Origin of the sequence: Gordonia sp. AC31 (assembly GCF_031844505.1) — a bacterium.
Lineage (GTDB): Bacteria > Actinomycetota > Actinomycetes > Mycobacteriales > Mycobacteriaceae > Gordonia > Gordonia hongkongensis.
The window spans coordinates 57,672-173,014 of the sequence record NZ_JAUZVK010000005.1; the positions used below are offsets into that span (position 1 = coordinate 57,672).

The 115,343-nt window shown below is 68.3% G+C and carries 91 protein-coding genes, 1 tRNA gene and 4 pseudogenes (2 of these 96 cut by a window edge); 49 read left to right on the forward strand and 47 right to left on the reverse strand.

Annotation, left to right across the window (positions count from 1 at the left end; all coding sequences use genetic code 11):
• The 10 genes from Q9R39_RS07840 to Q9R39_RS07885 form a co-directional block, all read right to left on the reverse strand.
• On the reverse strand, positions 1-121 hold the beginning of the coding sequence (locus tag Q9R39_RS07840) for an ABC transporter substrate-binding protein (protein ID WP_058249815.1). The gene continues 806 nt to the left of window position 1, outside the view; only the first 121 of its 927 coding nucleotides appear in the window; the start codon lies at positions 119-121; the stop codon falls past the left edge of the window.
• A gap of 28 nt (positions 122-149) precedes the next feature.
• Positions 150-866, reverse strand: a complete 717-nt coding sequence (locus Q9R39_RS07845; RefSeq protein WP_058249814.1) for a class II aldolase/adducin family protein — start codon at positions 864-866, stop codon at positions 150-152.
• A gap of 67 nt (positions 867-933) precedes the next feature.
• Positions 934-2,106 (reverse strand): LLM class flavin-dependent oxidoreductase, encoded by a 1,173-nt coding sequence (locus Q9R39_RS07850; RefSeq protein WP_265966952.1) that lies wholly within the window; start codon positions 2,104-2,106, stop codon positions 934-936.
• 31 nt (positions 2,107-2,137) lie between these two features.
• Positions 2,138-3,229 (reverse strand): LLM class flavin-dependent oxidoreductase, encoded by a 1,092-nt coding sequence (locus tag Q9R39_RS07855; protein WP_265966950.1) that lies wholly within the window; start codon positions 3,227-3,229, stop codon positions 2,138-2,140.
• A complete protein-coding gene (locus tag Q9R39_RS07860; protein ID WP_265966948.1) occupies positions 3,229-4,323 on the reverse strand; it encodes an ABC transporter substrate-binding protein in 1,095 nt (364 codons plus the stop codon). Before Q9R39_RS07860 ends, Q9R39_RS07855 begins: the two co-directional genes overlap by 1 nt.
• Entirely contained in the window at positions 4,323-5,135 is an 813-nt protein-coding gene (locus tag Q9R39_RS07865; protein WP_265966947.1) for an ABC transporter ATP-binding protein, read from the reverse strand. The genes Q9R39_RS07860 and Q9R39_RS07865 overlap by 1 nt, the downstream gene beginning before the upstream one ends.
• Positions 5,132-6,001: an ABC transporter permease gene (locus Q9R39_RS07870; RefSeq protein WP_265966945.1), complete on the reverse strand. Its 870-nt coding sequence runs from the start codon at positions 5,999-6,001 to the stop codon at positions 5,132-5,134. The genes Q9R39_RS07865 and Q9R39_RS07870 overlap by 4 nt, the downstream gene beginning before the upstream one ends.
• Positions 5,998-7,032, reverse strand: coding sequence for an NrtA/SsuA/CpmA family ABC transporter substrate-binding protein (locus Q9R39_RS07875; protein WP_058249809.1), 1,035 nt, complete (start codon positions 7,030-7,032; stop codon positions 5,998-6,000). The genes Q9R39_RS07870 and Q9R39_RS07875 overlap by 4 nt, the downstream gene beginning before the upstream one ends.
• Before the next feature lie 107 nt (positions 7,033-7,139).
• Positions 7,140-10,715, reverse strand: a complete 3,576-nt coding sequence (locus tag Q9R39_RS07880; RefSeq protein ID WP_311277351.1) for an ABC transporter ATP-binding protein — start codon at positions 10,713-10,715, stop codon at positions 7,140-7,142.
• Positions 10,716-10,904, reverse strand: a complete 189-nt coding sequence (locus Q9R39_RS07885; protein ID WP_311277293.1) for a hypothetical protein — start codon at positions 10,902-10,904, stop codon at positions 10,716-10,718. It lies immediately after the preceding gene.
• A gap of 163 nt (positions 10,905-11,067) precedes the next feature.
• Here Q9R39_RS07885 and Q9R39_RS07890 point away from each other — a divergent pair, with 163 nt between their 5' ends.
• On the forward strand, positions 11,068-11,817 hold the full coding sequence (locus Q9R39_RS07890; protein WP_078112691.1) for an IclR family transcriptional regulator: 750 nt from the start codon (positions 11,068-11,070) through the stop codon (positions 11,815-11,817).
• Here Q9R39_RS07890 and Q9R39_RS07895 read toward each other — a convergent pair.
• Positions 11,795-13,108, reverse strand: a complete 1,314-nt coding sequence (locus tag Q9R39_RS07895) for an MFS transporter (protein ID WP_311277294.1) — start codon at positions 13,106-13,108, stop codon at positions 11,795-11,797. The two genes, Q9R39_RS07890 and Q9R39_RS07895, sit on opposite strands and share 23 nt — an antisense overlap.
• A 55-nt stretch (positions 13,109-13,163) precedes the next feature.
• Here Q9R39_RS07895 and Q9R39_RS07900 point away from each other — a divergent pair, with 55 nt between their 5' ends.
• The 4 genes from Q9R39_RS07900 to nrfD are packed head-to-tail and all read left to right on the forward strand — an operon-like array spanning position 13,164 to position 19,217.
• Entirely contained in the window at positions 13,164-13,718 is a 555-nt protein-coding gene (locus Q9R39_RS07900) for a helix-turn-helix domain-containing protein (protein ID WP_311277295.1), read from the forward strand.
• 10 nt (positions 13,719-13,728) lie between these two features.
• Positions 13,729-17,058: a formate dehydrogenase gene (fdh, locus tag Q9R39_RS07905; RefSeq protein ID WP_311277296.1), complete on the forward strand. Its 3,330-nt coding sequence runs from the start codon at positions 13,729-13,731 to the stop codon at positions 17,056-17,058.
• On the forward strand, positions 17,059-18,108 hold the full coding sequence (locus Q9R39_RS07910) for a 4Fe-4S dicluster domain-containing protein (RefSeq protein WP_247450184.1): 1,050 nt from the start codon (positions 17,059-17,061) through the stop codon (positions 18,106-18,108).
• Complete coding sequence (nrfD, locus tag Q9R39_RS07915; RefSeq protein ID WP_311277297.1) at positions 18,105-19,217, forward strand: NrfD/PsrC family molybdoenzyme membrane anchor subunit; 1,113 nt, start codon at positions 18,105-18,107, stop codon at positions 19,215-19,217. Before Q9R39_RS07910 ends, nrfD begins: the two co-directional genes overlap by 4 nt.
• A gap of 337 nt (positions 19,218-19,554) precedes the next feature.
• Here nrfD and selD read toward each other — a convergent pair whose 3' ends face one another.
• Entirely contained in the window at positions 19,555-20,544 is a 990-nt protein-coding gene (gene selD, locus Q9R39_RS07920; RefSeq protein WP_396275650.1) for a selenide, water dikinase SelD, read from the reverse strand.
• A 70-nt stretch (positions 20,545-20,614) separates the two neighbouring features.
• Here selD and Q9R39_RS07925 point away from each other — a divergent pair, with 70 nt between their 5' ends.
• From Q9R39_RS07925 to Q9R39_RS07945, 5 genes are all read left to right on the forward strand, one after another.
• On the forward strand, positions 20,615-20,905 hold the full coding sequence (locus Q9R39_RS07925) for a hypothetical protein (RefSeq protein ID WP_165629597.1): 291 nt from the start codon (positions 20,615-20,617) through the stop codon (positions 20,903-20,905).
• A gap of 33 nt (positions 20,906-20,938) precedes the next feature.
• Positions 20,939-21,033, forward strand: a tRNA-Sec gene (locus Q9R39_RS07930).
• A gap of 95 nt (positions 21,034-21,128) precedes the next feature.
• On the forward strand, positions 21,129-22,445 hold the full coding sequence (gene selA, locus Q9R39_RS07935; protein WP_311277299.1) for an L-seryl-tRNA(Sec) selenium transferase: 1,317 nt from the start codon (positions 21,129-21,131) through the stop codon (positions 22,443-22,445).
• 10 nt (positions 22,446-22,455) lie between these two features.
• Positions 22,456-24,249: a selenocysteine-specific translation elongation factor gene (selB, locus tag Q9R39_RS07940; protein WP_058249798.1), complete on the forward strand. Its 1,794-nt coding sequence runs from the start codon at positions 22,456-22,458 to the stop codon at positions 24,247-24,249.
• 202 nt (positions 24,250-24,451) lie between these two features.
• Positions 24,452-26,071 (forward strand): DUF222 domain-containing protein, encoded by a 1,620-nt coding sequence (locus Q9R39_RS07945; RefSeq protein ID WP_311277300.1) that lies wholly within the window; start codon positions 24,452-24,454, stop codon positions 26,069-26,071.
• 24 nt (positions 26,072-26,095) lie between these two features.
• Here the strand turns inward: Q9R39_RS07945 and Q9R39_RS07950 are convergent, their stop codons facing one another.
• Positions 26,096-27,097, reverse strand: a complete 1,002-nt coding sequence (locus Q9R39_RS07950; RefSeq protein WP_231742205.1) for a zinc-binding alcohol dehydrogenase family protein — start codon at positions 27,095-27,097, stop codon at positions 26,096-26,098.
• Between the two features lie 134 nt (positions 27,098-27,231).
• On the opposite strand from Q9R39_RS07950, the gene Q9R39_RS07955 reads away from it, so the two are divergent.
• Entirely contained in the window at positions 27,232-27,522 is a 291-nt protein-coding gene (locus Q9R39_RS07955; protein WP_078112700.1) for a helix-turn-helix domain-containing protein, read from the forward strand.
• A gap of 55 nt (positions 27,523-27,577) precedes the next feature.
• On the opposite strand, the gene clpB is transcribed toward Q9R39_RS07955, so the two are convergent.
• A complete protein-coding gene (gene clpB / locus Q9R39_RS07960; protein ID WP_078112701.1) occupies positions 27,578-30,130 on the reverse strand; it encodes an ATP-dependent chaperone ClpB in 2,553 nt (850 codons plus the stop codon).
• A gap of 258 nt (positions 30,131-30,388) precedes the next feature.
• Between clpB and Q9R39_RS07965 the strand changes: the two genes are divergently transcribed.
• Together Q9R39_RS07965 and Q9R39_RS07970 are read left to right on the forward strand one after the other, a co-directional pair.
• A complete protein-coding gene (locus tag Q9R39_RS07965) occupies positions 30,389-31,492 on the forward strand; it encodes a hypothetical protein (protein WP_078112702.1) in 1,104 nt (367 codons plus the stop codon).
• Positions 31,493-31,599: 107 nt separating this feature from the next.
• Positions 31,600-33,000 carry a glucose-6-phosphate dehydrogenase (NADP(+)) gene (locus tag Q9R39_RS07970; RefSeq protein WP_078112703.1) on the forward strand — a complete coding sequence of 467 codons (1,401 nt, stop codon included), beginning with the start codon at positions 31,600-31,602 and terminating at the stop codon, positions 32,998-33,000.
• A 75-nt stretch (positions 33,001-33,075) separates the two neighbouring features.
• Here the strand turns inward: Q9R39_RS07970 and Q9R39_RS07975 are convergent, their stop codons facing one another.
• On the reverse strand, positions 33,076-34,971 hold the full coding sequence (locus tag Q9R39_RS07975; RefSeq protein WP_058249791.1) for a glycoside hydrolase family 15 protein: 1,896 nt from the start codon (positions 34,969-34,971) through the stop codon (positions 33,076-33,078).
• 136 nt (positions 34,972-35,107) lie between these two features.
• Between Q9R39_RS07975 and Q9R39_RS07980 the strand changes: the two genes are divergently transcribed.
• Both Q9R39_RS07980 and Q9R39_RS07985 read left to right on the forward strand, forming a co-directional pair.
• A complete protein-coding gene (locus Q9R39_RS07980) occupies positions 35,108-36,346 on the forward strand; it encodes a cytochrome P450 (protein ID WP_078112758.1) in 1,239 nt (412 codons plus the stop codon).
• A gap of 151 nt (positions 36,347-36,497) precedes the next feature.
• The gene (locus tag Q9R39_RS07985) at positions 36,498-37,799 is read left to right on the forward strand and encodes a TerD family protein (RefSeq protein ID WP_078112704.1); all 1,302 of its coding nucleotides are present in this window, start codon (positions 36,498-36,500) and stop codon (positions 37,797-37,799) included.
• Positions 37,800-37,830: 31 nt separating this feature from the next.
• Here Q9R39_RS07985 and Q9R39_RS07990 read toward each other — a convergent pair whose 3' ends face one another.
• Entirely contained in the window at positions 37,831-38,607 is a 777-nt protein-coding gene (locus Q9R39_RS07990) for a DUF427 domain-containing protein (protein ID WP_311277301.1), read from the reverse strand.
• Between the two features lie 198 nt (positions 38,608-38,805).
• Between Q9R39_RS07990 and Q9R39_RS07995 the strand changes: the two are divergent.
• The 3 genes and pseudogenes from Q9R39_RS07995 (at position 38,806) to Q9R39_RS08005 (ending at position 41,813) form a co-directional block, all read left to right on the forward strand.
• Positions 38,806-39,359: pseudogene (locus Q9R39_RS07995) on the forward strand (DUF6328 family protein).
• Positions 39,360-39,390: 31 nt separating this feature from the next.
• Positions 39,391-40,287 carry an MBL fold metallo-hydrolase gene (locus Q9R39_RS08000; RefSeq protein ID WP_311277302.1) on the forward strand — a complete coding sequence of 299 codons (897 nt, stop codon included), beginning with the start codon at positions 39,391-39,393 and terminating at the stop codon, positions 40,285-40,287.
• Between the two features lie 89 nt (positions 40,288-40,376).
• The gene (locus tag Q9R39_RS08005; RefSeq protein ID WP_254859637.1) at positions 40,377-41,813 is read left to right on the forward strand and encodes a CHAD domain-containing protein; all 1,437 of its coding nucleotides are present in this window, start codon (positions 40,377-40,379) and stop codon (positions 41,811-41,813) included.
• Between the two features lie 8 nt (positions 41,814-41,821).
• Here Q9R39_RS08005 and Q9R39_RS24740 read toward each other — a convergent pair.
• Positions 41,822-43,249: pseudogene (locus tag Q9R39_RS24740) on the reverse strand (Mur ligase family protein).
• Between the two features lie 278 nt (positions 43,250-43,527).
• Between Q9R39_RS24740 and Q9R39_RS08025 the strand changes: the two are divergent.
• The 5 genes from Q9R39_RS08025 to Q9R39_RS08045 all read left to right on the forward strand — a co-directional run bounded on the left by Q9R39_RS08025 (position 43,528) and on the right by Q9R39_RS08045 (position 48,781).
• Positions 43,528-44,544 (forward strand): ferritin-like domain-containing protein, encoded by a 1,017-nt coding sequence (locus tag Q9R39_RS08025; protein ID WP_311277303.1) that lies wholly within the window; start codon positions 43,528-43,530, stop codon positions 44,542-44,544.
• Between the two features lie 193 nt (positions 44,545-44,737).
• Complete coding sequence (locus Q9R39_RS08030; RefSeq protein ID WP_058249784.1) at positions 44,738-45,181, forward strand: Fur family transcriptional regulator; 444 nt, start codon at positions 44,738-44,740, stop codon at positions 45,179-45,181.
• Between the two features lie 46 nt (positions 45,182-45,227).
• Entirely contained in the window at positions 45,228-47,453 is a 2,226-nt protein-coding gene (gene katG, locus Q9R39_RS08035) for a catalase/peroxidase HPI (RefSeq protein ID WP_311277304.1), read from the forward strand.
• Between the two features lie 101 nt (positions 47,454-47,554).
• The gene (locus Q9R39_RS08040; protein WP_058249782.1) at positions 47,555-48,034 is read left to right on the forward strand and encodes a DUF2231 domain-containing protein; all 480 of its coding nucleotides are present in this window, start codon (positions 47,555-47,557) and stop codon (positions 48,032-48,034) included.
• 57 nt (positions 48,035-48,091) lie between these two features.
• Entirely contained in the window at positions 48,092-48,781 is a 690-nt protein-coding gene (locus tag Q9R39_RS08045) for a response regulator transcription factor (RefSeq protein ID WP_004019147.1), read from the forward strand.
• On the opposite strand, the gene Q9R39_RS08050 is transcribed toward Q9R39_RS08045, so the two are convergent.
• The 3 genes from Q9R39_RS08050 to Q9R39_RS08060 form a co-directional block, all read right to left on the reverse strand.
• The gene (locus Q9R39_RS08050; RefSeq protein WP_058249781.1) at positions 48,742-50,178 is read right to left on the reverse strand and encodes a HAMP domain-containing sensor histidine kinase; all 1,437 of its coding nucleotides are present in this window, start codon (positions 50,176-50,178) and stop codon (positions 48,742-48,744) included. The genes Q9R39_RS08045 and Q9R39_RS08050 overlap by 40 nt on opposite strands.
• Positions 50,160-54,413, reverse strand: coding sequence for an AMP-binding protein (locus Q9R39_RS08055; RefSeq protein WP_058249780.1), 4,254 nt, complete (start codon positions 54,411-54,413; stop codon positions 50,160-50,162). The genes Q9R39_RS08050 and Q9R39_RS08055 overlap by 19 nt, the downstream gene beginning before the upstream one ends.
• A 144-nt stretch (positions 54,414-54,557) precedes the next feature.
• Positions 54,558-55,646, reverse strand: a complete 1,089-nt coding sequence (locus Q9R39_RS08060) for an alpha/beta hydrolase family protein (RefSeq protein WP_058249952.1) — start codon at positions 55,644-55,646, stop codon at positions 54,558-54,560.
• A 164-nt stretch (positions 55,647-55,810) separates the two neighbouring features.
• On the opposite strand from Q9R39_RS08060, the gene Q9R39_RS08065 reads away from it, so the two are divergent.
• On the forward strand, positions 55,811-56,287 hold the full coding sequence (locus Q9R39_RS08065; protein WP_058249779.1) for a cupin domain-containing protein: 477 nt from the start codon (positions 55,811-55,813) through the stop codon (positions 56,285-56,287).
• Positions 56,288-56,492: 205 nt separating this feature from the next.
• Here the strand turns inward: Q9R39_RS08065 and Q9R39_RS08070 are convergent, their stop codons facing one another.
• Genes Q9R39_RS08070 through Q9R39_RS08080 form a run of 3 tightly spaced genes read right to left on the reverse strand, consistent with a single transcriptional unit; the run spans position 56,493 to position 59,454 of the window.
• On the reverse strand, positions 56,493-57,815 hold the full coding sequence (locus tag Q9R39_RS08070) for an amidohydrolase family protein (protein WP_311277305.1): 1,323 nt from the start codon (positions 57,813-57,815) through the stop codon (positions 56,493-56,495).
• Positions 57,812-58,777: a PDR/VanB family oxidoreductase gene (locus Q9R39_RS08075; RefSeq protein WP_078112712.1), complete on the reverse strand. Its 966-nt coding sequence runs from the start codon at positions 58,775-58,777 to the stop codon at positions 57,812-57,814. The genes Q9R39_RS08070 and Q9R39_RS08075 overlap by 4 nt, the downstream gene beginning before the upstream one ends.
• Before the next feature lie 17 nt (positions 58,778-58,794).
• Positions 58,795-59,454: a helix-turn-helix domain-containing protein gene (locus tag Q9R39_RS08080; protein ID WP_065631433.1), complete on the reverse strand. Its 660-nt coding sequence runs from the start codon at positions 59,452-59,454 to the stop codon at positions 58,795-58,797.
• A gap of 212 nt (positions 59,455-59,666) precedes the next feature.
• Here Q9R39_RS08080 and Q9R39_RS08085 point away from each other — a divergent pair, with 212 nt between their 5' ends.
• From Q9R39_RS08085 to Q9R39_RS08125, 9 genes are all read left to right on the forward strand, one after another.
• Entirely contained in the window at positions 59,667-61,001 is a 1,335-nt protein-coding gene (locus Q9R39_RS08085; RefSeq protein ID WP_078112713.1) for an amidohydrolase family protein, read from the forward strand.
• Positions 61,001-61,771 carry an ABC transporter ATP-binding protein gene (locus Q9R39_RS08090; protein WP_058249775.1) on the forward strand — a complete coding sequence of 257 codons (771 nt, stop codon included), beginning with the start codon at positions 61,001-61,003 and terminating at the stop codon, positions 61,769-61,771. The genes Q9R39_RS08085 and Q9R39_RS08090 overlap by 1 nt, the downstream gene beginning before the upstream one ends.
• Positions 61,768-62,673 (forward strand): ABC transporter permease, encoded by a 906-nt coding sequence (locus Q9R39_RS08095; RefSeq protein ID WP_078112714.1) that lies wholly within the window; start codon positions 61,768-61,770, stop codon positions 62,671-62,673. Before Q9R39_RS08090 ends, Q9R39_RS08095 begins: the two co-directional genes overlap by 4 nt.
• Before the next feature lie 191 nt (positions 62,674-62,864).
• Positions 62,865-64,043 carry a nitrate ABC transporter substrate-binding protein gene (locus tag Q9R39_RS08100; RefSeq protein WP_078112715.1) on the forward strand — a complete coding sequence of 393 codons (1,179 nt, stop codon included), beginning with the start codon at positions 62,865-62,867 and terminating at the stop codon, positions 64,041-64,043.
• Complete coding sequence (locus Q9R39_RS08105) at positions 64,040-65,371, forward strand: FAD-binding oxidoreductase (protein ID WP_058249772.1); 1,332 nt, start codon at positions 64,040-64,042, stop codon at positions 65,369-65,371. Before Q9R39_RS08100 ends, Q9R39_RS08105 begins: the two co-directional genes overlap by 4 nt.
• Positions 65,368-66,168 (forward strand): creatininase family protein, encoded by an 801-nt coding sequence (locus Q9R39_RS08110; RefSeq protein WP_396275648.1) that lies wholly within the window; start codon positions 65,368-65,370, stop codon positions 66,166-66,168. The genes Q9R39_RS08105 and Q9R39_RS08110 overlap by 4 nt, the downstream gene beginning before the upstream one ends.
• Positions 66,165-66,776, forward strand: coding sequence for a pyridoxamine 5'-phosphate oxidase family protein (locus tag Q9R39_RS08115; protein WP_311277307.1), 612 nt, complete (start codon positions 66,165-66,167; stop codon positions 66,774-66,776). The genes Q9R39_RS08110 and Q9R39_RS08115 overlap by 4 nt, the downstream gene beginning before the upstream one ends.
• The gene (locus Q9R39_RS08120) at positions 66,773-68,158 is read left to right on the forward strand and encodes an amidohydrolase family protein (RefSeq protein ID WP_311277308.1); all 1,386 of its coding nucleotides are present in this window, start codon (positions 66,773-66,775) and stop codon (positions 68,156-68,158) included. The genes Q9R39_RS08115 and Q9R39_RS08120 overlap by 4 nt, the downstream gene beginning before the upstream one ends.
• Before the next feature lie 105 nt (positions 68,159-68,263).
• Entirely contained in the window at positions 68,264-69,835 is a 1,572-nt protein-coding gene (locus Q9R39_RS08125; protein WP_311277309.1) for an oxygenase MpaB family protein, read from the forward strand.
• A 12-nt stretch (positions 69,836-69,847) separates the two neighbouring features.
• Here Q9R39_RS08125 and Q9R39_RS08130 read toward each other — a convergent pair whose 3' ends face one another.
• Positions 69,848-70,507 (reverse strand): TetR/AcrR family transcriptional regulator, encoded by a 660-nt coding sequence (locus Q9R39_RS08130; protein ID WP_311277310.1) that lies wholly within the window; start codon positions 70,505-70,507, stop codon positions 69,848-69,850.
• 228 nt (positions 70,508-70,735) lie between these two features.
• On the opposite strand from Q9R39_RS08130, the gene Q9R39_RS08135 reads away from it, so the two are divergent.
• Positions 70,736-71,488 (forward strand): nuclear transport factor 2 family protein, encoded by a 753-nt coding sequence (locus Q9R39_RS08135; protein ID WP_311277311.1) that lies wholly within the window; start codon positions 70,736-70,738, stop codon positions 71,486-71,488.
• Positions 71,489-71,528: 40 nt separating this feature from the next.
• Here the strand turns inward: Q9R39_RS08135 and Q9R39_RS08140 are convergent, their stop codons facing one another.
• The 5 genes from Q9R39_RS08140 to Q9R39_RS08160 form a co-directional block, all read right to left on the reverse strand.
• Complete coding sequence (locus Q9R39_RS08140; RefSeq protein ID WP_065631441.1) at positions 71,529-72,014, reverse strand: NAD(P)H-dependent oxidoreductase; 486 nt, start codon at positions 72,012-72,014, stop codon at positions 71,529-71,531.
• 27 nt (positions 72,015-72,041) lie between these two features.
• The gene (locus Q9R39_RS08145) at positions 72,042-72,824 is read right to left on the reverse strand and encodes an MFS transporter (protein ID WP_311277312.1); all 783 of its coding nucleotides are present in this window, start codon (positions 72,822-72,824) and stop codon (positions 72,042-72,044) included.
• 297 nt (positions 72,825-73,121) lie between these two features.
• Positions 73,122-74,366, reverse strand: coding sequence for a DUF222 domain-containing protein (locus tag Q9R39_RS08150; protein ID WP_311277313.1), 1,245 nt, complete (start codon positions 74,364-74,366; stop codon positions 73,122-73,124).
• A gap of 177 nt (positions 74,367-74,543) precedes the next feature.
• Complete coding sequence (locus Q9R39_RS08155; RefSeq protein WP_311277314.1) at positions 74,544-75,833, reverse strand: MFS transporter; 1,290 nt, start codon at positions 75,831-75,833, stop codon at positions 74,544-74,546.
• 199 nt (positions 75,834-76,032) lie between these two features.
• Entirely contained in the window at positions 76,033-77,148 is a 1,116-nt protein-coding gene (locus Q9R39_RS08160; RefSeq protein WP_311277315.1) for an ADP-ribosylglycohydrolase family protein, read from the reverse strand.
• A gap of 119 nt (positions 77,149-77,267) precedes the next feature.
• On the opposite strand from Q9R39_RS08160, the gene Q9R39_RS08165 reads away from it, so the two are divergent.
• The 3 genes from Q9R39_RS08165 to Q9R39_RS08175 all read left to right on the forward strand — a co-directional run bounded on the left by Q9R39_RS08165 (position 77,268) and on the right by Q9R39_RS08175 (position 80,667).
• Complete coding sequence (locus tag Q9R39_RS08165) at positions 77,268-78,260, forward strand: TIGR00341 family protein (protein WP_078112726.1); 993 nt, start codon at positions 77,268-77,270, stop codon at positions 78,258-78,260.
• A 111-nt stretch (positions 78,261-78,371) separates the two neighbouring features.
• Complete coding sequence (locus Q9R39_RS08170; RefSeq protein ID WP_078112727.1) at positions 78,372-80,273, forward strand: alkyl/aryl-sulfatase; 1,902 nt, start codon at positions 78,372-78,374, stop codon at positions 80,271-80,273.
• A 76-nt stretch (positions 80,274-80,349) separates the two neighbouring features.
• On the forward strand, positions 80,350-80,667 hold the full coding sequence (locus Q9R39_RS08175) for a hypothetical protein (protein ID WP_010842754.1): 318 nt from the start codon (positions 80,350-80,352) through the stop codon (positions 80,665-80,667).
• Between the two features lie 296 nt (positions 80,668-80,963).
• Here the strand turns inward: Q9R39_RS08175 and Q9R39_RS08180 are convergent, their stop codons facing one another.
• Complete coding sequence (locus Q9R39_RS08180) at positions 80,964-83,117, reverse strand: acyl-CoA dehydrogenase (protein WP_058249764.1); 2,154 nt, start codon at positions 83,115-83,117, stop codon at positions 80,964-80,966.
• A gap of 391 nt (positions 83,118-83,508) precedes the next feature.
• Between Q9R39_RS08180 and Q9R39_RS08185 the strand changes: the two are divergent.
• Positions 83,509-84,438: pseudogene (locus Q9R39_RS08185) on the forward strand (TauD/TfdA dioxygenase family protein).
• A gap of 145 nt (positions 84,439-84,583) precedes the next feature.
• On the opposite strand, the gene Q9R39_RS08190 reads toward Q9R39_RS08185, so the two are convergent.
• Positions 84,584-85,426 carry a sulfurtransferase gene (locus Q9R39_RS08190; protein WP_058249763.1) on the reverse strand — a complete coding sequence of 281 codons (843 nt, stop codon included), beginning with the start codon at positions 85,424-85,426 and terminating at the stop codon, positions 84,584-84,586.
• Positions 85,427-85,534: 108 nt separating this feature from the next.
• Between Q9R39_RS08190 and Q9R39_RS08195 the strand changes: the two genes are divergently transcribed.
• Complete coding sequence (locus tag Q9R39_RS08195; RefSeq protein ID WP_058249762.1) at positions 85,535-86,704, forward strand: metallophosphoesterase; 1,170 nt, start codon at positions 85,535-85,537, stop codon at positions 86,702-86,704.
• Between the two features lie 243 nt (positions 86,705-86,947).
• On the opposite strand, the gene catC is transcribed toward Q9R39_RS08195, so the two are convergent.
• The 4 genes from catC to Q9R39_RS08215 are packed head-to-tail and all read right to left on the reverse strand — an operon-like array spanning position 86,948 to position 90,220.
• Entirely contained in the window at positions 86,948-87,229 is a 282-nt protein-coding gene (gene catC, locus Q9R39_RS08200) for a muconolactone Delta-isomerase (RefSeq protein ID WP_165629568.1), read from the reverse strand.
• On the reverse strand, positions 87,229-88,095 hold the full coding sequence (gene catA / locus Q9R39_RS08205) for a catechol 1,2-dioxygenase (protein ID WP_311277316.1): 867 nt from the start codon (positions 88,093-88,095) through the stop codon (positions 87,229-87,231). Before catA ends, catC begins: the two co-directional genes overlap by 1 nt.
• 56 nt (positions 88,096-88,151) lie before the next feature.
• Complete coding sequence (locus tag Q9R39_RS08210; protein WP_311277317.1) at positions 88,152-89,255, reverse strand: enolase C-terminal domain-like protein; 1,104 nt, start codon at positions 89,253-89,255, stop codon at positions 88,152-88,154.
• Entirely contained in the window at positions 89,252-90,220 is a 969-nt protein-coding gene (locus Q9R39_RS08215) for a LysR family transcriptional regulator (protein ID WP_311277318.1), read from the reverse strand. The genes Q9R39_RS08210 and Q9R39_RS08215 overlap by 4 nt, the downstream gene beginning before the upstream one ends.
• Positions 90,221-90,440: 220 nt before the next feature.
• Between Q9R39_RS08215 and benA the strand changes: the two genes are divergently transcribed.
• The 4 genes from benA to Q9R39_RS08235 are packed head-to-tail and all read left to right on the forward strand — an operon-like array spanning position 90,441 to position 98,015.
• Positions 90,441-91,835, forward strand: a complete 1,395-nt coding sequence (benA, locus tag Q9R39_RS08220) for a benzoate 1,2-dioxygenase large subunit (RefSeq protein WP_311277319.1) — start codon at positions 90,441-90,443, stop codon at positions 91,833-91,835.
• A 36-nt stretch (positions 91,836-91,871) separates the two neighbouring features.
• Positions 91,872-92,429 carry a benzoate 1,2-dioxygenase small subunit gene (benB, locus tag Q9R39_RS08225; RefSeq protein ID WP_065632574.1) on the forward strand — a complete coding sequence of 186 codons (558 nt, stop codon included), beginning with the start codon at positions 91,872-91,874 and terminating at the stop codon, positions 92,427-92,429.
• A 9-nt stretch (positions 92,430-92,438) separates the two neighbouring features.
• Complete coding sequence (gene benC, locus Q9R39_RS08230; protein ID WP_311277320.1) at positions 92,439-95,261, forward strand: benzoate 1,2-dioxygenase electron transfer component BenC; 2,823 nt, start codon at positions 92,439-92,441, stop codon at positions 95,259-95,261.
• A gap of 21 nt (positions 95,262-95,282) precedes the next feature.
• Complete coding sequence (locus Q9R39_RS08235; protein ID WP_311277321.1) at positions 95,283-98,015, forward strand: AAA family ATPase; 2,733 nt, start codon at positions 95,283-95,285, stop codon at positions 98,013-98,015.
• A gap of 52 nt (positions 98,016-98,067) precedes the next feature.
• Here the strand turns inward: Q9R39_RS08235 and Q9R39_RS08240 are convergent, their stop codons facing one another.
• Genes Q9R39_RS08240 through Q9R39_RS08255 form a run of 4 tightly spaced genes read right to left on the reverse strand, consistent with a single transcriptional unit; the run spans position 98,068 to position 101,570 of the window.
• Positions 98,068-98,727 carry a 3-oxoacid CoA-transferase subunit B gene (locus tag Q9R39_RS08240; RefSeq protein WP_078112734.1) on the reverse strand — a complete coding sequence of 220 codons (660 nt, stop codon included), beginning with the start codon at positions 98,725-98,727 and terminating at the stop codon, positions 98,068-98,070.
• Between the two features lie 10 nt (positions 98,728-98,737).
• Positions 98,738-99,571 carry a CoA transferase subunit A gene (locus Q9R39_RS08245; protein ID WP_311277322.1) on the reverse strand — a complete coding sequence of 278 codons (834 nt, stop codon included), beginning with the start codon at positions 99,569-99,571 and terminating at the stop codon, positions 98,738-98,740.
• Positions 99,568-100,335 carry a 3-oxoadipate enol-lactonase gene (gene pcaD, locus Q9R39_RS08250; RefSeq protein ID WP_311277323.1) on the reverse strand — a complete coding sequence of 256 codons (768 nt, stop codon included), beginning with the start codon at positions 100,333-100,335 and terminating at the stop codon, positions 99,568-99,570. The genes Q9R39_RS08245 and pcaD overlap by 4 nt, the downstream gene beginning before the upstream one ends.
• On the reverse strand, positions 100,332-101,570 hold the full coding sequence (locus tag Q9R39_RS08255) for an acetyl-CoA C-acetyltransferase (RefSeq protein ID WP_078112737.1): 1,239 nt from the start codon (positions 101,568-101,570) through the stop codon (positions 100,332-100,334). Before Q9R39_RS08255 ends, pcaD begins: the two co-directional genes overlap by 4 nt.
• 91 nt (positions 101,571-101,661) lie before the next feature.
• Here Q9R39_RS08255 and Q9R39_RS08260 point away from each other — a divergent pair, with 91 nt between their 5' ends.
• On the forward strand, positions 101,662-102,549 hold the full coding sequence (locus Q9R39_RS08260) for a LysR substrate-binding domain-containing protein (protein WP_311277324.1): 888 nt from the start codon (positions 101,662-101,664) through the stop codon (positions 102,547-102,549).
• Positions 102,550-102,638: 89 nt separating this feature from the next.
• On the opposite strand, the gene Q9R39_RS08265 is transcribed toward Q9R39_RS08260, so the two are convergent.
• A complete protein-coding gene (locus tag Q9R39_RS08265; RefSeq protein ID WP_058249749.1) occupies positions 102,639-103,415 on the reverse strand; it encodes an enoyl-CoA hydratase in 777 nt (258 codons plus the stop codon).
• Between the two features lie 70 nt (positions 103,416-103,485).
• Entirely contained in the window at positions 103,486-104,547 is a 1,062-nt protein-coding gene (locus Q9R39_RS08270) for an enoyl-CoA hydratase/isomerase family protein (RefSeq protein WP_078112739.1), read from the reverse strand.
• 88 nt (positions 104,548-104,635) lie between these two features.
• Here Q9R39_RS08270 and Q9R39_RS08275 point away from each other — a divergent pair, with 88 nt between their 5' ends.
• The gene (locus Q9R39_RS08275) at positions 104,636-105,508 is read left to right on the forward strand and encodes a siderophore-interacting protein (RefSeq protein WP_058249747.1); all 873 of its coding nucleotides are present in this window, start codon (positions 104,636-104,638) and stop codon (positions 105,506-105,508) included.
• Here Q9R39_RS08275 and Q9R39_RS08280 read toward each other — a convergent pair.
• A pseudogene (locus Q9R39_RS08280) lies at positions 105,505-106,328 on the reverse strand (SDR family oxidoreductase). The gene Q9R39_RS08275 and the pseudogene Q9R39_RS08280 overlap by 4 nt on opposite strands.
• A gap of 41 nt (positions 106,329-106,369) precedes the next feature.
• Positions 106,370-106,861 (reverse strand): MarR family winged helix-turn-helix transcriptional regulator, encoded by a 492-nt coding sequence (locus tag Q9R39_RS08285; protein WP_065632565.1) that lies wholly within the window; start codon positions 106,859-106,861, stop codon positions 106,370-106,372.
• A gap of 93 nt (positions 106,862-106,954) precedes the next feature.
• Here Q9R39_RS08285 and Q9R39_RS08290 point away from each other — a divergent pair, with 93 nt between their 5' ends.
• Positions 106,955-108,436 (forward strand): MFS transporter, encoded by a 1,482-nt coding sequence (locus Q9R39_RS08290; protein ID WP_078112740.1) that lies wholly within the window; start codon positions 106,955-106,957, stop codon positions 108,434-108,436.
• 342 nt (positions 108,437-108,778) lie between these two features.
• Here Q9R39_RS08290 and Q9R39_RS08295 read toward each other — a convergent pair whose 3' ends face one another.
• Positions 108,779-109,534: a GntR family transcriptional regulator gene (locus Q9R39_RS08295; protein WP_058249743.1), complete on the reverse strand. Its 756-nt coding sequence runs from the start codon at positions 109,532-109,534 to the stop codon at positions 108,779-108,781.
• Between the two features lie 35 nt (positions 109,535-109,569).
• Positions 109,570-110,721 (reverse strand): acyl-CoA dehydrogenase family protein, encoded by a 1,152-nt coding sequence (locus tag Q9R39_RS08300; protein WP_078112741.1) that lies wholly within the window; start codon positions 110,719-110,721, stop codon positions 109,570-109,572.
• Positions 110,722-110,837: 116 nt separating this feature from the next.
• Between Q9R39_RS08300 and Q9R39_RS08305 the strand changes: the two genes are divergently transcribed.
• Genes Q9R39_RS08305 through Q9R39_RS08315 form a run of 3 tightly spaced genes read left to right on the forward strand, consistent with a single transcriptional unit; the run spans position 110,838 to position 113,898 of the window.
• Complete coding sequence (locus Q9R39_RS08305; RefSeq protein WP_078112742.1) at positions 110,838-111,710, forward strand: CoA ester lyase; 873 nt, start codon at positions 110,838-110,840, stop codon at positions 111,708-111,710.
• On the forward strand, positions 111,707-112,714 hold the full coding sequence (locus Q9R39_RS08310) for a MaoC family dehydratase (RefSeq protein WP_311277325.1): 1,008 nt from the start codon (positions 111,707-111,709) through the stop codon (positions 112,712-112,714). The genes Q9R39_RS08305 and Q9R39_RS08310 overlap by 4 nt, the downstream gene beginning before the upstream one ends.
• A gap of 44 nt (positions 112,715-112,758) precedes the next feature.
• Positions 112,759-113,898, forward strand: coding sequence for a CoA transferase (locus Q9R39_RS08315; RefSeq protein WP_311277326.1), 1,140 nt, complete (start codon positions 112,759-112,761; stop codon positions 113,896-113,898).
• Positions 113,899-113,930: 32 nt separating this feature from the next.
• On the opposite strand, the gene thpD is transcribed toward Q9R39_RS08315, so the two are convergent.
• On the reverse strand, positions 113,931-114,866 hold the full coding sequence (gene thpD / locus Q9R39_RS08320; RefSeq protein WP_311277327.1) for an ectoine hydroxylase: 936 nt from the start codon (positions 114,864-114,866) through the stop codon (positions 113,931-113,933).
• Between the two features lie 235 nt (positions 114,867-115,101).
• Positions 115,102-115,343: the 3' portion of a hydroxysqualene dehydroxylase HpnE gene (gene hpnE / locus Q9R39_RS08325; protein ID WP_137809456.1), read on the reverse strand. Its footprint extends 1,108 nt past the window's final position; the window shows 242 of its 1,350 coding nt (coding positions 1,109-1,350); its start codon lies beyond the right edge, outside the window; the stop codon is at positions 115,102-115,104.

The window sequence follows — 115,343 nt, forward strand, 5'->3', positions numbered from 1 at the left end:
GCGACGCGGGCAGGCTCCGCAGGTCGACCCACTCGGCGTCGATGCGCTGTTCGAGGATGCCCCGGTGCCGGAGCACGAAGAGGGAGTTGTTGTGCGGGAAGTAGCCGACTCGAATGGTCATGCGATCTCCTGGTGTGTGAGGTGGGTGGTCAGAGTTCGGGGATGAGGCCGCGTTCGCGTGCCTCGGGGAGAAGACCGCTGCGCTTCCACTGCACCTCGAGATTGGTGGGGTGGAATTCGGCCGAGCCGCCGAGTCCTTCGGCGATGGCCTGGAACTGGGCTCCCTCCTCCAGCAGGACGATGAACTTCGCGGTGTCGAGCAGACCCCGTCGTCCGATCACGTTGGACCCGCCGTTGGCCTCGAAGATGGCGGCGAGATGCGGATCCTCCTGCAGGCGTTCGAGGATGAACTCCGACGCCGGCTGGTGGCGGTTGATGTGCGGCGGGATCTCGCGGGACAGCGTGAGTCGCTGCGAGGCGGCGTACCGGATCGGTAAGGTCCGGTGGGTCTGCGCCCAGGCCCCGAGCCACGGCGTGTGGATGTGCACGACCGTCGTGATGTCCTCGTGGGCCCGGAACACCGGGGCGTAAGAGGTGACGAAACCCGCTGCCCCAGAACCAGACAGGACCTCACCGTCGAAGGTCGCCACCACGGGGTGGACGGTCAGGTCGTCGGCCCAGGGGCCGGGGTCGTTCAGCGCGACGGCGATCTCACGACCGGGTACACGCTCGACGAAGTTGGCGGTCCCGTTAGCCGACACCGTTCCGGTGGTCCGGAAGACGTCGAATGCCTTCTGTGCGTGTTCGGTCACCTCGGCGACGAAGTCGGCGACCTCGCGGTCGAGTCCGGTTTCTACGGTGGTCATGTCTCTCCTTGCGATGAAATGGATTGTCTGTCTTCGACGATGGGTGCGATGGCGGGCGCGGGGTTCCTCAGGCCACACCCAGGGCGGAACCAGTGGTGGTCTCGGAACGGCCGAGCCGGGATCGTCCCAGGAGCGGGAGGACCTCCTCGCCCACGCGATAGGCCTCCTCGAGATGAGGGTTGCCCGCCAGGATGAAGGCGTCGACGCCGAGATCGATCAGTTCGTCGAGTCGTTCGGCGACCTGCTCGTAGCTGCCGACCAGTCCGAAGGCCGGGCCACCGCGCATGAGGCTGAAGCCGCACCACACATTGGGCTGGACCTCGAGATCGGTGTAGTCGGTGATGTTCTCGGGCACCCAGCCCTTGATCCGGCCGGCTCCGACGGAGTCGCCCTGCGCCTGGCGGTTCGCCGCGGCGCGGTCGACGTGCTGCCAGCCCTCGGCGATTTCGGCCCACGCCGCCTCGGCGGTGTGCCGGGCGAGGATGTCGATGCGGACCGCGAACCGCGGACGCCGTCCCAGCCGCGCGGCGTGCTCGCGCACCCCGTCGAACTTGGCGCGCAGGTCGGCGAAGGGTTCGAGCCAGGACAGGTAGTAGTCGGCATGATTGCCCGCGGCGTTGACCGCGGCACCGGACGACCCGGAGAAGTAGATCTCCGGAAACGGCGTCTCGGCGAGTTGCGGTGGCAGGACCGCACCCTCGGTGGAGAAGAAGTCGCCGTCGTAGTCGAATGGCTCAGTTCCCCACACCCCCTTGAGGACATCGAGGAACTCACTGGTCCGGCGATAACGGTCGTCGTGCGCGACCTTGTCGCCCCACCACAGCTGGGCGGGGCCTCCGCCCCCGCTGATGATGTTGTAGACCAGGCGTCCCCCGGTCGCCCGCTGCAGGCTGGCCGACATCCGGGCGGCCTGTAACGGATGCAGGAATCCCGGCTGGAAGGCCACCATGAACCGGTAGGTGCTGGTCTCCCGGGCGAGCGCCGCAGCGGCCGCCCACGGATCGTCGGTCCCGGGGAACGACGGGAGCAGACCGCCGACGAAGCCGGCGCTCTCCGACGCCTTGGCCACGGCCGCCATGTGGTCGATGTAGGTGTACGAGTCACGTTCTCCCGCACGGATCGCCGGCGTCAGGTTGCCCGGCTGGACGCCGCGCCAGTCTCCCCGGTTGAGCCGTCGGGGTGTGCGCAGGGTGGCGTGGTCGCCACCCATCCCTATCCGCCAGTAGAAGTCGATGGTCATGGGTCTCCGCTCGTCTGTCAGGGATCGTCGGTCAGGCGAGGACGCGGTTGCGTTCGTCGGCCCGGAAGAGCAGGTGCTCGGTGTTGCGGTTGAGTTCCTCGATGTTCGGTATGCCCGACAGGACGAAACGCGCGAAACCCTGCGTGGTCAGATCGATGATCCGCTGCGCGACATCGTCATAGGAGCCGACCAGACCGATGGGGTGCCGGTGGCCGATCCGGTCGAACCCGGCGAAGGTGAGGTCGTCGACCCAGAGATCGTCCGTCCGGGTGTCGGCGTCGGCGCCGTAGGCGTCCCGCCATTGACGACGCAGGCGTTGCACCGCTTCGTCTTTCGTCGACCGGGCGATCACCGGTAGGTACAGGCCGGCCGCCACCGTCCGCCCGAGTGCCGACGCACGGTCGACGAGCGGTGCGATCGCCGGCGCCGCACCGGTCGAGGACAACTCGAACAGGTGGATGTCGCCGTGCCGGGCCGACAGTGCGAGCGCCTCGTCGCTCTCCCCGGTCAGGCGGACGGCCGGGAATCGATGACCGTGCACCGACCGATCGAGCCCACCGTCGGTGACCTCGTAGAACTCGCCCACGTGATTGAACTCGCCGCCGTCGAAACCGCCCTGACGGGACCCGGCCCCGTCCCACACGCCTTTCGCCACAGTCAGGAACTCGTCGGCCCGGCGGTAGCGCTCGGCATCGGTCAGCCGGTCGCCGCGCGCTCGGTTGTCCGCGGCGTCGGTCTCCACGCGCAACTGCCACTGCAGCCGGTCCGCGGAGTTCCGTTGCAGGGTCGCGGACACCTTCGCCGCGTAGACCGGCGTTCCGAAACCGGGGTGGAACTCGACGGCGACGCGCGCATGTCGCGTGCGCCGCAACGCGATACCGGCGAGGATCCACGACTCCTCACCCGCCGGGTCGTACGGCGCGATCACCGTGTCGTAGCCGGCGGTGTCGATCGCGGTGATGACCTGCTCGGTCGGATCGAACGGATCCCAGCGGCCGTCCGTTCGGAGGTCGGTGGCCACCGCCGACCCCGGTGATCGTGCCCAGCCGCCGCGGTGACGCGGGGCCGAACCGACGTGCCGACTGTCGCCGCGGGTCGGCACCTCCCATTCGAAAGCAACCATCACGCGTCCCCGGTGATGTCGGCAATCGGTTTGGCCGCACCGATCTCGGCGCGCGCACGGCGCAGGGGCTCGGGATCGACCCAGCTCTCGATGTCGAAGTCGGCGGGCAGGAACCCGTAGGTGTAGAGGAACCGCTTCTGAACCCCCAGTAGATCCAGCCGTTCGTCGGACAGCGACGGGTGCAAGGACGTGTGGAAGCCGTCCCCGTATGCCGCCACGACACCTTCCGGTCCCGAGAACGTCTCCCGCGCGAGCACTTCGCGGACCGTACCGAGATTCCCCGCCGCCCAGTCCGCCGCACGCAGACTCGCGGCGAGGAACCCGACCACGACCTCGGGATGTTCCTGCAGCAGGGACTCGTGCACGGTGATCGGCCGCGGCGTGCCGTTGTTGACCCGCGACCGCTTCGACTCCGTCGAGTCCAGATCGACGACGACGCGCAGGCCGTGCTCGGCGGCGGCCTCGGCGGCCCGCGCACCCTTCACGTAGATGGCGTCGACGTCGCCGCCCAGGAGCTCGGGAAATCCGGACGGCACCGACCGCAGCCGGTCGGCCTCCGCGGTGCGGACGCGTGGTTCCCAGTTGGCGGCCGTCTCGACCACGTTCACGTCGCCGAACGAGAGTCCGCCGAGTGCGAGCGCGGAGGCGAAGCCGTGCAATGACATCGCGCGGGGAAAGCTGCGGGCCTGGTCGACCGCCCACGCCGGAATCCCGATCCGCTTGCCGCGGAGCCCGGCGGCGTCGTCGATGTCGGAGTCGGGTCCGACCAGAACGGCCTGCGATTCGTCGATCCAGGTGAGTCCGATCAGGCGGGTCGGTGAACCCGACGCGCGGGCGACGATCGCCGGCACGTTGCCACCTTCGCGGATCAATCCCGACAACTGGTGGTCGAAGTGGCGCGGAGCGAGTTCGGGGCCGGCGTCCTGGAGGATCGAGAAGCCCAGTCCCGCTGCTGATGCCGGCTCACCGAGCCAGCCCAGGCTGTTGGCGAGCCCGCTCGCGGTGGGGACCGGGCATCGGGTGTACCAGACGGTGTCGGCGTCGGTGGAGGTCGTCGGGGCGGGGGTGGTGGTCGCGCTGTCGATGGTCGTCATCAGGGATTCGTCCTCAACTCGGTGGTGTCGGGATGTATGCGGCCGACGCCGAGCTCGCGGAGGAACTCGGCCCGGTAGCGCAGCGATTCGGGGTCGGAGCGGTCACGCGGGCGTGGTAGATCGATGTCCTCGTCGACGCCGAAGGTGCCGTGCGACAGGATGATCACGCGGTCGGCGAGCCGGACCGCCTCGTCGACGTCGTGGGTCACCAGCAGCACCGCGGGTTGGTGCCGGGCCACGAGATCGCCGACCAGGTCCTGCATCTGGAGTCGCGTCAGGGCGTCGAGCGCGGCGAACGGCTCGTCGAGCAACAGCAGTTCCGGTTCGCGGACGAGGGCTCGGGCCAGTGCGACCCGTTGCGCCTCACCGCCGGACAGGGTGGCCGGCCAGGCGTCTGCCTTGTCCGCGAGGTTGACCTCCGCCAATGCCGCCCGTCCGCGGTCCTTGGTGGTCTTGCCGCCTCGTTGGCCGATCGTCACGTTGGCCAGCGTCCGCTTGGAGGGCACCAGTCGCGGCTCCTGATACACGGTCGTGCGTGCAGCGGGGACGAGGATCTCACCGGAGTCGGGCTCTTCGAGGCCGGTCAGCAGGCGCAGCAGCGTCGTCTTCCCGGTACCCGATGGGCCGAGCAGCACCACGAACTCGCCTCGCCGGATGGTCAGGTCGACCGACTGCAGGACCGTCTTCGGACCGAAGGTCTTGGTCACCCCGGTCAGCGAGACCGCGACCGGCCGGCCCGCACGGCGTTCGCGTGCGGTGACCTGCGTCGGCTGCCGCTCGAGGAGTGGGGGCAACGGGGCTTCGGGGCTCATCGGACGGTCACCCCCGCCCGCCACGGCATAGAGTACTTCTCCAGGATGCGGACGACGAGGTCGAAGATCAGGCCCAGGACGGCGTACAGCACGACACACAGGATCATGTAGTCGGTGCGGTTGTACTCCTGCGCCAGACTCACCAGGTAGCCGATGCCCTCACGGGTGCCGACCTGCTCGGCGGCGATCAGCCCGGTGATCGAGATGGACAGACAGATGCGCAGTGCCATCAGGATTCCGGGCAGCGCCGCCGGAATGATCACGCCGAGGATGAGGCGTCCCCCGGTGAGCCCGAAACCCTGTGCCGCCTCGATCATCTTGCGATCGACGTTGCGGACCCCGAGGTAGCTGTACGCGTACATGGGCGACACGGTCGCGATGGCGATCAGCAGCACCTTGAAGGTGTTGTCGATGCCGAACCAGGCTATGAACAGAGGCACCAGCGCGAGGAACGGGATGGCCCGGTTGATCTGCATCGTCGAGTCGATGAGTTCCTCGCCGAGCGTGTACAGGCCCGCGAGCACGCCGAGGATCAGCCCGACGCCGACGCCGAGACCGACACCGAGTGCGGCACGCTCCAGCGACGCCAGCGCGAAGTCGACGAGTTGCCCGGTGCGGTAGAGTTCGACGAACGCGTCGAACACGGCCCCGGGCGAGGCGAGGACCGCCGGCGAGATCGCGCCGGTGGCGGTGCCGATCCACCAGACCGCCACGATGACGCCCGGAACCAGGAACCGCAGCGGCAGCGAGAGCCACACCGGACGGGCGCGCTGTCTGCGCGTACGTGGGGTCTCCAGACCGATCGGTGAGACCGGTTGCGACGCCGTCCCTCCGGATGCGGTCTGGGCGATCGTCGACGAGGTCATTTCTGTCCGCTCTCGTACTTCTGCAACTGTGCGGGCAGATCGAAGAAGATGTCCTCGGCGGTGACCGGCTTCTGGATCACGCCGGCTTCGACGAACAGCGCCGACACCGACTCGAGGTCCTCACCGTCTTCCGCCGTGGGGTAACGCGGGGTCGACGCGTCGGCGCCGAGTGCGAGGGCGCGGGTGAGCCGGTCTCCGCTGAGCGCGCGGGGACCCGCCTTCTCGAAGACGTTCTCGTAGTCGGCCGGATTCTCGCGCTGCTTGTCGGTCAACTGCTGCAACGCCTTCAGGTACGCGTCGGCGACGTCGGGCCGCTCCTCGAGCACCTCGGTCCGGAAGGCGACGATGGTGTTGTCGACCGAGCCGATGCTCTCCTCGGTGGCGATCTCGACACCCCCGGCGGCCTTTGCCTCCTGATACGGCTGGTTGAACGATGCCCACCCATCGACCTGACCGGTGGAGAACGCCGAACCGGCCTCCGCCTGCTGGAGGGGCACCCGCTCGACCTTGTCGAACGGAATCCCCGCCTGCTGCAACGCCTTCAGCGTGATGTACTCGCCCTTGCCCGCGGGGTTGACCGCGACCCGCTTGCCGACGAGGCCGGCGACATCGGTGACGCCGGAGTCCTTGGTGACGAGGATTCCGTTCTGGTCCTTGCCGGCCGGGTCGGCCACCGCGATGATCTTGACGCCGACGTTCTTCGACAGTGCGCCGACGACCGGGCTGTAGGCACCACCGGACACATCGAGCTGGCCGGTGTTGAACAGTTTGAGGTTCGAGGAGAACCCCGGTGTCGAATTGACCCATTCGATCTTCGCGCCCAGCGGGGCCAGCGCCTCGTCGAAGGTCCCGTCGCGCTTGCCGACCGCCAGCGGTCCGGCGTTGCCTGGGTCGGTCACCTTGAGCACATACTGTTCGCCGCCTGCACTGCCACCGTCCGAGTCACCCGACGCGCACCCGGTGGCGACGGTGAACAGCGCTGCCGCCGCAACCGCGGCGGCGGCGAGGCGGAATCGTGGGGTTGCGGGCATGACGGGCTCCTGTTCGACAGGTGGAGGCCGTGTTCGGACGAACACGAGGATTCGGATACCGCAGACGTTAGGTGGACGGAGACAGTCCGCACACCTCTGCGTTTCCATCAGTTGGAAAGCTTGACAACTCCGCTCAGAGCTGGGTCGGTCGGCGCGTAGCTCTGCCACAAGTCGCGGTAGGGCCCGGGCGCCGACACCAGATCCGCGTGCCGTCCGGACTGGACGGCCCGACCGTCGGCCATCACGACGACCCGGTCCGCCCAAGCGGCGGTGGTGAGGCGATGTGCCACGAGAACCGTTGTGCGCTTGCGTGCTACGGCCTGCAACGCGGCCAGCACCTCGGTTTCGGTTCCCGGATCGATGTCCGAGGTCGCCTCGTCGAGGATCAGCAGATCCGGTTCGACGAGCTCGGCGCGGGCCAGGCAGATCAATTGCTGCTGGCCCGCGGACAGCGTCGCCCGACCCGGCCCCACCGGCGTCTGATAGCCCAGCGGCAGCGACGCGATGCTGCCGTGAGCGCCGACCGACCTCGCCGCCCGTTCGATCTCGGCCTGCCCGGCGTCGGGCCGGCCGAACGCGATGTTCGACGCCACCGTGCCGGCGAACAGATAGGGATCCTGTGGCACGTAGGCGATCCGGGGACCGCGGTCCCCCGGGCCCACGTGGCGCAGGTCGACGCCGCCGACCCGCACGACACCGCGGTCGGGCGAGTGGAACCGCAGCAGCAGCTTCATCACGGTGCTCTTGCCCGCCCCGGTCGTGCCGACGACGGCCGCGGTCTCACCGTCGGGGATGACCAGGTCGAGCCCGTCGAGCGCGGGCCGACCACGCGTCCGCGTCGCTGCCGAGTAGCCGAACACCACCCCGTCGAATTCGACTGCCGCGCCGAGTGGTCCGGCGGCGGTACCGGTCGTCGCCGGCCGCACGTTCTCGTCGACGGGGGTGTCGACGGGGGTGTCGAGGAAGCCGCGCATCCGCTGGGTGCCGACCCGAGCCTGAATCCAGAGGTCGAGCACGATCGACAACTGCTGGAGCGGGGTGAAGAACAGATCGACGTAGAGGAGCGCCGCGACCAGCACACCGGTGGCGAGGGAGCCCGCGTCCATAAGCTGTGCGCCGACGATCAGGATGAGCGCCTTGGCCACCACCGCAAGCAGATTCAGGAAGGGAAAGAACACCGAGATGTACAACATCGAACGACGGCGCGCATCTCGGTAGCGTCGCGAGTGCCCGTCGAAAGCACCCGTCGTCCACTCCTCGGCGTTGTGCGCCTGGGTGATCCGCACCCGCCCCAGATGTTCGGAGAGGAGCGCAGTGACGGTCGCGATACGCGAACGCGCCTGCAGGTAGGCCCGATTCGAACCCCGGACGAAGATCCACGACGCCGCCGCGAGCAACGGGATGGTGACGAGCATCGCGGCGGCCAGCCGGATGTCGAGCAGCGCCAGGACCACGAGGATGCCAGCGCACGTGCACACATTCACGATCGCGTTGACCATGCCCTGCGTCATCAGCTGACCGACCGCGTCCACGTCGCTGGTGAGTCGGGTGACGATGCGGCCCGACTGCCGTCCGTCGAAGTAGTCGATCCGTAGTCGCTGCAGATGCCCGAACAGCCTGAGCCGCAACGCGAAGAGCACCCGCTCGAAGACACGCGCAGCGCGCAGCGCCAGCACCCACGAGTTCAGCCAGGACACCAGCGCGATCACCAGGACCAGTGCGCAGGTCGCCCAGAACACGGACGCCGCGTCCACGCCGACGCCGTTGTCGATGCCGTGCCGGAAGAGCGCCGGGATGGCCAGGGTCGTCGCCGCGTCGACGATGACGAGCACGACGCACAGCGCGACGGGCCACCAGAACGGCCGCAGGGAACCGGTCAGGCCGAAGACCTTCGTGCGCGCCGACGCCGGCAACGGCCGGTCGTCGCCCGGCGCGGGCAGTTCGGTCAGCGGCGGAAGCGAAAGCAGTGCCTCGCGCAGGTGCGAGTCCACCTGCTGTACCTGTTTGCCACTCTCGTCCGCGTCGAGGCCCAATCGTGCCCGGACCACCGGATCGGCGCCCGCCTCGTCGACCTCGGGCCAGCTGTCCGGACTCGGGATCGGGTCGTCCCCTGACATCGCATCCGCGACAGCGGTTTCCATCGTTCCTAGCGACCCGCGCCCGGGACCGCCGGCCAGTAGCGACACGACGCGGGGATCGGCCAGCACCTCCGACGGCGGACCGTCGTGCGTGACACGACCCGCCTCGAGGACGATGACCTGATCGGCCAGTTCGGTCGTCGCGGGCCGCCGGGCGATCAGGATCGTGGTCCGGCCGACCATCAACCCCTCCAGGCTCGCCAAAACGGCCCGTTCGGTCGTCGGGTCGAGCGCCGACGTCGTGTCGTCGAGGATCAGCACGGCCGGGTCGGCGGCGAAGGCTCGGGCGAGCGCTATCCGCTGACGCTGTCCGCCCGACAGCGAGATCCCGCCGGGCCCCACCACGGTGTCGTATCCCGCGGGCAGCTTCTCGATGAACTCGTCGGCCGCGGCGGCGCGCGCGGCGGCGACGATTCCGGCGTCGTCGACCGGGGAACCCATCGCGATGTTCTCGCGGAGAGTGCCGGAGAACAGCAGACTCTCGTCGAACACCATCATCACCGCCGACCGAACCGACCGGGGCGACACGGCGCGGAGGTCGGTGCCGCCGATGCGCACCGATCCCCGGTCGGGGTCGAACTGTCGGGCGATGAGCGACCCCAGGGTCGTCTTGCCCGCCCCGGACGGACCGATGATCGCAACCCGGCTACCGGGAGTGATCGATGTGGTCACGCCCTGCAGGACGGGGTGGCCGCCGAGCGCGAGGTCGACGTCGGCCACCTCGATCGTCCCGCGCGGCGACGGGAGATCCGGACCGGTGGGGTCCATCGCCGGCACCGTGTCCAGCAGCGCGAACACCCGGCGCGCCCCCGATCGCGCGAGCTGCATCGTCGTCACCATGGCCGCGAGCAGCCTTGCCGGAGGCGCGAACTGCAGCACGTACGAGGCGAAGGCGAGGAAGACACCCACCGAGACGTGCTCGTTCATGGCCAGCCACCCGCCGACGACCAGCACGCCGAGCTGGGTGAAGACCGGGATCGCGACCATCGCCGCGCTCCAGCGAGCCGAGATCCGCGCACTGCGCAACCGCGAGGCGAACAGCCGGGTCGCGCGGTCGCGGAAACGGTTGCGTCGCACATCTTCCTGGCCGAACGCGCGGATCAGTTCGACCCCGGCGATCTCCTCGTCGACCGCGGCGGCGACCTGGCCCAGCAGCACCTGGTCGCCGAACGAGGCGGGGTAGAGTTCGCGGCGGAGCCGGCGCGTGACCCAGAACAGGACCGGAACGCTCGCCGCCACGACCACGAACAGCGGCGGCGACAGGACGAACATGACGACCAGACCGACCGCGAGCAGTGTCAGGTTGGCGACGAACAACGGCACCTGCGAGATGAACATCTGGATCAGGTTCAGATCCGACGTCCCACGCGAGATGACGTCGCCCGCAGCGAGTTCCGCCCGACGCCGTGCGTCGAGCGCATGCAGGTGCCGGTGAACCGCGACGCGCAGATCGTGCTGCACGTCGACCGCGCACCGGCTGCCGATGTACCGGCGCAGTGCGTGAGAGGCGAAGCTCAGCACACCGATGGAACACAGGACGGCGATCTAGAACGCGAGGGACTGCGTCGGATCGAGCAGGACGTCGTCGACGATGATCTGCTGGACCAGCGGCACCAGTGCCAGCAACCCCTGGCCCACCACCGCCAGCACGAGCGCCACCGACACCCGGCCGCGGTACGGGCGTACCCACTGCCAGAGCCGTCGCAGCCAGCCCGGCCCATTCTCGTCGGTCACACGTCTCCTCGCCCGATCTCGGGACTCTCTGATTTCCGAACTGCACCGCTCGAACCGCGCTGATCCTGATATCGACGGCCCCCTTGCCGAGGAGTATCTTCCGAATAGTGGAAAGTGGCCAGGCCCTGAATCAGGCCGATTTCTAGTCGGGAGGCACGGAGAGATGGCCGGTTCTGGTGTGCAGACCGTGTCGAGGGCGCTGGCCGTCCTCGGCTGCTTCCGCGGTGGGGACGAACTCGGGGTCACCGATGTCGCCCGCGCGCAAGGCCTCGCGCTGAGCACGACTCACCGTCTGCTCACCGCTCTGGTGGACGCCGGGTTCCTCGAGAAGACCGCCGAGGCAAGCCGATACCGCCTCGGCGGGGCGTTGGCACAGTACGGCCAGATCGCCTATCGCCAGCATCGGATCTACCTCACCGAACCACATCTGGAACGCCTTGCCGCGACCACGGGCGCGTCGGCATCGGTCGCGATGCGGTACGGCAACGAAGTCGTCCTCCTCGGCACGAGCCGCTGGCGCGAAGCCGAGGGGCACGCACTCCAGGGCGTGTTGCTGCCGCTGCACGCCTCCGCGCTCGGCAAGGCGCTGCTGGCGTTCTCGCACACCGGCCAGGACGAGCTCGAACGCCTCCCTTACGGAGACGGCACCGACCGTGCCGTCCGAAACGCCGACGAGCTCGCGAAAGAACTGGCCCTCACCCGGGAACGTGGCTACGGCTTCAACGACGAGGAGCTGGCCGCCGGCCACCGCACCATCGGACTCCCGATCTTCCCCGCCGACGGTGGCGCCGACGTGCGCTTCGCCCTCGGCATCCGGGGTGCCACCGAACTCATGAGTCCCGAACGCATCCCGTTCCTCGTCGACCTGGGCCGGTCCACCGCCCGGGACATCAGCGTGGCGCTGGCGCAGTGAGCGCGTCGCCGTCCGAATCTCGTCCGGCGACTCCGACGGCACCGGACCGGCGGCCCCGAACCACGAACGACAACACCGCGGCGAGCACGCACAGTGCGGCTCCGCCCCACCACGCGTAGGTGTACGCGCCGAACGCGTCACGGATCAGGCCCGCTCCGAGAGCTGCTGCGGCAGCACCGATCTGATGCGCCGCGAACACCCAGCCGAACACGATCGTCCCCCTGTCGCCGAAGATCTCCCGGCACAGGACCGCGGTCGGCGGCACGGTGGCCACCCAGTCCAGCCCGTAGACGACGATGAACAAGATCATGCTCGGATGCACACTGTCGGCCAGCAACCACGGCAGCATGAGGAGTCCGACGCCACGGAAGGCGTAGTAGGCGACCAGCAACACCCGCGGATCGAACCGGTCGGTGAGCCAGCCCGACGCGACGGTGCCCGCGATGTCGAAGACCCCGACCACCGCCAGCAGTCCGGCCGCGGTGGTCGCCGGCATCCCGTGGTCGTGTGCCGATGGGATGAAGTGCACACCGATCAGCCCGTTGGTGGTCGCGCCGCAGATCGCGAACGCGAGCGCCAGCGCCCAGAAGGACCTGTGCCGTGACGCGAACGCGAGTCCCTCGAGTGCCCGCCTCGTCGCACCCCCGCCGGGCACGGGCGCGGGCACATGGTCGGCTTCCGCCCCGTACGGCAGCACGCCACGGTCGCCGGGTTCGTCGCGGATCACCAGCCAGGCGACCGGAACGACGATCAGTGCGGCCGCGGCGATGACCAGAGAGGCCGATCGCCAGCCCACGTTCTCCGCCAGTGCCGCCACGGGCGGCAGGAAGACGAGTTGCCCGGTCGCGGACCCGGCGGTCAGGATGCCCATCACTAGCCCCCGGCGCCGGACGAACCACCGGTTGGCGATGGTCGCGGCGAACACGAGGGCCATCGAGCCCGTTCCGAGGCCGATCAGGAGGCCCCAGAACACGAGCAGTTGCCACGAGGCGCTCATCAGGGTGCTACCGCCCGCACCCACCGCCACCAGCACCAACGCGGTCGCCACGACCTGCCGGATACCGAACCGATCCATGAGCGCCGCGGCGAAGGGTGCCGTCAGCCCGTACAGCAGCAGGTTGAGGCCGACCGCCAGGGACATCACGCTGGTCGACCACCCGAATTCGTGGTGGAGCGGCACCATCAGTGCTCCGGGTGCCGCCCGGAAACCCGCCGCACCCATGAGGGCCAGGAACGCCACACCGGCCACCCACCACGCCGGATGCACCCGGCGAGCTGATCGTGTCGTCACACCGGCCCCTTCGTCGCCCAATAACTTTCTTGAAGAAAGTTATACTACGGGTACCGTGACTGCTGGTCTCGAGAAGGGATGTCCGATGCCGCTGCGATCCGACTGGTCCGACGAGATGTGTCCGATCCGGCGCTCGCTCGACGTCCTCGGGGACCCGTGGGTATTGCTCATCATCCGCGACGTACTGCACGGGCGCGGACGGTTCGACGCCCTGAAGGAGAGCCTCGCGATCAGCGATGCCGTACTCAGCCGCCGGCTGCAGGCGATGGTCGGGGCCGGGTTGCTGACCCGGGTCGAGTATCACGACGGGCGTCGCGTCCGCCACGGCTACGCCGGCACCGACGCCGCCGCCGAATTGCTGCCGATCCTCCAACAACTCGCGATCTGGGGAGAACGTCACACACCGATGCCGCCCGGCGGTGCGCACATGTCGATGGTCCACAACCGGTGCGGGAACGAGACCACGCGCGGTGAGGTGTGCAGCGCATGTGGAGCGGTTCTCGCTCCGGAGGACATGACCTGGGTCAAGCCATGGAAGAACGCGCGGGACCGCCTGGTTCCGAGTGGCACCGGCCCCGGAGACCGGCCCGTCGAGCCACGGCAGGTCTAGACTCGAATCCGTGCCAGCCTTCAGCCCCCTCGAATGGCCGGTGTTCCGCCAGTTGCGGTCGGGCGACGTCTTCGGACGCGGACCGGCGGTCACGTCGGCGAAGACACGCGGCATCGAACCGCGCACCGCCACCGCGGACCGTGTGGTCCAGAGCGTGTGCCCGTTCTGCGCGGTGGGTTGCGGGCAGAAGGTGTACGTCAAGGACGAGCGGGTGGTCCAGATCGAGGGCGACCCGGACTCCCCGATCTCCCGCGGGCGCCTCTGTCCCAAGGGCGCGTCGAGCGAGCAGTTGGTCAACAACCCGATGCGGCAGACCTCCATCCGCTATCGGGCCCCATACGCGACCGAATGGCAGGACCTGGATCGCGACACCGCGATCGACATGATCGCCGACCGTTTCCTCGAGGCCCGACGCCGTGGCTGGCAGGACCGCGACGACGAGGGCCGGCTGCTCCGGCGGACCACCGGTGTCGCCTCGCTCGGCGGTGCCACCCTCGACAACGAAGAGAACTATCTGATCAAGAAGCTCTTCACCGCGGCGGGCGCGATCCAGATCGAGAACCAGGCCCGCATATGACACTCCGCCACGGTTCCCGGTCTGGGGGCCTCGTTCGGACGCGGCGGCGCCACGCAATCACTGCAGGACATGGCCAACGCCGATTGCATCGTTCTCATGGGCGGCAACATGGCCGAGGCGCACCCGGTGGGTTTCCAGTGGGTGTCGGAGGCGAAGGCCAAGGGCGCGACGATCATTCACGTCGATCCGCGTTTCACCCGTACCTCTGCGGTGGCCGACCGGCACATCTCCATCCGGGCCGGCTCTGACGTCGTCCTGCTCGGTGCGCTCATCAATTACGCCATCACGCACGAGAAGTACTTCCGCGAGTACGTTGTCGCATACACGAACGCCGCCACCCTGATCGCCGAGGACTTCCGCGACACCGAGGATCTCGACGGCCTGTTCTCCGGCTTCGACCCGGAGACCGGCGAATACGACGCCACCAGTTGGGCTTACGAGGAACCGTCCGCCCACTCCGACGACGGTGGCCGCGACAGCGAGGACGGCAAGGTCGAGTCGCCCGGCCACCCGGACGACGGGCCGCGGGTGAAGGACCGCGCGGTGGGGCACGAGCACGGCTCCGGCGGGCCGCCGCTGGAGCATGGGGCGACCCTGCGCGACGACACCCTGGAACACCCGCGCAGCGTGTTCCAGATCGTCAAGCGTCACTACTCGCGCTACACACCCGAGATGGTGCGCGACATGTGCGGGATCTCGGTGCGCGACTTCGAGTATCTGGCCCGGGCCGTCACCGACAACTCCGGCCGCGAGCGCACCACGTGCTTCGGGTACGCGACCGGCTGGACCCAGCACACCTTCGGCGCGCAGTTCATCCGCGCCGCGTCGGTTCTGCAACTCCTGCTCGGCAACGTCGGGCGCCCCGGCGGCGGCATCATGGCCCTCCGCGGACACGCGAGCATCCAGGGGTCCACCGACATCCCGACGCTGTTCAACCTGCTGCCCGGGTATCTGCCGATGCCCTCGGCGGGCAAGCATGACAGTTTCGCCGACTACATCGACGCGATCACGTCGAAGGCCGAGAAGGGTTTCTGGGCCAACGCCGAGGACTACATGGTGAGTCTTCTCAAGGCGTGGTTCGGGGATGCCGCAACCGCCGAGAACGACTGGTGTTACGACTACCTGCCCCGGCTCACCGGGCCCGCCGGGACCTTCCAGACGACGGTCGACATGCTCGCCGACAAGGTCGACGGTTACTTCGTCCTCGGCCAGAACCCGGCGGTCGGATCGGCCAACGGGCGCCAGGCGCGGATGGCGATGTCGCACCTCAAATGGCTCGTCGTCCGCGACCTCAACATGATCGAGACGGCCACCTGGTGGAAGGAGGGCCCGGAGATCGAGTCCGGCGAGCTGCGCACCGAGGACATCGCCACCGAGGTGTTCTTCCTCCCCGCGGCCACGCATGTGGAGAAGGCCGGCTCGTTCACGCAGACCCAGCGCATGGTGCAGTGGCGCCACCAGGCGGTCGAGCCACCGGGTCAGTGCCAGAGCGAGATGGACTTCTTCTTCGAGCTCGGGCGGCGCATCCGCGAACGCCTCGCCGAGTCGACCGACGAACGTGACCGCCCGCTGCTCGACGTCACATGGGACTATCCCCTCGACGACCACGGCAACCCCGACCCCGAAGCGGTGCTGTCGGAGATCAACGGCTACCACGTGACCGGCGAAGACGCCGGCACGAACCTCACGTCCTACACCCAGATGAAGCGCGACGGCTCGACCGCGGGCGGCTGCTGGATCTACACCGGGGTCTACACCGGCGCGGACACCGACGGGCCGTCGAACCTGGCCGCCCGCCGGGTCCCGCAGGGCGGTGGTGGCGTCACCCAGCACGAGTGGGGCTGGGTGTGGCCGGCGGATCGTCGAATCCTCTACAACCGCGCATCGGCCGACCCCGACGGCCGGCCGTGGAGCGAACGCAAGCGGTACATGGAATGGGACGCCGACGCCGGGCGGTGGGTCGGGCCCGACGTGCCCGACTTCCCGGTCGACCTGGCTCCCGACGCTCGTCCCGACCCGTCGGTCGGCGGCGTCGACGCCCTCTGCGGCGACGACCCGTTCGTCATGCAGGCCGACGGGAAGGGCTGGCTCTACGCCCCGCGCGGGCTGGTCGACGGCCCGTTGCCGACGCACTACGAACCGCAGGAATCCCCGGTGGTCAACGCGCTGTACCCCCAGCAGCAGTCGCCATCGCGAGTCCTGTTCCCCCGCACGGACAATCTCGACGCACCCAGCGGCGAGAGCCCCGGTTCCGAGGTGTACCCGTTCGTGTTCACGACGTACCGCCTCACCGAGCACCACACCGCGGGTGGCATGAGCCGATGGACGCCGTACCTGTCGGAACTGCAGCCGGAGATGTTCTGCGAGATCTCACCCGAACTCGCCGAAGAGCGGGGCCTCACCAACGAGGGCTGGGCGACGATCGTGTCGCCGCGCGCTGCGATCGAGGCGCGGGTGCTGGTGACCGATCGCATGATGCCGCTGACCATCAACGGCCGGCAGGTGCATCAGGTGGGTCTTCCCTATCACTGGGGCGTGGGTTCCGACGCCGTCGTCAGCGGCGACGCCGCCAACGATCTGATCGGGGTCACACTGGATCCGAACGTGCAGATCCAGGAATCCAAGGTGGGCTCGTGCGACGTCATCGCCGGGCGCCGCCCGCAAGGCCGGGCACTGCTCGACCTGGTGCGCGCCTACCAGGAGCGGGCCGGGGTCACCGTCGAGACCGACAACCAGCACATCACCGGGAAGGCGGAGGAATAGATGGGACAGCTGTCCGGGCCATCCGATCCCAGCGCCGACGCGCACTGGAGCACCCACGAGGAGCGCAAGGGGTTCTTCACCGACACCTCGATCTGTATCGGCTGCAAGGCCTGCGAGGTGGCGTGCAAGGAATGGAACGGCAACCCGCGCGACGGCGACCTCGCCCTCACCGGGATGTCGTACGACAACACCGTCGCCCTCGGCGCGAGCACCTGGCGCCACGTCGCCTTCATCGAGCAGAATTCCGAGCGCATCGCCGAGGCCCGCGAGTCCGGGCGTGCGCTCGTCGGACTCGGGATGCCCGCGATGCCCGGCTCCTCGCCTGAAGATCGTTCGTCTCTGCCGACCAGGCCCTCTCCCCTGCCGGCTGAGCCGGCGAGGAGCGAAGCGACGAGCCGAGTCGAAGTCCCCGACACCCCCGAGTTCCGCTGGCTGATGTCGTCGGACGTCTGCAAGCACTGCACGCACGCCGGGTGCCTCGACGTCTGTCCGACGGGCGCGCTGTTCCGCACCGAGTTCGGCACCGTCGTGATCCAGGACGACGTCTGCAACGGCTGCGGGACGTGCGTGGCCGGATGTCCGTTCGGCGTCGTCGAGCGCCGGGCCGACGGCACCGCCGCGCCGACGACCCGCTCCGGCGAACGCAAGGGCGAGCAGCCCGAGGTGCCCAAACGCGGTGTCGCGCAGAAGTGCACGCTCTGCTACGACCGGTTGCTCGACGACGAGACACCGGCTTGCGCGAAGACCTGCCCGACCACGTCGATCAAGTTCGGCGACCACGACGACCTCGTCGACGACGCGCACGCCCGCGTCCGGGCGCTGCACGAGCAGGGCATGACCGAGGCGCGGCTCTACGGCGCCAACCCGAACGACGGTGTCGGCGGCACCGGATCGGTGTTCCTGCTGCTCGACGAGCCGGAAGTCTACGGACTGCCGCCGGACCCGCGGGTGTGCACCGCGGACCTGCCGGCCATGTACAAGCGCGCCGGGATCGCGGCGGCCGGAATGCTGGCCGCCGCCGCACTCTCGTTCCTGCGGGGCGGCCGATGACCTCGTCGGAATTCGACTCCTTCCGTCCGCCGGAGCCGCCCCGGCGGCGCGGCCGGGGTTTCGGCCGCGGCGGAAAGCGAAGGCCGGGTGGAGGTTTCGGTCAGGGCGACGGCAACCGCGAGATGTCGATGGTGCCCGATGCCGAATTCACCTCGTATTACGGGCATCCCGTCGTCAAGCCACCACCCTGGGACGAGAAGGTGGCCGCCTACCTGTTTCTCGGCGGTGTCGCCGGCGGCTCCGGCGTCCTGGCCGCCGGGGCCCAGCTCACCGGGCGGGACGCGTTGCGCCGCAACGCCCGCCTCAGTGGTCTGGGTGCCGTGGGTCTGGGCGGGATCGCGCTCGTCGCCGACCTCGGACGGCCGGACCGGTTCTACAACATGTTGCGCACGTTCAAGGTGACGTCGCCGATGAGCGTCGGTTCCTGGATCCTGTCGGCGTTCAGCGGGGCACTCGGTGTCGCGGCGGTCGCCGAGGTCGACCGGATGACCGGTGCGCGGCTGCCGCTCGGGCCGCTTCGTGCGGTGTTGCGCGCCGTCGAGGCCCCCGCCGGGTTGGCCGCCGGGCTGGCGGGTCCGCCGCTCGCGGTGTACACCGCGGTCCTGCTCTCCGATACCGCCGTGCCGACCTGGAACGCCATGCACCGGGACCTGCCGTTCGTGTTCGTCAGTTCCGCGAGTCTGGCGTCGAGCGGGCTGGCGCTGGTCACCACGCCGGTCGGTCAGGCCGGGCCGGCACGGACGCTCGCGGCGCTGGGCGTGGTCGGCGACCTCGTGGCGATGCGACTCACGGAGCGACGGATGGACCCGGTCGCCGCCGAACCGCTCCACCACGGCAAGGCCGGCACCCTGCTGCGCTGGAGCGAGCGACTCGCCGTCGCCGGCGGAGTGGGCGCGTTGCTCAGCGGGCGTTCCCGCCCCCTGGCGGTCGTCTCGGGAATCGCACTGCTCGCCGCGTCGGCCTGCACGCGATTCGGCGTCTTCGACGCCGGCATCGAGTCGGCCAAGAACCCCCGCTACACGATCGAACCGCAGAAGCGCCGCCTCGCGGCCCGTCGTGCCGCCGGAATCACCGACGACTCGATCACCACCGGACCGCCCGCGCCCTGAGCGCTGCCCCCTGAGGTGCGCCGCCCCCTGCTGCTCCCTAACCCGAAAGAGGGCGCATAACCCCTGCTCCCTGAGGTGCGAGGAGCGCAAGCGACGAGCCACGAAGGGCCTGGTGAGACACGTTGCGTGACCCTTCGTGGCTCGCTTCGCTCGCACCTCAGGGAGCATGTTTTTCGGACGTTCACGAGTGTTCTTTCGTGGTCCACAACGGCCGCCAGGCCCCCGCTCCCTGAGGAGCGCCCGGAGCTTGCGGAGGGCAAAGGCCCACCCCCCCCCGCTCCCTGAGGAGCGCCCGGAGCTTGCGGAGGGCGCGTCACGAAGGGTCCTGGCGACCGAGTCAGCGAACCCGGATACCCGTCCCCGCCACCGTCTCGCCGATCACCGGGTAGCCCGGGACCTCGCCGACCACGAGCAGCCCGCCCGAGGTCTGTGCGTCCGCGAGGAACAGCAGGTCGTCGTCGGAGACACCGGAATCGACCGTGAGGTGCGGCTGCACCCAGTCGAGGTTGCGGCGGGTACCCCCCGACACGAACCCGTCGCGCAGCGCCTCGTCCGCGCCGCTCACGGCTGGCACCGAAGCGCGGTCGACTACCGCGCCGACGCCCGACGCGCGGCACAGTTTGTGCAGATGCCCGAGTAGACCGAAGCCGGTCACGTCGGTCGCCGCACGGACGCCGGCCGCGACCGCAGCGATCGACGCATCGCGATTGAGCGTCGTCATCAGGGCGATCGCCTCCTCGAACACCTCGCCCGTCTGCTTGTGCCGGTTGTTCAGCAGTCCGACGCCGATCGGTTTGGTCAGGGTGATGGGCAACCCCGGCTCGGCCGCGTCGTTGCGCAACAACCGGTCGGGTTCGGCCACCCCGGTCACCGCCATGCCGTACTTGGGTTCCGGATCGTCGATGGTGTGGCCGCCGATCACCGGACAGGCGGCCTGCGCTCCGACGTCGAGACCGCCGCGCAGCACCTCGGTCATCAGCTCCATCGGCAGCACCTCCCGCGGCCACCCGACCAGGTTGATCGCGACGACGGGGGTGCCGCCCATGGCGTAGATGTCCGACAGCGCGTTGGCCGCGGCGATGCGGCCCCAGTCGTACGGATCGTCGACGACCGGGGTGAAGAAGTCGGCGGTGGAGAGCACCGCGAGGTCGTCGCGGATGCGCACCGCCGCGGCGTCGTCCCCGTCGTCGAGCCCGACGATGATGTCGTCACCGACCTGGCCGGTGAGTCCCGCGACCGCCTGCTCGAGCTCACCCGGCGGGATCTTGCACGCGCATCCACCGCCGTGGGCGTAGCCGGTCAGTCGGATGGGTGTCTCGCTTCGCACGGTCACCGTGTCGAGGGTAGCCCTCCGGCAATCAGTGATACGGCCCTCCGGCGATCGCTACCATCGGCACATGAGGCAAGCAGACGGCGAGTACTACGTCACGGCCGGCGAGCTGCAGGCGTTCTGGGAATCCGGTCACGACTACTGGTACATGCGAGAGGACGGGTCGACCGACCTCTACGCCGACGAACTCGACATCACCCACGGCTGGCCGATCTTCCTGATGAAGCGCGACGAGGAGTGGTTCGCGAAGTGGGACGGCAATTTTGAGCGCGCCGTCGACGACGATCTCAACCCGAAGTTGATCCGCCACTTCGAGGAACTCATCACCGAGGGCAACTGGCCACACCGGCAGGACTGACCCGGCCGCACATCGGATAGGTTGGGACCGCATGGAGGCGTATGGGTCCTGGTGGGCTCCCCGGTCTTCAAAACCGAGGAGGTCGAGTATCTCGGCCTGGCGGGTTCGATTCCCGTCCGCCTCCGCCAGGGGTCGACCGTGACCCCCGCCGACTGAGCCGGTGACGAGCGAAGCGAGAGCCACCCCCCGCCGGCTGAGCCGGTGACGAGCGAAGCGAGGAGCCGTGTCGAAGCCCCCCGTCACCGATCCGCGCCGTCGAATTCCGCGAACCGACGCACTGTTGGCCCTGCCCGCGGTGTCCGCGGCGCGAGCACGACTGGGCGACACCGCGGTTCGCGACATCATTCGCCAGGCCCAGGACGCGGCCCGCCGCGGCGAGACGCCACCGGATGACGTCGAGCGGATCGTCGTGGAGTCGGTCAGCGCGTCGTATGCGTCGTCGGTCCGCCCCGTGCTCAACGCCACCGGGGTCGTCGTGCACACGAACCTCGGGCGGGCACCGCTGTCACCCGCGGCGCTCGACGCCGTCGGCGCGGCGTCGGGTTACGTCGACGTGGAACTCGATCTCGAGTCCGGCACCCGGTCGAAGCGCGGGGCGGCCACCCGCAGCGCTCTCCTACAAGCCTGTCCCGCAGCGGAAGACGCGCTGATGGTCAACAACGGTGCGGCCGCACTGGTACTGGCGACGACCGCGCTGGCGGCCGGGCGTGCAGTCGTCATCAGTCGTGGCGAGATGATCGAGATCGGCGCAGGTTTCCGGCTCACCGAACTGATCGCGTCGACAGGCGCCCGGTTACACGAGGTCGGCACCACCAACCGCACCCACGCGCACGACTACGCCGACGCCCTCACCGACGACGACGTCGGAGCGATCCTCAAGGTGCATCCGAGCAACTTCCGGGTCGAGGGTTTCACCAGCGAGACCTCGCTCTCCGAGCTACGCGGCCTCGGCCGGGCGCACGGCGTGCCCGTCGTCGCCGACATCGGCAGCGGACTCCTGCAGCCAGACCCGCTGCTGCCCGACGAACCCGACGCCACCACGACACTCGAATCCGGTGCCGACCTCGTCATCGCCAGCGGCGACAAACTTCTGGGCGGACCGCAGGCCGGACTCCTCCTCGGCGATGCGGCGCTCGTTCAGCGCCTCGCGAAACACCCACTGGCACGGGCAGTTCGCGCGGACAAGCTGGCACTGGCTGCGATGGAGGTGACCGTCGGCGGGCCACGACCCCCCGTCTGGGAGTACCTTCACGCCGATCCCGACAGACTTCGCGTGCGCACCGAGCGCCTCGGTACGGCAGTCGGATTCCCGATCGTCGCCCATGACGGACGGGTGGGTGGCGGTGGCGCACCCGGCGTGCCGCTGCCGGGGTGGGCGGTGCGGCTTCCGGTCGCAACGGCCGCCCGCCTACGCGTCGGCGATCCGGCAGTCCTACCCCGCGTTCACGACGACGCGTGTCTGGTGGACCTGCGCTGCGTTCCCGAAGCCGACGACGTGCGGGTACTCGCCGCGATCCGACAGGCTCTGGGCGCGTCGTGAAGTCGCGCTCGTGAAGTACGTGGTGGCCACCGCCGGACACGTGGACCACGGGAAGTCCACACTGGTGCGTGCTCTGACCGGGATCGAGCCGGACCGATGGGAGGAGGAACGACGCCGAGGGCTGACGATCGACCTCGGTTTCGCCTGGACCACACTGCCTTCCGGTGCCGACGTGGCCTTCGTCGACGTCCCCGGCCACGAGCGGTTCATCCCGAACATGCTGGCCGGCCTGGGCCCGGCGCCCGTCGTCCTGTTCGTCGTCGCCGCGGACGAGGGATGGAGCGCCCAGTCCGACGACCACCGTGATGCCGTCGCCGCCCTCGGCATCGAGTACGGGCTGCTGGTCATCACCCGAGCCGACCGGGCCTCGCCCGACCGCGTTCGTGAAGTGATCGATCTGTCGCGTGATCGCCTCAGCCGCACCGGCCTTTCCGATGCGCCGGCGGTCGTGGTGTCGGCGCCCGATCGCGTCGGAATCGACGAACTGCGCACACGGCTCGACGCCGTCTTGGCCGGGACATCACCGCCGTCGACCTCGGGGCGTGTCCGGTTCTGGATCGACCGGGTCTTCACCCGCACCGGCGCCGGCACCGTCGTCACCGGCACCCTGGCCGCCGGGACGATCGCGGTCGGCGACACCCTGGACCTGCTCACCGTTGACGACCGCCGACGACTCGATGTCCGTGGATTGCAGAGCGAGGGTGCAACTCTCACCACCGCGGCCCCGGTCAGCCGAGTCGCGATCAATCTGCGCGGCGTCGGCGTCGACGACGTCTCGCGTGGCGACGCACTCGTGACGCCCGGAGCCTGGCACACCTCTGCTGTCGCTGATGTCCGGCGCGTGAGCAAAATGTCCTTCGAGGAGGCACCGGAACACCTCGTCGCGCACATCGGCACAGCGGCGCTACCGGTCCGGTTGCGCCCCTTCGACGGCGACCACGCGCGTGTGACCCTCGCGCGCGCCGTGCCGATGTCGCGGGGCGATCGGCTGGTCCTGCGCGATCCCGGCCAACGTATCGTCGGCGGCGGCGTCGTGCTGCACCCCGATCCCCCGGCGCTGACCCGACGGGGCGACGCGATGCGACGCGCGGCCTCGCTGGCGGCCATGTCCGACGACGCCGGGGCCGCCGAAGAAGTGCATCGGCGTGGCGCGATGCGCGTCACCGATCTGACGCGACTCGGCCTGGTCGACGACGCCGAGCCCGCTCCCCACGGCATACGGGTGATCGGCGAGTGGTGGGTCGCCGAAACCTCCCTCACCGCCTGGGCCGAGCGACTCCGCGCCGCCGTTGTCGATCTACACGACCGAGATCCGTTGTCGGCGGGGCTGTCCGCGTCCGGCGCACCCGCACTGCTCGGGCTTCCGGACACGACGCTGCTGGCGACCGTCATCTCGGAAGCCGAGCTGTCGTCGTCCGACGGGCACCTGGCGGTCCCGGGTCACAAGCCCTCCCTGGGTGATGCCGACGACGCGGTCAGCGCACTGGAGCGCCGGCTCGCCGACCATCCGTTCCGTGCACCCGAGGCCGATGACCTCGCCGCACTCGGCCTGGGCGCCCGAGAACTCGCCGCCGCCGAGCGCACGGGCCGAATTCTCCGTTTGCGCGACGGCGTCGTGCTGTTGCCGACCGCCCCCGCCCTGGCGATGCGCACCCTCGCCTCGCTCGATCAGCCGTTCACCACCAGCGCCGCTCGTCAGGCGCTCGAAACCACTCGGCGCGTGGTGATTCCGCTACTGGAGTACCTGGATGCCCGTGGTTGGACCCGCCGGCTCGACGCCGGGCACCGCGAGGTCGTGCGCTGAGCCGCGGGCGGTGGTCCTGTCGGACAGGTCGCCGCGTGCATCGCGGGAAGAGCTTCCGTCCGAGGCCCCTACCACACGACACCGACAAGTCGACATCAACGAATAGCATTGCACAGCAGTATGTTTGGCCTTGCCACACGTCTGGATTGGTGTACACTCGAACCTACATTCGCAGCAACGGTTCTCGGGGGAGGTGACCGTCATGCCCAGCACCGCACCACTCGCCGACCACGGCGCACCCGTGTCCCGCGCGGCCGAACTCGTCGCCGAACTACACTCGAACCTCGACGAACTACAGACCGTCGACTTGTCGTCATGCACCGACGAAGAACTGATCGACGTCGCCTCTGCCACCGAACGCGCCATCGCGCGACTCACCGTTGCCGGTGACCGGCAGATCGATCAGGTCGAGGCCCGCGACCTGCCCCGAAAAGCCGGCTGCCGCACCCTCATGCAGTACATGACACACCGGCTACGAGTCTCGAACCCGATGCGCCGCCGTAAGCAGATGGACGCCACCGCCACCCGCACCAGCCTCGGCGGCGAGGTCCTACCACCCGAACACCCCTGCCTCGCCGAGGCGTTCGCCGCGGGAGCTGTCGGCTCCGCCCACGTACAAGCCACCCTCGACGTCCTCGACCGCATCCCCGGCACCATCGACCACGACATCAAGGTCGCCGCCGAACGACAGATGGCCGAGATCGCCGAAGCCCACACCCCCGCCGACATCACCCAACTCGGTGCCCGCCTGCTCGCCCACCTCGACCCCGACGGCACACTGACCGACGACACCGACCAGAAACGACGCCGCGGCCTGTGGATCGGCCGCCAACGAGCCGACGGGACAGCCAAAGTATCGGGCACCCTGACCCCCGCACTCGCCGCCCGGCTCACCATGATGTTCGCCGTGTGGGGCAAACCCGGACTCAACAACCCCGACGACCCCGCCTCACCGTCCGGACCGGCCGGCACCGCCGACCCCGACGCCCTGGCCTCGGCAGCCGACCGCGACGGTCGCACTCTCGCCCAAACGAATCACGACGCCCTCGACGCCGCCCTGGCCGCAGGCTTCGCCGACGGCACACTCGGCACCTCGCATCGCGGCCTGCCCGTGCAGCTGATCATCAAAACCGACCTCTCCGACCTCGTCCGCGAAGCCGGACTCGCCACCACCGCCACCGGCACCCTGCTTCCCGTCCGGGACCTGATCGCGATGGCCGGTGACGTCCAGCCGTGGTTGGCGATCTTCAAAGACGCCACCGCTGTGCCGCTGCACTTCGGGCGGGGTAAACGCTTGGCCACCCGCGAACAACGCCTCGTCTCCTTCGCCCGCCCCGATGGGGAAGTGTGCTCGGCTCCCGGGTGCGATCAGCCCGCCACCCAGGTCGAGCTTCATCACGCCGAACGAGACTGGGCCAAGGGCGGACTCACCGACATCGATGACCTCGCACCCGCCTGTCCCCGCCACAACCGCATGGTCGGCGACCAACCCGGCCAGTACACCACCCGGATCGTCCGGTCCGGGCCAGACGAAGGCCGCTGCGCCTGGCGATTGAACGCCGAACCCGGCGCCCCGCCCAACCCCGAATACATCAACCGCCGACCCGACATACCCAAGCGGTTGCAGGCCCACCTGGCACAGGTGCGGCGAGAGATCCACGGACGCACCACGTCCGGCGACGAGCCACGCCCACATGACGCGCGCCGTTCATGGCTGAAAATCAGCCACGTCATCGACGTCCGACCACCCCGACCCGGACCACGCACGCCCCGGCCCTCCCTCGTCGAAGCACACCTCATGGAGTTACTCGCCACCTCGTGAAGTTCGCCGGCTCATCCGCGTTGGTCAGCGCGTGAGGACCACCTTGCCGATCGCCCCTCCGGATTCGGAGACCCGGTGCGCTGTACGAAGATTCTCGATCGTGAAACCAGCCAGTTCACGGTTGACAGTGCTGCGGATCTTGCCGGCGTCGACGAGTTCGGCGACCCGGCCGAGGATCTGGTGTTGCGAGTCGTCTTCCGGTGCGAACAACGGCTTGGAGAACATCAACTCCCAATGCCAACTCTGGCTTTTCTGCTTCAGGGGGAGGGTATCGAGACCTTCCGGCTCGTCGATGGCGACGACCTGACCGTGTACACCCATGATGTCGGCATAGGACTCGACATTTCCGTACGAGTGGGGCGAGAAGATGTAGTCCACACCGCGCGGAGCGTATGCCCGCACGTCCTCGCGCAGGCGTCTCGGGTCGACGACGTGGTGGGCACCGAGTCCTCGCGCCCATTCCTGCGACTCAGGCCGTGACGCGGTTGCGATCACGGTGAGATCAGTCAGGGTCCGGGCCAACTGAATGACCATCGAGCCGACGCCCCCGGCACCCGCCACCACGACGATCGTTCCCGAGTCCGCGGAATCGACCCGCAGCTTCTCGAACAACGACTCCCAGGCAGTGATCGTGGTCAACGGCAGTGCGGCAGCCGCGCCGAAGTCGAGGGACGACGGTTTGCGCCCGACGATCCGCTCATCGACAAGATGGAATTCGGCATTCGTTCCCGGCCGATCGATCGAACCGGCGTAGTAGACCTCGTCCCCGACGGCAAACCTCGACACCTCGTCGCCGATCCCGACGACAATCCCCGCCGCGTCGAATCCCAGAACACGCGGCGGATCGGAGTCACGCAGGCCTGCACGCACTTTGGTGTCCACCGGGTTGACCGAGACCGCGCGGACCTCGACGAGGAGATCGTGCGGACGGGGCGCCGGCACCGGCATTGTCGTCTCGGCGAACGCGCTCGGGTCCTCGACGGAGTTCGCGGCGACCGCGACCAGGGCTGTCATCTCTCGTGTCATGGCGCTAAGGTATCCACACGACCCCAGTTACCCGCAAGGGCTCCTAGTATCCAATAGAGAGCATCGAGGCCAGCGCCATGTCACTGCCGTCCCATCGCGGAGACGCCTACTCTGCGTCGTGTCCCTGCCGAGGGATGCTCGACCTTCTCGCCGACAAGTGGAGCGCCCTGGTCATCGGCGCCCTACGCGATCGACCGATGCGTTTCGGAGAGCTCCGCGTGCGGCTGGACGGGATCAGCCCCAAAGTCCTCACGGCGACTCTGCGTCGGTTGGAGACAGCCGGGATGCTGACCCGTACCGTCTATCCGGCGGTCCCGCTGCACGTCGAATACCAACTGACGGAACTCGGGGTGGACGCCGCCGGGCCGCTGGACGCATTGCGCCTGTGGGTAGAGGACAACCTCGACCGCTTCCCACATCCGTAGCCGGCGCAGACAAAGGGACCCATCCCGAAGGATGGGTCCCTTGTCATTCACGAACTCAGCCGAGTACCAACGATTCTCCGTCGGCACTGACGTTGACCGGCACCACGTCGCCGTCCCGGATGTCCCCGGCGAGCAGCTGCTTGGCGAGCTGGTCACCGATGGCTTGCTGCACCAGGCGGCGCAGCGGGCGGGCACCGTACAGCGGGTCGAATCCGCGAGCGCCCAGCCATTCCTTGGCCTTGAGCGACACCTCGAGGTCGAGGCGACGCTGTGCGAGGCGCTTCTTGAGCTGGCCGAGCTGGATGTCGACGATCGACACCAGTTCCTCCGGGCTCAGGGCGTCGAAGATCACCACGTCGTCGAGACGGTTGATGAACTCCGGCTTGAACGCCGACCGCACCGCCATCATGACGTGATCCTTGTCGCCACCCGCACCGAGGTTCGAGGTGAGGATCAGGATGGTGTTGCGGAAGTCCACCGTCCGGCCCTGGCCGTCGGTCAGGCGACCTTCGTCCAGCACCTGCAGCAGCACGTCGAACACGTCCGGGTGGGCCTTCTCGATCTCGTCGAACAGGACCACCGTGTACGGACGACGCCGCACCGCCTCGGTCAGCTGGCCGCCGGCCTCGTACCCGACGTAGCCGGGCGGAGCACCGACGAGCCGTGCCACGCTGTGCTTCTCGCCGTACTCGCTCATGTCGATGCGGACCATTGCCCGCTCGTCGTCGAACAGGAACTCGGCGAGCGCCTTGGCGAGCTCGGTCTTACCGACACCGGTGGGGCCGAGGAACATGAACGAGCCGAGCGGCCGGTTCGGATCCGCGACGCCCGCGCGGGCACGACGCACCGCGTCGGACACCGCCTGCACCGCATCCTTCTGACCGATGACCCGATGTCCCAGTTCCTCTTCCATGCGCAGCAGCTTGGCGGTCTCGCCTTCGAGCATGCGTCCGGCCGGGATTCCGGTCCACGCCGACACGACCTGGGCCACGTCGTCGGGTCCGACCTCCTCCTGCAGCATCACGTCCTGCGACGGATCCGTGCCGGTCTTCTCGATCGCGGCCTCGAGCTCCTTCTCCAGTCCGGGGACACGGCCGTACCGCAGCTCGGCGGCGCGTCCGAGATCACCGTCGCGCTCGGCGCGATCAGCCTCGCCGCGAAGCCTTTCCAGCTCCTCCTTGAGGTCTCGGACCGCGTCGATCGCGGTCTTCTCCGACTGCCACCGGGCGGAGAGCTCGTTGAGCTTCTCCTTCTGGTCGGCCAGTTCGGCGCGCAGCTTCTCGAGCCGCTCCTTCGACGCCGCGTCGGTCTCCTTCTGCAAGGCGACCTCTTCGACCTCGAGACGGCGGACGATCCGCTCGACCTCGTCGATCTCGACGGGGCGCGAGTCGATCTCCATCCGCAACCGCGACGCGGCCTCGTCGACGAGGTCGATGGCCTTGTCGGGCAGGAACCGCGAGGTGATGTAGCGATCGGAAAGCGATGCGGCAGCGACCAATGCGGAGTCGGTGATGCGCACGCCGTGGTGCACCTCGTACCGGTCCTTCAGGCCGCGGAGGATGCCGATGGCGTCTTCGACCGACGGCTCGCCGACGTACACCTGCTGGAAGCGTCGCTCGAGTGCGGCGTCCTTCTCGATGTACTTGCGGTACTCCTCGAGGGTGGTGGCACCGACCAGCCGCAGCTCGCCACGGGCGAGCATCGGCTTGATCATGTTGCCGGCGTCCATCGCGGAATCGCCTGTCGCACCGGCTCCGACGATCGTGTGCAGCTCGTCGATGAAGGTGATGACCTGTCCGGCCGAACCCTTGATCTCGTCGAGCACGGCCTTGAGTCGCTCCTCGAACTCGCCGCGGTACTTCGCACCGGCGACCATCGAACCCATGTCGAGGGAGATGACGGTCTTGTTGCGCAACGACTCCGGCACGTCGCCGGCGACGATGCGCTGCGCGAGACCTTCGACGATGGCGGTCTTGCCGACGCCGGGCTCACCGATGAGGACCGGGTTGTTCTTGGTCCGCCGGCTGAGCACCTGCACGACGCGCCGGATCTCGGTGTCGCGGCCGATGACCGGGTCGAGCTTGCCCTCCCGGGCGGCCGCGGTCAGGTCGGTCGAGTACTTCTCGAGAGCCTGGTAGGTCGATTCGGGATCCTCGGAGGTGACCCGTGCGCTGCCGCGCACGGCGACGAACGCCTCGCGCAGGGCCTGCGGAGTCGCACCGAGGTTGTGCAGCAGTTTGGCGACGTCGGAATCACCGGTCGCCAGGCCGACGACGACGTGCTCGGTCGAGACGTACTCGTCGTCGAGTTCACCGGCCAGCTGCTGAGCTGCGGTGACGGCCGCGATCGATTCGCGGGATAGTTGAGGCGTCGAGCTGGCGCCGGACACCGTCGGCATGCGATCGACCAGAGCCTGGGCCTGCGCACGAACGCTCGACGGGTCCACGCCCACCGCTTTGAGCAGCGGCGACGCTATGCCGTCGGACTGATCGAGCAGTGCCACGAGGATGTGGGCCGGTCGCACGTCGGGGTTGCCAGCACTGGCCGCCGCCTGCACAGCAGAACTCAATGCTTGCTGCGTCTTGGTGGTGGGGGTGAAGCTGTCCACTCGCGTGCACCTTTCTCTTAAGTCCAACAGGCTCAAGTATGAGCCATACGCGGTCTACAACGCCAACAGAGTTGAGTGCATTCCGCTCAAGGCGGAAGTTTTTGTGACATAGCCCACTTGCTCCAGGATGTCGGGCTGGCGATTCGCCGCCCTCCAGCCGTCCAGGCTCGGAACCCGACGCCACAGACTCTCCGGAACGCGACAAACCGATCCGCAGTATTGAACGACGCACAAGTCGGGCGCCTATTCTTGAGCCTGATGTCACAGCTTTCACGCGACAAGAAGAAGCGCCGCGCCCAACGTAAGCGCAAAAACGAGTCCGGCAACGGCAACCACTCAAACGTGGTACCGCTCTTCGGTTCAGCAACGCGACACCTAGCTCCCAAAGCATTCGAGTCGTGGCTCCGCGCCGAAGTCTTCCCGGACGACGAGGAGGCGGTCACCCACATCGGGGCGTACGCGTTCATCGTGCTCGACGCCATTGAGCAGGTGAACCCCGGTTTCGATCCGCTCTCCTGGACTGCCGACGACGTCGATGCCATGGTGTCGATGCTCAACCACATCGATTCGAATCAAGGGCAGGACGCCAAACCGCTCGCCATCGCGATCGAGACGATGCGCCGTTACCTGATGGAGACCGGCATGTGGCTCGGCACCGAATCCGTATCGGCCTACGCCGCCGAGCAGTTCGCACTTGCCGCCGGGCTCGAGTTCCAGACCACAACCATCGAGGAAGTCGACGAGGCCACCGAGCGCGGTGCCCTCCTGGAAACGCGGCCCCTCCGGCGGGTCACCGAGCTGTTGGACTGGCTGGGTCCGCACCGCCCCACCACGCAGAGTCGGTGGCTCAAACCGGCCGATGCCCGCGACCTCGCCCGCCGGCTCGACATCGACTTCCCCGCTCACGTCAAGAGCATGAGCAACGTCGCGTCGTTGCATGACCTGTGGGAGTTTGCCCAGGCCCTCGATATCGTCGAAGCCAACACCTCGAGCGCACGTCCCGGGCGAGCCGCCCATCTGTGGCGGGAAGAGCCCCGGATCGACGTGCTGCGGGTGGGACTCATCGCATGGGTTCGGTCCGGCTTTCCTCGGGAATACAACCCCGACATCGACTTCTCGTCGTCGGTGATCGGCGTGGTCGTCAGCGGACTCGGCGATTCACCGCTGAGTATCGCCGAGATCGACGCCTGGGTCCCCAAGCTCGGACTCAGCGAGTTCTTCGTCGAAGCAATCCATCGTCGGCTCGAGTTGTACATCGACGAAGGCTGGCTGACGCTCGAGGGCGACAGGTACGTCGTTCCCGTCGCGTTACGCCCTGCCGTGGTGTCTGCGCTCCCCCTGCCCGGACCTCCGCAGGACTAGAAGTGGCCGGCGGCGCAGGGATCCGCTGACATCCGCAGTGCGGGATCGGTAACGGAATCCAGCACACATCCCGCACTCTGCACATCTGTTCGCGCAATATGGATTGAGTGACCACAGACAACTCCACCGGGCCGGTGATCTTCATCCTCTTCGGGTCGACGGGCGACCTCGCCAAGCGGATGGTCCTGCCGTCGCTGTACGAGCTCCACCGCCGAGACCTGCTCCCCGACGGCTGGCAGCTGATCGGCAACGGCCGTGGCGACCGGACCGACGACGAGTTCCGGCAGCACGTGAAGGACGCCATCGAGGAGTTCGGTCCGGACGGGTCGGTGTCATCGGACGAATGGGAAGCGTTCGCCGAGACCATCCGATTCGCCGGCGGCGGGTTCACCGTCGACGACCCCGGCCGTCTGCCAGAGGTGATCGACGCGGCCCGTGACGCCGTCGGCGACGGTGCTCAACTGGTCCACTATCTGGCCCTCCCACCGACCACCTTCGTCCACTACACGAAAGCCATTGCCGCGCACGATCTTGCGAAGGGATCCCGAGTCGTCTACGAGAAGCCGTTCGGAACGTCCCCCGACGGCTTCCGGACTCTCGACGAGGCGGTTCACGAATCCCTGGACGAGAAGCAGATCTACCGGATCGACCACTTCCTGGGAAAGGAGAGCACCCAGAACCTGCACGTCCTCCGGTTTGCCAACGGGTTGTTCTCGGGAGTGTGGAACCGCGAGCACGTGGCGGAAGTCCAGATCGACGTCCCGGAAACCCTCGACATCGCCGACCGCGCCGAGTTCTACGACGCCACCGGCGCATTCCTGGACATGATCGTCACCCACCTGTTCCAGGTGGCGGCCGAAGTCGCGATGGAACCCCCGGTGTCGCTCGGCGCCGACGACCTGCTCGACGCGCGGGAGTCGGTCATCGCGGCGTTCCGGCCGCTGGACCCCACCGAGGTGGTCTTCGGCCAGTACGAGGGGTACCGCGACACCGACGGCATCCCCGCGGACTCCACCACCGAGACGTTCGCGGCCGTGCGTCTGTGGGTCGACACCGACCGCTGGCACGGCGTCCCGTTCCTGCTGCGGACCGGCAAGATGCTCGACCACAGCTCCCAACGACTCAGCCTCGTGTTCCGCTCCCCCGCCGACGGTCCGCTGACCGATACCCCGAAGGACGGCACCGTGCTGACCTTCGATCTGGCCGGCGACGGTGCCATCGATCTGGCGGTCACCGTCAAGGAACCGGGTTCGGGCACCGACCTCTCCGTCGCCCACATGACCGAACAGCTCGACGAGGTGGCCGACGGCCTGTCGCCCTATGCCCGACTCATCGTCGACGTGCTGCGCGGCGATCGGTCGCTGTTCACCCGGCCCGACGGTCTCGCCCACGTGTGGGAGGTGGCCGCACCGGTGCTGGCGAATCCGCCTGCACCGCAACCGTATGCGGCCGGATCGACCGGCCCTGCGGCCGCCGACGACCTGTGCGGCGGGTCCGGCTGGATCTGAACGCGGACATGAGATCCGGTTGTGGTTTGTCCCGGCTTCCGGCACAAACCACAACCAGATTCCGCAGCGCTCAGTTCAATCGCCCAGGCGCCGGTCGAGATTGATGGCCGCGCTGATCAGCGCGAGGTGAGTGAACGCCTGCGGCATGTTGCCCAGTTGTTCGCCGGTGAGTCCGACCTGTTCGGCATAGAGTCCGAGGTGATTGGCGTGGGTGAACATCTTCTCCAGCGCCAGCCGGGCGTCGGCCAGGCGGCCGACCCGGGTGAGTGCTTCGACGTACCAGAACGAGCACAGGGAGAACGTTCCCTCGGCGCCGTCGAGGCCGTCGTGCCCGCCGTCGGTGTCGTACCGGAACACCAGGGAGTCGCTCACGAGCTCTTCCTCGATCCGCTCGAGCGTGCGGAGGAACCGATCATCGGTGGGCGACAACAACTTCACGGCGGGGATGAGCAACAGCGCGGCGTCGAGCCGATCGGAGTCGAGCGTCTGGACGAAGGCCCCCACGTCGTCGTTCCAGCCCCGCTCCATGATCTGCAGGAAGATGTCGTCGCGGGCCTTCATCCAACCGGCGACGTCGCCCGGTAGACCGCGCTGACGACTCATCCGGATCATCCGCTCGAGGGCCACCCACGACATCACTCGCGAGTAGACGTAGTCCTGCGGCTTGCTCCGCACCTCCCAGATGCTCTGGTCCGGACGATCCCAGTTGTCGACGAGCCATCCCGCCACCGTGCACAGATGCGTCCAGGACCCGTAGGAGATCCCCGGTCCGTACTTGTTGTACAGGTACACCGAGTCGATGAGCTCGCCGTAGATGTCCAGCTGGAGCTGGTCGGCGGCGGCGTTTCCGACCAACACCGGCGAGGTCTGCCGGTAACCCTCCCAGTGGTCGAGTTCGGTCTCCTTCGGCGGCGGATCCCCGTCGACGGTGTACATCAACCGCAGCGGTCCCAGATCCCCCGCTTCGTCGGCGCCATCGTCGAACCGGCAGGTCAGCCAGTCCATGAAGGCGCCCGCCTCGTCGGTGAAACCCAGCCGCAGTAGCGCGTAGAGCGTGAAGGCGGCATCGCGGATCCACACGTAGCGGTAGTCCCAGTTCCGTTCGCCGCCGATCTCTTCGGGAAGCGCGGCGGTCACCGCGGACACCACCGCCCCCGACGGTTCGTGCGTCAGTAGTTTGAGCGTGAGCGCCGACCGGTGCACCATCTCCCGCCACCGGCCCGTGTAGGAGGAGCGCGAGACCCAGTCCTGCCAGAATGCGACCGTCGCGGCGACGACCGCGGGAGAACTGTCGTGGTCGAGCATGTCGGACCCGATGGGGTCGGGGGCGAGGACGAAGGTCACGCACTGACCGGTCTCGACGGTGAAGTGGGCCTGTGCATCCCGGTCGTCGACGGTGTCGACATCGACCGTCGACGCGAGATGCAACACCAGATCGTCGGTCTCGAAACGGAGTCGGCGTTCGTCCTCGACGACGACGGTGTGCGCCTGGCGCCCGTAATCGAACCGCGGCGCAACCGTCACGCGGAACTCCACGGAGCCGCGCACGCAGGAGACCCGACGGATGATCCGCGTGCGATGGTCGGGATCGTGCGGGCGCGCGATCGGCATGAGGTCCTGGACCTCGGCGACACCGTCCTCGCTCAGGAAGCGGGTGACGAGCACGTTGGAGTCGGGGAGGTAGAACTGCCGCGTGGTGACCTCTCCGTCGATGGGTTCCACGGTCCAGGCACCGCCGCGGCGGGCGTCGAGCAACGAACCGAACACACTCGGCGAGTCGAACCGCGGACAACAGAACCAGTCGATCCGCCCGTCGACTCCCACGACGGCCGCGGTACGCAGGTCCCCGATGACACCGTGGTCGGCGATCGGCAGATAGTCACCGGTGGCGTCGGCCGTCGTCGCGCCGTCGCATCGAGCCGTCGCAGCCGCGTCCTCGCCTGACTCGGAAGGGGTGCTCATGCCGGCCATTCGGTGCCTGCCTCATCTCGGATGGGCGACCGGGTTCCCCAATACGCCGGTCTGAAACCCGCCGATACCGGACACTCGACAGCGATCGACCCTCGACGGAAGGACAACGGTGCCGACAAGCAGCGTGGACACGAGCATGACCGACGACGCCGCCAACGTCTTCGCCGACGCCAAGGCCTACGCCGACGAGCCGCGACTGCACGCCGCGATGGCCCACCTGAGGGCACACAATCCGGTACCGCGTGTCGACCACGGCCCCTACCGGCCGTTCTTCGCGATCACCAAGCACGCCGACATCATGGACATCGAGCGCGACAACAACCTGTGGCTGAGCGAACCGCGTCCGGTGTTGACCACCGCCGCCGCCGACGATGTGGCACGTGCTCAGCTGGAGTCCGGTGCCGGACTGCGCACCCTTATCCACATGGACGACCCGCACCACCGCAAGGTCCGCGCCATCGGCGCCGACTGGTTCCGTCCGAAAGCTCTGCGCGACCTACAGACCCGCGTCGACGAGCTTGCGAAACGCTACGTCGACCGGATGCGCGACATCGGACCCGAGTGCGACTTCGTCGAGGAGATCGCGGTCGGCTTCCCGCTGTACGTGATCCTGTCGCTGCTGGGCCTCCCCGAGGAGGACTTCCCGCGAATGCACCAGCTCACGCAGGAACTGTTCGGCGCCGACGACGTCGAGTACCGGCGCGGCGCGACGCTCGAGGAGCGGATGACGACGCTGCTCGACTTCTTCGCGTACTTCAGCGAACTCACCGCATCACGCCGCGCGCACCCCACCGACGACCTGGCGTCCGCCATCGCCAACGGCCTCGTCGACGGCGAACCGCTGTCCGACGTCGACACCGCGTCGTACTACGTGATCGTGGCCAGCGCCGGGCACGACACCACCAAGGACGCCATCTCCGGCGGCCTCCGGGCGCTCATCGAGAACCCCGGTGAACTCGAACGACTTCGACGCGAGCCCGAACTCGTGGGGACCGCGGTCGAGGAGATGATCCGGTGGACCACACCGGTCAAGGAGTTCATGCGCACCGCTGCCGAGGACACCTCGGTGCGAGGTGTGCCCATCGCCAAGGGCGAATCCGTCTATCTCGCCTACACTTCGGGCAATCGGGACGAGGAGGTCTTCGACGACCCGTTCACCTTCGACATCGGCCGGTTCCCCAACAAGCATCTGTCGTTCGGCTACGGCGTCCACTTCTGTCTCGGCGCCGCTCTGGCCCGGATGGAGATGCGGAGCTTCTTCGCCGAACTGATCCCGCGGCTCGACTCCATCGAACTGGGCGGGACGCCAGAACTGGCCGCAACAGTGTTCGTCGGCGGTCTCAAACACCTGCCGATCCGGTATTCACTGCGCTGAGCTGCGCTCCGGCCTTCGCACCGGACAAGCGTTGTGCCGGTGCGTCATTCCGACAGCCGACAGACCGCGGTCCACGTCGGTCGACGGCGCGCCCGGTGGCGGCACCTCGCTTACCATCGTTGCTGTCCGGCCACTACCCCGAGGAGTAGTTGTGCACGAGCTCACCAAGGGCTCCAAGACCACCCTGAGCACGACCGCGCACCTCGTCGAGTTCGCGAGCGCGTCGCCCGACGACGTCGACCTCATCGCCGTGCTCCTGACGGCCGGCGACCGGGTCCGCACCGACGACGACCTGATCTTCTTCAACAACCCGGCTTCCTCTGGCGTTCGGCTCCGAGGGTCGACTTCGTGTGCAGTCGACCTGACGTCGGTGCCCGCCGACGTCGAGCGGATCGTCGTCGCGGCGAGTACCGAGGCGCAGCACAAGACATTCGAACAGATCGGTTCGCTGACGGTGACCATCTCTGGTTCGGGCACGTGGACGTTCACGCCACCGGATCCCGGAACCGAGACCGTCCTGCAGCTGGTGGGGTTCTACCGCCGGAACGGACAGTGGAAGCTCGACGCCATCGGGCAGGGCTACAGCCAGGGGCTGGCGGCATTCGCCACCGACTTCGGGATCACCGTCGACGACGAGCCGGAGCAACAGCCCGAGCGCGTCGCTTCGTCGGCAGGCGCCGCCCCAGTAAACACTGGGCCCCAACAGGTTTCGGGGTCACCGCCGGTCAACATGACCAAGGTCAAGGTCTCCATCACGAAGGACTCCCGCGACAAGACCGCGTCGATCGACCTGCGCAAGGGAGCGTCGGACTGGGTTCTGACCGTGGGCCTCGAATGGGACGGGCGGGGCGCGGAGTACGCGGCCGACGGTCGGGTGACGAAGTACGGGAAGGGCGACCTCGACGTGTACTTCTTCTGCCGCGACGAAGTCGCGCATCAGTACGTGGTCATCAGCGGCGAGAAGGGGCACCGGGGCGACCTGCGCAGTTGGCCCTTCATCGAGCACCATGGTGACAGCCGCGGTCCAGGGCGAGGCAACAAGCCCGCCGTCGAGCAGGTCACGGTCCTGCCGAAGGAGAACGGCGATCTCCTCGTCAACGTCTACCAATCCGTCGACAACGGGGCCGGCGCCATCGACAAGTTCGGCAGGCCCAGAGTGGCGATCCGATACGGCAGACCGGGCAAGGACGGTCTGCCCGGGCGGGACAGCGACGAGATCCTCATCCATGTCGGCAACGGCAAGAACTCGTTCTGGGCGACGGTCGCACACATCGACGTCCAGGACGGTGTGCTGAAGGTCGACGGGACAACGCGCTACAGCAAATTCTTCTCCGAGCGGATGCCCACTCTCGACCGCACCGGGAAGTGGGTGCGCAGCGCCAAGGAGGCGCCGACCGGACGCAGCAAGAAGGCGAGCGGTTCCGGGCTGGACCGCTACGACGGTGAACTCTGACCGTCGAGAGGTCCGATTCGGTTTCGGCTGTTCACCTTTCGACGGCCAGATCGACACGCTCGTCGTAGAAGCAGATGAGGTCCCGGACGGGCTCGGCGTCGGTGAGCGGATCGGTGTAGGTCCATGCCACGTCGGGGATGACCTCGTCGCCGACGACGGCCGACCAGTAGGTCGCCTCGCCCTTGTACGCGCACACCGTGACCGTGTCCGACGGCACGAGCAGATCCATCCGGACGTCCTCGCGCGGCAGATAGTGTCGGGGCGGCAGATGGGTTTCGAGCAGCAGGGTCGGGCGTCGGCTGTCCGCCAGGACCGAACCTCCCACCGTCACCACGACATGTCTGCCGGTGTCGAGGCAGTCGATGCGCTGGAACGGATCATGCGGGTGGCCGATCGCCTTCTGGTCCTCCTCGCGCCACTCGTCGAAGGACGACCAGTCCAGCAGGACGTGGCCGGCGAGATCGGCATCGTCCGGACGGAACGCGGCGCCGGCCAGCGTCCGTTCGCCTGCCGCGATGTCGCAGGTCGTACCGGGCGTCGTGTGCACGTCGAAGGGATCGACCGGTGTGAGGATCGGCCCGTGGTCGTCGGCGGCGTCGACTGACTGTGCATCGGTCAGCGGCGCAACGACATCGGAGACGGGCACCGCGTAGCATCCGACCACCCGGTAGGGCTCCCACACCTGGATGGCCCTCGCGGAGTCGACGACAACTTCTCCGTCGACCAGCGCGCGCACCCGTCGCCGCATGTCCGCCCAGCGCAGTGATCCCAGCTGGGACATCGTGAACTCGTCCATCGACGTGGCCATGGTCCGATCGTCCTCCCGTTACGCCGTGCGCGCCAGGCCACATCGGGCTTCTCGCAGTTCGCCGGTGGTGCTTGGTCAACCGTTCGGTGGGTTGCGGAAATCTCGTCCACCTCAGCTCCGTGGAAGGGCGTATAGCAGTAACCGCTTCGAGACTCCACCGCACCGCTCGACGAGACCCCGTGGTGCGACGATGAGCAAATGACCAGCCCGTCGGACCTCGACCCCACCAGACCCGGCTCCGGCGACGCCGCGTGGAATCACGCCCAGCGCGACGAAACGGAAACCCAACGCCTGGATCGCAACTGGAATTCGCTGCTGCAGGAATTGCGGGTCGTGCAGACCGGCGTGCAGATCCTCACCGGATTCCTACTCACGCTGCCCTTCCATGACGGTTTCGAAGAGCTCGGCGGCACGTTGCGAGTGATCTACCTATCACGGTGTCGTGCGCGGTGGGCGCCGCGATCCTCCTGGCGGCGCCCGTGGCGCTGCACCGGGCCCTGTTCCGTCAGCACCAGCTCGCGCTGATCGTCACCTACGCGCATTACCTGGCTTTCGCCGGCCTCACCCTGCTCGGCCTGGCGCTGTCCGGTGCGGTCACCGTCGTCTTCGGGGCGACCGCCGGACCGGTTCCGTCGGCGATCGCGGGCATCGTCACCCTCGTGACGTTCTCCCTCGCGTGGCTGATCGTGCCGCTGTGGCTCCGCGCGGTGACCGGCGCGCGGGATGACTCCGTCGACGAACCCCGCCGTTGACAGCATTCCCACGCCGGGGTACGCAGACGACGTGACCCTCGCACCGAGTTTCATCGAGAACCGCTACGACGAGGTGACCGTGCTGGCCTCGTCGCACGGCGGCGCCTTTCCCTACGGCAACACCGTCGTCGTACGCGGCACCGCCGGGACCCTGGTGATCGACCCGTCCCTCGAAGTCGATCACGACCCCGTCGGACCCGATGCGGTGATGGTCAGCCACGCGCATGAAGACCACATCGCCGGTCTCCGGCACTTCGTCGCGGACAAGTTCGCGCATACCTCCGACGTCGGCGGTGTCCGGTCCCTGCAGGTCCTGCTCGACAACTACGGCTTGACCGACGAGCAGCGGGCCGGCGTCGACGCGCAGATCGGGGACACATTCGACCTGCCACCCGGCTTTCCCGACGCCATCGGAGTCGATGACGGGCACGTCTTCGAACTGGGCGATGTCACCGCGACGGTCGTGCACCTGCCCGGGCACACCGCCGGACACTCGGGTGTACTCGTCGAGCCCACCGGCTTCCTGTATCTCGCCGACATCGACCTCACCTCGTTCGGGCCCATGTACGGCGACCTGGGAAGCAGCGTCGACGACTACCTCGCGTCGATCGCGCGAGTGCGCGACATCGACGCCCGCTGGTACGGCACCTTCCACCAGAAGGGCGTGGTCACCGGCGCCGACGAATTCCAGTCCCGGCTCTCCGACTACGAGGCCGTCATCCATCGACGCGAGGAGCGCCTGCTGGAGTTGCTGCGCCGCCCGCTCACGGTCGAGGGGATCGCCACCGAGCGGCTGGTGTATCGCTCGCATGTCCAGCTGCCCTTCGTCGACGCGGTGGAGAAACGGACAGCCGAACTCCACCTCGAACGGCTCCTGCGCCACGGCCAGGTCACGCGTTCCGAGGACGGCGTCTACCACCGCTCGTAGGGCGATCGTTCCGCTCCGCGACGTTTACCGAATGTCCGATTCGGACACCCTCGGTGTGTCAGCGACACAGCGAGAGTGAGGAGCGAGGAGTGCACACCGACACCACCCGCGCGGACACTTGGGATTTCGGTCTGGACAGCGCCATCCCCGACCTCGGAGACCCCGGCGACGTCGAGATCACGTCGACGGATTTCAGCGACACGTACTACGACACCGAGGACCGGGACCTGCTCGCGCACGGCACCACGGTCGTCTACGTCGACGGGGACGACGGGGACGAGCGTCCGGCCGGCTGGCGGGTCGTCACCCCCTCCCCCGGTGAGGTCATCACCGAACGAATCGACGCCCCCTCGACGGCCGTTCCGCCGACGATCGCCGATGCCCTCTGGGGGCTGAGCGGCGGCAAACCGCTTCGCGTCGCGGCGATCGTCCACACGCACCGAACCCGCCACCGCCATCTCGACGCGAACGGTGAGACGGATTACGAGGTGATCGACGACACCGTCTCCGCCACCTCCGCCGGCCCGGTCGCCACCGCCACGTCCTGGCGCGAGGTCGCGGTGCGCTCCGCGTCGTCGGATGCGGTGCCCAAGGGTGTACGCAAACGGGTGGTCGGGGCCGGCGCGCGTCCGGCGTCGGCGTCGTCGACGTACGAGCGCGCCATCGGTCACGAGGCACCGCACCGAGCCGGCTCGGCGTCGCCGGCCGCTGCTGCCGCACTGGACTACGTACACGAGCAGATCGCGACCATCTTCGCCGGCGATGTCGCGCTGCGTCGCGGTGAGAACCCGGTGCACGGCGTTCGCGTCGCCATCCGCCGTCTCCGGAGCACGCTGCGGACCGCGGCACCGCTGTTCGAGCCGAGCGACCTCGTGGGACTCGACGACGAACTGCGGTGGTTCGCAGGGGTTCTCGGCGAGGTGCGCGACCGGGAGGTCCTGCGCGCACGATTCGCCACTGCCCTCGCCGAACTGCCCGACGAGCTGGTGCTCGGACCGGTGGCGGCCCGGATCGAGGAGGAACTCTCCGCTCAGCAGCATCACCATCGAGAGAACGTCGCCGCCGAGATGACATCGGACCGGTATCGTCGGCTGCTGTCGACCCTCACGACCTGGAACGAGGCAGTCCCGCTCGTCGACGACCAGATCTCGAAGAAGCAGGTCCGTCAGATCGCCACCCGCGCGGCGCGCAAGGCGGACAAGCGGTTGGAGCAAGCCCTCGCCTCCGGGCACGGAGAAGATCTGCATCGGGCGCGCAAGGCGGCCAAGCGGGCCCGTTACGCCGGTGAGCTGGCCACGCCCGTCGTCGGGTCGATCGGTCGTGCGCAGGCCAAGCGCTACAAGAAGATCCAGACCGTCCTGGGGGAACACCAGGATGCCGCCGTTGCCGCCCGCGCCCTGCGGGAACTGGGCGCTGCCGCGGGAATCCGCAAGGGCGAGAACGGTTTCACCTACGGAATCCTGTATCAGCGCGAGCTCCATGCGGCCGCCGCGGCCCGCGACGCCGTTCTGTCCGGCAAGAAGTGATCGCCCGTTCAGTTCGACGTGTCGAGGACCGCGCGCCGTAACTCGGTGTGATTGTCGAAGAACGACGTCTCGGTCCCGTACCTGCGGAAGGTGTCGCTGCCCCGGCCGGTGATCACGACCACGTCGCGGTCACCGGCCATGGACGTGGCCGTCGAGAATGCGCTCCGCCGGTCGGGTTTCTCGATGACGACCGCCGACGCTTCCCGGTGCGCGCCGCGCAGCACACTGGCCCTGATCTCGCCGGGGTCCTCGTCCTCGGGGCTCTCGTCGGTGACGATCACGACGTCCGCGTAACGCGCCGCGACCTGTCCCGGGGAACATCGCGTGTTGTCCCGCCGTGTTGTGCATGTAGTCCACGATCGCGCGATACGGCTGTCCGGCATGCACGGGTTCGCACCGTCCGGCGATGCCGGTCACCGAGGAGACGCCCTCGGTCGCAGCGGCGAGGTCGACGCCGTCTGCCACCACGGCGGTGAGCGCCAGTAGAGCGTTGCCGACCTGGTGAGGCCCCAGCACCTGCAGCCCGACGCGGGATCGCCCGTGTGGCGTGTGGACGGTGAACTCGGCGCCGAGACGCCCGGCCCGGATGTCGGTGGCGACGACGTCGGCGTCCGTGCGGCGAGTCGAGCACGTCCAGGTCTCCGTCGTGGTCCCGGCAGCCAGACGCACACCCCAGTGGTCGTCGATGTCGACCACTGCGATCTGCGTCCGCTCAGGCGTGAACATCGCGGCCTTGGTCGCGAAGTAGCCCTCCATCGACTCGTGATAGTCGAGATGGTCGTCGGACAGGTTGGTGAACGCCATCACGCGGAATGCGATGCCGTCGACCCTTCCCTGATCGATCGCATGCGAGGAGACCTCCATCGCGCAGCAGGTGACGCCGTGGCGTCGGAAGGTCGCCAGGGTCCGCTGCAGCATGGGCGCCTCCGGTGTCGTGCGGGCGGGGACGACGTCGTACCCGGGGCCCGGATCCGCGCACCGGAGATGAGCCCGCCCGCCTCCCCCGTCGCCGCGAGGGCCGCATCGACGAAGTGGGTCGTGCTGGTCTTGCCGTTCGTGCCGGTGACACCGAAGATCCGCAGATCACGTGACGGTTCACCGTGGAACCACGAGGTCAGCGGCCCCATGATGCGGCGAGGTTCGTCGACGACCAGAGAAGGCAGGACCGACGACGGGCGGTCGCTGATCACGAGGACGGCACCGGCCGCGGCCACGTCCCGCTCGAAGTCGAGTCCGTGCCAGCGGCGGCCCGGGATGGCCAGATACGCGTCCCCGGGACGGATCGTGCGGGAATCGTCGTCGATGTCGCGGACCACCGTCGACCCGGCTGTGAGGTCGCCGAGGATGGCGGTGTCGAGGTGGTCGGCGATCTGCGCGATCGTCACTCCGGATCCCAGGTCGGGGTCCGCCTGGCGAACACTCCGCTCCGGGTCCATCGCCGCGAGGTACCCGTGACGAGGGCGAATCCAAACCTCGACGTACGGTCCGGCCGGGCCCGACGTAGGCCCACTACCACACAAATCTCCGCAAACAGTCAGAGCGCACGCCCCATCGGCTGTTGTGACGCGCCTCACAATACGTAGAACCCGCTGTGGCTCAACGTTTTCGAGTCCGCGTGCCGGGTTGATTCACACCGGGGTGTTACATCTGCCGTCGTCGTGGCAACACTCGGGGTGTAGCCGATCCAACCCGTTCAAGAGGGGAGCAAGAACCGATGACCGTTTCCACCACCACCGTTCACCAGCAACTTCGCGCGATCCTCGCGTTGACGCACACCGAGATCCAGATCGCCGAGACCCGGCAGGCCCAGGCCCGAACCGATGCGATCCGCAAGGAACTGGCCCAGAACGCCGAGAACGCCCGCGAGCGCGCACTCACCATCGAGAACGCCCTGCGTGACCGCGGCGGACTCGTCGATGTCGTCCGGCCGGTACTCGGCCGTGTCGGTGCCGTGGCCAAGACATTGGCCGAGCAGACTCAACCGCTCGACGAGGCCCTGCTCGACGACCTTGCACTAGAGCAGCGACTCGTGGCACGCGCCACATATCTCAAGGCCCTTGCCACCGGCCAGGAGGACCAGGCACTCGTCGGCTTGGCCGACAAGCTCATCGATGCCCACACGGCGACCGTCCACTGGCTCACGACGGTTCTCGCCGAAGAGGCTCTCGGCGGCCCGGCCGCCCTGCGTCGCGGCCCGTCGCAGTGGGCGAGCGGCCTCGCCGCGCGCGCCTTGACCGCCCCGGCGCTCGGCGCATCGTGGGCGATCGACCGCACCGCCGAGTTCGCCCGCCAGCTCCCCGACCCCGTGGAGACCCTGCGCAGCCGGTTCGGACGAGCAGTCGACGACGCGACCGAGACCGCCTCGCGAGCCGGTGACGCCGTCGGCAACGCCGGTGCCGCGGTGTCGAAGACCGTGGCCGCCGGTCGTGACGCCGCACTCGGGGCAGTCGAGGACAGCGCCCGTGACAGCGGCGCCGAGGGTGCCGCCGACGCGCTCCACCAGCTCCGCGAGATCACCGGAACCGTTGAGGCGGAAGACCTCCCGATCGAGGGTTATGTCGACCTCAACGTCACCGACGCGGTGGCCGCGGTCAAGGAGTTGACCAAGCCGGCCGACCTGCGGGTCACCCTCGCCTACGAGGAGGCACACAAGAACCGCCAGCGCGTGGTCTCCGCGATCGAGATCCGCTTCGCCGAGATCGCCAAGGACCTGGTCGGCATCGACAGCTGATCTGCCGGACCGACCGACCCCGACGGCCGCCATCGACCCGATGGCGGCCGTCGGCCTGTCGGAAGCATCTACAGATGTCGCGAAACGTGGCGCCAGCCGCAACGACACACGACAACTGGCGCCGGCCCCACCCACTCCTGTACGAATTTGGATCAGATCCAGAAAAACCGTGCGAAGTGGCGGTGACACCCCTATGGTGGGGGACGTGGCATCGACATCGGACCATGCCCAGCAACTCCGGGCCGCAGATCTTCGTGTCACCCAGCCTCGGGTGACGGTGATGGCCGCCGTCGACAAGCACCCGCATGCCGACACGGACACCATCTATCACGCGGTACGCGAAACCCTGCCCACCGTCTCACGTCAGGCCGTCTACGATGTGCTGCACGCCCTGACCGAGCGCGGGCTCATCCGCCGCATCCAACCCTCGGGTTCGGTGTCGCGCTACGAGTTTCGCACCGGAGACAATCACCACCACGTCGTCTGCCGCGCCTGCGGTGTCATCGCCGACGTGGATTGTGCAATCGGGGAAGCCCCATGCCTGACCCCCTCGGAAGACCACGGTTTCGCACTCGACGAGGCCGAGGTCATCTTCTGGGGCCTGTGCCCCGATTGCCTCAGCAAGGCCCCGACCTGATCACCTCCCGTGATCGCAGCCTGTCAGTCCCCTCGAAAGGAATGTCGTGACCTCCGACAGCCGCCCGCCCAACTCCGACGCCGACACCGCAAGTGCCAGCGAGAGCGAGAACCCGGCGATCCCCTCGCCGAAGCCGAAAGCGCATGCGCCGCTGACCAACAAGGACTGGTGGCCCGAGCAGATCGACCTCTCGATCCTGCACGCCCATTCCTCGCTGTCCAACCCGCTCGGTGAGGACTTCGACTACGCAACGGAATTCGAGAAGCTCGACGTCGAGGCCCTGAAGGCCGACCTGGTCTCGCTGATGACGACGTCGCAGGACTGGTGGCCCGCCGACTACGGCCACTACGGTGGCCTGTTCATCCGTATGAGCTGGCACGCCGCCGGTACCTACCGCATCTTCGACGGCCGCGGTGGCGGCGGTCAGGGCGCTCAGCGGTTCGCCCCGCTGAACAGCTGGCCGGACAACGCCAACCTGGACAAGGCCCGTCGTCTGCTCTGGCCCATCAAGCAGAAGTACGGCACCAAGCTTTCCTGGGCCGACCTGCTGGTGTTCGCGGGCAACGTCGCACTGGAGTCCATGGGCTTCAAGACCTTCGGCTTCGGCTTCGGCCGCGAGGACATCTGGGAGCCCGAGGAGGTGTTCTGGGGCCCGGAAGACGCCTGGCTCGGCACCGACAAGCGCTACTCCGGCGAACGTGAGCTCGCCCAGCCCCTCGGCGCCACCACGATGGGTCTCATCTACGTCAATCCCGAAGGCCCCGAAGGCAAGCCGGACCCAATCGCCGCCGCCGAGGACATCCGCGAGACCTTCGGTCGCATGGCGATGAACGACGAGGAGACGGCCGCACTCATCATCGGCGGCCACAGCTTCGGCAAGACCCACGGCGCCGGCGACGCCGACCTGATTGGGCCCGAGCCCGAGGGCGCCCCGATCGAGCAGCAGGGGCTGGGCTGGAAGTCGGGTTACGGCAAGGGCAAGGCCGAGGACACGATCACCAGTGGTCTCGAGGTCGTCTGGACGTCCACCCCGACCCAGTGGGGCAACGGGTTCCTCCAGAACCTCTACGGTTACGAGTGGGAGCTCACCAAGAGCCCCGCGGGGGCCTGGCAGTACGTCGCGAAAGACGGTGCGGGAGCGGGCACGATCCCCGATCCGTTCGGCGGTCCCGGTCGCGCCCCCACGATGCTGGTGACCGACGTCGCGCTGCGTGAGTCGCCGATCTACGCCGACATCACCCGTCGGTGGCTCGACCATCCCGAGGAGCTCGCCGAGGCCTTCGCCAAGGCGTGGTACAAGCTGCTGCACCGCGACATGGGTCCGGTCAGCCGTTACCTCGGCCCGTGGGTTCCCGAGCCGCAGATCTGGCAGGACCCGGTGCCCGCGGTCGATCACGAACTGATCGACGCCGACGACATTGCCTCTCTCAAGGGCACGTTGCTCGACGCGCTGTCCCCGACGCAGCTCATCAAGACCGCGTGGGCGTCGGCGGCCAGCTTCCGCAGCACCGACAAGCGGGGCGGTGCCAACGGCGCGCGCATCCGTCTCGAGCCGCAGAAGAACTGGGAGATCAACGAGCCCGGTGAACTCGCCAAGGTGCTGCCGGTACTCGAGCAGGTCCAGAAGGACTTCAACGACTCGGCATCGGGCGGCAAGAAGGTCTCGCTCGCCGACATCATCATCCTCGGCGGTGCGGCGGCGATCGAGAAGGCCGCCGAGGCAGCCGGTTTCCCGGTCACCGTGCCGTTCACCCCCGGCCGTACGGACGCCTCGCAGGAGAGCACCGACGTCGACTCGTTCGAGGTCCTCGAACCGCGCGCCGACGGGTTCCGCAACTTCAGCAAGGACGGCGAGAAGACTCCGCTGGAGTCGCTGCTCCTCGACCGTGCCTACATGCTGGACCTCACCGCGCCGGAGCTGACCGTCCTCGTCGGTGGTCTCCGCGTGCTCGACACCAATTACGGTGGCAGCAAGCACGGCGTGTTCACCGACCGGCCCGGCGTCCTGTCGACGGACTTCTTCCGCAACATCATCGACATGAACACCGAGTGGAAGAGCGGTTCCGACGAGAACGTCTACGAGGGAACCGACCGCGCCACCGGCGAGAAGAAGTGGACGGCAACGGCTGCCGACCTCGTGTTCGGCTCGCACTCGCAGCTGCGCGCACTCTCCGAGGTCTACGCGCAGGACGACTCGGCGGAGCGCTTCGTCAACGACTTCGTCAAGGCGTGGGTGAAGGTCTCGAACAACGATCGGTTCGATCTAGCCTGATCAGCCACGGCCGTCACAACACAGAACACCCCGCGGGCCCGTTGCCCGCGGGGTGTTCCGCATTCAGCAGCCCTTCAACTCGGCCGAGCTAGGTTCACGGTGTGGACACCATCAACGGGCTCCCCCTTCACCCACTCCTCGTGCACCTGGTCGTGGTCCTCGTTCCCCTGACCGCACTGATGGCGATCGCAGGTGTGGTGTGGCCGGCCGCGCGTCGTCGGCTCGGCATCCTCACCCCGCTCGTCGCGCTGGGCACCCTCGTCGCGGTCCCGCTGACCACCTCCGCGGGCGAATCGCTGGAGGAACAGGTGCCCGCGAGTGCGGCGGTCGAACGTCATGCAGGCCTCGGTGACCAGCTGATCTACTGGGTCGGACCTCTCTTCGCCCTGACCGTGCTGTGGTGGGCTGTGCACGACGACCGGTTGCTCACCGCCGTCCGCACGAGGGTGTCCAGAACGACGATCCCGACGAGCCGACCCGTCGTCATCGCTCTCGGCGCGCTGCTCGTCGTCGTGGGCGTGGTGTCGGTGATCATGGTGTACCGCATCGGCGAGAGCGGGGCACGCGCCGTCTGGACATGAGACGCGCGGGGTCGACGGGTCCGCGGGCTGCGACCCCAGCCGGTGATACTGGGACGCATGCGCGTGCTGGTGATCGAGGACGACCCGCGGGCCGCCGAGACCCTCCGCCGCACCCTGGCGGCCGAGGGCTGGACGGTCGACACCGCCGACAACGGGGTCGACGGCGTCGAGTGCGCCTGCACTCGGACCTACGACGTGATCGTCAGCGACATCATGATGCCGCGCCTCAACGGGTACGAGGTCGTCCGCGAGCTCCGCAGGCGCGCCGTGTGGACGCCGGTTCTGATGCTCACCGCGAAGGACGGCGAATACGACGAGGCGGACGCCTTCGACCTCGGTGCCGACGACTATCTCGTCAAACCGTTCTCCTTCGTCGTGCTGTCGGCCCGCCTCCGGGCGCTGGTGAGACGCGGTGCGCCCGAGCGTCCCGCCGTGCTCCGTGCTGGTTCGCTCACCCTCGACCCCGCAACGCGGGAGGTCCGGCGCGGCGACACCCCGATCCGCCTCACCGCCCGTGAGTTCGCCGTGCTCGAGTTCCTGATGCGGCACAAGGGAACAGTCGTCAGCAAGACCGAGATCCTGCAATCGGTGTGGGACGCGCACTACCGGGGCGACGACAACATCGTCGAGGTGTACGTCGGCTATCTGCGCCGGCGCATCGACACCCCGTTCGGTTGTCGAACCATCGAAACCGTCCGGGGCGCAGGCTATCTCCTCGCCGGTGACGGCGGGGGCCCGCTGTCATGAGGTGTCGTGCGCGGTAGCGACAGCTCGATGGCGAACCCGTCGCCCCCGGTGTCGGCGACCGCGACCGTCCCGCCGTGCGCGTGCACGATCTCGGCCACTATCGACAGGCCGAGACCCGTCCCGCCGCCGCGTTCACGAGCTGTGTCCAGGCGGACGAACCGGTCGAAGATCCGATCCCGGTCCTCGTCAGGAACGCCGACACCGTCGTCGGCGACGGTCACCGCCACCCGCTCCGGTCCGACTGCCATCGTGACACTGACCGCGCCGTGGGCGTGCCGGGTCGCGTTGTCGCCGAGGTTCCGCAACGCTCGCGCGAGTTGTCGCCGGTCGCCGGTCACCCGCACCGGGAGAACCGTGGCGTCGACGTCGAGTTCGGTCGTCAGGTCGAGCCGGGTCACCTCGTCGTTGACGATGTCGTCGAGATCCACGTCCTCGAACTCGGGGCGCAGCCCGTACTCATCGGCGCGCGCGAGCAGCAGCAGGTCGTCGATCAGGTCTCGAAGGCGGTATGCCTCGGGGAGCAGAAGCGTCGACACCGAATCGTCGTCGATGGGCTCGCCGGTCCGGTCGGCCAGTTCGAGCAGTCCGATGATGGTGACGAGCGGGCTCCGCAGCTCGTGCGACGAATCACCGACGAAACGGAGCTGCTGGTCACGAGCGAATGCGAGCCGGTCCAGCATCTCGTTCATCGTCTCGGCGAGGGTCGCGATCTCATCTCCGGTGTCGGGGACGGGCACCCGACGGGCGACGCCCGCACGGGAGATGTCGGCGACTTCGGCGCGGATGGACTCGACCGGACGCAGCGCTCGCCGTAGCAGCTGATCGGTCGCGATGACGGCCGCCGCGAGAATGATCGGGAACACCACGCACAGCACGGCGAACACCGTCCACACAGTGGCGTGGATGCTGCCCTCCCCGGCTCCGACCACCACCGTGACGAGGTCACCGGACACCTCGGCACCCTGGACGGTCGCGCGATACTCGGTGTCGCTCCCGGGGAATGCGGCGTCGATCACGTGGCTCATACCGGCCCGGCCCGCGGGCGGGACGAGCGCCCGGTCCTGCTCGACACCGGGCGTGGCGGCGAGCACGTCGCCGTTGCGACCGACGATCTGGACGATGTCGACGGCCTCCGTCCGTTCCAGCAGCGACGGATCGAGTCCGGCGACGCCCGACCGCGACATCGCGTCGACGATCTCTCCGCTGCGTGCGGCGGTCGCGCCGTCGGCGGCGGTGTTCAACGAGTGGTACAGGACGAACAGCACGATCGCGCCGGCGATCAGCAGTGCGGTGAACAGCATCGCCGCGCCGACGACCGTCAGTCGCATGCGAACGCTGGCCGCCCGGAATCGCCGTCGGCGGTCGGGCACCGCGAGTGTCACACCCGGCGCACGCACGCGACGACCTCGGCGAGGACCTGCTCGACCCGGGATTGCGCGAGGGCGGAGGCCGCACCGGTCACCAGGATCTGCAGCTCCCCCTGCGCGGTCGGCGAGCCCTCGATCTGCAGCATCCATCGCGTGATCCGCGGTGGGAACACGTACAGATGACCACCCGCGCTCGGCCGGGTGATCGTCGGGACCCAGCCCAGGAGAACCGGAACCGGGAAGAGGCGGCCGTCGACGACCGGGCGTCCCAGTGCGTCCAGCACGTCTTCCATCGGCCCCGTCGCCGCGCCGATGCACCGGCGGGTCCGCTCCACCGAGTCGCGCGCATCCTCTCGGGCGTCCAGCGGCGTCATCGCGGAGATCACGAAGTCCCCCACGGTGTCCCCGGCACCCACCGGCCGCGTCGACGCCGCGGTGGCCGCCATCACCCGATCTTGTCCGGTCAGCCTCGCCAACGCCTCGGACACCGATCGACCGAACGCCTCGAACGGGGTCATGCCCTGCTCGGACGCGCCGGCACGGAACCGTGCGTAGACGTCGGCGTCGACGAGAGCCCGGCGACGAACCGCCGTGGACTGCGCGTAGGAGACGGGGTCCAGCCCGTCTAGGGTGAAGGAGTCCGCGGACGGTTCGCCGAGCAGTCGGTGCCACGACCGGTCGTCCATGTCGTCGTCAGTGTGTGGTGCGGGCGGCGAGATCGGTTGCACCGCCGAGACATCTACCCCACGGGCGATCAGGTCCGCCTCTCGGGCCAGTGTTCCGAGCGAGTGACCGTCGACCGCGATGTGATGGAACACCGCGACCGCGGCCATCACACCGCCGCCGGCATCCGCCAGGATCCGCACGCAGAACGGCGGCGCGGTCCGGACATCGAGCGACGCCGACATCTGTTCGGCGTGTGCGCGTAGGCTCTCGCGTCCCGGGTTCGGGTCTGGGTCCGAAACCACCTGCACGGCAACATCGACCGCTGCGTCAGCGCCGCCGGCCAGCGCCCGCTGGACCGGCCCGGCGGGGGTGTCCGGATAGCTCGACCGCAGGGCGGGGTGCCGATCGGCCAACGCGCGGAGCAAGTCTCGCAATTCGGGAGCGGTGGGCCGCCCGGTCTCGGGTGGAACCCATCCGACGCGGACCAGCTGCCCGTGCGGGTGTCCCGGTGCGCGTTCGACCGTCCGTTCTGCGGACGTGAGCGGACGATCGTCGGCCGGTGCGGCCGGTCGCCGTACGATGACGTCCGGGCGCACCGGCTCGACCATCCGCTCGGCCAGCGTCTCCAGGTCGGGCGCGGTGAGCACGTCGTCGGGCCCGATCTCGGAATGTCCTGCCGCGATCAGCGATCCGACGACCCGCATGACCGCCAGGGAGTCGCCGCCCTGCTCGAGGAAGCCGGCGAACAGATCGACGTCATCAGTACCCAGCGCCTCGCCCACGACCCGAACCAGCAGGGTCTCGTGCGAGCCGACGGGTCCGCGCGCCGACCGGCGACCGGGGAGCGGGTGGTCCGCCAGCTTTCCGACGTCGAGCTTGCCGTTGCCGGTACGGGGTAGCGCGTCGATGCCGATGACGAGCGCGGGCACCATGTACGACGGCAAGACACCGGCGACCGCGCGACGCAGCCCGGGTGCGTCGACATCCGTTCCGGTGCCCTGCGGCACGACGAATGACACCAGCGCGGTACGGCCCGATGGCAACTCGCGCAGAATCGTCGCGGAACTCCGCACGTCGGTGCATCGTCCGAGCGCAGCGTCGATCTCAGCGAGTTCGATTCGCAAGCCCCGCAGGGTGATCTGTCCGTCGCGGCGTCCGAGCAGTCGGATCTCACCGGCCTCGGTCCACTGGGCCAGGTCGCCGGTCCGGTACATCCCCTCCTCGGCCGAGAACGTGCTCTGCACGAAGGCCTCCGCAGTGGACGCCGAATCGTCGAGATAGCCGTCGGCCAATTGCGGTCCCGCACAGTGGAGCGTGCCGATCGCCCCGGGAGGTTGTGGCCGGCCGAGGCGATCCAGGACCGCCTCGTCGACTCCGACCATCGGCGGGCCCACAGTGATCGCCTCGCCCGGCAGCAGCGGAGCGGAGATGTTGATGCTGCACCGGGCTTCGGTGGGTCCGTACGCATTCCGCAGCCGGACGCGACCCGACCAGCGGTCGACCACCCGCGGCGACGGCGGTTCGCCACCGATGATCACCTGCACCAGATCGTCGGCCAGATCCAGGGGCAGGGTGTCGAGGACCGACGGCGTGACGATGAGGTGACTGACGCGATGCCGTCGGATCAGCTGTGCCAGTGCATCACCGCCGGGTGCCGACCTGGGCGCGACGACAACGGTCGCCCCACAGACGACCCCGCACAGCATCTCGACGATCCCGGTGTCGAAGGTCGGGGACGACGCGTGCAGGATGCGTGACCCGGGTGTCAGAGCGTACGTCTGTCGGATCTCCGCGATCAGGGCGGGCAGGCCGCGGTGGGGCATGATCACGCCCTTGGGCGTTCCGGTGGAACCCGACGTGAACAGCAGGTAGGCGGCATCGTCGGGCCCGCGTTCCAAACCCGGCCACCGATCGGCGATCGGGGAGCCGGGGTCGTCGTGTTCGAGGTCGAGCCACCGGATCGAGCCCGGGCGTGGGGCGCCCGGCACGCACAATCCGACCTTGGCGCCGGAGCGATCGAGCAGATCCCTCGTTCTCGCGTCCGGTGCGAACGGATCGCCGACCGGCACCCATACGCCGCCCGCACACAGCACCGACCAGAACGCGACGACGGAGGTCGCCGACCGCTCGATGGACACCGCCACCCGGTCGCCGGCCCCGACCCCGGCTTCCAGGAGCAGGCGGGTTCCGCGAGTCACCCGGCGCTCGAACTCGCGCCGGGACACCGACACCTCACCGTCGATGATCGCCACGGCCGCCGGATCCGACGACCAGTGGTCCTCCAGGTGACTCACGGTCGGCGTGAAGGCCGGTGCCGGTGGACCGCTCCGGCACCGGAACCGCTCCCACTCGCCGTCGACGAACACCGAATCGTCCGGAATCCGGGGGCCCCCGTCCAGTTCGCGCAGAGTGGCGGTCAGATGCCGGTCGAAGCGTCGGGCGAGAGTGGCCAGCGCGTCGGTGCCGAAAACCGCGGCCGGGGCTTCCCAGGTGACCGCCCGGCGGCCGTTCTGATCGGCGGGGTGCAGAGTCACCGCGACGTCGGAGATCGGTCCGGTCCGCATCACCTCGAGTCCCCAGTGCAAGCCGTCGACAGCGGGCGGTTCGAAGCCCGGCAGGAGGTTGACCACCGCACCGAACCCGCTGAGCCCGTGCTGCTTTCGCAGCATGTCCTCGCGATGGTGGCGCTGGTGACGCAGTGCCTCGATCAGTGCCGACGACACGTCGACGAGGGCCTGCCCGGCCTCGCGGTCCCCGATTCCGTCGAGGCGCAACGGCACGACGTTGGAGACGGGCTGCACCGCCCTAAGACGTGCCGCCGAGGTACGTGCGGCGACCGGGAGACTCAGCCCCACGTCGGGGGTGTCGAGGAGCCGGGCGCACAGGCCCGCGAACGCGGTGACGAACTCGGCCGACGATGCGGTCCGCGGACTTCTCAGGGTTTCGGTGACGCGCACGATCGACGACGTGAAATGCGGGACGGAACCGGCCAGCAGGGACGGCGCGAGGCCGTCGAGCCGTCGGTCCCAGTGTTGTTCGTCGGCCTGTCGGCGTCGCGAGTCGCGGTACCGCTCCTCTTCGGCCTCGAGTTCGAGGTCGTCGGCGAGGCGCAACTCGTCCGGCCGCGCCGTACCCGCGTAGACAGCGGCGATGTGCGCCATCACCCGCAGGACGCCGGCGCCGTCGGTGAGCACGTGATGCACCCGCACGACCCACCGGTGGGAGTCGGGGGCGAGAACGTGCAGTTCGCTGCGGAACAACGGCAGTCCGAGGTCGGCACCGGCGGGGTCATCGAGGAAATCCTGCGCTCGCGAGTCGCTCGCCGCCGCCGGATCGGCACACGTGGACAGGTCGACGCATTCCACCGGGTCCAGTCCGGAACCGGCTGAGTGCAGGGGGTGCGGATGACCGTCGGCCGGCGAGCGATCCGGGCTCAGACGTACGTCGTACCAGCCGACGTGGTCGAGCACGGCACCGGCCGTGCGATGCAGTCGTTCGGCGTCGAGCCGGCCGCTCAGGGTCAGGCCGAACGCGACGACATGCGAGACCTCGGGATGCAGCAGTTGCGAGAGCCACAGGCCGCGCCGGGTCACGGTCATCGCGGATCGCCCCCTGGGCCTCGTCGGGTGGAGCCGTGCCCGGAGATCACGCCCCGGCCGTAGGTGCGCCGAGTTGAACGGACGCTGAAATGCGAGGTCCAGCGGTCGACGACGACCGCCGTCCGCGGTGCATCTCCCGCGGCGTCACGCGCCGAGCGCGCGGGCGAACATCGGCCAGGACTCATGCATCTGGTCCTCCCAGTACCCCCAGGAATGCGTACCGGTCGCCGGGAGCCGGACGACGGCCGGGATGCGCAGCGCGGCGAGGCGGTTTGCCATCGTCACCGTGCACGATCGTGCGGTCGCTTCGGCAAATCCGCCGGCCGCGACCTGTTCGGCGAGCTCCCCCACGTTGCCGGCGATCCGCCGGTCGGACAGATTGTCGTGCGCACCGGGCAATCCGGTCGCCGCACTGATCCACAGGGCAGGGGTGCGACGCCCGAACTTGTAGGCGTTGATCACCGGATCCTGGGCTGCCCACTGCGGGTCCCCGGGCGGGCCGTACATGTTGCTGGCGTCGGCGAGTCCGGGGACGAACACCACGTTGCGCAACAGCAACTGCCCGGTGGGCGACGCGGTGTCGGCGCATCCCGAGTAGGAGCCCACCGCCCGGTAGAACCCCGGGTGGTTCTCGGCGATCCGCAGCACCGCCGTACCCGCCATCGAGATCCCCGCGACACCGCGCGAGCGTCCCGGGCCGGATCGTCCCCCGTGGGCATTCTCGAAGGCGGCGGGCAGCTCCGAGGTCAGAAAGGTCTCCCACCGCAGGGGCCGCGACGTCTTCACGCCGAACCGGAAGTTCGCGGCCGGGTCGACGCGGCGCCAGTCGGCGTAGTAGCTCGCGGCACCGCCGATCGGGGTCACGGTCCACACGTTCTTGTTGGCATAGAACGCGTTGGCGTCGGTGGCGTGCGTCCAGTCGTCGTTGTCCTCGCCACCGGACGATCCGCTGAGCAGGTACATCACCGGTGCGGCCTGGTTCCGGTTCGCGGGCGTCTGGACCAGCGACGGGACCTGGGTCTGCATCGACCGTGACCACACCGACACCACGAGATTGCGGGGCGACACCCAGGTCTCCCGGTATGGCGCGCCGGCCGTCGCCTTGGCGTATCGGACACCGGTGAGGGTGTCCGCCGCCGCGGTTCCCGCCGAGGGCACGAGCACACCCGCCACGCCCATCACCATGGACAGGACGGCGACGCCGACGACCACGACATTCGGCAAGCGAGACATCCGCGGCTCCTCGAGTTCGTACCGAATCATCAACGACTCGGTCCCGTCATCGTATGCACACCGCTCTGTACCCAGGACCGTTCGGGTCAATCGTCCAGGACTGTTGCACAACGGAATCGGACGAATCGGGTATGAGGTGGGTCGGCCCGACGTACGGTCGGACGATGACACCACTCCTGCGCACCGCCGTCGCGACGCTCGCCGCCGCGGCCGCTCTCCTGACGCCGCTCGCGATGTCGTCGGGGACGGCGAATTCCACGCCCTCGTCCGGAATCTCGGCGGTCAGCCTGGCCAAGGCGGACATCCCGGCCGACCTCCTACCCTTCGTGCCCGACGGCGTACACGTGGAGGTCCGGGAGATCACCATCGCCCCCGGCGGCACCACCGGGTGGCACTATCACGACGGCCCGCTCTACGGACTGGTCCGGCAGGGCACCCTCACCCACCCCGGCTCCGACTGCAAGCCGGTGGTGTACCGGACCGGCGAGATCATCGCCGAACCCGGGGGCAAGGCGAACACCCACGAGGGAACCAATCTCGGGACCACCCCGGTCGTACTTGTCGTCCTGTACCTGATGCCCCTGAACAAGCCGCTGTCCGAGGACGCACCCGCACCGCCGTGTGCGACGGCCACTTCCTGACGGCGGGCGAGCCAGCCCCTGCTTGCTGATCCGAAAGAAGCGACCCCATTGCTCCCTGAGGAGTGAGGAGCGATAGCGACGAGCCACGAAGGGCCTGGTGAGACACGTTGCGAAGCCCTTCGTGGCTCGCTTCGCTCGCACCTCAGGGAGCAGAGGGAGGCCGTCGCTGCACCCAATGGACCAGCGGTTCTGTGGTTCTCTCGGATCAGGGAGCAGAACGCTGCCGCCGGTCCAGCAGTGTCGTGAGTTCGGCTGCGAGCGAACGTGAATCAGCGGTCACGAGTTCTCCGTCGCGTACCACCCACCGGCCGGCGACCATGACGTCGCGGGGTCGCCGGCCCGGGCCGGCCCACAGCAGGCCGTCGACCGGGTCGGTGACCCCGGCGTCGAAGACGTCCGAGCAGTCCCACACGCAGAGGTCGGCGGCAGCACCGGGCCGCAGGTGCCCCAGCTCGGTGCGGCCGAGACCGCCCGCCGAACCCTCGGATGCCATCGCGAGAACCGCACGGGCGGTGACCGGTTCACCGATCAATCCCGAGACCTGAACGGCCAGGCGGGCATCGGCGAGTAGGTGCCCGGCATCGTTGCTCCCGCCGCCGCTGGTGCCGAGTCCCACCCGCACACCCGCGGACACGAGCGCCGCAACCCGCGCGACGCCCCATCCCATCGGCACGTCGCACCCGGGCGCGTGGGTCGCAGACGCTCCCGATCGCGCGACCAGAGCCACTTCGTCGTCGGTGATCTCGCACAGATGCGCCAGCGTGACGTCGTCGGCGAGCCAACCCCACTCGTCGAGCAACTCGAGGGGGCGCCGCCCATATCGTTCCGCGGCGACCTGCACATCGACCTGCTCGTTCGCCTGCGTACGACGACGCAGGCCGAGTCGAGATGCGACCTCGCCGAGCGTCGCGAAGGTCTCCGGCCCGTCGCTGTGCACGCCGGACGGGCCGACGGCCAGCTGCAGCATCCCGTCCGCGCTCGTGCCGGTTGCCCCCGCACCCAGATGTGTTCGGTGGATGTCCTCGACCGATGCGGCTGCGGCTTGCGGGTCGTCGCGAGCAGTGCCCCGGACGAAGACCAATCGCGCACCGACCCGTGCGGCGGCATCGATGGTCCCTCCGGCCAACGCGACCGGGTCCTGACCACCGGGCCAGGTCAGATGATGGTCAGCGACCGTAGTGACACCGCACAGCAGGGACTCCGCGAGCCCGGCAGCCGCTGCCGCGGCGACGAGCTCGGGGTCGACACCGACCGATGAATAACGTTGCGCCATCAGGCCGAGCCACTGCGGCATCGGTACCGACCGGCTCTCCGGACGCGACCGGAACGCGGTCTGCAGCAGATGGTGGTGCGCGTTCACGAGACCGGGCGTGACGACGCACCCCGAGACGTCGACGACCTCGTCCGCGGCGGCCCGGCCGCCGACCGCGGCCCCGATCCGCCCGTCGTCGACCACGACCGGATCGCGCGTGACCATCGACGCGTCACGTAGGACCGCCACGGCGCCGGTGAGCACCGTGACCGTCACAGCTCGAGCACCAGACGACCGCTCGTACACCGCGACACGCAGATCATCATCGATTCGTTCTCGGACCGCTCCTCCGGCGACAGGATCGAGTCGCGGTGGTCCACCTCGCCGCTGACCACCCCCGTCTCACAGGTTCCGCAGACACCTTCGCGGCACGACGACGGCGCCACCACCCCACGTCCGTCCAGGACGTCGAGGATGGTGCGATCCTGCGGCACCGTCACCGTCACGCCCGAGAAGGCAAGGGAGAGTTCGAACTCCGCGTCAGCCGCGGACTGCGTCGTCGTGGCGGTGAACTTCTCGGCGAACGAATCCACGGCCGGTTGCGGCTCACACACTTGCGCAACGGCTTCCAGCATCGACGGCGGTCCGCAGGTGTACACGGCGGTGCCGCGGGCGAGCCCGGCCAGGACGCCACCGAGATCCAGGCGGCCCGAGTGGGCCGACTCGTGAATCGTGACCAGTCCGGGGTACCTGGATTCGATCTCGTCGACGAAGGCCATCTCCGCCCGGGACCGTCCGACGTAAACGAGCCGCCACGGCCGCCCGGTACGGCGGGCCTCGTCGACGAGGGCGAGGACGGGGGTGATGCCGATACCACCGGCCACGAACACATAACCGAGTGCACGTGTCAGCGCGAAGTGATTGCGCGGCGGGCTGATCCACACCTCACCGCCCACCTGAACCTCGTCGTGCACGGAGTCCGAACCGCCCCGGCTGTCGATCCGGCGTTCGACGGCGATCCGGTACGTACTCGTGTCGTCAGGGGAGGAACACAACGAATACTGCCTGACCGGGCCGGCCGGTGTGTGCAGATCGACGTGCGATCCAGCGGTCCACGACGGCAGCGCGTCGACACCGACCGGCGCGAGGACGAATTCGTCCACCCGACGGGCGAGCCGGCGCCGTGACACCACGCGGATACGCAGTCCATCTCGAAGGTCGTTCGCTGACACAGACATCGGAGATCTCCTAGGTACTACGATCTCCGCCGGTATTCCCAGCCACGGGAACCACCCCCACCGTCGCGGATCTCCGACACCTGCGTTGACGCCTGGACAACGACGAGCCGAGCGGCCTCGGAACCGGTGAGCCGCCACCGGTGGGGAATGCCGCCAGCGTAGTAAAGGCTGTCGCCCCTTCGCAATTCGAGGAGACTTCCGTCGCCGAGGTCGACCTCGACCTCGCCGTCGACGACATGCAACCACTCGTCCTGCTCGTGCTGGAAGTACTCGCCGTAGTCCCGCCGGTTCAACAACTGCTCCTGGGGGAAGAACGCGGCGTCTCCTCGAACGAGCAACCGGGCGTATCCGGCGTTGTCGCCGGCCTGCGGAAGGATCGCGCCCTCGCCGGCACGCACCAGTTGCGTCCCGACGGGTGCCGGAGACGGTGCCCCCGCCACGTGCGCAGGGTCCGCGGCCAGCATCAGACTGACCTGGGTGGTGTCCAGCGCCCTGGCGATCCGTTCCAGGGTCGTCATGCTCGGACGCGCGTATCCGCGCTCGAGCTGCGACAAGAACGGATGCGAGATACCGGCCTGCGCAGCCAGATTCGTCAACGTGAGGCCATGCTGCTTACGTCGTCGGCGGATCTCGGCACCCAGCGACACCTGCGCGACGTCCGGCTCGTCGAGCGCCATGTGGCTCACACCCTTCCTGCAGAACCGATGGTTACACGCCCGCAGCGCTGGTTAACGTCGTGGCAACAGCGCATTCCTATATTCGGACGTGTTGACGTGATCAACAAGTATCACGAACCGCCCCAACCCCGCCGACCCCAGCCACAGCGGGACCACCGACCCAGTCGTGCACCGTCGCACGCCATTTCGATGTTCTCGAGGAAGTGTCATCAATGCCGACTCAGCAGACAGCGCCCGTGCCGGGCATCACCGGATCACTGGCCGACGGGTCAGTGGTCGATGTCGAGCTGTCCGCCGATGCCGACGGTATCCACCGCGTCCGCGCCGTCACACCGTTTTCTCCCGATGTCCCACATCCCGCCGACTGGCTGGATCTCCGTGACCACCTGCTGCTCCCACCCGCCGCCGAACCCCACGCCCACCTGGACAAGGCCCTGTCGTGGCCGGAGTTGTCACCGCCGAGCGGCGACCTCAACGCCGCGATCGCCTCCTGGCGGGCCGGCAGCGTCTCCCTCGATGAGCAGTCCTTCCGGACGCGCGCTCTCCGGGCGACCTCGTCCATGCTGCGCAACGGCATCACCGCGGTGCGCACCCACGCCGACGTTCTCTCGCACGACGACCCACTGCGAGCCGTCCGCGTGCTCACCGAGGTCCGGGAGCACCTGCGCGGACTGATGGACATCCAGGTCGCGGTCCTGGCGAGCCCACTCACGCCCACCGCGCACATCGAGGCCGCGCTCGACGCCGGCGTCGACCTCGTCGGCGGGGCCCCGCACATCGCCGATGACCCCATCGCCGAGCTCACGAGACTGCTCGACCTCGCCGAAGCGCGCGGTATCGGCGCCGACCTGCACGTCGATGAATTCCTCGACGGTGACCACCTGACCATCGAGGCCTTCGCCGACCGCGTCGCCGAGTGGCCCGACGACCGGATCCGCACGGCCGGCCACTGTTGCCGCCTCGACACCCTGGCCGCCGCCGACCTGCAACGGGTCGCACGGGCGCTCGCACGGGCCCGTGTCTCGGTCGTCGCCTTGCCGGTGACGAACCTGTACCTCCAGGGCCGATCCGGACCGTCCGCGGGGCGACGAGGCATCACGCCGATCGACGTGCTGCGCGATCACGGCGTCCGCGTCGCCGGTGGTGCGGACAACATCCGCGACCCGTTCAACCCCGTGGGCCGGGCCGACCCGCTCGAGACCGCCGCCCTGCTGATCACCGCCGCACATCAGAACCCCCACACCGCAACGGAACTGGTCACCTCCGAGGCGCGTGCCGTGCTCGGACTGGAGCCCGCGGGCCCCGTCGTCGGAGCCCGCGCCGACCTCGTCGCCATCCGCGGCGCCGATCTCACCGAGGTCATCGCCACCGCGCCGGCCGACCGGGTCGTGATCGTGAACGGAACGGCGGTCGCACGCACCGAGTCCACCACCTGGACGGCGTTCCCGTCGTTCCCGGTTCCGTCCCCGGCAGGAGCATCACCGGCCGGAATGTCCTCAGCCGCAGCATCACCGCTGGGCCTGTCCCCCGTCGGCATGGAGAGATGATGAGTTCACCAGCAACGACCCACAGACCGGCACTCGGTCACCCGCTCGTCGGCTTCGAACACGTGGAGCTCACCTATCCGGACGGCACCCACGCCCTCCGCGACGTGAACCTCACCGTGCGCGAGGGCGAGTTCGTGAGCGTCGTGGGCCCATCGGGTTGCGGCAAGTCGACCCTCCTGCGGTTGTCGTCGGGCCTGGAGACGATCACCGACGGTTACCTGCAGAGCGGTGCCGAACGGATCGGTTACGTGTTCCAGGACGCCACCCTGCTCCCGTGGCGGACCGTGGCCGACAACGTCGCACTGCTCGGTGAACTCGACGGTGCACCGAAAGCCGAACGGCGCGAACGCGTCCGCGCCGCGCTGGAGACGGTCGGGCTGACCGGGTTCGACAAGCACCTGCCGCACATGCTGTCCGGCGGCATGCGGATGCGGGTGTCGCTGGCCCGCTCGCTGACGCTCGATCCCGATCTGTTCCTGTTCGACGAACCGTTCGCCGCACTCGACGAATTGACCCGCGAACGGCTCGGTACCGACCTGACCGAGCTGTTCGCCGTCAAACGCTTTGCCGGCCTGTTCATCACCCACTCGGTCGCCGAGGCGGCGTTCCTGTCCACGCGTGTCCTGGTGATGTCGGGACGGCCGGGATCCATCGTCGACGAGATCGAGGTCCCCTTCGACTATCCCCGGTCGCCCGACCTGCGTTTCGAGCCGGAGTTCGGCGCGATCGCCGGCCGGATCTCCCGCGCACTCCGAGAGGCACATTCATGAGCGCCCCCGACACCGGCACCGAGACCGCCCCGGGCGTGCGAACCCCGAAAACCGGCAAGGCCGGTACACCCGACCCCGGCTCCACCACCGAACTCGCCGTGGCCGCACGCACGGGCCGACGCGGCCGCTCCCGATCGAAGATGGTCGGGATCGCCGCGCCGCTCGTCGTCCTGGGCCTGGTCATCGGCGCGTGGTACCTCGTCAGCTACGCGGTGCTCGATCCCGGCCGTCGATTCCTGATGCCGCCCCCGCACCAGGTCGTCACCGACGGACTGCTGGGCGACTCCGCCCAGGCGATGTGGGAGGCTCTGAGCCGCACGGCCACCGTCGCGTTGACCGGCCTGACGATCGCCGCGATCATCGGCATCACGTGGGCGGTGATCATGTCGCAGTCACGGCTGATGGAGAACGCCCTCTTCCCGTATGCCGTGGTGCTGCAGTGCGTCCCGATCCTGGCGCTCGTCCCCCTGGTCGGATTCTGGTTCGGATTCGGCTTCAGTGCACGGGTTTTCGTCTGTGTACTGATCTCACTGTTCCCGATCGTCTCCAACACCCTGTTCGGCCTTCGATCGGTCGACCGGCAGATGCGGGATCTCTTCGCCCTGCACCGTCCGAGCCGCGTCACCATCCTGCGCAAGCTGGAGTTCCCCGCCGCCATGCCGGCCATCTTCGCCGGTCTCCGCATCTCGGCGGGCCTGTCGGTGGTCGGCGCCATCGTGGGCGACTTCTTCTTCAAGCAGGGCAATCCCGGCATCGGCATCCTGATCGACAACTACCGGTCGCGACTGCAAGCCGAGGAACTGTTCGCCTCGATCGTGCTCGCCTCACTTCTCGGCGTGGCCGTCTTCTGGTTCTTCGGCTGGCTGGGCAACCGCATCGTCGGACGCTGGTACCAGCGCTGACCTGATCTTCTCTCGCCGGGTGGTTTCGACTCGGCTCCTCGCTTCGCTCGGTGCCGGCTCAACCAGCGGGGGTATCGGCTCCTCGCTGCGCTCGGTGCCGGCTCAACCAGCGAGTGGGTCTCCTGTCGTCGACACCCCTTGATCCTCCATTCAACTTCCGGAATCTCTCAGCCCGAAAAGGAACTCATCTCATGAACACACCCGTCTGGCGTCGCCTGTCCAAGACCACCGGTGTCGCCGTCGTCGCCGCCGCCCTCGCCTTCACCGCCGCGTGCAGTTCCGGGGAGAGCACCGAATCCTCCGGTTACACGGGGGCGGTCGGCCCTGTCGACCTGAGCGCCAACTGTCCCGACAAGGTCGTCATCCAGACCGACTGGAACCCTGAGGCCGAACACGGCCACCTCTACCAACTCCTCGGCCCCGACCCCACGATCAATGCCGGCAACAAGCGCGTCGTCGGTCCGCTCTTCGACCGCGGCGAATACACCGGCGTCGACATCGAGATCCGGGCCGGCGGACCCGCCATCGGCTTCCAGTCGGTGACCTCGCAGATGTACTCCGACCCGGAGATCCTCCTCGGCTACGTCGACACCGATCAGGCCATCCAGAACTCGAAGGACAACCCGACGACGGCGGTCATGGCACCGCTCGACATCAGTCCGCAGATGATCATGTGGGATCCCGCCACCTACCCGCAGGTCCAGGGGATCGCCGACCTCAAGGCGGCGAACGCACGCGTCCTGTACTTCGAGGGGGCCACCTACATGGACTACCTGACCGGGTCGGGCGTCCTCTCCCCCGCGCAGGTCGACGGCAGCTACGACGGGTCGCCGGCCAACTTCGTCTCCGACGGCGGCAAGACCGCCCAGCAGGGGTTCGCCAGCTCCGAGCCGCAGGTCTACCAGGAAGAGGTCGAGGGCTGGCAGAAGCCGGTGAAGTACCAGCTGATCCACGACGTCGGCTTCCCGTCCTACAAGTCGTCGGTGGCGGTTCGCTCGGACGCACTGGAGGAGAACGCCGCCTGCCTCGAGCAGCTGGTGCCGGTGTTGCAGCGCGGTTCGGTCGATTACCTGGCGTCGCCACAGGCGGCCGACGCGGTCATCCTCGACGCCGTCGAGCAGTACGACACGGGGTGGGTGTACTCCCAGCGGAACGCCGACTACGCGCGGGAGACGATGGCCGACCTCAACCTGGTGAGCAACGGCACCGACACGACGATCGGCAACTTCGACACCGCGCGCGTCGCCCGGGTGATGGAGGTGACCGGGCCGATCTTCACCGAGCAGGGCACGCCCGCAGCCGACGGCCTGACGCCCGAGGCGATCGCGACCAACCGCTTCATCGACACCTCGGTGGGCCTGCCGTCATGACCGCTCCGGTGGTCGCGGTCGGTACCGACGAGGGACGCCCCGACTTCGGCCCCGAGGACGTCGATGCGCTGGCCGACGACCTGCTCGCGATCGTCGGCCCGCGTGGCATCAGCTCACTTCCCCGCGCGCTCGAACGCGCGGCCCGCGACGGCTCGGGGATGAGTCCGATCCTGTCGGCGCAGGATCTCGGCCGACCCGATCTCGTGTGCTACCCACGCACGGCCGACGCGGTGCCCCACATCGTCCGCGCGGCGGTCGCCCGCGGCGTACCGATCACCACGCGCGGCAAGGGAACCGGGAACTACGGCCAGGTCATCCCGCGCTTCGGCGGACTCGTCCTCGACATGACGTCGCTGACCGCGATCGGGGACGTCACCGACCGTTCGGTCACCGCCCAGGCGGGCGCGCGGATGATCAACCTGGAACAGACCGCATGGTCGCACGGCAGCCAGCTGTGGATGTACCCGTCGACCGTCCAGTCGACGCTCGGCGGGTTCCTGGCGGGAGGTTCGGCCGGTACCGGCACGATCGTGCACGGCCGCAACCATCAGGGGTTCGTCGACGCACTGGATGTCGTCCATGCGACCGGCGAGGCCGAGGTGGTCCATCTCGAGGGCGACGACGCAACCCCGTTCGTGCACACCTACGGGGTCGCCGGCATCATCGTCGGCGCCACCGTCCGGGTGGAACCGCTGCAGGAATGGCGCTGCGTGTACGCGAGTTTCGGCTCCACCCGCGAGGCGTTCGACGCGGCGCTCCGACTGGCGGCGGTCGAACCGAAGCCGCGTCTGCTGTCCGCGGACGGCCCCGTCATCACGGGGGCGCTGCCCGACGACCCCGCGCTCGTCCGCGGTCGCGCCAGCGTGCGCGGGATCATCGACGCCCGGGCATTGGCGGAGACCACCGACCTGGTCGTCGCCGCCGGCGGCCGCGTCGAAGCGGTCCGCGAGGGCATCGCCGAGACGGTCAAGCTGTCGACGCTGTCCTACAACCACCCGACGTGGTGGTTACAGAAGTCGCAGCCGGACAGGTGGTTCCACATGGAGGTACGCGGGGACGCACTCGTCACCCGGCTCGAGGAGGTGGAGAAGGTGTACGAGGGCGGCATGCTGCATCTCGAGGTCGGCCACGAGATGATGTTCGGGATGCTCAACGGGATCTACCGCAGTCCGCAGCAGGTCATCGACGGCGTCGCCGCACTCGAGGATCTCGGGGTCGGCGTCCACTCCCCGCACCAGTGGTACGTCGATCTCGATGCCGAGCGCGTCCGCGCGCTGGCGCACCAGACCGACCCGAAGGGTCTGCTCAATCCCGGAAGGTGGATGTGAACACGGTGACCACCAGGACGACGCGCCCGGCCGCGCATCGGCGTTATGCCGAGCTGACCACCGAACAGATCGGCACCGCCCTGTCGCGGGACTCGATTCTCGTACTACCCACGGGCGCAATCGAACCGCACGGCCCGCACCTGCCGTTGGCCACCGATCTCATCGTCGCGGAGTCGGTCGCCGAGGCCGTCGTGGACCGCGGTGCCGCCGCGGGGCACGATGTCTGGCTCCTGCCGGCGCTGGGTTACACCAAATCCGACGAGCACTCGCGGCTCCCGGGCACGATCTGGCTGCGGGCGAGCACCCTGTTCGAGACGATCGTCGACATCGGGGCGTCGCTCGCACAGACCCCGGCGCGTCGTGTGCTGTTCCTCAACGCGCACGGCGGCAACTCCGCACTGATCGAGGTCGCCGCGCGCGAACTCCGACGACGGTTCGACCTGCAGACCTTCTTCTCCTCCGGCCCGGGTCACCCCGGTCCCACCGAGCGCGGACTCGGCATCCACGCGGGCTGGGCGGAGACCTCGATGATGCTGCACCTCCGGCCGGATCTCGTGCACATGGACAAGGCGGTCGCGACGGTGGCAGACGCGGTCGCCGACGCCGGGCACGTCGGTTTCGCCGGCACCGTCCGATTCGGTTGGCTGTCCACCGATTTCGCCGAGTCGGGGGTGATCGGCGACCCCACCGGAGCCGACGCCTCGATCGGCGCGAAGCTTTTCGACGAGCGCGTCGAGGACCTGGTCGCCGCGCTGCCGGAGATCGCCACCTTCGACCCGGGCCGGGTGGGGCGTTGATCACCAGCGGTACCGGGTTCGGAACCGATTGCGCGAGCGCGGATCAGCTCTCGGTCCACCCGATGACGCTGCTGCGGAACTGGCTTCCCCCGTCGGACGAGCCACGGCCGTTGATGGCACTGGCGACGTGCGGCCGCGACGGTTATCCCCGGGTCCGACACGTGCTGATCACCGAGGCCGACGACACCGCGGTCTACTTCCACACCGACAGCCGGTCGGCCAAGGTGGCCGAACTCGCCGACAACCCCCGGGCCTCGATCGCGATCGCCTGGCCCGCCGTCGGCCGTCAGGTCGTCGCGCACGGTGACGTCCGGCGAGCGCCGGACGACGAACTGTCCGAGGCCTACTCGCGCCGTTCCCGGTACCTGCAACTCCTGGCATGGCTGAACGACGACGACCTCGCCGCAATGCCACCCGAGGAGCGGCGTCGGCGATGGTCCGACTACGACTCGGCCCACCCGCGACTGACCGCACCGCCCACCTGGACCGGGTACGCCGTCGACTTGCGGGAGATCACCTTCTGGCGCGGCGACCCGGACGGGCCGTCGCAGCGAGTACGGTTCACCGACAACGGAAATCATTGGAATTCGGAGGTTCTACCGGGATGACCGGCACTTACCACAACGCGCTGATCCTGCCGGTCAGCGGCGATAGGCCCTGGTTCTGGGGATGGCTGTCGGTGGGCGAGGACGGCCGGATCTCCGGGATGGGCGAGGGCTCACCGCCGGCCGACGCGCCGCTCCCCCGCCACGACCTCGACGGCGCCTTCCTCGCACCCGGTTTCGTCTCGGCACACAGTCACATCTACACCGGCGGGATGCGCGGGGTGGCGCCCAACAGCCCACTCTATGAATGGGTCACGCTGAACAGCACGATGCTGCTCGGCGCCGATGCGCAAGACCTGTACTGGATGACGCTGGCCGGCGGGCTCGATCACCTGTCCTCGGGAATCACCTCCGTGTACAACTTCACCCAGTCCCGCGTCCTGGCACTCTTCGACTACGAGGAGTCCGTCCTCAAGGCGGCTCGGGTGCATTCTCCGGAGTTCGTCACCGCCCAGGTGGACGGGCTGGCGGCCACCGGGATCCGATTCGTCACCAGTGTGCGACTCGACGACGAGCAACTCGGCGAGGACGCCGCGTTCGCCGGTTTCGACGAGGTGATGAGCCACCTGGCGACCGTCGACCGCGACCTCGATCTGGGCGGTTCGGTCTACGGCTCGGTGCAGTGGTCGTCGTCGCAGGCGACCGCCGAACGCGAACGGGCACTGATGGACCGGTACGGGATCACCAATCAGGCGCACTTCGTCGAGACTGCCGAGCAGATCGAGATCCAGCAGTCGAAGTTCGACTGGTACGACGCCGCAGGCGTTCTGGGCCCCGGCTTCGCCTTCGGACACTTCGTGCACCCGACCGAGAACATGGTCGCGCGTGTGCGCGACACGGGGTCGGCGGTGGTGTGGCAGCCGATGTCGAACGGTCGGCTCGGTTCCGGCATCGCCGACATCCCCCGTCTGCTCCGGGATTCGGTGACCGTCGGCGTCGGTGTGGACGACCAGTCGTGCACGGACGTGTCGGACCCGTTCGAGAACATGCGCACCGGTTTGTTCTTGCAGCGCGGAAAGCACAGCGACGCCGCGATTCTCACCCCCGTCGACATGCTCACCCTGCACACGCTCGGGTCCGCGTCGGCGATGGGCGTGGCCGACAAGGTCGGTTCGCTGGAGGTCGGGAAGTTCGCGGACCTGCTCGTCGTCGATCCCCGGTCCCCCCACCTCGGCCCCATCTGGGACCCCGTCGCCACGTACGTGCTCGGTTGCGGACTGCGCAACCTACGCGTGGTCGTGGTGGGTGGCCGCACGGTATGGGACCGCGACGTCGCCGATCCGCGACGCGCACAGGCCGATTCCGAACTCACCGAGCGGATGATCGCGTCAGCGGCGCAGTCGGGGATTCATGCGGTCCGCCCACCCCTCGACGTGTCCCACTGACGCTGCCGTTGACAACGGCGCCATGCAGATGACACCATCCCACAGTCATAGGAATCACCCGATTCCTGTATCGTGCGATGTCAGACGTCGAGACGAGGTACAGCCATGTCGGAACCCGACCGATCAGAGTTGCTGGAGCGGTCCGCCGACGGAGACGTAGGCTATTTCGGCCCCGATTCGTGGTCGTGGAAAGTCTTCCTACACCCTGCGACGCAGGTCATGATCGCCCAGATCACCAACGCACTGGAATCCCCACACATCGTCTTCCAGCACGTTCTCGCCGAGCACGATCCCGTGTTCGGCGCCCCGTCGCGCACAGCCCGAGTCCCCGACGGACCCCAGGTCACCTTCTTCGAGCGGGTACAGCGGACGGTCAGCGTTCCCGCTCCGATCCTCTTCGGATCGAAGAGCCAGGCCGACCTGGCCGCTCGCAAACTGTTCAACTACCACCGACCGATGCGCGGGACGATTGCCGGTACCAGCGAGAAGTATGCCGCCACCGACGAGTCGAGCATGCTCTTCGCCGCGGTCACGATCGTTCACGCAGCAATGCTCGCGTATGAGAACTTCGCTTACCAGGATGGGCGACGCGTTCGGCGTCTCACGAAAGAGGAGATGTGCGAATACCTTTCCGAGGGAGCCCAGATCGCTGTTCTCATGGGTGTACCCCGCGACGCCTTCCCGACCAGCCCGGACCAGCTCGACGACTACTACGACTCGGTCGCAGACCAGTTCCGGACCAAGCAGGGTTGGTCTGCGGACCGGTTGCGCGCCATCCGACTGCTGACGACACTCGGCAACGGCCGTCGTCCGCGGCACGTCGCGGTCGACCTGGTGCTGGGACTGTCCGAACTGATGTGTCTGGCCGTTCTCCCCGAGGTGTTCCGACGCGGCAACGGCGTGCCGAAGATCGCCGATCCGCTTCTCCGTCTCATGTACGTTGCCGTGCAACCCCTTTTCCGACGCCTCGGCAGCAGCGCATCGCTCACCACGAAGGTGCATGATCTGTATCGTCGCGACGACCCGTTGACCTCCCAGCTCCTCGACAACGCTCTGCGACTCACTGCGTCGCACACGGAGCCGCAATCGTTCCCGTTCGCGTCGACGCAGCTCACCCGGCACGCCGACGGTCGCACCTTCGGCGAATACTCTGCGGTACAACAAGTCTTCGACGAGCTACCCGCCGTCGAGGCCGGCGAGTTGCGGGGACGGTGGCGCGGTACCGAGATCCTCACGAAGCACAGGCTGGATGGGTCCCTGGAGCGGATCGGCTGGTACGGCAAGCACTTCGACGGCGAGGGCAATGCCCTGCCGATCCTGATCCAGACCCGGTCCGGGCGAATTCACCCCTTGAACCCGGCCCTGATACCCACCCCGCTGTTCCTTCGACCACCGAAATTTCCGCAGGGGGTCGACCGGATCCTGCGTCGGATTCTGGATGCCACGGTCCCGATCATGCCCTCCGACCGCCCAGCCGCGTCCGTGCGCATGATGGACTACCGTGGAGAGCAAACCGCCGCCATGATCTACGACAAGCAACCGGTCATCGACCTGTTCAAGTCAGCCGGGCCGAACGTGGTGCTGGGCGCCATGCAGTCGCGTGCAGAGGACCGCCCACACTTCTTCCTACTCGAAAAGGACGACGACGACGCACGGAGCTCGATCTCCGTGCACTGACCGTCGACTCACTCAGGCGCCGCGCAATCCCGCCGATTCAGCGAGGGCACAGACGATATCGACCGCGGCGTCCGCGAGTTCGTCGCGATCGACAGCCAGTCGACCGTCGGCGAAGTCGAGGTAGAGCGCGACAAGTGCACCCGACAGGCCGGTTGCGATGATCGGCAAACGGCCCGGACTCGGAACGAGCTCGTCGTCGACCCCCAACAGTCCCATGGTCGTCTCGACGAACAACCGCGATCGTTTCGCACTGTGCTCACGCAGGACGTCGTCGCTCAGCGGCTCACGCAGCAGGATGCGAGCACGGCGCGGATCCTCCTCGAAGAAGTCACCGCACGCGCGGCACACCGCGTGGACCGACGTCCGGAAGTCGCCGCCGGTCTCGATCCCGGCCACCCGCTCGAGGACTCGAGATTCGACCCTGTCGTATATCGACACAAGGAAATCGTTTCGGCCGGAGAAGGTCTCGTAGAAGTAGCGTGGACTGAGGCCCGCCTCTCGCACGACCGCCCGCATCGTCACCGCACCGGCACCAGAGGTTCCGAGCAACCTCTCACCGACGTCCAAGAGTTGGTCGCGCCGCTTCAGGGAACGATCCTGGAGCGTCTGACCTCGCCACCGCTTCTGCGACGAATCACCCACCGTCCGACCCCTCTCCACACTTTCGACCATCGTCCTTGACAGTACTCAACGCAAGAGGAATCATATGATTCACGTTGGTTCGAGATTCGACGCGCCGCCTTCACCGGGCCTGCGAGTCCACCCCTCCACCGTTCGACTCGAGGACACCGAACGCCGAGTTGGGCTCTCGCACAACGGCGACGAGCTCGACAACCTCACCACCAGCGCCGCTACACGCCGATCATCGCCGCCAACGCGGCACAATCGAAAGGACCGAAGATGACTTTCAGCGAAGAGATGTTCCAGGAGGCGTTGCGGAAACCCCGCCTCGCACGACCCGCACCCGAGTACCTCGATTCGAACCGTGGCGAACGGGTTCGTGTTTTCTCGGAAGAGGAACTCCAGGCCACGACTCGCGAGTGGTTCACGATGTGGGAAGCAAAACTTGATCTGTACAGCAGGGCCTTCGATCGCGACTTCTCGTGGCTGATGACGTGGGCCAAGAAATACTGGTGGAGTTTCCTCGTCCGCGACATGAGTCTGAACGACGAACTGTACGCGACCGACATGACATACACCGATGTGACGACGTTCGGCCGGACGATCGTCGGCATCGACGACTTCGTCACGTACAACTTCGCATTCTTCGATGCGATCCCCGACTGGCGCTATGACCCGATTCCCGACCAGGTGTACGTCGACGTCACACCGGAGGGAACCGTCCGCACCATGATCCGGTACATGGGGAGTGGACATTTCGACGGATCGCTACGCCTTTACCCCTACGACGACACGGCGGCGGTCGTCCACGGCAACGGCCGGTTCCTCCAGTGCCCCGCCGTGGATCGCTATCACTTCAACAAGGACGGCCTTCTCCAAGAGGGAGAGACGCTCTACGACTCGCTCGATGCGCTCCAGCGTTCGCGAATCCTGCCACGCGACGACAGTTGGCAGTTCCGCACCCTGTTCGCGGCATCGAAGGTCCCAGCGGCCCTATGGCGAGCACAGGTGAAGCTGGGCCGCGCGTCCTGAGGCGCACTGTGCCGGCGCGACATCGCCACGGTGGGCGGTCTCAGGACCCGAGGAGCGTCGACGACCAGCGGTCGGTGTAGTCGGCGATCCGTGAATCGGTGGTGTAGGTCGAGTCGATCAGGTACAGACCGGGTGCCGGGCACACCGCTCCGAGCTCCACCAGGACCGGTTTGAGCAGCAGATCGGGTGCCATCGCGTGCGCGGGGCCCGCCCCGAGCATCAGCGGGACGGCGACGACATCGCGCAGACCCTCGGCCGTGGCGAACTGGTCGAGGAACAGTTTGAGGATGCCGGTATAGGTCGCCTTGAAAGTCGGGCTCGCCACCACAACGAGATCCGACGAGGCGACTACGTCGACCGCGGCCTGGACCGCGGCGTCACCCCATCCGAGCAGACCCGGCCCGAGTTCGATCACGTCGACGACGTGGTCGGGATCGGTCCCGGTCAGTGCCCGCGCCAACTGCCGGGCGGCGTCGAGCGTGCGCGAACCGGGCTTCGGGTTCCCGGCGACAACAGTGGTGGTCATGGTCCGCCTCTCGAGTATCGGTCCCGCCTATCGTGCCGCAGCAGGAGCGGGCACACCCGCCCGATGCCGCAGTATCGTCGATGCCGCGGTGGTCACGACCAGCGCGACAATCGTCCCGATTGCGACGCCGACGACCGCCGTCGTCTCGCCCTTGGCGGCCACGATGATCCCGACGAGCGCCCAGATCAGCGTGAGCGGGTACGCGACGAGCACCGACCCGACGGCTGCGGTCACGGCGAGGCCGAGCAGGGCGCATGCGAGCAGGATGGTCAGCTGCCATCCCAGGGACTGCGGGTCGGCGACGTCGGCACCGATCGCGGCGGCCCAGTTCTGGAAGACCGCCGCGGTGGCCCAGGCCGCGTAGACACCGACGAGGATGCGCGTCAGGACGATGAGCCACCGCGGCGCCGCGTCGTCGGCCGGTCTCGCGGCGATGCGGGCGGCGTCGAGCAGGACCACCGTCATGACCGTCAGCACGATCGGAGTCACCCACGTCCACTCCGCGGCCGACACCAGAATCCACAGCGCAGCGCCGGCGAACGCGACTTCGAGGTCGATGAGCAGACGCCGCGGGTCGTCGGTCCCGGTGGCACCTTTCCACACCACGGCAATGGCGAATACAAGCGACAGCAGGTAGATGAGACTCCAGATCGAGAACGTGTAGCCCGCCGGGGTGATCAACAGATCTGTGGTCGACTCGTTGGGCGAGGCGCCGAAACCGGAGAACGGGACCACGGGCGCGACCACCTGCGCGACCGCCAGGAACACGGCAAGCCAGGTGATCGGACCGGAGATGCGTGTGGGTGTCATGTGATCCAACGTAGGCACCAGTGTCCCGTTTGCGTCGCAACCTCTCTTGAGGTTGCGAGCGAGACACCCCCTCCGCCTAGCGCCCGAAGCTTGCGGCGGGACGTCTCCCCGCTCCTGAGGAGCGGCCTGAGCTTGCGGAGGCGCGGGCCCACTGCTCCCAATGGAGCGTCGGGTATACGCCATTGCTCGTTACAGAATCCCGTTGAACAGAAGGAGGTTTCACACTGTGGAGTTGTCAAGGATCGTGTGGCGCCGGGGTCGACGCCGGAGGGTCTGTGGAGTGTTCGCGTGGACTGACTAGACGAGGGCGTCGTCGAGTCGCATGGTGCGCCGGTTGTAGGCGGGTCGGGGTAGGCGTTTCGGGTCGATATCGGCGGGTGGGATCAACCACGGGTGCCGGTCGGGCCCCATCACCACCTGCCAGCCGTGATGATGAACCTGGGTGTGACAGCGTTGACAAAGCAGGCACCCGTTGTCCAGATCTGTGGGACCACCATCGACCCAATGGACCAGATGGTGAACTTGCGTATGCGATGCTGGCGCACCGCATTTCACACAACACCGATCACGGACGATGATCGCCTGCCGCAGGTGATGCGGGAACAGTCGCTTCGTGGTGCCCATCCGCAACGGCACCCCCTCGGCGTCGAGGACGATCTCGGCCACCCCACCATCACACGACAGCCGGCGCGCCGACGATGCCGACACCGCCCCCATCCACGGCAGCCGTGCCGGATCAGCGCCGTCGGCGGGGATGGTCACCATCAGTTGGGTGCGGGGTGCGCCGGCGGTGGTCATCGCCGCGCCGATCGCGGCTTGATCCAACAACAACTCCAGCGCATCGGCGCGTCGCTCGGCCGCACCTCGACGATCGGCAGCGCCGTCGGGTTCGGGACGCGGACAGGACCGTTCGTCGATCATGGACACGAACTTCTCCCCGATCACCGCGGTCACATCTCCCGTAATCGCGACACGGCCGTCGTCGGTGATCCTGGTGTGCACGGTGTTCAGCGACGCGTCATCGGCCGCCGCCACAATGCTGGGGTCGGTGGCGGCGACCTGCATGGCGATCCCACGGGCATGGTCGTCGATCTCGGTAGGGGTGGCACCGGAGAACGCCTGCGCGAGCAACTCGCTCTCGAACGTTGACCGGTCGTCGTCGGACAACGCTGACGCGGAACGCTTGCGCACCAACGTAATCCCACGGATCACCGCGTCGACACACTCAGCAGACAGATAACCCTCGGCAGCACAGTCGGCGACCTTCGGCACCGACTCCAGCCCGCGAGCTATCCGCACATAGCGGTGCGCGGCCGCGGGCGGCATGCCCATCTCGATCAGTGCGTTCCGTGTGGTCGATCCCGCCCGCGCTGCGGCACCCGTGACGTCGAAAAGTGCTGTGTGAAACGCGATCTGGTGGTCGAGCACGTTGTGCAACATCCGTAGCTCGTCGAGCCGCTCGTGCAGGGCACGACCACTGCCGTCGTCGGGCGGTGGTTGCAGGACGGTGAGGGTGTCGCGGAGTTCGGTGATCGAGGGCATGACACCAAGCTACTCGCAATCACGTTCGACGACGAGATTCATCCACAACCGCGGTGACATCGAATCCTGTTGCACAGCAGTCGCTGTCACTCTCGTACCAGCAGTGAACCGTGGTGAACTGTGGTGAACAGAAGCCCCATCAGTTCCACTTGTTCAGTCAGAGCCGGTGCGCCCGAGTCACTCATGACCCGTTCCCCGAGGAGCGAGCTTGCGAGCGTCAATACCTGCTCCCTGAGAAGCCGCCATCACCCCTGCGGTACTGCGGACTTTCGGATCGGGGCGCGGAGAAGCTCGTCGAACGACCAGACCGATGGCGACCGCCGCGAAGGCGGCGTAGACGACGCCGGTCACGATGGCGCCACCGAGGGTCCCGACTGCCTGGCCGGCGACACCGTCGAGCACCACCATCACACCCGCACCGCTGTAGGCGAAGGCGGAGAACCGCGACGCCACACGGCCCTGCTCGACGGCGCCGAGACCGCGGGTGACAGCGGCGAGCGCCACTCGGCACCCCCCGGCCTGACCGATCCCGCCGACGACCGTACCCAGGACGATCACGTCGAGCCGGCCGAGGACGAGACCCACCACCGCCGTCGACCATCCGACGACCAGGAGCACCCCGACCGCCGGTAGCGTCGTCACGAGCCGCACCCCCACGCCGGCGAGACTCGCGACCATCGAGACCAACAGACATGCGCCACCGACACATTGGGCCACGAGGAGCGAGTCGCTCGCTCCGGTGGCGAGGATCGCGGCGGGCATCGCGCCCACCGCGAGCGCACCGATCGCCCACGCCAGCGCGCCGACCAGATAGGCACCGGGATCTCGACGACGGGTGCCCGCGACGTCGAAGTCGCCGGTGTGGACGTCGAGGTCGCCGGTGTGAGCGTGCGTCGACTGCGGCGTGAAGCCGTCGTCCATCGACGAATTATTGCCATACGCAAGCAGACCGGGGGCCAGACGCAGACCGACGAGCAAGACAATCAGGCATACGGCGGTCGCCGCGGCGTGGATCGCGTACACCGTGACCAGCTGCCAGGGCAGGAACACGGCTATCGCGATGGCCGCAACCAGCCCGCTTCCGGCGCCGATGAGCGAACCGGAGGCGATGAACGCACGACCCCGTTCGCCGCGGGCGGCCACCATGATCGCCGCGGCGGCGCCCGTGCTCAGGCCCACCGACGCCCCGGTGAGGAACCGTCCCGGGAACAGCAGCACGTCGACCGATGCGCCGACGATCTGCAGGAGGTCGCCGACGATCGCCGCGAGGAGAGCGAGCGGTAACACCGTGCGGCTGTGCCGGATGAGCGGGCCGCGAGCCGAGATCAACAGGATGATGATCAGGGCGATGAAGTAGGTGGCGAACAGCACCGACGCCGCGGCGGGCCCGAACTCATGGGTGTCCATGTATCCCGGAAGCAGTGGCGTCATCGCATTCGAGCCGCAGATGGCGAGAATGAACCCCACCCCGGAAGCGCCTGTGAGCACACGGATTCCACGGTCGGATCTCAGAGCGACTGCCATGGGGAGAACTCAAACCGACGTCTGTGACCATCGGGCAACCCCGTCGTGGCCGTCGTATTGCGCACCTCGTCGCCACGACGCCGAGGCGCTGACCTGCCACGTTCTGGCGGGTGACGACGATGGCGCCGGTCGCGCCGGAGACTCAGCCCACCGGGCGAAGGTCCGGAGTCGCCCCCGGGCGGGGTCCCCAGTACCTCTCGACCCAACTGCCCGACCCGGCCGGCTCATCGGTCTCGGTGATGTCCCAATCCACGAACTCGTGTAGATCGCCCGCCATCTCGACGATGACGTCGCGCAGTTCGAGGGGCTCCAGCCAGCGCGGTGGGATGGCCTCGACCCCGTCGCGCGCACCCAGCAGGTTGCCTACGATCGCGCCGGTGGAGTCCGAGTCGCCGTCGTGATTGACCGCGATGATCACCGCGTCCTCGAGGTCGTCGGCCACCAGCGCGGAGTAGACGGCGATCGCGAGCGCCTCCTCTCCGACCCAGCCCTCGCCGAGGCGCGTGATCGCCGCCTCGTGGGACAGGCCCGAACCGGCAAGGCTTTCCGCGGCATCGAGGGCGGTGAGGGTCTCCTCGTGACCGGAACGATTCCGGAGGATGCCTTTCGCCGTCGCCAGCGCCTCCGGCAGGCCGGCCCCGACGATCAGCTCGCGAACCGCGACCGCGAGAACGCCGGCGGGAAGCGAACCGGAGGGATGGCCGTGGGTGAGCGCCGCGAGTGTGGTCGCGAGGTCGAAAGTGCCTGCGGCAGACCAGTCCACGCGGGCCGCGAACAAACCGACCGGCGCCACCCGCATGACACCTCCGCAGCCCTTGCTGTCGTTGTCGGCCGGGACGCCCGGACGAGTGGTCACCCGGAGCGCCTCGAGACAGGTGGTGCCGGGTGCCCGTCGGCTGTGCAACTGCTGGTGCCCTGCCAGCCAGCTGGACCGTTCGGTCGTCGCCAGCACGCCGTGCCGCGGATGGCCGCCCTGCGTGATGAACCACCGCAGGTATGCGCGGGCCGTCGTGGCCGCGTAGCAGGAGATGCCTCCCGCGCAGTCGCGGGCCCAGGCGCGCAGCAGACCCTCCGCAGTGAACAGCGTCATCTGGGTGTCGTCGGTGATGGTGCCGAGGCCGCCGTACGCCTCGGAGTAGGAGGTGATGCCCGCGGGTCCGAACCTCTCCAGGATCGCGTCCCGAGTCGAGAACTCGACTGCCCCGCCCAGCGCGTCGCCGGCAGCACCGGCGAGCAGACATCCGGTGAACCGATCCATGTTCGCCCCCTGTGCTTTCCCCGGCGTTCATCCATGGTCACACGGTTGCGCCGACTCTGCTGGACAGCGGACCGCGAACGGGTACTTTCAGAGGACCTCGAGACGAAGGGGCTCCGATCGTGCTCTCCCTCATCCCCGGTTCACAGCGTCGCAGCCTGGACGAGATCGTCGAACGCCTCGACTTCTCCGTCGGGGACCGCACCGCCAAACGCAGCGCCTTCTGGTTGATGCTCACGCTGTCCGGCATCATCGCGGTCTCGGGAGTCGTCGCCGACAGCACGGCGACCGTCATCGGGGCGATGATCGTCGCGCCGCTGTCGACACCGATCCTCGGCATCGGACTCGGGATCGCCACCGGCCGTGGTCGACTCGTGCTCGCGAGTGTCGGTTACGTGCTCGCCGGGGTCATCCTGGTGACGATCCTGGGCGTCGTGTTCGCCCAGTTGCTACCCAACCCGACGAACGTGCTCTCCAACTCACAGGTGCTGGGCCGGACGTCACCGACGCTCGTCGACCTCCTGGCCGCCCTCGCCACCGGCCTCGTCGGCGCGATCGCCATCACCCGTCGCGACGTCGGTGATGTGCTGCCCGGCGTGGCCATCGCCATCTCCCTGGTGCCGCCACTCGGGGTCGTCGGCGTCTGCCTCGGGTCGGGAGCCCCGTCGCTCGCACTGGGCGCCTTCGTGCTGTTCGCGTCGAACGTGGTCGCGATGATCATCACGAGCCTCGTCGTGTTGACGATCGCAGGCTATGGCCGAGAGGCCGCCGATCTCGCCGGTGCGGAACATCCGAGGGCCCCTCGACGCCGGGCCTACGCGGCACTGGCCGTAGCTCTCGTCGTCGTCACCGTCCCGATGGTCGCGAACTCGCTCTCGTCACTGTGGTCCCGGCAGATCGCGACCGCGGCGGAGTCGTGGCTCGGATCGGGCGGGAACGACTCGTCCGAGGTGACCGGCGTCAGCTGGACCGGCAGCACGGTCACCGTCGGTGTGCTGGCCCCGCAGGACCTGCCGCCGATCGACGAGCTCCAGACGACGGTCGACGAGTTGGTCCCCTGGGACCCCGAGGTCGTCGTCGTCCACACGGTCGGCGAGCGGTCGGGTGTCAACTGAGCGTGCCGAACCCCGGCGAGGCATCCGCGCTTCTGACAGAGTGGTACGTACGCATCGCTCACCGAGAACGTCACCGTACGCACTCAACCGAGAATCGACGAGGTCAAGCACATGGCTCTCTCTCGAGACGCATCCCCTGCTGTGGCACAGGCGAATTCGTCCGCCCACGATCACCTCCCGTTCCAGGACACCCGCGACCTGGACGCCGCCACGCGCGGACTCGTCGCCGAACTCGATCCCCCCGCCATCGCCGGCCAGGACGGGAAGTCGGTGTGGGATTGCGATGAATTCTCCTTCCTCGCCGACGAGGCGCCTGCCACCGCCCACCCCAGCTTGTGGCGGCAGTCGGGTCTCGTTGCCCGACAAGGCCTCTTCGAGGTGACCGATCGGATCTACCAGATCCGCGGCCTGGACCTGTCGAACATGACCGTCGTCGAGGGCGACACCGGCGTCATCGTCATCGACCCACTGATCTCACAGGAAACCGCGGCCGCCGGCCTCCGCCTCTATCGGGAGCATCGTGGCGATCGTCCGGTCACCGCCGTCATCTACACGCACTCGCACATCGATCATTTCGGCGGCGTCAAAGGAGTCACCACCCAGGAGGCCGTCGACGCCGGCGAGTGCCAGATCATCGCGCCCGCAGGCATGGTCGAGCACGCGGTCGCCGAGAACGTCTACGCGGGAACGGCGATGGGCAGGCGCGCGGCGTACATGTACGGGGCCGCGCTGCCGAGGGGCCCGCGCGGTGCGATCGGCGCGGGCCTCGGCCAGTCCACGTCCACCGGCACGGCGACCCTGATCGCCCCGACCCTCGACATCACCACCACCGGACAGGTCGAGACCATCGACGGGGTCACCATCGAATTCCAGCTGACGCCCGGCACCGAGGCACCGGCCGAGATGAACTTCTACTTTCCGCAGATGCGCGCGCTCTGTATGGCCGAGAACGCCACCCACACCCTGCACAATCTGCTCACGTTGCGGGGTGCCCTGGTCCGTGATCCGCACGTGTGGTCGCGCTACCTGACCGAGGCGATCAACGATTTCGCGGCGCGCTCCGACGTGCTCTTCGCGTCGCATCACTGGCCGACATGGGGCACCGCGGAGCTCACGGAGTTCCTGTCCCTCCAGCGCGACCTCTACGGATACCTCCACGATCAGACCCTTCGGCAGCTCAACAAGGGCCGGACCGGTCTCGAGATCGCCGAGGACATCCGATTGCCCCCGGCACTCGAGAACGCCTGGCACACACATGGCTACTACGGCTCGGTGAGCCACAACGTCAAGGCCATCTACCAGCGTTACATGGGATGGTTCGACGGGAATCCGGCGCACCTCTGGGAACACCCGCCGGTGGAATCCGCGACGCGGCACGTCGAGTTCATGGGCGGCGCGGACGAGGTGGTACGGAAGGCCCGCCGGTCGTTCGAGGCGGGCGACTTCCGCTGGGTCGCACAGGTCCTGAACTACGTCGTCTTCGCCGACCCGGCGCACGAGGAGGCGCGGAGTCTCCAAGCGGACACGCTCGAACAGCTCGGCTATGGCTCGGAGAACGGCACGTGGCGCAACTTCTACCTCATGGGGGCGTACGAGTTGCGCCACGGACCCGTCGGGACGCCGACCACGACGGCGGCCACGGACATCGTCGCCGCCCTGTCGGTCGATCAGCTCTTCGACGCCGTCGCCCTACGAGTCGACGGGCCAGCGGCCTGGGACGCCCACATCGTCCTCGACTGGCACATCACCGATGTCGACCGACGCCACCGATCGGAGCTGCGCAACGGCCTCCTGGTTCATTTCGACGTGGATCAGGCAAGCGCTGGCGACCCCGTCGCAGCCACGTTCACCCTGACGAAGCAGACCCTGCTGACGCTGCTCCTCGAGCTCGTGGATCTCGGCACGGCCGTCGAAGCGGGCGACGTCGGCGTCGACGGTGATCCGAGTGCGTTCGGCGAACTCGCCGGCTACCTGGACGACCCCGATCCCGATTTCGCGATCGGGACACCCTAGTTCCCGCCGGGCGGCCCGGCCGACCCGACCGAGGGTGACACCGCTCGAACACACGTGCGAAACTGTCCGGGTGGGCATGAAGTGGATTGGCGGGGACAACGGCCAACCACACCGGCCCGCCTTCGTGCGGGTCGGCCACAAGGCGGTGCTCATCGACCTGGGCGCGCTCTACCCCAATGCGCCGCATTTCAGCGGCGAGTACCACCCCGACGGTTTGCAGATCCGGTCGGTGCACCTCGGCGTCCTCACCGAGTGGGGGCGCGACGAATGGGGTGCCTGGTACGGCAAGGTCACCTACACGATCACCTCGAAGGACCGACAGGAGAAGGTCACGCACTGGGTGCCGTCGTGGGCGTTGCGCCCGGCCGGTGACCGGCCGCCCGGGCGACGGTGACCGCCCCCGAGGAACGAGCTTGCGAGCGTCACCCCCTGCTCCCTGAGGAGCGAGCTTGCGAGCGTCACCCCCTGCTCCCTGAGGAGCGAGCTTGCGAGCGTCACCCCCTGCTCCCTGAGGAGCGAGCTTGCGAGCGTCACGAAGGGTCCTGGTGAGGCGGGTTGCGAGACCCTTCGTGACGCGCCCTCCGCAAGCTCCGGGCGCTCCTCAGGGAGCAGAGGGGTGACCCTCCGCCGGGAGCAGAAGGTGGGCCCTGCGCAGGGAGCAGAGGGGTGGCCTCCGCAAGCTCTGGGCGCTCAGCGGATGAGCGGGTCGCGCGGCAAGCCGAGGATGCGTTCGGCGATCTGGTTGCGGGTGATCTCCGACGTCCCGCCGGCGATCGACATCCCGCGGGCCCCGAGGATCAGCAGGCCGGCCAGCTTGCCGGGACCGGACGAGAACGCGACGTCGGGTCCGAGCAATTCCGCGGCCAGATGCGCGCGGTCGCTGAGATGCTCGGCGAGAAGCAGTTTCGTCACATTTCCCTCGGGTCCGGGAGCGGCGCCGACGACCGATCGGGCGGCGCGACGCAGATTGAGGAGTCGCAGCGCATCTTCGACGGCGAGGAACTCACCGACCTTCGTCGCCGCCCCCTCGACCCGGTCCCCGTAGCCCTGGACGAGTGCCACCATCTGCTGGACCGCACCCTCGCTACCCGGCGCACCGCCGCCGATGCTGACCCGCTCGTTGCCGAGGGTCGCGCGGGCCACGGCCCAGCCGTCGTTCGGTGTGCCCACCACGTCTTCGTCAGGAACGAAGACGTCGGTGAAGAACACCTCGTTGAACTCGGACCCGCCGGTGATCTGCCGCAGCGGACGTACCTCGACACCGGGCGCCGACATGTCGATCAACACGGCGGTGATGCCCTTGTGTTTGGGGGCTTCCGGGTCGGTCCGCACCGTTGCCAGCCCTCGCCGGCACAGGTGGGCGCCGCTGGTCCAGACCTTCTGGCCGTTGATGCGCCAGCCGCCGTCGACGCGCGTGGCCCTCGTGCTGACCGCCGCCGCGTCCGACCCGGCGCCGGGCTCGGAGAACAGCTGACACCACACCTCGTCCCCGAGCAGCGCCGGCCGGACGAACCGGTCGATCTGGTCCTGCGTGCCCTGCTGGATGAGGGTGAGGATGACCCACCCGGTGATGCTGTACTCGGGCCGCTTCACACCCGCGGTCGCCATCTCCTCCTCGATGACGAGTTGTTCGACGGAATCCGCGGCGCGTCCCCACGGCCTGGGCCAATGCGGCATGACGTAACCGGTGTCGATGAGCTTCTCGCGCAGCGCGGACTCGTCGACGCCGGCGATCTCGGCGATGTCGGCTCGAACGCGCGCGCGCAGTTCCTCGGCCTCGGGTGGGAGGTCGAGGCTGTTGGCACGGGTGACGCCGCCTGCGGAGAACTCGTACACGTCACGAGCCGGCTGTTGTCCGCCGAACAGCGCCTGCAGCACGGTGGCGCGGCGCAGATGCAGGTGCGCGTCGTGTTCCCAGGTGAAGCCGATCCCACCGTGCACCTGGATGTTCAGCTCGGCGTTCGTCGTGTACGTGGGCAGTGCCAGCGCGGCCGCCGATGCCGCGACCAGCCCGAGCGCGTCGGCGTTCTCGTCGGCCGCTCGCGCCGCGTCCCACACCACCGCGGTGGCGGCCTCCGCGCCGACGAGCATGTTCGCGCAGTGGTGCTTGACGGCCTGGAACGCACCGATGGTCCGGCCGAACTGTTCGCGGACCTTCGCGTAGGCCACCGCGGCGTCCAGCGCGTCCCGCGCCCCGCCGACGGCTTCGGCCGCGACCAGCGTCCGGGTGAGCGCCAGCGCGGTGGCCGCCAGTCTCGGCAGACGGACGGCGGCAGCACTCGACAGCGACACCCTCGCCGACAATCGGGTCGGGTCCAGATCGGCGTGCGCGCCCACCTCGACACCGGAGTCCGACGACTCCACCACCAGCACATCGTCGTCGCCGATGAGTACCAGCAGATCCGCGAGCGGTGCGCCGAGTACCGCGTCGACCTGACCGGAGACCGTCCCACCGGCCTCGGTCAGTCCCGGCACCACCGCGACACCCGCGGTGACCGTGCCGTCGACGAGCGGCCGCAGCCAGCGGGCAGGCGTCTCGTCGTCGGCATGAGTCAGGATCGCCGAGGCGATCACGGTGGGCAGGAACGGACCCGGCGCCACCGCGCGGCCCAATTCCTCTGTCACGACGACCAACTCGGCGATCCCGAAACCGGAACCGCCGTACTCCTCGGCGACGTGCAGACCCAGCCAACCGAGTTCGGCGATCTCCGCCCAGAACGTGGGTCTGGCCTCCTCGGGCGCGTCGAGTCGGTCGCGCGCCTGCGCCCGCACCTTTCGGTCGACGGCGAATTCGCGCACCACCGAGGCGAGTTCGACGTGGTCATCGGTCAGGGCAATACTCATGGCGACTCCCGGGATCGTCGGTCACCCGATCACACCATCTACACCCGGCCCGGGGTGGACGCTTGAGACAAACTCATCGAATCCGTTCCCGACGCGCCCGGTGCACAACCGGGTCCGGGAACGGCACGGCATCGACGAGGTCCCTGGTGTACCGGTCCTCGGGCGGTGAGGACGGTGCGCGTTCCGGCCGATGTCCGTCGCGAGATCGACGACGCGGCGGAGGCCTCGGCGGACTGAAGCGTTCCGATCACCGTGAGCGTTTCCCTCGATCGCACCACCGTCGCGGTGGTCTGATGAATTCGATTGCCATCAAACGATATTCAGAAGAGGACGAGAGATGACCCTGGCGCACATCGAGGACCGGACCGAGCGCGAGCAGGCAGCTCAGTAGATCTACCGCGACGCGGGGATCACCGTCGACAAGCTCGGCGAGCACATCGGGGCACGCATCGGCCAGGTGCGGCTCGGCGGCGACCTCGCCCCGGAGCAGGTGGAGGCGATCCGCCTGGCGCTGGCGATCAACAAGACGATCGTCTTCGAGGGCCAGGACCAGCTCGACGACGACAGCCAGTACGCGTTCGCCGAACTCCTGGGCGATCCCACCGCACCTCATCCGACGGTGACCTCACGCGGCGAACAGCTGCTGACCATCGAAGGCGCCGCGAACAGCTGGCACTCCGATGTTACGTTCGTCGATCGCATCCCGAAGGCGTCCATCCTCCGGGCGGTGACGCTGCCGAGCTACGGCGGCGCGACGACCTAGGCGTCGACGGTGGCCGCCTACGAGCAGCTGCCGAAACCGCTGCGCGCGTTGACCGAAGAGCTGTGGGCCACCCACACCAATCTGTACGACTACGTCGGCCAGAAGGAGCCGTCCGGCGGTGTCGACGTCAGTCGCAAGGCCGAGCACTACAAGGAGTTCACCAGCTCCGAGTACCAGACGCTGCACCCCGTCGTCCGCGTCCATCCCGAGACCGGCGAACGCAGCCTGCTGCTCGGACACTTCGCCAAGGAGTTCCGCGGCCTCCTGAGTTCCGAGTTCGCCGACCTCTACCAGCTCCTCCAGGCGCGTATCACGAAGCTGGAGAACACCTTCCGGTGGAACTGGAAACTGGGCGACGTGGCGATCTGGGACAATCGCGCCACGCAGCACTACGGCATCGCCGACTTCGGCAACCAGCAGCGTGAACTGCACCGCATCACCCTCGCCGGCGATGTGCCCGTCGACGTCCACGGTCAGGCGAGCCAGGTTCTCCAGGGCGACGCGACGCACTACTCGGTCGTCGAAGAACCCGCCCGACTGTCGGTGTTCGCGGCCTGACCCGTGCGCGCGTCACCGCCCGCTCCCTGAGTTGCGAGCCTCGAAGGGTCCTGGCGAGGTGCGTGGCAAACCCTTCGTGACGCGCCCTCCGCAAGCTCCGGGCGCTCCTCAGGGAGCAGAGAGTGCGGCTTGCGCTCCTCTCGCCTCAGGGCCGGTCGCCCTCGGCGACCGGCCGTTCCGGGTCCGACGACCACTGCGAGAACGAACCGGGGAACAGCGTGGCGTCGATCCCCGTGACGGCGAGCGCCGCGATCTGGTGCGCGGCATTGATCCCGGAACCGCAGTAGACGACGACATCGGAGCCGGCCCCGCCGTCGATACCGACATCTGCGAACCGGCGTCGTAGCTCCTCCGCCGGACGGAAGCGGCCGGAGGTGTCGACGTTGTCCGCCGTCGGGACACTGATCGCCCCGGGGATGTGGCCGGCGCGCGGATCGACCGGTTCGACGTCGCCGCGATAGCGTTCGGCGGCCCGGGCGTCGAGCAGGTGTGCCGGCCCGGCCGCGACGCTGTCCATGGTCGCGACCGGCAGGTGTCCGGGGCTCAGGGTCACGTTGCCCGCTCGCGGCCGACCGCCGTCGCCCGTCGTCGTGCGCAGGCCTTCGGCACGCCACGCCGCGAGGCCGCCGTCGAGAAGTCGCACGTCGGCGACACCCGCCCACCGCAGCAGCCACCAGGCGCGCGCGGCCGCGAGGTTGCCGGAGTCGTCGTAGACCACCACCGGGACGGCGTCGTCGATCCCCCATCGCCGGGCCGCCTCCTGGAGGTCGGCGACGTCGGGCAGCGGATGCCTGCCGCCGACCGGCCCGGAGGGCGGGGCCGCCAGTTCGGAGTCGAGGTCGACGTAGACCGCACCGGGGATGTGACCCTCGCGATAGGCGTGCCGACCATCGAAGTCGCCCAGCTGCCAGCGCACGTCCAGCAGGATCGGCGGAGTCGCCAGCAGCATCTCGGCCAGCTCGAGCGGGGTGATGAGGACCTCGGCCATGGCGGCGAGGGTACCAACGCGAACCGATGGCAGAATGGGGCAATCCGCCCATGACCGGGCACCTGGCCCTCCGTCGCCCTGCCGTCACCACCCTCAGGAGTCCATCCCGTGGCGTTGTTTCCTGCCGTCGTCTTCGGACTCATCACGTTCTGGCTGCATCGGCGCATCGTCCGCGCGACCGCGATGCCGCGCCCCTGGTCGATCATCGCCGACGTGGCGCTGGTCGTCCTGTGGGCGCTCGCCCTCATCGGCTTCGCCACCGGACGGGTGCTCGACCCGTCGTGGGCGCGGCCCATCGGCACGATCGGGCTGATCTGGCTCGCCGCCGTCTTCTACCTGTTCCTCGGCCTCGCGGTGGTGGGCCTCGTGTCGTTCGCCGCACACATCGTCCGCTGGATCCGGCGACGTCGATCCGGAGTGCAGGACAACCCCTCGTTCGCGGCCCGTCGGCTCAGCAAGCTCCGGGTCGCCACGGCCGCGGTCGTGGTGGTCGCGCTCGGGGTCACCGGCTACGGGGTGTGGGAAGCATCTCGCCCCCAGGTCGTCGACGTCGACGCCACGTTCGCGAGCCTGCCGCCGCAGTTCGACGGAACGCGCATCGCGGTGATCTCCGACCTGCACGTCGGCCCGGCCCGTGACGCGTCGTTCACCCAGCGCGTCGTCGACGACGTCAACGAGCAGGAGCCGGATCTCGTCGTCCTCGTCGGCGACCTCACCGACGGCACCATCCCGAACGTCCGCGACACCCTCGAACCCCTCGCGGATCTGGATGCGCCTCTCGGGGTCTTCGGTGTGAGCGGCAACCACGAGTACTACGCCGACGACGGTGGCCGGTGGCTCGACGTCTGGGAGGAATTCGGCGTGCGCACGCTGCGCAACGCACGAGCGCCCATCGAGGTCGACGGCGCGACCATCACACTCGCCGGCGTCCACGACGCCACCGCCCCCGAACCGTACGAGCCCGACCTCCCGGCGGCGTTGGCGGGAACGTCTCCCGAAGACTTCACCCTGCTCCTCGCCCACCAGCCCAAGCAGGCCGTCGAGGCATCGGATCTGGGTGTCGACCTCCAGCTGTCCGGGCACACGCACGGCGGCCAGCTCTGGCCCATCCGCTACCTCGTCCGTGCCCAGCAGCCGACGATCACCGGGCTCGACCAGATCGGGAACACCACGATCTACACCACCCGCGGCGCCGGCGCCTGGGGCCCGCCGGTCCGTGTCCTCACGCCGCCGGAGATCACGATCCTCACGCTGCGATCGGCGCCGCCTGCCTCCTGATCCGAAAGAACCACATAACCGCAGGTCCCAGCCCCTTGCTCCCTGAGGTGCGAGGAGCGATAGGGACCCAACCCCTGCTGCCTGAGGTGCGAGCGAAGCAAGCCACGAAGGGTGTAGCAACGTATCTCACCAGCCCTTCGTGGCTCGTCGCTTGCGCTCCTCGCACCTCAGGGACCAGGTGTTTTGCTGTTTTTCGGATTAGCGAGCAGATGGGCGGGCTCGCTTCTCGAGGAGCAGCGGCCGTCAGCCGTTGATGTCCGACGGATGGGTTGCCAGTGGGGTGACCTTGATCCGCATGTACGGGAACAGCGGCAGACCTGACAGCAGGGTGTGCAGTTCGTCGTTCGACTCGACGTCGAAGATCGAGTAGTTTGAGTACTCCCCGACGATCCGCCAGATGTGCGGCCACTTGCCGGCGCGTTGTAGATCCTGCGAGTACGCCTTCTCCCGGGCGACCGTGTCGGCCCGGACGTCGGGGTCGAGGTCGTCGGGGATGGACACGTCCATCCGCACGTGGAACAGCATTACTTCGCCGGATCCAGCACGAAGTTGTAGGAGATGGTGAAGCCGCCCTTGCCGTCGTCCTTCGGGTCCAGCACCAGTTCGGGCTTGACGGCGCTGGCGACGTCGTCATCGTTGTGCGGGTCGCCCGGGAAGTACAGCTGTGCGGTCAGCTGCTCGTGGCCCGGTGCCGAGACCTTGAGGTGCAGGTGCGCGGGGCGCCACGGGTGCCAGCCGGCCGCGGAGATCATCTTCCCGCACGAGCCATCGGTCGGGATCATGTACGGCGCGGGCCGGATGGTGGTGATCTCGAAGCGGCCCTCGTCATCGGCGGTGAAGGTGCCGCGCAGATTCCACTCCGGAATTCCCGGCGCGAACTGCGAGTAGAAGCCGTCGTCGTCGGCGTGCCAGAGTTCGACAGTGGCGCCGGCGAGGGGGGTGCCGTCGCACGACCGGACCTGGCCGGTCCACACCAACGGATCGCCGGGCTCGTTGTCCCGCATGGGCAGAGTGCCCTTGGCGCCGAGTTCCGGAGCGTCCGGGACGTAGTACGGGCCTTCGATGCTGCCCTTGTTGCCCTGACGATGCGAGGTCGCGACGTCCTCGACGACGTGCTCCACCCAGACGTCGAGGAACAGCGGCCACTCGCCGTCCTCACCGACGTTGATGAGCCACGCCTTGAGCGCGTTGTACTCGTCGTAGGTCACCTTGTGCTTCCGGATCACCTCGTGCACGCCCGCGAGGACCTCGTTGATGAGGGTCGAGACACGTTCCGGCGCAGTGTCCTTCACTGCCTCGAACGGAGACTTGTCCGCGTGGAACCGCTCGGTGGCGGAGGCGCCGGACGCCGCGGCGGTGGCGACTTCCTGGGGATGCTCGGTGGTGGTCATGTTCTTCTCCTTGCTACTGGGTTCGCGGCCACGAGACGTGTCGTGGGCGTGCGGGTCTAGTTGTCGGTGCGATAGCGGTCGAGCTTGTCCGGATCGATCTCGAAACCGATGCCCGGCGCGGTCGAACGGTGCAGGTGGCCATCGCGGATCTGCAACGGCTCGGTCAGCAGGTCGTCGCTCATGTCCAGGAAGTTCGACAGCTCACCCGCGTAGCGCGAGGTCAGCTCGAAGGCGCTGCCGAAGGCGAGCGTGCACGCCGTCCCGATCTGTCCGTCGATCTGGTTGCCCATGACGACCGGGACGCCCAACCCCTCGGCGAGGTGATGCGTGCGGCGTGAGGTGGTGAAACCCGACCGCGCGGTCTTGATGCTGACGGCGGTCGCCGACCGGCCGAGGATCTCGCGGGTGACGTCGGCTGGCGTGGGCACCGATTCGTCGGCGATGAACGGCACCGGCAGCTGTTCGACCAGCCACCGGCGACCGAGCACATCGGCTGCGTCGCAGAGCTCTTCGGCGAACAGCAGATCGAGGTCGGCCATCTCCCGCATGGCTCGCGACGACTCGGCTGCGGTCCAGCCCCGATTGCCGTCGACGTAGAGTTCGACGTCGCTGCCGAACCGCTCGCGGAGCGCGCGGACGACCGCGGTGTCGAGGGATGCCGGGTGACGTCCGACCTTCACCTTGAAGGTGCGGATCCCGTAGGTGTCGACCATCTTCTCGGCTTCGGCGACCATCGCGGCCGGCTCGGCGAACCCGAGCATGTGACTGACGCGCATCCGGTCGGTGTAGCCGCCGAGCATGTCGCCGACCGGGAGTCCCAGCACCTTGCCCAGCGCATCCCAGATCGCCATGTCCACAGCGGATTTCGCGGCCGGGTTGCCGACCGTGCGAGCCATCCGGGCGGCGACCACCTCACGCTCGAGCAAGGTCAGGCCGACGACCGCGGGCGCGAAGATGCCCTCGATCACGGCGATGATGCCGTCCTGGGTCTCGCCGTAGGTGAACGGGCGGGGCGGCGCCTCGGCGACGCCGACCACGCCGGCGTCGGTGTGCACCCGGACCAGCACGTGGGTCGCGGCGTGCACCTCGCCGGAGGCGAACCTCAGCGGCTTCACGTACGGGATGGCGAACGGAATCGCCTCCACAGCGGTGATTTTCACGGTTTCTCTCCAGATCGAGCACCCAGTCGGGTCCTCACGGAACGGTGGTCGGCAAGCTGGGTGTCGCGCGACTGTGCGGCGGCGGAATCGGCGAAGGCAGCGGCGATGACGTCGGCGACCGCGGTGACGACCGGGTCGTCGGAACCCGATCGCCAGGCGAGTGCCACCTCGACGGTGTCGGCATCGACGAGGTCGCGCACCACCAAACCGTCGAGCGGAAGTGACCGCACCGAGGCCGGGAGCAGGGCGACCCCCAGCCCGGCGGCGACCAGGGCCAGCAGCACCGCGGTACCCGGCGCCTGGTGCGCCCGGTGGGGAACGAAACCCGCTGCGCGACATGTCCGTATCGCGGCGTCGTTGACGGCCGAGTCCCGGCTGTCGTACAGCACGAACGGCTCGTGGCGGAGGTCGGCGACGGAGACCACGGGCTCGGCGGCCAGTCGGTGATCGACCGACACCGCGAGAACCATCGGCTCGACATCGATGACCGTCGTGTCGATGTGCTCCCCGATCGCCGGCGGGCGCAGGATCCCGAGGTCGAGGGTGCCGGCGCGCAGGGCGTCGCACTGGCCCGGCGTGAGCATGTCGGACTGGATACGAAGATCCACATCGGGCAACTCCCGCTTGACGACCCGCGCGATGCGCGGCAGATGGGAGAACGCGGCGATACCGGTGATACCGACCCGGACGAGGCCGCTGCGGCCGGCGGCGATCCGACGCACGCCGTCCACGGCTTCGTCCACGCCGGCGAGAATTCGCTCGGCCTGGGCCCTGAGGTACTGCCCGGCCGGGGTGAGCGACACCTGACGGGTGGTCCGCGTGAACACGGTGACGTCGAGCTCGGCCTCGAGCTGGCGGATTGCGTACGACAGCGCGGGCTGTGCCACGTGCAACGACTCCGCTGCCTGCCCGAAATGACAGGTGTCGGCCACGGCGGCGAAGTACCGCAAGTGCCGTAGCTCCATGACCCGCCTCGTCTCGTACTGATCGACACCGCGGTTGTGACCGCGGACACGTCTCACGGTAGAGCGTCGATCCATACATGACAAAGACACAAATTGCGGCAATTGATTGAGGCCATTGATCAATAGGCTGCTTGGCCAGGACTGGCAATTACCCGGGTGTGATCGCCACCACGTGCTGCCACAGTGCAGAGAGCAGCCCACTTCCTGGAGGTTTACGACCATGACCGCGTCCGTATCGGAACACTTGAATCATGTGAACTCGGTCCTCGACGACGCGGTCGTCGACGACCGAGACGCCGGTGTCTACCGCGCCAACCGGCGGATCTTCACCGATGAGGACATCTTCGAGTTGGAGATGAAGCACATCTTCGAGGGCAACTGGATCTATCTCGCACACGAGAGCCAGGTCCCCGAACCTGGCGACTACTTCACCACCTACATCGGCCGGCAGCCCGTCGTCATCACCCGCGACAAGAACGGCGAGTTGCACCGCCTGATCAACGCCTGTGCGCACCGCGGCGCGATGATCTGCCGGCGCAAGACCGACAACCGGATGACACTGACCTGCCCGTTCCACGGTTGGACGTTCCGCAACGACGGGACCCTTCTGAAGGTCAAGGATCCCGATGGGGCCGGTTACCCCGACACCTTCGACGTCGACGGCTCGCACAACCTGACCAAGGTCGCCCGCTTCGACAGTTACCGCGGCTTCCTGTTCGGCAGCCTCAACGAGGACGTCGCCTCGCTAGGGGAGCATCTCGGCGACACCCGACTGATCATCGACATGCTGGTCGACCAGTCGCCGGACGGCCTCGAGGTGCTCCGCGGCGCGTCGACCTACACCTACGACGGCAACTGGAAGGTGCAGGCGGAGAACGGCGCCGACGGCTACCACGTGACCGCAACCCACTGGAACTACGCGGCCACCACGTCTCGTCGCAGTACCGGGGAGTCGAAGAACGACACCAAGGCACTCGACGCCGGCGGTTGGGGAAAGTCCGGCGGCGGCTATTGGTCCTACCCCAACGGTCATCTGTGCCTGTGGACCTGGGCGGCCAATCCACAGGACCGTCCGCTGTGGGATTCGATGGAGCAGCTCAAGGAGATCCACGGCGACGCCAAGGGCGAGTTCATGGTGAAGGGTTCGCGCAATCTATGCCTGTACCCGAATGTCTATCTGATGGACCAGTTCTCGACGCAGATCCGCCACTTCCGTCCGATCGCGCCGGACAAGACCGAGGTCACCATCTACTGCATCGCGCCCAAGGGTGAGAGCGACTCCGCGCGGGCTCACCGCATCCGCCAGTACGAGGACTTCTTCAACGCGTCCGGGATGGCGACTCCCGACGACCTCGAGGAGTTCCGGTCGTGCCAGCTCACGTTCCGGGCGCAGGCCGCGCCGTGGAACGACATGAGCCGCGGTGCCGAGCACTGGCTCACCGGTCCCGATCCCGTCGCCGAATCGCTGGGCATGACCGGGGTCATCTCGGCCGGCGTCAAGAACGAGGACGAGGGGCTCTACCCGGTCCAGCACGGTTACTGGCTCGAGCGGATGCGCGCAGCTGCCGCGAAGGAAGAGGCGGCGGCCGAACAAGCAGCGGCCCCAGCCCAGTAGACCGCCGCCCAGCCCACCGCCCTGAAGGAGAGCACCATGACCACCGCTGAGACCAATTCCGCCGCTGTCGATCCCGCCGGGTCGGGCATATCCACCGGCGGAAAGCTCATCACCCAGAACATGATCGAGCAGTTCCTGTACCGCGAGGCCCGCTACCTCGACGACCGCGAATTCGAGAAGTGGCTCGACTGCTACGCCGACGACGTCGTGTACTGGATGCCGGCCTGGGACGACCGTGATCGTCTCACCGAGAACCCGCACCGCGAGATCTCGCTGATCTACTACGGCAACAAGGGCGGCCTCGAGGACCGGGTCTTCCGCATCCGCACCGAGCGGTCGTCGGCGACCTCACTGCCCGAACCCCGGACGAGCCACAACATCGGCAACGTCGAGGTCATCGAACGGCGCGGTGATCTCGTCGACGTCCGGTTCAACTGGCACACCATGTATTTCCGGTACAACACGGTCGACCCGTACTACGGGACCTCCTTCTACACGATCGACTTCTCCGGCGAGCAACCGCTGATCCGACGCAAGACGATCGTGCTGAAGAACGACTACATCCACCACGTGGTGGACATCTACCACTTCTAGGACCGGTCCATGACTGTCACCACCGACAACGGCGTCGGCGCCGACCTGCGAGCCCCCGACGGCGAGGCCACCATCCATCAGGTGGCGCTGTCCTTCGAAGACGGTGTCACGCGGTTCATCTCGTGCCGCGAGGACCAGACCGTCGCCGACGCCTCCTACCGTCAGCGGATCAACATCCCGCTGGACTGCCGCGACGGGGCCTGTGGAACGTGTAAGTCGTTCTGCGAGTCCGGCGATTTCGACGGCGGGGTATACATCGAGGACGCGCTCTCCGACGACGAGTCCGCCGCGGGCTATGCGCTCCCCTGTTGCATGAAGCCCAAGTCCGATCTCGTGCTGCAGATTCCGGCGACCTCCGATGTCGCCAAGACCCAGGCGTCCCGATTCACCGGCACCATCGTCGAACTCGATCGACTCTCGGACTCGACCATGCGTCTCGAGGTCCTGATCGAGAACCGCGGGGAGCTGGCGTTCCTGCCCGGACAGTACGTCAACATCGAGATCCCCGGCAGCGACGACGGCGAGGGCACCCCGGTGACCCGGTCGTACTCGTTTGCCAACGGCCCGCACGAGGACTGTCTCGTCTTCCTCATCAAGCTGAGTCCCGGCGGCGCGATGTCGACCTACCTGACCGACCGCGCCGCCCGCGGCGAGGAGATCGCGTTCACCGGTCCGCACGGATCGTTCTTCCTGCGCGAGGCCACCCGCCCCGTGCTGCTGCTGGCCGGCGGCACCGGCCTTGCGCCGATCCTGTCGATGTTGCGGAAGCTGCACGCCGACAACAGCCGTCGAAAAGTCCACCTCATCTACGGGGTGTCCACCGACACCGATCTGGTTGCCCTCGACGAGGTCGAGTTCTTCGCCGAGAAGCTGCCCGGTCTGACGTGGGACCACTGTGTCTCGGACCCGGCCAGTTCCGCGGTCAACAAGGGCTACGTGATGAGCCTGATCGAGCCGGCCCACCTCTACGACGGGGATGTCGCGATCTACCTGTGCGGTCCGCCGCCGATGGTGGAGTCGGTTCGCAAGCACGTCGCCCAGGCCGGCATCGCGCCGACGGGCTTCTACTACGAGAAGTTCGCGCTCGCGGCGCGTCCGGAGGCCGGTGCCGACGACGGCACAGTCGACGAGACCGAGGTGCTCACCGACGAAACCGCCCGGGCGACTACCGCGGCGTCCGACTCGTCCGCGCCGGACGCCGACGACCCGATCATCGTGGCCGCGAACGCCCGGTCGATCGCCGGACAGCAGACTCTCCCGGCCGCAGACATGGCGGCCTGGTCGGGTGCACGTCCGTCGGTCGCCGGCGACGATTCACTGGTCCGGATCGCTGGACAGGTCGTGTGGCACACCGAATCCGATGACCGCGGACTGGAATCCGATGCGGGGTTGCTGCGACCGACGGCGTCGCATCCGGCGGGTCCGGCACGGTCGATCGCCGGGCAGGAGGTGTTCGCGCCGTCGAGCCTGGAACCGCTGCACGAAGCGGTTCCCGCGGTGGCGACCGAAACGCCCACCGTCGGGGACACCGTGGCGGGACCGGCAGTCGTCGGTTCGCAGGGCTACCAGATCGGCGAGGAGCATCCGGCGATCCACGAGTCGGACGCCCTGTTCGAGGCCCGGGCCGCCCTGGAACTGGGCGCACTCGAGCTGACGTTCGGGCGCTTGTCCATGCAACAGCTGGCCGGTTACCGTATGCTCGCCGACGCCACGGTGCCGTACGTGGACGGTGATCGCTTCGTCGATGCCGCGGAGTACACCGAGACCAACGCCGCGTTCCACGACTACCTCTTCGCCCAGACCGGTAACGATCACCTGCTCGAGGCCTACAAGGCGCTCGGCGTCAAGGGCCGCATGAGTGAGGTGCTACGGAACGCGACCTGGTGTCACCCGTTGTGCGCGCAGGACCACATCGATATCGTCTCGGCGTTCGAGGCCGGGGACCACGACGCGGCACGAGCACTCATCACCGCACATGCCGACCGGTCGAAGCAGACCATGCGCCGAGCGATGGCCGACGAATCGGTTTCGCGTCGACCGCGTTTCGTCACCCCGGGCCGGTTCGCCGGCAAGGTCGTCGTCATCACCGGTGCCGCGCAGGGGATCGGCGAGCAGACCGCCCGGCGAATCAGCGCCGAGGGCGGCAAGGTCGTCCTCGCCGACCGATCGGAACTGGTCGCCGAGGTGGCCCGCGATCTCGAAGCGAACGGTCCCGGCGCGGCAGCCGCCATCGCCGATCTGGAGGGTTTCGGCGGCGCCGAGTCGGTGATCCGGCAGGCGTTGTCCACGTACGGTCGGGTGGATGTGCTGATCAACAACGTGGGCGGCGCCATCAACTTCAAACCGTTCGTCGAGTTCACCGAGGAGCAGATCCGGGCCGAGATCGACCGGTCGCTGATGACGACGCTGTACGCGTGCCGGGCGGTCCTGCCGTCGATGACACGCGCCGGGGGCGGGGTGATCGTCAACGTCTCCTCGGCGGCGACGCGAGGCATTCACCGGATCCCGTACTCGGCGGCGAAGGGGGCGGTGAACGCGTTGACCGCGTCACTGGCGATGGAGTACGCCGACGACGGCATCCGAGTGGTCGCCACGGCGCCGGGAGGCACCGAGGCACCGCCGCGTCGGATCTCACGCGGTACACCGGAGCCGCGCAACGAGATCGAGTCACAGTGGTATCAGGCCCACATCGACCAGACGATCGCGTCGTCGTCGCTGCACCGGTACGGCACCCTCGACGAGCAGGCGGCCGCCATCTGCGTTCTCGCTTCCGACGAGGCGTCGTACATCACCGGGACCGTGCTGCCCGTCGCCGGCGGCGATCAGGGTTGAGCTGCTGACTAGTATGGACCGATGATGGTCACCGGCGGGTGCGTCGGCCGCGACCGCGAGATCGAATTGCTCTTCTCGCGGCTCGACGCCGTGTCGGAGTCGGGTTTTCTGGCCGTCACGGGAGATCCCGGAATCGGCAAGTCGACGCTGCTGAGGCACCTGGTCCGGCGGCGGCTGTCCGCTCCGACAACCGGTTCCACGTTGTGGGCCGCGGTCTCACCGTGGCGAGCGCACACGCCCGGCGCACTCATCCGGCAGCTGGTACAGGACCGGCCCGACGCCACACCCGCGACAGCTGCCGACCCGACCCCGGACGACCTGCTCGACGCACTACTCGCAGCGGTCACCACTCCTGCAGAGTCATCGACCGAGGTGCCCGGCGACACCGCCGGACTCATCGCCGTCGACGACGCCGACCTCGCCGACGAGGAGTCACTGCAGGCGTTGGTCTCACTCACCCGAGAACACCGGGATCGCCGAATCCTGGTCGTCCTCACCATGTCTCGGCCGGGTACCCGGCTCGTCGGCAACGCACTCGACGAGCTACGACTCGACGGCCTGGACCCAACGGGTACTGCCGACCTCGCCGCGCAGCGCGGCATCGTGCTGCACCCGGCGATGCGGGAGGAACTGGCCCGGCACACCGGCGGGAATCCCCGCGACATCGTGGCCCTGCTCGACGAGGTCCCGCCAGGCACCTGGTCCCGCACCGGCGTGGGACTGCCTGCGCCGGCCCATGTCATCGCGATGGTGCGGAAGCGATTGCCGGACAACGGCACCTCGGCTCGCGCGCTCATCGAAGCGCTCGCGATCCTCGACCCGGCCGAGCCCCTCGCCACCGCGATTGCGCTCGCCGGGATCACCGACCCCCTGGCCGCGATCGACGACGCGCGCGCAACCGGTCTGGTGACGGACGACAGGGCATTGACACCCGCGGAGGCGCAACCGCGTCTCGCGGGTCCCCTGGTGCGGGCCGCCGTCCTCGAGGTCCTCGGCATGAAGACCGTGGGCGACGCCCACCGTCGGGCTGCGGACCTCGTCGACGACCCTGCCCGACAGCTCCATCACCGCGTCGCGGCCACCTCGACGGTCGACGCCGCCCTCGCCGACGCCCTCACCGACCTGGCACGCGCCCGCGGCGCCGACGGTGCGTGGGCCGAGGCCGCCGGGCTGTACGGGCAGGCGGGCCGGCTCACCCCCGATCCGTTGCAGCGCGACACACGGGTGACGCTCGCGGTCGATTCGCTCCTCGCCGCTGGAGACTGCACCGGTGCCGGCGCCCTCGTACCGACCGTGGAGAGCCTGCGCGAGACACCACTGCGCAATGCGACCCTGGCGTACCTCGCCATCCTGCGGGGCCGGTCGGCGGAGGCACAGCTGCGTCTCGACCGGGCGTGGGCGATCGTCAACGTCGAGCGCAAGCCCGATGTCGCCGCCCTGATCGCGCAACGTTTCGTCCTGCACAACCTGGTCCGATGCCAGGGCACCGAGTTGGTGGACTGGGCCGATCGCGCGGACGCGATGGCCGACGCCGGATCGGCCGCCCGAGTGGAGGCCGCCGTCATCCGTGGACTCGGACTGGCCTGGTCGGGACACCCGGATGCCGCACGCGCCGAGTACCAGACGGTGTCGGAACGGGTTCGATACGGCGCGCAGGCGCAGCGTGCGATCATGGGTCGCGGTTGGCTCGAACTCGGCCTCGACGAGATCGACGCTGCGCGTACCGATCTCGAAACCGCCGTGTCGATGGCGCAGCTCGGTGGCTCCACCCGGATCACGTTGTGGGCGCTGGCCTGGCTCGCCCGGGTCCAGTTCCTCACCGGCGACTGGGACGATGCGCTGCGCGGCGTCGAGGCCGGCCGCGCGCTCGCCCGCAACAGCGGCATCGCGCTCACCACGCCCCTGCTCAACTGGACTGCGAGCCAGATTTATTCGCTGCGCGGGAACTGGGAGGACGCGCATGGAAGTATCGCACAGAGCAGCACCTCCATCGGCGACTACGAGATCATGCGGATACCGGACCTGCTGGCCCGGGCCCAACTGGCGGAGGCCGCAGCCGACTACGGCAAGGTCCGGCGGATACTGACGCCGCTCGTCGCGATGGCCGAGTCCGTCCCGGCCCTGTCCGAGCCGGGCCTGTGGCCGTGGGTCGACGTCCTCGCCAACGCACTGGTCCTCGAGGGACGGCACGAGGCCGCCGACGATCTGCTGCGACGCTACGAGATCCGGTCCGCCGAGCGGGGCCACCGGTCGTCGGCAGCCCGGATGAAGTACGCGCGCGGCCGCCACCTCGGCGCAACCGGTGACATCCACGGAGCACGGCGCACCTTCGAGGAGGGCATCGAACTCCTCGACGGTCTCGGCCTGCGCTACGACCAGGCGCGGGTGAACTTCGCCTACGGCCAGACGTTGCGACGTGCGGGCAAGCGCCGGGTCGCCGACGCCGTCATCGGGACTGCCCGCGACCTGTATCTGTCACTCGGCGCGACCACCTACGTCGAACGCTGTGAACGCGAACTGAAGGCGGGCGGTCTCGCGACGTCGCGTGGTGAGAACCACACCGCCACAAAGGGTGCCGCCGAACTCACGCCGCAGGAGGAGGCAGTGACCGCCCTTGTCGCGCGCGGCCTGTCGAACCGGGAGGTGGCGGCCGAGCTCTACATCTCACCGAAGACGGTGCAGTACCACCTGACCCGGATCTACGCGAAGCTCGGTGTGCGGTCCCGCGCCGAACTCGCAGCCACCCGCCGGTGACGTCGACCGTGCGTCAGACTCCGTCGACCGTGCGTGTGTACCTGCAGGCGATCTATGCTCCGGCCGTCGCGTAGGCGGCGGTGCGGTCGGTGACCGGCGCACCGGTCCGGTCCTCGACCATCCCCAGGTCCACGCCCGGGGCGAACTCGACGACGTCGAATCCCGTTCCGGCGATGTCGAACACACCGAGGTCGGTGATCACGCGACTCACCACGCCGCGGCCGGTCAGCGGGAGCGCGCAGCCCTCGAGCAGCTTGGGCTCACCCTTCTTGGTGACGTGATCCATGAGCACGATGACCCGGCCGGCGCCGTTGACGAGGTCCATGGCGCCACCGATGCCCTTGACGAGGGCACCCGGCACCATCCAGTTGGCCAGGTCGCCGTTCATCGCGACTTGCATGCCGCCGAGGACCGCGACGTCGACGTGGCCTCCGCGGATCATCGCGAAGCTCGTGGCCGAATCGAAGTACGACGCCCCGGGCAGGACCGACACGGTCTGTTTGCCGGCGTTGATGAGGTCGGGGTCGACCTCGTCGTCGTAGGGAAACGGTCCGACGCCGAGGATGCCGTTCTCGGCGTGCAGGTGGACGCCGGAGTTGTCGGGCATGAGGTCCGGAATCATGGTGGGCAAACCGATTCCCAGGTTGACGTAGTCACCGGGGGTGAGTTCGCGGGCGGCCCGGGCGGCCATCTCGGTACGGGTCCAGGTCATGTCGGCACTCCTAGGCTGACGGCGATGCGGTGGGACGTTCACGGACGGTGCGCTTCTCGATCCCCTTGCGCGCGACCTGCTCCGGGGCGAGTTCGACGATCCGCTGCACGAAGATGCCGGGCAGGTGGATCTCGTCGGGTCCGAGCTCGCCGACCTCGACCACCTTCTCCGCCTCGACGATGGTGATGCGCCCGGCCATCGCCGCCGGCGGATTGAAATTGCGTGCGGCAGCATGAAATCTGCAGTTGCCATCCGTGTCGACGACCGCGGCCCGGATGAGTGCGTAGTCGGTGACGATCGACTCCTCGAGGACCATCTCCCGACCGTGAAAGGTCCGCACCTCCTTGGGCGGCGACGCCTCCGCGATGGTGCCGTCGGAGTGGTAGCGCCAGGGCAGTCCGCCTTCGGCGACAAGCGTGCCGACACCGGTGGGGGTGAAGAACGCCCCGATCCCGCTACCGCCGGCGCGCATGCGTTCGGCGAGGGTGCCCTGAGGGGTGAGTTCGACGGTGACCTCGCCGGACAGGAACTGGCGGCCGAACTCCTTGTTCTCACCGATGTAGGACGCGACGACCCGATCGATGCGCCGGGCCTCCAGCAGCAGACCCAGACCCGCACCGTCGGCTCCGCAGTTGTTGGAGACGATGGTCAGGTTCGCCGCCCCCTGCTCGAGGAGCGCGTCGATCAGGAAGCCGGGGATGCCGGCCAGCCCGAAGCCGCCGACCGCGATGCTCGCACCGTCGGGGATGTCGGCGACCGCCTCGGCGGCCGACGCCGCGAGTTTGGTCGGGCCGCCGGGCCGGCCGACGACCGTCGCCGTGGCGGCACTGTCGCGAGTGCTCATTGCTGCTCCAGATGTTCGATGAGTGCGGGAGTGATGGTGTCGGCTTGTTCCGCGTTGGCCAGGTGGGCCGAGTCCGGGACCACCAGCAGGCGGCCGTTCGGCACGGCATCGACGATGTCGCGCAACAGATCCGGCGGTGTCGCCGGGTCATCGGCACCGGCGATCGACAGTGTGGGCGCGATGATCGACGACAGGTCGGATCGCTGATCCATGGCGGCGATCGCCTCGCAGCAGGCCGCGTATCCCTCGGCAGGAGTGGCGGCGACCATGGCCTCGAACTGCTGTCGGGCTTCGGTGTTCGCGGCGAGGTAGCCAGGAGTGAACCACCGCTGGACCACGGCCGCGGCGACCGCCGAGGTGCCGTCGGCGCGCACGAGTGCGGCACGGTCCGTCCAGCCCTGCGCCGGTGGCAGATACGCCGCCGTGCACAGCAGGGCCAGCCGATCCACTCGTTCGGGATTGCGTGCGGCGACGCGCATCATGGTCATCCCGCCGAGCGACAGCCCGACGAGGTGTGCTCGTTCGAGGTCGAAGCGGTCCAGCAGCGCGATGACGTCATCGGCCAACTCATCGATCGAGTACGGCCCCGGTGGCACCGGCGAATCGCCGTGCCCCCGGGTGTCATAGCGCACCACGCGGAATCGCTCTTCGAGCGCGGCGACCTGCGAATCCCACATCCGATGCGTCGAACCCAGCGAGTTGGACAGTACGACCGCCGGTCCGTCGGGACGTCCGGTGACGACGGCGTGCACCTGCGCGCTCATCGGGTCGCCTCGAAGATAGCGGCGAGTCCCTGTCCGCCGCCGATGCACATCGTCTCCAGGACGAATCGGGCGTCACGCCGGCGCGCTTCGTAGGCCGCGGTGGCGAGGATGCGGGCGCCGGTGGCTCCGATGGGATGACCCAGCGAGATCCCGGACCCGTTGGGGTTCAGTCGTTCATCGGTCGGGTCGACCTTCCACTCCGCCAGGCAGGCGAGCACCTGGGCGGCGAAGGCTTCGTTGAGTTCGATGAGGTCGATCTCGTCGAGCGTGAGGTCGGCGCGGTCGAGGGCGGCGGCGGTGGCCCCGACCGGGCCGATGCCCATGACCTCGGGCTCGCAACCGGTGACGGCCCACGAACGCAGGGCGAGAAGGGGTTCCAGTCCGCGGCGCTCCGCCTCGGCGCGTGTGGTGACCACAGCCATGGCCGCACCGTCGTTCTGGCCCGAGGCGTTTCCGGCCGTGACCGTCGACTCGCCGTCGATCTTGAGCCTGATGGGACGCAGCGCTGCAAGCGATTTCGCAGTAGCGTCCGCTCGCGGGTGCTCATCGCGGTCGACAACGGTGTCCGTACGGCCGCGTCGGCCCGGGATGGTGACGGGCACCAACTCGCTGGTGAAGCGGCCGCTGTCGTGCGCCGCGATCGCCCGTTCGTGGGATCGGGCCGCGAACTCGTCCTGCTCGGTCCGCGAGATGCCGTACCGCGCACGGAGATTCTCGGCGGTCTCGATCATCCCGCCCGGAACCGGGTGTGACTCGCCGCCCGCGGTCAGACGCCCGCGGTCGAGGCGATCGCGGAGTTCCACGCCACCCTGCTTGATCCCCGACCGAAGACCCAGCGCGTAGTGCTCGACGGTCGACATCGACTCGGCGCCACCGGCGACGACGAGGCGCGCACCGCCGGTCGCGACCATCGACGCCCCGGTCAGGATCGCCTGCAACCCGGAACCGCAGCGACGGTCGATCTGCATTCCGGGTACGCCGACTCCGAGACCGGCGTCCAGAGCCGCGATGCGACCGAGCGCCGGCGACTCACCGTTGGCATAGCCCTGCCCGAGGATCACGTCGTCGACATCACCCTCCTCGAGTCCGGTGCGCCGGACGAGTTCGCGAAGGAGGTCGGTGGCCAGTCGGGTGACGGGCACGGTCGACAGCGCCCCACCCATGCGCCCGACCGGGGTACGCAGTGGCGAACAGACAACGATGTCGGTACCCGCGTCCGTGGTGAGAGATGCCATGAGTCCACCCTAGGAAGCAACAGCGATATGCAGAAGTATCCATATCCCGGCATTTGATATGGAGCAGATATCAACGCTCTAGACTGACTCCATGGAACTGCGACACCTGCGCTACTTCCGCGCCGTCGCCGAGGAGCTGCACTTCGGCCGGGCCGCCGAGCGGCTCCACATGGCCCAGCCACCGCTGTCTCAGCAGATCCGCCAGCTGGAGGACGAGCTCGGTGTCGCACTGCTGGCCCGGTCGACGCGTCGTGTCGAGCTGACCCCGGCAGGTGCGGATTACCTGCAGCGAGCCGTCGCGATCCTGGACTCGGTCGACGCCGCTGCACGACAGGCGCAACGGATCGCCGACGGGCGGCAGGGCAACCTCGCGATCGGGTGCGTGGGTTCGGCCACCTACTCGCTGTTGCCCGCGCTCGTGCGCGCACTGAGCGACGAACTGCCCGATGTGGACGTCCACGTTCGCGGCGAGATGCTGGCACCGGCCCAGATCGCCGCGCTCGAGTCCGGGGACATCGACCTTGCCTTACTGCGCATGCCCATCAACACCACCGGACTGCGGGTCGAGTCGATCCGCAGCGACCGCCTCATCGTCGCTCTGCCCCACGATCATCCGCTCGCCCACGGCGCATCGGATACGCCCGTCGACCTCGCCCTGCTGCGCGGCGACGACTTCATCGTGCACGCGGGCAGCGGGAAGTCGGTCATGCACGGGGTCCTGTCGGCGGCCGCCGGACGCGCGGGATTCGTCCCGCGCGTCCGGCACGAGGTCGAGGAGACGTCGACGCTGGTGACACTCGTCGCCGCGGGGGTGGGGGTCGCCCTGGTCCCTGAACCCACCTCAGCGCTCGGTATACCCGGCGTCGTCTACCGCCCGCTCGACACCGACGACGAGGTCGAACTGGCCGTCGCGTTCCCCGACGGGCCCCAGTCCCCGCTCGTCGACCGGGTCCTGGCGGTGTTGCGTACACTCTCCTGAACGCCGCAAACCCACCCCTTTTCGGTATATCCACCCACCACACAGGGGGTGGAAACACCGAAAAGAGGTGGGTTTGCGAATGTCTCGGATCAGCGGTGGGTGAAGTTCGGGTCCCGCTTCTCGACGAAGGCGGCCATGCCCTCGGTCTGGTCGTCGGTCGCGAACGTGGAGTAGAACAGCGCGCGCTCGGCGCGGACACCCTCGACGAGGCTCGACTCGAACGCGCGATTGACCGCGTCCTTGGCGGCGGCGGACGCGATCAGCGACTTCGAGGCGATGACCTCGGCGACCTCGATGGCGGCGGCGCGGCAGTCCTCCTTGGGAACGACGCGCGAGACGAGGCCGAGGCGTTCGGCCTCGTCGACCTTCATCTGGCGGCCGGTCAGCACCATGTCCATCGCCTTGGCCTTGCCCACGGCGCGGGTGAGACGCTGCGAGCCGCCGATCCCGGGGATGACGCCGAGGTTGATCTCGGGCTGACCGAAGACGGCGTTGTCGCCGGCGATGATGGTGTCGCACAGCATCGCGAGCTCGCAGCCGCCGCCGAGGGCGTAGCCGGTGACGGCGGCGATGATCGGCGTGCGCGCCCGCGACAGCTCATCCCAGGCACCGAAGAACTGCTCGTTGACCACGTCCGCGTAGGACTTCGACGACATCTCCTTGATGTCGGCACCCGCGGCAAACGCCTTTTCCGAGCCGGTGATCACGATGGCGCCGATCCCCTGGTCGACGTCGAACTCCCGGACGGCACCGACCACTTCGTTCATCAGCTCGGTGTTGAGGGCGTTCAGTGCCTTGGGGCGGTTGAGGGTGATGATGCCCACCCGGCCGCTGGTCTCGACGATGATGGTCTGGTGTTCGGTCACGGTCAGTCCTCTTTCGGTTCGGTGACGGGCGGGATGTTACGGGCTGACTCCCACCCGGGGAAGGTCTCGGTCAGACGGTCGGGAACGTGAGGTCGTCGGGCAGTGGCGCGAAGAAGGCGTCGACGGCGTCCCCGGAGAACGTGGCCCACTTCGGATCGCGGTCCTTGTCGATGACCTGGGCGCGGATGCCCTCGGCCATGTCGGGATGCAGCAGGCAACGCACCGACACGCGATACTCGCGCACCAGGGTGTCCTCCAGGGTCGCGTCGCCGGCTGCCTCGCGCAGCGAACGCAGGGTGACGGCCAGTGCAGTCGGGCTCTTCGCCTCGATCGCGTCGGCGGTCTTGTCCGCGAAGGGCGAACCCACCGCGCGGCATCGTTCGACGATCTCCGAGACCGAATCGGCCGCAAACGCTTCCGCGATCCATCCGCGATGTTCGGCGAGTTCGGAAGCCGGCGCGTCGACGGCGTGCGCGGACAGTGCCGCCTCGATTCCCGACTCGCCGATCACGGCGAGGAACGCCGGCAGCGACTCCGACGGGACGAAGTGATCGGCCAAGCCCATCGCGATGGCGTCGGCGCCGCGCAGGTGACCGGCGGTGAGGCCGGCGTAGGTTCCGAGCCCGTCCGGAACGCGCGAAAGCAGATGCGTACCACCGACATCGGGCACGAAGCCGATACCCACCTCGGGCATCGCGAGTTTCGTACGGTCGGTGACGATGCGGATGTCGCCGTGCGCGGAGACCCCGACACCGCCGCCCATCACGATGCCGTCCATGATCGCGACATACGGCTTGGGATAGCCCGAGATCAGCGCGTTCAGACGGTATTCGTCGAACCAGAACCTCGCCGACGGCGACTGCTCGGCGTCACGATCGGTCGACTCGGGATTACCGCTCAACGCGGACGCGTCGCGATGGATGGCGACGATGTCGCCACCGGCGCAGAGGCCCCGCTCACCGGCGCCGGAGAGAACGACGGCCTCGACCGCGTCATCGGCGGCCCAGGCCGCGAGGTGCTCGGCCATTGAGCCGACCATCTCGTGATCGATCGCGTTGATGGACTTCGGACGGTTCAGGATCAGCGACCGCGCCGACCCGTTCTCCTCCGTCAAGACCGATGGTTCCGACACGGGCGAACTCCTCTCCACACCGACAGTTCTTCGATGGTTGCATATCCTAGTAACTGGGGTCCAGCCCGACTCAGGTTAGGGTTACCTCATGGGCTATTCCAGAGCACGCGTTGCCGACGTCGCCGACCTGACGCCCAACCTGCGTCGCATCGTCTTCGACGTGAACGATCTGCCAGGACTCGGCTTACCCGGCGGCGCCGACGAAGCCGTGGGCATCTACTTCCCACACGACCCCGAGCGTGTCACACCGGATATGGAATGTCGCGACGGCACGTGGGCCTATTACGACACCGACCCCGCACCCGACGGCCGCAACTACTCGATCCGCTCGGTCGACCACTCCGCCGGCACCATGGTCGTCGACTTCGTCATCCATGCCGCCGGCCCTGCAACGCTGTGGGCCCAGCGCGCCGAAGCGGGGCACGACGTGGTGATGACGCACGCGCGGTGCTGGTACGCACCACCCGCCGGCGTCGAACGCCTGATCCTCGCCGCCGATCTGGCCGGACTCCCCGCCCTGGCCCGAATCCTCGACGAACTGCCGTCGACCGACGGTGTCACCGCCGTGGTCGAGGTGCCCGCCCCGACCGAACTGGCCTATCTGCCCGAGCGCGACGTCGAGCTGATCACGCTGGTCGGCGGCAACTCCCGCACGCCGAGCCGTCTCGCGGACACGGTCTGCGGACTCACCCTGCCGACCTCGGGCGCATACTGTTGGTTCGCCGGCGAGGCGGCGGAGTCGCGTGCGATCCGCAAGCACCTGCGCGGCAATCTTCGCTGGGACCGCCGGTCGTACGACGTCATCGGCTATTGGCGTGTCGACGCCGAGCGATGGACGCAGGCCTATGTGGAGCGGGGCGCGGAACTGTTCGCCGTCTATCGCCAGGCGCTCGACGACGGCAAGAGCGAGAAGCAGGCGTCGGAAGAGTTCGACGAGGCGCTCGAGCGGGCCGGCCTCTAGTACTCGGCGACCATGCCCTGTCGGGGGCACGATACATCGTCCATAGGAACCGGGGTATCGCCCGCGGGGGCAGCGGCGACGGCCAGTCCCGTCCCCGCATGCGGGCGTCGGTTCCACCGTCGACGGTGACGACCGCGCCGGCCATGAAGTCCGCCGCCGGTGACAGCATCAGCATGACCCAGGCGGCGAGCTGGTCAGGAGTTCCGTACTCGCGCACCGGAACCGGAAACGACTTCACGTGCCCGGCCTGCGGACCGTCGAGTTGCGACTGCAACAGCGGCGTCATGACCGGCCCGGGAGCGAGGACGTTGACCCGGATGCCCTCACCGGCCCATTCGGTCGCCTTCCGTGCAGGCGGCGCCACTGCGTGACCGCGATCTTCGACGACGCGTACGCCACCGGGCCCGTGACGCCGCGCCGGCGTCGGATCACCTGGACGGCCCCCTCGGGGTCGCCATCCAGCAGGCGTCGGATGGCGGATTTGGGGACCAGCGGCGTGACCGTCGTCGAATTCGAACCGAAGACAACCACTTTCGCCTTCGCCCCAGCGGCCAGCGCCGGACGCCAGGCGGTCAGCAGTTCGGTCACCCCGAACACGTTGACCTCGACGATCATCCGCTCCCGTCCCGGCCGCGGGGCCCATGCCCGCGGCCAGCACGGCCCCGTCGAGTTGCCCGCCGGATCGGGCGAGGACCTCGTCGGCCGCGCGGCGTCGGCCCTCGGGTGTCGACAGATCGGCGACGACGTCGGCATCGCGCTGATCGACCCCGATCACGGTGTGACCGTCCGCGCGCAAGGCGGCGGCCACCGACGCACCCATCCCCGACGCCGAGCCCGTCACCACGTATGTGCCGGCCGAGGTCACGCCAATCCCCTTTTCCCGCGGTCGGATTCATCGGCCGCACCGTGCCGGTGCTGGGTCCGCTCGTAGGCGTCGTTGAAGGCACGCAGCTCGTGGAGCAGGGCCTGCGGCGAGCCCGGGGCCAGATCGGCGAAGACCTGCTCGAGCCGTTCGGCACGCAGCAGGCCGTCGCGCCGGAACGCCTCTCGCCCGGCCTCGGTCGGGCGGATCATCTTCGACAGCGAGTCCTCGACCTCGAACCGCTCGACGTAGCCGTGTTTGATGGCTGCGTTGACCTGCCGGTTGACCGTCGACTGCTCGAGCTGGAGGTCGGCGGTCAGCTCCCGCAACGTCCGCGGCCGACCGTCGGAGAGAATCCAGAGGATCGCGAAGGCCGAGCGTTCCAGGCCGACGGCGGGATGCACCAGGCTGCGACGTCGCGACATCCGCAGCAACTCCTGCGCCAGGTCACGATGCACCGGCGACTGCCAGGGCGCATGGTCCTCCGACATCTCTCCTCCATCTGTCGACATGGACAACCTACTGTCCGATTTGCTTGTGTACATTACATATGTATGCTGCATACCTCGAAGGAGGTCTCCCCCATGAGCCAAGTACGAGGTTCCGCGCCCGAGCTGACCGACGACGCGTCCGACGCGGTCGAGAAGGCACCCGCCGGCGCGATCGGCAGCGTCGTGGTGTTGTGTTTCGGCGGCCTGGTCGCCTCGCTGATGCAGACGCTGATCATCCCGATCCAGCCCGACCTGCCCCGTCTGCTCGGGACATCGATCGGCAACGCATCGTGGATCATCACCGCGACCCTGCTCGCCGCCGCCGTGGCCATGCCGATCGCCGGACGCCTCGGCGACATGTTCGGCAAGCAGCGGGTCCTCCTGGTGAGTGCGGTACTGCTCACCCTCGGTTCGCTGATCTGCGCGCTGGGCGACTCGCTCATCCCGCTGATCATCGGACGCGGCGTGCAGGGTCTGGCCATGGGATTCATCCCCGTCGGCATGAGCCTCATCCGCGAGATCACCCCGCCCCGGATCACCTCGATGGCCGTCGCCGCAATGAGTGCCACGCTCGGCGTCGGCGGTGCGATCGGCCTACCGCTGGCGGCCTGGATCGTGCAGACCTGGGATTGGCACGCCCTGTTCTACGTGGCAGCCGGTCTCGGCGTCCTCGTCACGGTCGCAGTCCTCGTCCTGGTCCCGCGCGTGAACGACGCCGCGGGCGGACGCATCGACGTCTCCGGAGCGATCGGGTTGGCCGTGGGACTGTCCGCCTTCCTCATCGCCGTCTCGAAGGCGAACGACTGGGGTTGGACGTCCGGCGCCACACTCGGACTCGGTATCGGCGGAATCCTGGTGTTGATCGGATGGGGATTCTTCGAACTGCGCCAGCGTGAGCCGCTCGTCGACCTGCGCACCACCGCACGGCCCGCCGTCCTGCTGACCAACATCGCCGCCGCGGCGATCGGCTTCGGCATGATGGCCCAGTCCATCGTGCTGCCGATGCTGCTGCGCCTCCCGGAGGCCACCGGTTATGGTCTGGGACAGTCGCTTCTGGCCGCGGGCCTGTGGATGGCGCCTGGCGGACTGATGATGATGATCTTCGCGCCCATCTCGGGCATCCTCATCAACCGGATCGGCGCCAAGATCACCCTGGCGATCGGCGCCGCCATCCTGGGATGCGGCTACCTGCTCGCCTTCTTCCTCATGGACGCGGCCTGGAAGCTGATGCTGGCCTCGATCGTGTGTGCCATCGGTGTGGGGGTCGGCTACGCGGCGATGCCGACCCTGATCATGGGATCGGTGCCGGCCACCGAAGCCGGTGCCGCCGTGGGACTCAACGGACTCATGCGTTCGCTGGGCACCACCGTCGCCTCCGCCGTGATGGCACTGATCCTGGCCAGTGCCACGATCTCGCTCGGCGGCACCGAGGTGCCCGACCAGTCGACGTTCACCTGGTGCTTCCTCGTCGCCGCGGCCGCCGCCTTCGTCGGCATGGCGATCACACTGACCATCCCCTCGCGTCGCGGATCGTCGAATGTGCCGGAGGAGCAACCCCTCCCGGCTCGGGGCTGACAGGGGTACCGCTTCGTTAGAGGGCGCGTGCCCACTACTCCTCGAAGTGCGAGCGAAGCGAGCCAACAACTGCTCCCTGAGGTGCGAGCGAAGCGAGCCACCAACTGCTCCCTGAGGTGCGAGCGAAGCGAGCCACCAACTGCTCCCTGAGGAGGCCGGAGCTTGCGGAGGCCGTCACGAAGGGTCCTGGTGAGATACGTCGCCAAGCCCTTCGTGGCTCGTCGCTTGCGCTCCTCGCACCTCAGGGAGCAATGGCTATGTCGTTCTTTCGGATAGGGAGCAGGGGGTCGCGCTCCTCAGGGAGCAGGGGGTCGCGCTCGCCAGGGAGCAGAGGGCGCCGGCTCACTCCGGCCGCGGGTCGGCGGTGCGACGGAGCGTCACCCGATACGTGTAGTGCTCGGGAAGGAAGTGGCTGACCGCGAGTTCGACTGCCCGGCCGCGTGAATCGGTGTACAACCGGTCCACCCGGAGCACCGTGTGCCCCACCGGGCATCCGAGCCGGGCGGCGGTCTCGGCATCGGCGACGGTGGCGGTGATCGACTGCGCACACTCCTCGATCGGGTGCACCAGGTGAGGTTCCAGCAGGCCGATAATCGTGTGATCACTCCGCGCTCCGGTCTCGATTTCCGGGGCGTCGATCACGAGGCGTGCGACCGACTCCGGCCACCACACGGTGGTCACCACGAACGGGACGCCGTCGTGGAATCGCTGGAAGACGATGCGGTACACCACGTCGGTGTCCAGTCTCAGGCGACCGGCCGCCTCGAGATCCACGCGACGCGAGGGTGATTCGATCACCTGCATCTCGGTGTCCGTCGACAGGTTCATGAGGTCCTCGATCGAACCCAGCTGGCGCAGGTACTGACCCGCGGTCTCGGTCGCGAATGTTCCCCGGCCGGGCACGCGGTACACCGAGCCCTCGGTCACGAGTTCGAGGAACGCGCGGCGGACGGTCTGCCGGCTGAGCCCGTACTCCTGGGAGAGCTCGGATTCGGTCGGCAGCCGCACACCGCCGGCGTATCTGCCCGCGACGATCTGCGCGCGCAATTCCGCGGCCAGCGTCTTGTACGCAGGTGCGGACTGCTCGGACTCGCGCATGGAACCCACTCTCCCGCCGGACGACGGCGTGCCGCTCAGATCCCGCCGCGCGACACGAGTTGCGCCGCAATGACGTTGCGCTGGATCTCGTTGGTGCCCTCGCCGACGATCATCAGGGGCGCGTCCCGGAAGTATCGCTCGACGTCGAACTCGGTGGAGTACCCGTAACCACCGTGGATGCGGACGGCGTTCAGGGCGATTTCCATCGCCACCTCGGAGGCGTAGAGCTTGGCCATCCCCGCCTCCATGTCGCAGCGCTCACCCTTGTCGTACTGCTCGGCCGCGTGCCAGGTCAGCTGACGCGCCGCGGTGAGCTTCGTCGCCATGTCGGCCAGGTAATTGCCGATCGACTGGTGCTTCCAGATGGGCTGACCGAACGACTCCCGCTGCTGCGCGTAGGCGAGCGAGTCCTCCAGCGCCGCGGTCGCCACCCCCAATGCGCGGCACGCCACCTGGATACGACCGGTCTCCAGCCCTTTCATCATCTGGCCGAACCCCTGGCCGGGAACCTCGCCCAGGATCGCCGACCGTGGCGCACGATAGCCGTCGAAGGACAGTTCGCAGCTCTCGACGCCCTTGTAGCCGAGCTTGGGCAGGTCGCGCGAGACGGTCAGTCCCGGACCGTGTTCGACGAGCACGATGGAGATGCCCTTGTGCCGCGGCTGCGCGCCGGGATCGGTCTTGCACATCAGGGCGATCAAGCCGGAGCGCCGTGCGTTGCTGATCCAGGTCTTCGCGCCGCTGATGACCAACTCGTCGCCATCGGTCTTCGCCACGGTGGTCATCGCCTGCAGATCGGAGCCGCCACCCGGCTCGGTGAGCGCCATGGTGGCGCGCAGTTCGCCGGTCGCCATCCGCGGCAGATAGCGCTGCTTCTGCTCGTCGGTGCCGAACAGCGTCAGCAGTTTCGCGACGACGGTATGCCCGCCCATCGCACCGGCGAGGCTCATCCACCCACGCGCGAGTTCCTGGGTGACCCGCGCGTAGCACGGCATCGACACCGGTGAGCCACCGAACTCCTCGGGCACAGCGAGACCGTAGATCCCGATCTGCTTCATCTGGTCGATCCACTTCTCGGGGTATTCGTTGGCGTGCTCGACCTCCTGGACCGACGGCTTCACCTCTCGGTCGACGAAGGACCGCACGGTGTCGATCAGAAATGTCTCTTCGGCGGACAGCGAGCTCATGACAAGACCCCACGATCTAGAACCAGATTTGTACGGCCATTTTGTCGATCCCCTCCGCACCTGTCAACACTTCCCATAGCTCGACGCGGTCTGATACAACCGGAACGGCATCACATATGGCCGCACATTTGATCTCGACCCCTGGAGCAACCGTGCAGAGAAGACGAGCCGTCCTGGTCGCGCCCGCCTCCGACGACCGCAAGGCCCGCAAGGCGCTGGCTTCGATCGCCGATGAGGTCGTGCTCGACCTCGAGGACGCGGTGACCCCGGCGAACAAGGACTCCGCACGCGCAGCGACCGCCGACCTGGTCGCCGAGTTCGGCGCCGACCGCGCGATCTCGTTGCGCATCAACGCGATCGAGACGCCTTGGGCCGGCGCCGATCTCGCCGCCTGCGCCCAGATGCCGAACCTGACGTCGGTGGTGCTGCCGAAGGCCGACTCGCCCGCCGACCTCCGGTCGGCCGACGAGCAGCTCGGCCGAGCGCCGGTCCGCCTGCAGGCGTTGCTCGAATCACCGCGCGGCATCCGTGACGCCGGCGCCATCTGCGCGGCCACAAACCGGCTCGATGCCGTCCTCATCGGTTACGCCGATCTCGCCGCATCATTGGGACGCAGCCCCCGCCTGCCGATGCGGACGTGGCACGTCGTCCAGGACTCGGTGTTGCTCGCCGCGCGCGCGGCCGGCGTGGACGTCATCGACGGACCGCATCTGACGATCGCCGACGACGACACCTTCCGCGACGCCAAGCGCTGGGTCCGCGACCTCGGCTTCGACGGCACCTGGGTGATCCATCCGGCTCAACTGCAGTCCGCCATCGACATCTTCACCCCCGACGCCGCCGCCGTGGAGGACGCGCGACGGGTGCTGGATGCACTCGAGCAGGCAGCCGGCGCGGGTGCCGGTGCGGCCGAGCTCGACGGCCGGATGCTCGACGAGGCGCTCGCCGTGTCCGCGCGGCGCGTCCTCGCCAAGGCTGCGTCCGAATGAGCGCGTCCGACCCGATCGCCGTGGGCGGCCCGTACTTCGACGAACTGTCCCATGGACAGTTGTTCGACGACGCGCCGTCGCTCACGTTGACATCCGGTCTTGCCGCGACGCACCAAGCGATTCTCGGTGACCGCCTTCGACTTTCGCTCGACGCCCATCTCTCGGATCGCGTGGTGGGTGGCGTCCTCGCCCATCCCGGCCTGGTCACCGACGTCGCGATCGGTCAATCCACGCTGGCCACCCACCACGTGAAGGCGAACCTCTTCTACCGCGGCCTGCGGTTCCTGAGCCACCCCCGGATCGGCGACACGTTGACGACCGTCACCGAAGTGGTCGGGCTGCGGGAGAACACACCGAAGCCAGGACGTACGCCGACCGGGCTCGCTGCGCTGCACATGGTCACCACCGATCAGAGCGGCGTCACCGTCCTCGACTTCTACCGGTGCGCGATGCTGCCGTTGTCACCCGACGCCGATCCCGGGCGGACCGTGCACGCGGACGACCTGAGCACCATCGGACCGGGAATCGACGCGGAACCCGTCATTCCCGAATTTGACCTCGCCGCCTACCGCGAATCCGCACGTGGACAGCACTTCTCACCCGAACTGGCCGGACGCGCCTTCTCCTCCAGCGCCGACGTGGTGTCCAGCGCACCCGAACTCGCCCGGCTCTCGCTGAACATCGCAGCCACGCACCACGACGAGCGGGTGGCCGGTGCGGCCGCCGGCGGTCGGTTGGTCTACGGCGGGCACACCATCGGACTGGCCCTCGCGCAGGCGAACCGGGCGCTGCCGAACCTGGTGACGGTGACCGGCTGGGACTCGTGCGACCACACCGGACCGGTGCACGAGGGCGACACCCTCAGTTCGACGATCCTCGTCGAGGAGGCGACGCCGCTCGCCGCCGGCGGCGGCGTCCTGCGCCTGCGCTCCACCGTCGTCGCACACGGCGACGACTCCGATCGCGAGGTCCTCGACTGGCGTTTCCGCGTCCTGATGGCCTGATCGTCTGCCGAATCCCCCATTCCACACTCCAGGAGTTTCCGCGCATGAGCTCGCATCCCCGTCCGCTCGAAGGCCTCCGCATCGTGGAGGTGTCGAGCTTCGTCGCCTCACCGCTGTGCGGCCTGACCCTGTCGCAGCTCGGCGCCGAGGTGATCCGGGTCGACCCGATCGGTGGGGCCGCCGACGTCAACCGCTGGCCGGTCACCGATGACGGCAACTCGATCTACTGGACCGGACTCAACCGCGGCAAGAAGTCCGCTACCGTCGACTTCCGTGACCCCCAAGGACAGCGGATGATCCAGGATCTCGTCACGGACAGCGGGCCGGGCGGCGGAATCCTGGTCACCAATGCGGGCGGACGGTCGTGGATGAGTCACGAGACGCTGTCGGCGCGGCGCTCCGACGTCATCACCCTGGAACTGCTCGGCCGGACCGACGGCACTCCCGGAGTCGACTACACGGTCAACGCGGCACTCGGATTCCCGTCGATCACCGGCCCCACCGACTACGCCGGCGTCGTCAATCACGTACTGCCGGCGTGGGATGTCGCGTGTGGCCTCTATGCCGCATTGGCGATCACGGCCGCTGTCCGGCGCCGCGACCAGAATGGGGTGGGGGCGCAGATCACCCTGCCCCTCGAGGACACCGCTCTCGCCATCGCCGGGACGCTCGGATATCTCACCGAACCGCAGCTGAGTGGCGGCACCCGACCGGCCACCGGTAACGACGTATACGGCACGTACGGAACCGATTTCGTGACCGGCGACGGCGGCCGGTTCATGCTCGTCGCGCTGACCCCGCGTCACTTCCGCGGGCTGGTCGAGATGACCGGGACCAGCGAGGCGGTCGCGGCCGTCGAACGGGCGCTGGGAGCGGACTTCGCCAGGGAGGACGACCGGTACATTCACCGCGGTGTCCTCACACCGCTGTTCGCGGCGTGGTTCGCGCGACACACGTCTGCCGAGGTCGAGGCCGCGCTGGCGCAGAACTCCGTGCTCTGGGAGCGCTACCGGACTTTTGACAAGGTCGTCGAATCAGGTGTCCTCCAGCGCAATCCGCTCTTCACCGAGCTGGAGCAGCCCGGCATCGGCACCTACCTGGCCGCCGGCCTGCCGGCCATTTTCGACGGTGAGCACTACTTCGCCGGGCCGGCCCCGGAGCTGGGCTCGTCGACGGGGTTCTGAGGAGCGACCACCCCTCGCTCGCCCCTATCAACTCACCTGTGCGCCAGATGAACTGGGCGTGGCGCGGTCCCGCCGAACGGCGCCTGGAGGGCGTTCGATTTCGCGTTGAAGACGACGAACAGATTGCTGCGCGGGAAGGGCGTGATGTTCCCGCCGGACGCGTGCAGGCAGTTCGAGTCGAAATACAGTGCGGACCCGGCGGGGCCGGTGATCGTGTCGATACCGAGTTCGTCGGCGAGGCTCGCGACGTCCTCCTCCTCCGGTGTCCCGAATGGCGGCCGATACGACGTCAGCGATTCCCGGTGGTAGTCATCAGGTGTCTCGCCCACACAGCTGACGAACCGGCGGTGCGAACCCGGGATGATCATCAGCGGACCGTTGGTGGTGTAGTTCGGCGTCAAGGCCAGCGAGACGCTCAGCGCACGTGGGGCGGGCATGCCGTCCTCGGCGTGCCACGTCTCGAAGTCCGAGTGCCAGTAGAACGGACCGCCCGCGAACCCGGGTTTCAGGTTGATGCGGCTCTGGTGGATCGTGACGTCGTCGTCGAGGATCTGCCGGGCCACCCCGGCAATCGTTTCACGCGAACAGATCTCGGCGATGACGTCACTGAGCTGATGCACCGCGAACAGCGATCGCACTTGCCCGCTCGACGATTCGCGGATCACCCGATCGTCGTCGCCGAGCCGCTCGGTGATCGACTCCACCTCGCGTAGGCAGTCGGCGATGTCGGCGTCCGCGAGAATGTTTGTCTCCGTGTGGTATCCGCGATCGGCATAGTGCCGGAGTTCGGGCGCGGACAGCGGGCCCGGGTTTCCCATGCTCCCCCACACGGTGTTGTGTGGGCGCGGTTCGATCTGGCTGCGCTGCGCGAGCCGGGTGCGGTAGACGTCGACGGGTGTGCTCGTCGACTGCGCGCCGGGCGAGACGTCGGCGGCTTCTGGAGTTCTGGCTGCTGTGTGAGTTACCACGATCGCAACGATCCTTTCCCTCATCCGGCGGGCCGCTCGCGGAGCAGTTCTGCCCCGGCGGCAGGCAAGGTGATTGTGTTGTGCGCGACCGTCGCACGACGACGCGTCGCGAGGTACGGCGTCCGCGGCGCGGAGTTCTGCACGCCCTTCGGGAAACGGCCGTATATGTGCACCCTGCCAGGGACGACAAACCCCCGCAACCATGCTGGTATGCGCCGCGGAGAAAGTCCTCGACTCAGCCGAGCCGGGCGAACTCCAGGATGATGTCGACGGCCCGCGCCGCGCTCTGACACGCGCCCTCCATCGTCGTGGTCCAGTCGGTGCGGGTCCAGTCACCGGCGAGGGCGAGGCCGTCGACCTCGGTGCGCTGGTCTGGGCGGAGGCCGGCGGTCCCGGGTCGTTGCGCGAAGGTCGATTTCGGCATCCGGACCACGTGGCTGTGGACCACCTGCGCGTTCGCCGCCTGCGGGAAGTAGC

Excerpts from the sequence above, each read along its gene's own strand:
- Q9R39_RS08130 (WP_311277310.1), bottom strand. The coding sequence starts at position 70,507 with ATGGTCGAAAGTGTGGAGAGGGGTCGGACGGTGGGTGATTCGTCGCAG.
- Q9R39_RS07950 (WP_231742205.1), bottom strand. The coding sequence starts at position 27,097 with ATGACACGAGAGATGACAGCCCTGGTCGCGGTCGCCGCGAACTCCGTC.
- Q9R39_RS07945 (WP_311277300.1), top strand. The coding sequence starts at position 24,452 with ATGCCCAGCACCGCACCACTCGCCGACCACGGCGCACCCGTGTCCCGC.
- Q9R39_RS07975 (WP_058249791.1), bottom strand. The coding sequence starts at position 34,971 with ATGGCCGGCATGAGCACCCCTTCCGAGTCAGGCGAGGACGCGGCTGCG.
- catA (WP_311277316.1), bottom strand. The coding sequence starts at position 88,095 with ATGACCACCACCGAGCATCCCCAGGAAGTCGCCACCGCCGCGGCGTCC.
- Q9R39_RS08085 (WP_078112713.1), top strand. The coding sequence starts at position 59,667 with ATGCCGACTCAGCAGACAGCGCCCGTGCCGGGCATCACCGGATCACTG.
- Q9R39_RS08095 (WP_078112714.1), top strand. The coding sequence starts at position 61,768 with ATGAGCGCCCCCGACACCGGCACCGAGACCGCCCCGGGCGTGCGAACC.
- Q9R39_RS08255 (WP_078112737.1), bottom strand. The coding sequence starts at position 101,570 with ATGGCATCTCTCACCACGGACGCGGGTACCGACATCGTTGTCTGTTCG.
- Q9R39_RS08140 (WP_065631441.1), bottom strand. The coding sequence starts at position 72,014 with ATGACCACCACTGTTGTCGCCGGGAACCCGAAGCCCGGTTCGCGCACG.
- Q9R39_RS08055 (WP_058249780.1), bottom strand. The coding sequence starts at position 54,413 with ATGACCGTGACCCGGCGCGGCCTGTGGCTCTCGCAACTGCTGCATCCC.
- Q9R39_RS08160 (WP_311277315.1), bottom strand. The coding sequence starts at position 77,148 with ATGGATCGGTTCACCGGATGTCTGCTCGCCGGTGCTGCCGGCGACGCG.
- Q9R39_RS07855 (WP_265966950.1), bottom strand. The coding sequence starts at position 3,229 with ATGGTTGCTTTCGAATGGGAGGTGCCGACCCGCGGCGACAGTCGGCAC.
- Q9R39_RS08290 (WP_078112740.1), top strand. The coding sequence starts at position 106,955 with ATGAGCCAAGTACGAGGTTCCGCGCCCGAGCTGACCGACGACGCGTCC.
- Q9R39_RS08100 (WP_078112715.1), top strand. The coding sequence starts at position 62,865 with ATGAACACACCCGTCTGGCGTCGCCTGTCCAAGACCACCGGTGTCGCC.
- Q9R39_RS08135 (WP_311277311.1), top strand. The coding sequence starts at position 70,736 with ATGACTTTCAGCGAAGAGATGTTCCAGGAGGCGTTGCGGAAACCCCGC.
- Q9R39_RS07990 (WP_311277301.1), bottom strand. The coding sequence starts at position 38,607 with ATGGCCACGTCGATGGACGAGTTCACGATGTCCCAGCTGGGATCACTG.
- Q9R39_RS07860 (WP_265966948.1), bottom strand. The coding sequence starts at position 4,323 with ATGACGACCATCGACAGCGCGACCACCACCCCCGCCCCGACGACCTCC.
- catC (WP_165629568.1), bottom strand. The coding sequence starts at position 87,229 with ATGCTGTTCCACGTGCGGATGGACGTGTCCATCCCCGACGACCTCGAC.
- Q9R39_RS08025 (WP_311277303.1), top strand. The coding sequence starts at position 43,528 with ATGACCGTTTCCACCACCACCGTTCACCAGCAACTTCGCGCGATCCTC.
- Q9R39_RS08305 (WP_078112742.1), top strand. The coding sequence starts at position 110,838 with ATGGCCGCACATTTGATCTCGACCCCTGGAGCAACCGTGCAGAGAAGA.
- Q9R39_RS08190 (WP_058249763.1), bottom strand. The coding sequence starts at position 85,426 with ATGGCCGAGGTCCTCATCACCCCGCTCGAGCTGGCCGAGATGCTGCTG.
- Q9R39_RS08120 (WP_311277308.1), top strand. The coding sequence starts at position 66,773 with ATGACCGGCACTTACCACAACGCGCTGATCCTGCCGGTCAGCGGCGAT.
- Q9R39_RS07965 (WP_078112702.1), top strand. The coding sequence starts at position 30,389 with ATGTCACAGCTTTCACGCGACAAGAAGAAGCGCCGCGCCCAACGTAAG.
- Q9R39_RS08275 (WP_058249747.1), top strand. The coding sequence starts at position 104,636 with ATGGGCTATTCCAGAGCACGCGTTGCCGACGTCGCCGACCTGACGCCC.
- Q9R39_RS08300 (WP_078112741.1), bottom strand. The coding sequence starts at position 110,721 with ATGAGCTCGCTGTCCGCCGAAGAGACATTTCTGATCGACACCGTGCGG.
- Q9R39_RS08310 (WP_311277325.1), top strand. The coding sequence starts at position 111,707 with ATGAGCGCGTCCGACCCGATCGCCGTGGGCGGCCCGTACTTCGACGAA.
- Q9R39_RS08215 (WP_311277318.1), bottom strand. The coding sequence starts at position 90,220 with ATGGAGCTACGGCACTTGCGGTACTTCGCCGCCGTGGCCGACACCTGT.
- Q9R39_RS08065 (WP_058249779.1), top strand. The coding sequence starts at position 55,811 with ATGACACCACTCCTGCGCACCGCCGTCGCGACGCTCGCCGCCGCGGCC.
- Q9R39_RS08125 (WP_311277309.1), top strand. The coding sequence starts at position 68,264 with ATGTCGGAACCCGACCGATCAGAGTTGCTGGAGCGGTCCGCCGACGGA.
- Q9R39_RS08080 (WP_065631433.1), bottom strand. The coding sequence starts at position 59,454 with ATGGCGCTCGACGAGCCGGACGTCGCGCAGGTGTCGCTGGGTGCCGAG.
- Q9R39_RS07925 (WP_165629597.1), top strand. The coding sequence starts at position 20,615 with ATGAGGCAAGCAGACGGCGAGTACTACGTCACGGCCGGCGAGCTGCAG.
- nrfD (WP_311277297.1), top strand. The coding sequence starts at position 18,105 with ATGACCTCGTCGGAATTCGACTCCTTCCGTCCGCCGGAGCCGCCCCGG.
- Q9R39_RS07980 (WP_078112758.1), top strand. The coding sequence starts at position 35,108 with ATGACCGACGACGCCGCCAACGTCTTCGCCGACGCCAAGGCCTACGCC.
- Q9R39_RS07870 (WP_265966945.1), bottom strand. The coding sequence starts at position 6,001 with ATGACCTCGTCGACGATCGCCCAGACCGCATCCGGAGGGACGGCGTCG.
- Q9R39_RS08150 (WP_311277313.1), bottom strand. The coding sequence starts at position 74,366 with ATGCCCTCGATCACCGAACTCCGCGACACCCTCACCGTCCTGCAACCA.
- Q9R39_RS08315 (WP_311277326.1), top strand. The coding sequence starts at position 112,759 with ATGAGCTCGCATCCCCGTCCGCTCGAAGGCCTCCGCATCGTGGAGGTG.
- benB (WP_065632574.1), top strand. The coding sequence starts at position 91,872 with ATGACCACCGCTGAGACCAATTCCGCCGCTGTCGATCCCGCCGGGTCG.
- Q9R39_RS08105 (WP_058249772.1), top strand. The coding sequence starts at position 64,040 with ATGACCGCTCCGGTGGTCGCGGTCGGTACCGACGAGGGACGCCCCGAC.
- Q9R39_RS08235 (WP_311277321.1), top strand. The coding sequence starts at position 95,283 with ATGATGGTCACCGGCGGGTGCGTCGGCCGCGACCGCGAGATCGAATTG.
- Q9R39_RS07845 (WP_058249814.1), bottom strand. The coding sequence starts at position 866 with ATGACCACCGTAGAAACCGGACTCGACCGCGAGGTCGCCGACTTCGTC.
- pcaD (WP_311277323.1), bottom strand. The coding sequence starts at position 100,335 with ATGAGCGCGCAGGTGCACGCCGTCGTCACCGGACGTCCCGACGGACCG.
- benA (WP_311277319.1), top strand. The coding sequence starts at position 90,441 with ATGACCGCGTCCGTATCGGAACACTTGAATCATGTGAACTCGGTCCTC.
- Q9R39_RS08245 (WP_311277322.1), bottom strand. The coding sequence starts at position 99,571 with ATGAGCACTCGCGACAGTGCCGCCACGGCGACGGTCGTCGGCCGGCCC.
- Q9R39_RS07890 (WP_078112691.1), top strand. The coding sequence starts at position 11,068 with ATGGCCGGTTCTGGTGTGCAGACCGTGTCGAGGGCGCTGGCCGTCCTC.
- benC (WP_311277320.1), top strand. The coding sequence starts at position 92,439 with ATGACTGTCACCACCGACAACGGCGTCGGCGCCGACCTGCGAGCCCCC.
- Q9R39_RS08260 (WP_311277324.1), top strand. The coding sequence starts at position 101,662 with ATGGAACTGCGACACCTGCGCTACTTCCGCGCCGTCGCCGAGGAGCTG.
- Q9R39_RS08090 (WP_058249775.1), top strand. The coding sequence starts at position 61,001 with ATGAGTTCACCAGCAACGACCCACAGACCGGCACTCGGTCACCCGCTC.
- Q9R39_RS08285 (WP_065632565.1), bottom strand. The coding sequence starts at position 106,861 with ATGTCGGAGGACCATGCGCCCTGGCAGTCGCCGGTGCATCGTGACCTG.
- Q9R39_RS08175 (WP_010842754.1), top strand. The coding sequence starts at position 80,350 with ATGAAGTGGATTGGCGGGGACAACGGCCAACCACACCGGCCCGCCTTC.
- Q9R39_RS07850 (WP_265966952.1), bottom strand. The coding sequence starts at position 2,106 with ATGACCATCGACTTCTACTGGCGGATAGGGATGGGTGGCGACCACGCC.
- Q9R39_RS07875 (WP_058249809.1), bottom strand. The coding sequence starts at position 7,032 with ATGCCCGCAACCCCACGATTCCGCCTCGCCGCCGCCGCGGTTGCGGCG.
- Q9R39_RS08145 (WP_311277312.1), bottom strand. The coding sequence starts at position 72,824 with ATGACACCCACACGCATCTCCGGTCCGATCACCTGGCTTGCCGTGTTC.
- Q9R39_RS08030 (WP_058249784.1), top strand. The coding sequence starts at position 44,738 with ATGGTGGGGGACGTGGCATCGACATCGGACCATGCCCAGCAACTCCGG.
- Q9R39_RS07865 (WP_265966947.1), bottom strand. The coding sequence starts at position 5,135 with ATGAGCCCCGAAGCCCCGTTGCCCCCACTCCTCGAGCGGCAGCCGACG.
- Q9R39_RS08060 (WP_058249952.1), bottom strand. The coding sequence starts at position 55,646 with ATGTCTCGCTTGCCGAATGTCGTGGTCGTCGGCGTCGCCGTCCTGTCC.
- Q9R39_RS07910 (WP_247450184.1), top strand. The coding sequence starts at position 17,059 with ATGGGACAGCTGTCCGGGCCATCCGATCCCAGCGCCGACGCGCACTGG.
- Q9R39_RS08170 (WP_078112727.1), top strand. The coding sequence starts at position 78,372 with ATGGCTCTCTCTCGAGACGCATCCCCTGCTGTGGCACAGGCGAATTCG.
- Q9R39_RS08295 (WP_058249743.1), bottom strand. The coding sequence starts at position 109,534 with ATGCGCGAGTCCGAGCAGTCCGCACCTGCGTACAAGACGCTGGCCGCG.
- Q9R39_RS08075 (WP_078112712.1), bottom strand. The coding sequence starts at position 58,777 with ATGTCTGTGTCAGCGAACGACCTTCGAGATGGACTGCGTATCCGCGTG.
- Q9R39_RS08240 (WP_078112734.1), bottom strand. The coding sequence starts at position 98,727 with ATGACCTGGACCCGTACCGAGATGGCCGCCCGGGCCGCCCGCGAACTC.
- Q9R39_RS07955 (WP_078112700.1), top strand. The coding sequence starts at position 27,232 with ATGCTCGACCTTCTCGCCGACAAGTGGAGCGCCCTGGTCATCGGCGCC.
- Q9R39_RS08180 (WP_058249764.1), bottom strand. The coding sequence starts at position 83,117 with ATGAGTATTGCCCTGACCGATGACCACGTCGAACTCGCCTCGGTGGTG.
- Q9R39_RS08045 (WP_004019147.1), top strand. The coding sequence starts at position 48,092 with ATGCGCGTGCTGGTGATCGAGGACGACCCGCGGGCCGCCGAGACCCTC.